Source organism: Rahnella selenatireducens (genome assembly GCF_046449555.1).
Classification (GTDB): Bacteria; Pseudomonadota; Gammaproteobacteria; order Enterobacterales; family Enterobacteriaceae; genus Rahnella; species Rahnella selenatireducens.
Genome location: NZ_JBKEZJ010000011.1, coordinates 1 through 114,323, shown reverse-complemented (window position 1 = coordinate 114,323; position 114,323 = coordinate 1). Strand labels below are relative to the sequence as shown.

At 53.1% G+C, this 114,323-nt stretch carries 111 protein-coding genes and 2 pseudogenes; 53 read left to right on the top strand and 60 right to left on the bottom strand.

Translation table 11 applies throughout. The features are described from left to right. Nucleotides 1-409 precede the first annotated feature (409 nt). Nucleotides 410-4,867 carry a glutamate synthase large subunit gene (gene gltB, locus ACLBVC_RS17940; RefSeq protein ID WP_410150737.1) on the top strand — a complete coding sequence of 1,486 codons (4,458 nt, stop codon included), beginning with the start codon at nt 410-412 and terminating at the stop codon, nt 4,865-4,867. Between the two features lie 9 nt (nt 4,868-4,876). After that, the gene (locus ACLBVC_RS17935) at nt 4,877-6,295 is read left to right on the top strand and encodes a glutamate synthase small subunit (protein WP_410150736.1); all 1,419 of its coding nucleotides are present in this window, start codon (nt 4,877-4,879) and stop codon (nt 6,293-6,295) included. 138 nt (nt 6,296-6,433) lie between these two features. Here ACLBVC_RS17935 and sspB read toward each other — a convergent pair whose 3' ends face one another. The 5 genes from sspB to zapE all read right to left on the bottom strand — a co-directional run bounded on the left by sspB (nt 6,434) and on the right by zapE (nt 10,203). Further along, nucleotides 6,434-6,928 (bottom strand): ClpXP protease specificity-enhancing factor, encoded by a 495-nt coding sequence (gene sspB / locus ACLBVC_RS17930; protein WP_410150735.1) that lies wholly within the window; start codon nt 6,926-6,928, stop codon nt 6,434-6,436. Nucleotides 6,929-6,931: 3 nt separating this feature from the next. Further along, nucleotides 6,932-7,573, bottom strand: coding sequence for a stringent starvation protein SspA (sspA, locus tag ACLBVC_RS17925; protein WP_104924272.1), 642 nt, complete (start codon nt 7,571-7,573; stop codon nt 6,932-6,934). Nucleotides 7,574-7,907: 334 nt separating this feature from the next. Continuing rightward, nucleotides 7,908-8,300, bottom strand: coding sequence for a 30S ribosomal protein S9 (rpsI, locus tag ACLBVC_RS17920; protein WP_013577238.1), 393 nt, complete (start codon nt 8,298-8,300; stop codon nt 7,908-7,910). 16 nt (nt 8,301-8,316) lie between these two features. Next, nucleotides 8,317-8,745 (bottom strand): 50S ribosomal protein L13, encoded by a 429-nt coding sequence (rplM, locus tag ACLBVC_RS17915; protein WP_013577239.1) that lies wholly within the window; start codon nt 8,743-8,745, stop codon nt 8,317-8,319. 318 nt (nt 8,746-9,063) lie between these two features. Continuing rightward, nucleotides 9,064-10,203 (bottom strand): cell division protein ZapE, encoded by a 1,140-nt coding sequence (gene zapE, locus ACLBVC_RS17910; protein ID WP_410150734.1) that lies wholly within the window; start codon nt 10,201-10,203, stop codon nt 9,064-9,066. A 286-nt stretch (nt 10,204-10,489) separates the two neighbouring features. Here zapE and zapG point away from each other — a divergent pair, with 286 nt between their 5' ends. The 3 genes from zapG to degS all read left to right on the top strand — a co-directional run bounded on the left by zapG (nt 10,490) and on the right by degS (nt 13,572). Further along, nucleotides 10,490-10,891, top strand: coding sequence for a Z-ring associated protein ZapG (gene zapG / locus ACLBVC_RS17905; protein WP_013577242.1), 402 nt, complete (start codon nt 10,490-10,492; stop codon nt 10,889-10,891). Between the two features lie 158 nt (nt 10,892-11,049). Beyond that, the gene (gene degQ / locus ACLBVC_RS17900) at nt 11,050-12,417 is read left to right on the top strand and encodes a serine endoprotease DegQ (RefSeq protein ID WP_410150791.1); all 1,368 of its coding nucleotides are present in this window, start codon (nt 11,050-11,052) and stop codon (nt 12,415-12,417) included. Nucleotides 12,418-12,504: 87 nt separating this feature from the next. Next, a complete protein-coding gene (gene degS / locus ACLBVC_RS17895; protein WP_195815551.1) occupies nt 12,505-13,572 on the top strand; it encodes an outer membrane-stress sensor serine endopeptidase DegS in 1,068 nt (355 codons plus the stop codon). Between the two features lie 81 nt (nt 13,573-13,653). Here degS and murA read toward each other — a convergent pair whose 3' ends face one another. The 7 genes from murA to mlaF form a co-directional block, all read right to left on the bottom strand. Next, nucleotides 13,654-14,913 carry a UDP-N-acetylglucosamine 1-carboxyvinyltransferase gene (gene murA, locus ACLBVC_RS17890; protein ID WP_195815550.1) on the bottom strand — a complete coding sequence of 420 codons (1,260 nt, stop codon included), beginning with the start codon at nt 14,911-14,913 and terminating at the stop codon, nt 13,654-13,656. A 65-nt stretch (nt 14,914-14,978) separates the two neighbouring features. Then, a complete protein-coding gene (gene ibaG / locus ACLBVC_RS17885; RefSeq protein ID WP_013577246.1) occupies nt 14,979-15,233 on the bottom strand; it encodes a BolA family iron metabolism protein IbaG in 255 nt (84 codons plus the stop codon). 160 nt (nt 15,234-15,393) lie between these two features. Continuing rightward, nucleotides 15,394-15,702 (bottom strand): lipid asymmetry maintenance protein MlaB, encoded by a 309-nt coding sequence (gene mlaB, locus ACLBVC_RS17880; protein WP_195815549.1) that lies wholly within the window; start codon nt 15,700-15,702, stop codon nt 15,394-15,396. After that, nucleotides 15,702-16,334, bottom strand: a complete 633-nt coding sequence (gene mlaC / locus ACLBVC_RS17875) for a phospholipid-binding protein MlaC (protein WP_410150733.1) — start codon at nt 16,332-16,334, stop codon at nt 15,702-15,704. The genes mlaB and mlaC overlap by 1 nt, the downstream gene beginning before the upstream one ends. 41 nt (nt 16,335-16,375) lie before the next feature. Then, nucleotides 16,376-16,942, bottom strand: a complete 567-nt coding sequence (gene mlaD / locus ACLBVC_RS17870) for an outer membrane lipid asymmetry maintenance protein MlaD (RefSeq protein ID WP_410150732.1) — start codon at nt 16,940-16,942, stop codon at nt 16,376-16,378. 3 nt (nt 16,943-16,945) lie between these two features. Continuing rightward, nucleotides 16,946-17,728: a lipid asymmetry maintenance ABC transporter permease subunit MlaE gene (mlaE, locus tag ACLBVC_RS17865; RefSeq protein ID WP_152327332.1), complete on the bottom strand. Its 783-nt coding sequence runs from the start codon at nt 17,726-17,728 to the stop codon at nt 16,946-16,948. Between the two features lie 10 nt (nt 17,729-17,738). Beyond that, nucleotides 17,739-18,542, bottom strand: a complete 804-nt coding sequence (mlaF, locus tag ACLBVC_RS17860; protein ID WP_195815547.1) for a phospholipid ABC transporter ATP-binding protein MlaF — start codon at nt 18,540-18,542, stop codon at nt 17,739-17,741. 307 nt (nt 18,543-18,849) lie between these two features. On the opposite strand from mlaF, the gene ACLBVC_RS17855 reads away from it, so the two are divergent. From ACLBVC_RS17855 to npr, 11 genes are all read left to right on the top strand, one after another. Then, nucleotides 18,850-19,827: a calcium/sodium antiporter gene (locus ACLBVC_RS17855; RefSeq protein ID WP_410150731.1), complete on the top strand. Its 978-nt coding sequence runs from the start codon at nt 18,850-18,852 to the stop codon at nt 19,825-19,827. Nucleotides 19,828-19,846: 19 nt separating this feature from the next. Continuing rightward, the gene (gene kdsD, locus ACLBVC_RS17850; protein ID WP_410150730.1) at nt 19,847-20,833 is read left to right on the top strand and encodes an arabinose-5-phosphate isomerase KdsD; all 987 of its coding nucleotides are present in this window, start codon (nt 19,847-19,849) and stop codon (nt 20,831-20,833) included. Nucleotides 20,834-20,849: 16 nt separating this feature from the next. Next, a complete protein-coding gene (kdsC, locus tag ACLBVC_RS17845; protein WP_410150729.1) occupies nt 20,850-21,416 on the top strand; it encodes a 3-deoxy-manno-octulosonate-8-phosphatase KdsC in 567 nt (188 codons plus the stop codon). After that, nucleotides 21,413-21,982 (top strand): LPS export ABC transporter periplasmic protein LptC, encoded by a 570-nt coding sequence (gene lptC / locus ACLBVC_RS17840; protein ID WP_410150728.1) that lies wholly within the window; start codon nt 21,413-21,415, stop codon nt 21,980-21,982. Before kdsC ends, lptC begins: the two co-directional genes overlap by 4 nt. Next, nucleotides 21,960-22,517, top strand: a complete 558-nt coding sequence (lptA, locus tag ACLBVC_RS17835) for a lipopolysaccharide ABC transporter substrate-binding protein LptA (protein ID WP_152327338.1) — start codon at nt 21,960-21,962, stop codon at nt 22,515-22,517. The genes lptC and lptA overlap by 23 nt, the downstream gene beginning before the upstream one ends. A gap of 6 nt (nt 22,518-22,523) precedes the next feature. Continuing rightward, on the top strand, nt 22,524-23,249 hold the full coding sequence (gene lptB, locus ACLBVC_RS17830) for an LPS export ABC transporter ATP-binding protein (protein ID WP_195815542.1): 726 nt from the start codon (nt 22,524-22,526) through the stop codon (nt 23,247-23,249). 99 nt (nt 23,250-23,348) lie between these two features. Then, nucleotides 23,349-24,782, top strand: a complete 1,434-nt coding sequence (gene rpoN, locus ACLBVC_RS17825; protein ID WP_195815541.1) for an RNA polymerase factor sigma-54 — start codon at nt 23,349-23,351, stop codon at nt 24,780-24,782. Nucleotides 24,783-24,805: 23 nt separating this feature from the next. Beyond that, nucleotides 24,806-25,093 (top strand): ribosome hibernation promoting factor, encoded by a 288-nt coding sequence (hpf, locus tag ACLBVC_RS17820; RefSeq protein WP_013577259.1) that lies wholly within the window; start codon nt 24,806-24,808, stop codon nt 25,091-25,093. A 109-nt stretch (nt 25,094-25,202) separates the two neighbouring features. Beyond that, nucleotides 25,203-25,673 (top strand): PTS IIA-like nitrogen regulatory protein PtsN, encoded by a 471-nt coding sequence (gene ptsN, locus ACLBVC_RS17815; protein WP_152327340.1) that lies wholly within the window; start codon nt 25,203-25,205, stop codon nt 25,671-25,673. 67 nt (nt 25,674-25,740) lie between these two features. Beyond that, the gene (gene rapZ / locus ACLBVC_RS17810; RefSeq protein ID WP_101074959.1) at nt 25,741-26,595 is read left to right on the top strand and encodes an RNase adapter RapZ; all 855 of its coding nucleotides are present in this window, start codon (nt 25,741-25,743) and stop codon (nt 26,593-26,595) included. Beyond that, nucleotides 26,592-26,864, top strand: a complete 273-nt coding sequence (gene npr / locus ACLBVC_RS17805) for a PTS phosphocarrier protein NPr (RefSeq protein ID WP_056776243.1) — start codon at nt 26,592-26,594, stop codon at nt 26,862-26,864. Before rapZ ends, npr begins: the two co-directional genes overlap by 4 nt. A 133-nt stretch (nt 26,865-26,997) precedes the next feature. Here npr and ACLBVC_RS17800 read toward each other — a convergent pair whose 3' ends face one another. The 10 genes from ACLBVC_RS17800 to ACLBVC_RS17755 form a co-directional block, all read right to left on the bottom strand. Then, a complete protein-coding gene (locus ACLBVC_RS17800) occupies nt 26,998-28,917 on the bottom strand; it encodes a BglG family transcription antiterminator (RefSeq protein ID WP_410150727.1) in 1,920 nt (639 codons plus the stop codon). 110 nt (nt 28,918-29,027) lie between these two features. Beyond that, nucleotides 29,028-30,227 (bottom strand): lactonase family protein, encoded by a 1,200-nt coding sequence (locus ACLBVC_RS17795; protein ID WP_410150726.1) that lies wholly within the window; start codon nt 30,225-30,227, stop codon nt 29,028-29,030. A gap of 118 nt (nt 30,228-30,345) precedes the next feature. After that, nucleotides 30,346-31,086: a 2-dehydro-3-deoxy-phosphogluconate aldolase gene (dagF, locus tag ACLBVC_RS17790; RefSeq protein ID WP_410150725.1), complete on the bottom strand. Its 741-nt coding sequence runs from the start codon at nt 31,084-31,086 to the stop codon at nt 30,346-30,348. Further along, nucleotides 31,083-32,210 carry a DgaE family pyridoxal phosphate-dependent ammonia lyase gene (locus ACLBVC_RS17785; RefSeq protein WP_410150724.1) on the bottom strand — a complete coding sequence of 376 codons (1,128 nt, stop codon included), beginning with the start codon at nt 32,208-32,210 and terminating at the stop codon, nt 31,083-31,085. The genes dagF and ACLBVC_RS17785 overlap by 4 nt, the downstream gene beginning before the upstream one ends. Continuing rightward, nucleotides 32,200-33,333: an amidohydrolase/deacetylase family metallohydrolase gene (locus ACLBVC_RS17780; RefSeq protein ID WP_410150723.1), complete on the bottom strand. Its 1,134-nt coding sequence runs from the start codon at nt 33,331-33,333 to the stop codon at nt 32,200-32,202. Before ACLBVC_RS17780 ends, ACLBVC_RS17785 begins: the two co-directional genes overlap by 11 nt. A 70-nt stretch (nt 33,334-33,403) precedes the next feature. Next, entirely contained in the window at nt 33,404-34,051 is a 648-nt protein-coding gene (locus ACLBVC_RS17775; RefSeq protein ID WP_101074955.1) for a DUF4310 family protein, read from the bottom strand. A 12-nt stretch (nt 34,052-34,063) separates the two neighbouring features. Next, complete coding sequence (locus ACLBVC_RS17770; protein ID WP_101074954.1) at nt 34,064-34,840, bottom strand: DUF4311 domain-containing protein; 777 nt, start codon at nt 34,838-34,840, stop codon at nt 34,064-34,066. Between the two features lie 32 nt (nt 34,841-34,872). Beyond that, nucleotides 34,873-35,172, bottom strand: a complete 300-nt coding sequence (locus ACLBVC_RS17765) for a DUF4312 family protein (protein ID WP_101074953.1) — start codon at nt 35,170-35,172, stop codon at nt 34,873-34,875. Beyond that, nucleotides 35,172-35,537 carry an SFCGS family glycine-rich protein gene (locus ACLBVC_RS17760; protein ID WP_195815534.1) on the bottom strand — a complete coding sequence of 122 codons (366 nt, stop codon included), beginning with the start codon at nt 35,535-35,537 and terminating at the stop codon, nt 35,172-35,174. Before ACLBVC_RS17760 ends, ACLBVC_RS17765 begins: the two co-directional genes overlap by 1 nt. A 45-nt stretch (nt 35,538-35,582) precedes the next feature. Further along, nucleotides 35,583-35,933 (bottom strand): glycine dehydrogenase, encoded by a 351-nt coding sequence (locus tag ACLBVC_RS17755; protein WP_410150722.1) that lies wholly within the window; start codon nt 35,931-35,933, stop codon nt 35,583-35,585. Between the two features lie 399 nt (nt 35,934-36,332). Between ACLBVC_RS17755 and rnk the strand changes: the two genes are divergently transcribed. After that, on the top strand, nt 36,333-36,743 hold the full coding sequence (gene rnk, locus ACLBVC_RS17750) for a nucleoside diphosphate kinase regulator (protein WP_410150721.1): 411 nt from the start codon (nt 36,333-36,335) through the stop codon (nt 36,741-36,743). 623 nt (nt 36,744-37,366) lie between these two features. Here the strand turns inward: rnk and cybC are convergent. Together cybC and pmbA are read right to left on the bottom strand one after the other, a co-directional pair. After that, entirely contained in the window at nt 37,367-37,753 is a 387-nt protein-coding gene (gene cybC, locus ACLBVC_RS17745; RefSeq protein WP_152327349.1) for a cytochrome b562, read from the bottom strand. A gap of 161 nt (nt 37,754-37,914) precedes the next feature. Next, nucleotides 37,915-39,255: a metalloprotease PmbA gene (gene pmbA, locus ACLBVC_RS17740; RefSeq protein ID WP_101074948.1), complete on the bottom strand. Its 1,341-nt coding sequence runs from the start codon at nt 39,253-39,255 to the stop codon at nt 37,915-37,917. 215 nt (nt 39,256-39,470) lie between these two features. On the opposite strand from pmbA, the gene yjgA reads away from it, so the two are divergent. After that, nucleotides 39,471-40,022 carry a ribosome biogenesis factor YjgA gene (gene yjgA / locus ACLBVC_RS17735; protein WP_410150720.1) on the top strand — a complete coding sequence of 184 codons (552 nt, stop codon included), beginning with the start codon at nt 39,471-39,473 and terminating at the stop codon, nt 40,020-40,022. A 48-nt stretch (nt 40,023-40,070) separates the two neighbouring features. Here yjgA and ACLBVC_RS17730 read toward each other — a convergent pair whose 3' ends face one another. Together ACLBVC_RS17730 and ACLBVC_RS17725 are read right to left on the bottom strand one after the other, a co-directional pair. Then, nucleotides 40,071-40,364, bottom strand: coding sequence for a barstar family protein (locus ACLBVC_RS17730; protein WP_410150790.1), 294 nt, complete (start codon nt 40,362-40,364; stop codon nt 40,071-40,073). A 5-nt stretch (nt 40,365-40,369) separates the two neighbouring features. Continuing rightward, on the bottom strand, nt 40,370-40,831 hold the full coding sequence (locus tag ACLBVC_RS17725; protein ID WP_410150719.1) for a ribonuclease domain-containing protein: 462 nt from the start codon (nt 40,829-40,831) through the stop codon (nt 40,370-40,372). A gap of 248 nt (nt 40,832-41,079) precedes the next feature. Here ACLBVC_RS17725 and ACLBVC_RS17720 point away from each other — a divergent pair, with 248 nt between their 5' ends. After that, a complete protein-coding gene (locus ACLBVC_RS17720; protein ID WP_410150718.1) occupies nt 41,080-41,661 on the top strand; it encodes a maltose acetyltransferase domain-containing protein in 582 nt (193 codons plus the stop codon). 71 nt (nt 41,662-41,732) lie between these two features. On the opposite strand, the gene aaeB is transcribed toward ACLBVC_RS17720, so the two are convergent. The 3 genes from aaeB to aaeX are packed head-to-tail and all read right to left on the bottom strand — an operon-like array spanning nt 41,733 to nt 44,845. Then, complete coding sequence (gene aaeB / locus ACLBVC_RS17715; protein WP_410150717.1) at nt 41,733-43,688, bottom strand: p-hydroxybenzoic acid efflux pump subunit AaeB; 1,956 nt, start codon at nt 43,686-43,688, stop codon at nt 41,733-41,735. A 10-nt stretch (nt 43,689-43,698) separates the two neighbouring features. Continuing rightward, a complete protein-coding gene (gene aaeA / locus ACLBVC_RS17710; protein ID WP_410150716.1) occupies nt 43,699-44,634 on the bottom strand; it encodes a p-hydroxybenzoic acid efflux pump subunit AaeA in 936 nt (311 codons plus the stop codon). Nucleotides 44,635-44,641: 7 nt separating this feature from the next. Then, the gene (aaeX, locus tag ACLBVC_RS17705; RefSeq protein WP_104924238.1) at nt 44,642-44,845 is read right to left on the bottom strand and encodes a p-hydroxybenzoic acid efflux pump operon protein AaeX; all 204 of its coding nucleotides are present in this window, start codon (nt 44,843-44,845) and stop codon (nt 44,642-44,644) included. A 287-nt stretch (nt 44,846-45,132) separates the two neighbouring features. Between aaeX and aaeR the strand changes: the two genes are divergently transcribed. Then, nucleotides 45,133-46,071, top strand: coding sequence for an HTH-type transcriptional activator AaeR (aaeR, locus tag ACLBVC_RS17700; protein ID WP_410150715.1), 939 nt, complete (start codon nt 45,133-45,135; stop codon nt 46,069-46,071). Between the two features lie 691 nt (nt 46,072-46,762). On the opposite strand, the gene ACLBVC_RS17695 is transcribed toward aaeR, so the two are convergent. Together ACLBVC_RS17695 and ACLBVC_RS17690 are read right to left on the bottom strand one after the other, a co-directional pair. Beyond that, nucleotides 46,763-46,963: a hypothetical protein gene (locus tag ACLBVC_RS17695; RefSeq protein ID WP_410150714.1), complete on the bottom strand. Its 201-nt coding sequence runs from the start codon at nt 46,961-46,963 to the stop codon at nt 46,763-46,765. A gap of 125 nt (nt 46,964-47,088) precedes the next feature. Further along, nucleotides 47,089-47,267: pseudogene (locus ACLBVC_RS17690) on the bottom strand (RHS repeat-associated core domain-containing protein); the annotation flags it as partial. Nucleotides 47,268-47,596: 329 nt separating this feature from the next. Between ACLBVC_RS17690 and ACLBVC_RS17685 the strand changes: the two are divergent. Continuing rightward, nucleotides 47,597-47,737 carry a hypothetical protein gene (locus ACLBVC_RS17685; protein WP_410150713.1) on the top strand — a complete coding sequence of 47 codons (141 nt, stop codon included), beginning with the start codon at nt 47,597-47,599 and terminating at the stop codon, nt 47,735-47,737. A gap of 37 nt (nt 47,738-47,774) precedes the next feature. On the opposite strand, the gene ACLBVC_RS17680 is transcribed toward ACLBVC_RS17685, so the two are convergent. The 10 genes and pseudogenes from ACLBVC_RS17680 to csrD form a co-directional block, all read right to left on the bottom strand. Then, on the bottom strand, nt 47,775-47,957 hold the full coding sequence (locus ACLBVC_RS17680; RefSeq protein ID WP_410150712.1) for a hypothetical protein: 183 nt from the start codon (nt 47,955-47,957) through the stop codon (nt 47,775-47,777). 261 nt (nt 47,958-48,218) lie between these two features. Beyond that, nucleotides 48,219-48,293 (bottom strand): annotated as a pseudogene (locus tag ACLBVC_RS17675) (hypothetical protein); the annotation flags it as partial. A 302-nt stretch (nt 48,294-48,595) separates the two neighbouring features. Next, the gene (tldD, locus tag ACLBVC_RS17670) at nt 48,596-50,041 is read right to left on the bottom strand and encodes a metalloprotease TldD (RefSeq protein WP_410150711.1); all 1,446 of its coding nucleotides are present in this window, start codon (nt 50,039-50,041) and stop codon (nt 48,596-48,598) included. A gap of 139 nt (nt 50,042-50,180) precedes the next feature. Next, on the bottom strand, nt 50,181-54,008 hold the full coding sequence (gene yhdP, locus ACLBVC_RS17665) for an AsmA2 domain-containing protein YhdP (protein ID WP_410150710.1): 3,828 nt from the start codon (nt 54,006-54,008) through the stop codon (nt 50,181-50,183). 98 nt (nt 54,009-54,106) lie between these two features. Further along, nucleotides 54,107-55,576 (bottom strand): ribonuclease G, encoded by a 1,470-nt coding sequence (gene rng / locus ACLBVC_RS17660; RefSeq protein WP_013577287.1) that lies wholly within the window; start codon nt 55,574-55,576, stop codon nt 54,107-54,109. Next, nucleotides 55,566-56,159 (bottom strand): Maf family protein, encoded by a 594-nt coding sequence (locus tag ACLBVC_RS17655; protein ID WP_410150709.1) that lies wholly within the window; start codon nt 56,157-56,159, stop codon nt 55,566-55,568. Before ACLBVC_RS17655 ends, rng begins: the two co-directional genes overlap by 11 nt. Nucleotides 56,160-56,166: 7 nt before the next feature. Continuing rightward, nucleotides 56,167-56,655: a rod shape-determining protein MreD gene (gene mreD / locus ACLBVC_RS17650; protein WP_013577289.1), complete on the bottom strand. Its 489-nt coding sequence runs from the start codon at nt 56,653-56,655 to the stop codon at nt 56,167-56,169. After that, nucleotides 56,652-57,659 (bottom strand): rod shape-determining protein MreC, encoded by a 1,008-nt coding sequence (gene mreC, locus ACLBVC_RS17645; RefSeq protein ID WP_410150708.1) that lies wholly within the window; start codon nt 57,657-57,659, stop codon nt 56,652-56,654. The genes mreD and mreC overlap by 4 nt, the downstream gene beginning before the upstream one ends. 255 nt (nt 57,660-57,914) lie before the next feature. After that, entirely contained in the window at nt 57,915-58,958 is a 1,044-nt protein-coding gene (gene mreB / locus ACLBVC_RS17640; RefSeq protein ID WP_013577291.1) for a rod shape-determining protein MreB, read from the bottom strand. Between the two features lie 355 nt (nt 58,959-59,313). Continuing rightward, nucleotides 59,314-61,248: an RNase E specificity factor CsrD gene (gene csrD / locus ACLBVC_RS17635; RefSeq protein WP_410150707.1), complete on the bottom strand. Its 1,935-nt coding sequence runs from the start codon at nt 61,246-61,248 to the stop codon at nt 59,314-59,316. A 394-nt stretch (nt 61,249-61,642) separates the two neighbouring features. Here csrD and msrP point away from each other — a divergent pair, with 394 nt between their 5' ends. The 19 genes from msrP (at nt 61,643) to ACLBVC_RS17540 (ending at nt 78,825) form a co-directional block, all read left to right on the top strand. Then, nucleotides 61,643-62,644, top strand: coding sequence for a protein-methionine-sulfoxide reductase catalytic subunit MsrP (gene msrP, locus ACLBVC_RS17630; protein WP_410150706.1), 1,002 nt, complete (start codon nt 61,643-61,645; stop codon nt 62,642-62,644). A gap of 16 nt (nt 62,645-62,660) precedes the next feature. Next, nucleotides 62,661-63,263 carry a protein-methionine-sulfoxide reductase heme-binding subunit MsrQ gene (gene msrQ, locus ACLBVC_RS17625; protein ID WP_410150705.1) on the top strand — a complete coding sequence of 201 codons (603 nt, stop codon included), beginning with the start codon at nt 62,661-62,663 and terminating at the stop codon, nt 63,261-63,263. Between the two features lie 241 nt (nt 63,264-63,504). Further along, nucleotides 63,505-63,957, top strand: a complete 453-nt coding sequence (gene aroQ, locus ACLBVC_RS17620; protein ID WP_013577295.1) for a type II 3-dehydroquinate dehydratase — start codon at nt 63,505-63,507, stop codon at nt 63,955-63,957. Between the two features lie 32 nt (nt 63,958-63,989). Continuing rightward, nucleotides 63,990-64,454, top strand: a complete 465-nt coding sequence (gene accB / locus ACLBVC_RS17615) for an acetyl-CoA carboxylase biotin carboxyl carrier protein (RefSeq protein ID WP_104924226.1) — start codon at nt 63,990-63,992, stop codon at nt 64,452-64,454. 11 nt (nt 64,455-64,465) lie between these two features. Then, a complete protein-coding gene (gene accC, locus ACLBVC_RS17610) occupies nt 64,466-65,815 on the top strand; it encodes an acetyl-CoA carboxylase biotin carboxylase subunit (protein WP_101074928.1) in 1,350 nt (449 codons plus the stop codon). A 74-nt stretch (nt 65,816-65,889) separates the two neighbouring features. Next, complete coding sequence (locus ACLBVC_RS17605; RefSeq protein WP_104924224.1) at nt 65,890-66,138, top strand: YhdT family protein; 249 nt, start codon at nt 65,890-65,892, stop codon at nt 66,136-66,138. Next, the gene (gene panF, locus ACLBVC_RS17600) at nt 66,128-67,573 is read left to right on the top strand and encodes a sodium/pantothenate symporter (protein ID WP_410150704.1); all 1,446 of its coding nucleotides are present in this window, start codon (nt 66,128-66,130) and stop codon (nt 67,571-67,573) included. The genes ACLBVC_RS17605 and panF overlap by 11 nt, the downstream gene beginning before the upstream one ends. A gap of 44 nt (nt 67,574-67,617) precedes the next feature. Further along, nucleotides 67,618-68,502, top strand: a complete 885-nt coding sequence (prmA, locus tag ACLBVC_RS17595) for a 50S ribosomal protein L11 methyltransferase (RefSeq protein ID WP_410150703.1) — start codon at nt 67,618-67,620, stop codon at nt 68,500-68,502. A gap of 148 nt (nt 68,503-68,650) precedes the next feature. Further along, nucleotides 68,651-69,388 carry a carbonic anhydrase gene (locus tag ACLBVC_RS17590; RefSeq protein ID WP_410150702.1) on the top strand — a complete coding sequence of 246 codons (738 nt, stop codon included), beginning with the start codon at nt 68,651-68,653 and terminating at the stop codon, nt 69,386-69,388. A gap of 400 nt (nt 69,389-69,788) precedes the next feature. Continuing rightward, nucleotides 69,789-70,754, top strand: coding sequence for a tRNA dihydrouridine synthase DusB (gene dusB, locus ACLBVC_RS17585; RefSeq protein WP_410150701.1), 966 nt, complete (start codon nt 69,789-69,791; stop codon nt 70,752-70,754). Between the two features lie 21 nt (nt 70,755-70,775). After that, entirely contained in the window at nt 70,776-71,072 is a 297-nt protein-coding gene (fis, locus tag ACLBVC_RS17580; RefSeq protein WP_004097144.1) for a DNA-binding transcriptional regulator Fis, read from the top strand. Between the two features lie 196 nt (nt 71,073-71,268). Further along, nucleotides 71,269-71,700, top strand: coding sequence for a DoxX family protein (locus ACLBVC_RS17575; RefSeq protein WP_410150700.1), 432 nt, complete (start codon nt 71,269-71,271; stop codon nt 71,698-71,700). A 422-nt stretch (nt 71,701-72,122) separates the two neighbouring features. Continuing rightward, nucleotides 72,123-73,043, top strand: coding sequence for a kdo(2)-lipid IV(A) palmitoleoyltransferase (lpxP, locus tag ACLBVC_RS17570; protein ID WP_410150699.1), 921 nt, complete (start codon nt 72,123-72,125; stop codon nt 73,041-73,043). Nucleotides 73,044-73,128: 85 nt separating this feature from the next. Next, nucleotides 73,129-73,314 (top strand): hypothetical protein, encoded by a 186-nt coding sequence (locus tag ACLBVC_RS17565; RefSeq protein WP_195816284.1) that lies wholly within the window; start codon nt 73,129-73,131, stop codon nt 73,312-73,314. Nucleotides 73,315-73,458: 144 nt separating this feature from the next. Further along, entirely contained in the window at nt 73,459-74,145 is a 687-nt protein-coding gene (locus ACLBVC_RS17560; protein ID WP_410150698.1) for a CTP synthase C-terminal region-related (seleno)protein, read from the top strand. Between the two features lie 372 nt (nt 74,146-74,517). Next, a complete protein-coding gene (locus tag ACLBVC_RS17555; protein ID WP_101074918.1) occupies nt 74,518-75,543 on the top strand; it encodes an amino acid ABC transporter substrate-binding protein in 1,026 nt (341 codons plus the stop codon). A gap of 214 nt (nt 75,544-75,757) precedes the next feature. Continuing rightward, nucleotides 75,758-76,936: an amino acid ABC transporter permease gene (locus ACLBVC_RS17550; protein WP_410150697.1), complete on the top strand. Its 1,179-nt coding sequence runs from the start codon at nt 75,758-75,760 to the stop codon at nt 76,934-76,936. A gap of 9 nt (nt 76,937-76,945) precedes the next feature. Continuing rightward, complete coding sequence (locus ACLBVC_RS17545) at nt 76,946-78,055, top strand: amino acid ABC transporter permease (RefSeq protein WP_410150696.1); 1,110 nt, start codon at nt 76,946-76,948, stop codon at nt 78,053-78,055. An 8-nt stretch (nt 78,056-78,063) separates the two neighbouring features. Continuing rightward, nucleotides 78,064-78,825, top strand: coding sequence for an amino acid ABC transporter ATP-binding protein (locus ACLBVC_RS17540; protein ID WP_410150695.1), 762 nt, complete (start codon nt 78,064-78,066; stop codon nt 78,823-78,825). A gap of 322 nt (nt 78,826-79,147) precedes the next feature. On the opposite strand, the gene ACLBVC_RS17535 is transcribed toward ACLBVC_RS17540, so the two are convergent. The 3 genes from ACLBVC_RS17535 to ACLBVC_RS17525 form a co-directional block, all read right to left on the bottom strand. Next, entirely contained in the window at nt 79,148-79,942 is a 795-nt protein-coding gene (locus ACLBVC_RS17535) for a YaeF family permuted papain-like enzyme (protein ID WP_410150694.1), read from the bottom strand. Between the two features lie 450 nt (nt 79,943-80,392). Continuing rightward, the gene (locus ACLBVC_RS17530; protein ID WP_410150693.1) at nt 80,393-81,082 is read right to left on the bottom strand and encodes an LrgB family protein; all 690 of its coding nucleotides are present in this window, start codon (nt 81,080-81,082) and stop codon (nt 80,393-80,395) included. Continuing rightward, nucleotides 81,075-81,497, bottom strand: a complete 423-nt coding sequence (locus ACLBVC_RS17525) for a CidA/LrgA family protein (protein ID WP_410150692.1) — start codon at nt 81,495-81,497, stop codon at nt 81,075-81,077. Before ACLBVC_RS17525 ends, ACLBVC_RS17530 begins: the two co-directional genes overlap by 8 nt. A 139-nt stretch (nt 81,498-81,636) precedes the next feature. Here ACLBVC_RS17525 and ACLBVC_RS17520 point away from each other — a divergent pair, with 139 nt between their 5' ends. Continuing rightward, nucleotides 81,637-82,521, top strand: coding sequence for a LysR family transcriptional regulator (locus ACLBVC_RS17520; protein WP_410150691.1), 885 nt, complete (start codon nt 81,637-81,639; stop codon nt 82,519-82,521). Between the two features lie 120 nt (nt 82,522-82,641). Beyond that, nucleotides 82,642-84,066 carry a glutamine synthetase family protein gene (locus ACLBVC_RS17515; protein ID WP_410150690.1) on the top strand — a complete coding sequence of 475 codons (1,425 nt, stop codon included), beginning with the start codon at nt 82,642-82,644 and terminating at the stop codon, nt 84,064-84,066. A 200-nt stretch (nt 84,067-84,266) separates the two neighbouring features. Here ACLBVC_RS17515 and ACLBVC_RS17510 read toward each other — a convergent pair whose 3' ends face one another. The 3 genes from ACLBVC_RS17510 to ACLBVC_RS17500 all read right to left on the bottom strand — a co-directional run bounded on the left by ACLBVC_RS17510 (nt 84,267) and on the right by ACLBVC_RS17500 (nt 89,133). Continuing rightward, entirely contained in the window at nt 84,267-85,916 is a 1,650-nt protein-coding gene (locus ACLBVC_RS17510) for a Na+/H+ antiporter (protein WP_104924212.1), read from the bottom strand. Between the two features lie 754 nt (nt 85,917-86,670). Further along, on the bottom strand, nt 86,671-88,038 hold the full coding sequence (locus ACLBVC_RS17505) for an NCS2 family permease (protein WP_410150689.1): 1,368 nt from the start codon (nt 88,036-88,038) through the stop codon (nt 86,671-86,673). 426 nt (nt 88,039-88,464) lie between these two features. Beyond that, nucleotides 88,465-89,133 carry a glutathione S-transferase family protein gene (locus ACLBVC_RS17500; RefSeq protein WP_410150688.1) on the bottom strand — a complete coding sequence of 223 codons (669 nt, stop codon included), beginning with the start codon at nt 89,131-89,133 and terminating at the stop codon, nt 88,465-88,467. Between the two features lie 268 nt (nt 89,134-89,401). Here ACLBVC_RS17500 and ACLBVC_RS17495 point away from each other — a divergent pair, with 268 nt between their 5' ends. Beyond that, entirely contained in the window at nt 89,402-91,495 is a 2,094-nt protein-coding gene (locus ACLBVC_RS17495; RefSeq protein ID WP_410150687.1) for a putative bifunctional diguanylate cyclase/phosphodiesterase, read from the top strand. 12 nt (nt 91,496-91,507) lie between these two features. On the opposite strand, the gene ACLBVC_RS17490 is transcribed toward ACLBVC_RS17495, so the two are convergent. Then, nucleotides 91,508-93,070 carry a methyl-accepting chemotaxis protein gene (locus tag ACLBVC_RS17490; protein ID WP_410150686.1) on the bottom strand — a complete coding sequence of 521 codons (1,563 nt, stop codon included), beginning with the start codon at nt 93,068-93,070 and terminating at the stop codon, nt 91,508-91,510. Between the two features lie 223 nt (nt 93,071-93,293). Then, complete coding sequence (locus ACLBVC_RS17485) at nt 93,294-94,100, bottom strand: inositol monophosphatase family protein (protein WP_410150685.1); 807 nt, start codon at nt 94,098-94,100, stop codon at nt 93,294-93,296. 152 nt (nt 94,101-94,252) lie between these two features. Between ACLBVC_RS17485 and ACLBVC_RS17480 the strand changes: the two genes are divergently transcribed. The 3 genes from ACLBVC_RS17480 (at nt 94,253) to modA (ending at nt 96,875) form a co-directional block, all read left to right on the top strand. Further along, nucleotides 94,253-94,885, top strand: a complete 633-nt coding sequence (locus ACLBVC_RS17480) for a LysE family translocator (protein WP_410150684.1) — start codon at nt 94,253-94,255, stop codon at nt 94,883-94,885. 111 nt (nt 94,886-94,996) lie between these two features. Continuing rightward, the gene (locus tag ACLBVC_RS17475) at nt 94,997-96,085 is read left to right on the top strand and encodes an ABC transporter substrate-binding protein (RefSeq protein ID WP_410150683.1); all 1,089 of its coding nucleotides are present in this window, start codon (nt 94,997-94,999) and stop codon (nt 96,083-96,085) included. A gap of 49 nt (nt 96,086-96,134) precedes the next feature. Beyond that, complete coding sequence (gene modA, locus ACLBVC_RS17470) at nt 96,135-96,875, top strand: molybdate ABC transporter substrate-binding protein (RefSeq protein ID WP_410150682.1); 741 nt, start codon at nt 96,135-96,137, stop codon at nt 96,873-96,875. Between the two features lie 129 nt (nt 96,876-97,004). Here modA and ACLBVC_RS17465 read toward each other — a convergent pair whose 3' ends face one another. After that, entirely contained in the window at nt 97,005-97,856 is an 852-nt protein-coding gene (locus tag ACLBVC_RS17465; RefSeq protein ID WP_410150681.1) for a PA4780 family RIO1-like protein kinase, read from the bottom strand. Between the two features lie 448 nt (nt 97,857-98,304). Here ACLBVC_RS17465 and ACLBVC_RS17460 point away from each other — a divergent pair, with 448 nt between their 5' ends. Then, nucleotides 98,305-99,420, top strand: coding sequence for an SDR family oxidoreductase (locus ACLBVC_RS17460; RefSeq protein WP_410150680.1), 1,116 nt, complete (start codon nt 98,305-98,307; stop codon nt 99,418-99,420). Between the two features lie 133 nt (nt 99,421-99,553). Here ACLBVC_RS17460 and ACLBVC_RS17455 read toward each other — a convergent pair whose 3' ends face one another. The 3 genes from ACLBVC_RS17455 to ACLBVC_RS17445 all read right to left on the bottom strand — a co-directional run bounded on the left by ACLBVC_RS17455 (nt 99,554) and on the right by ACLBVC_RS17445 (nt 101,707). Continuing rightward, nucleotides 99,554-100,177, bottom strand: coding sequence for a glutathione S-transferase family protein (locus ACLBVC_RS17455; protein WP_410150679.1), 624 nt, complete (start codon nt 100,175-100,177; stop codon nt 99,554-99,556). Between the two features lie 24 nt (nt 100,178-100,201). Next, nucleotides 100,202-100,732: a GNAT family N-acetyltransferase gene (locus ACLBVC_RS17450; protein ID WP_410150678.1), complete on the bottom strand. Its 531-nt coding sequence runs from the start codon at nt 100,730-100,732 to the stop codon at nt 100,202-100,204. A 96-nt stretch (nt 100,733-100,828) separates the two neighbouring features. Further along, entirely contained in the window at nt 100,829-101,707 is an 879-nt protein-coding gene (locus tag ACLBVC_RS17445; RefSeq protein WP_410150677.1) for an AraC family transcriptional regulator, read from the bottom strand. 188 nt (nt 101,708-101,895) lie between these two features. Here ACLBVC_RS17445 and ACLBVC_RS17440 point away from each other — a divergent pair, with 188 nt between their 5' ends. Continuing rightward, complete coding sequence (locus ACLBVC_RS17440) at nt 101,896-102,804, top strand: DMT family transporter (protein ID WP_410150676.1); 909 nt, start codon at nt 101,896-101,898, stop codon at nt 102,802-102,804. Here ACLBVC_RS17440 and ACLBVC_RS17435 read toward each other — a convergent pair. After that, nucleotides 102,801-103,730 (bottom strand): LysR substrate-binding domain-containing protein, encoded by a 930-nt coding sequence (locus ACLBVC_RS17435; RefSeq protein WP_410150675.1) that lies wholly within the window; start codon nt 103,728-103,730, stop codon nt 102,801-102,803. The two genes, ACLBVC_RS17440 and ACLBVC_RS17435, sit on opposite strands and share 4 nt — an antisense overlap. Before the next feature lie 74 nt (nt 103,731-103,804). On the opposite strand from ACLBVC_RS17435, the gene ACLBVC_RS17430 reads away from it, so the two are divergent. Further along, nucleotides 103,805-104,731 carry a carbon-nitrogen hydrolase family protein gene (locus ACLBVC_RS17430; protein ID WP_410150674.1) on the top strand — a complete coding sequence of 309 codons (927 nt, stop codon included), beginning with the start codon at nt 103,805-103,807 and terminating at the stop codon, nt 104,729-104,731. A gap of 75 nt (nt 104,732-104,806) precedes the next feature. Here ACLBVC_RS17430 and ACLBVC_RS17425 read toward each other — a convergent pair whose 3' ends face one another. The 3 genes from ACLBVC_RS17425 to ACLBVC_RS17415 form a co-directional block, all read right to left on the bottom strand. Further along, nucleotides 104,807-105,124 carry a type II toxin-antitoxin system PemK/MazF family toxin gene (locus tag ACLBVC_RS17425; RefSeq protein WP_410150673.1) on the bottom strand — a complete coding sequence of 106 codons (318 nt, stop codon included), beginning with the start codon at nt 105,122-105,124 and terminating at the stop codon, nt 104,807-104,809. Beyond that, entirely contained in the window at nt 105,124-105,372 is a 249-nt protein-coding gene (locus ACLBVC_RS17420; RefSeq protein ID WP_195825261.1) for an AbrB/MazE/SpoVT family DNA-binding domain-containing protein, read from the bottom strand. The genes ACLBVC_RS17425 and ACLBVC_RS17420 overlap by 1 nt, the downstream gene beginning before the upstream one ends. A gap of 121 nt (nt 105,373-105,493) precedes the next feature. Beyond that, nucleotides 105,494-106,249 carry an SDR family oxidoreductase gene (locus tag ACLBVC_RS17415; protein WP_410150672.1) on the bottom strand — a complete coding sequence of 252 codons (756 nt, stop codon included), beginning with the start codon at nt 106,247-106,249 and terminating at the stop codon, nt 105,494-105,496. 111 nt (nt 106,250-106,360) lie between these two features. On the opposite strand from ACLBVC_RS17415, the gene ACLBVC_RS17410 reads away from it, so the two are divergent. Together ACLBVC_RS17410 and ACLBVC_RS17405 are read left to right on the top strand one after the other, a co-directional pair. Then, nucleotides 106,361-107,266: a LysR family transcriptional regulator gene (locus tag ACLBVC_RS17410; protein WP_410150671.1), complete on the top strand. Its 906-nt coding sequence runs from the start codon at nt 106,361-106,363 to the stop codon at nt 107,264-107,266. Nucleotides 107,267-107,319: 53 nt separating this feature from the next. Further along, nucleotides 107,320-107,805 (top strand): hypothetical protein, encoded by a 486-nt coding sequence (locus ACLBVC_RS17405; RefSeq protein ID WP_165061269.1) that lies wholly within the window; start codon nt 107,320-107,322, stop codon nt 107,803-107,805. 51 nt (nt 107,806-107,856) lie between these two features. Here ACLBVC_RS17405 and ACLBVC_RS17400 read toward each other — a convergent pair whose 3' ends face one another. Further along, a complete protein-coding gene (locus ACLBVC_RS17400; RefSeq protein ID WP_410150670.1) occupies nt 107,857-109,428 on the bottom strand; it encodes a hypothetical protein in 1,572 nt (523 codons plus the stop codon). 144 nt (nt 109,429-109,572) lie between these two features. Then, a complete protein-coding gene (gene hpxO, locus ACLBVC_RS17395; protein ID WP_410150669.1) occupies nt 109,573-110,730 on the bottom strand; it encodes an FAD-dependent urate hydroxylase HpxO in 1,158 nt (385 codons plus the stop codon). A 245-nt stretch (nt 110,731-110,975) separates the two neighbouring features. Here hpxO and ACLBVC_RS17390 point away from each other — a divergent pair, with 245 nt between their 5' ends. Beyond that, nucleotides 110,976-111,830 carry a LysR family transcriptional regulator gene (locus tag ACLBVC_RS17390; protein WP_410150668.1) on the top strand — a complete coding sequence of 285 codons (855 nt, stop codon included), beginning with the start codon at nt 110,976-110,978 and terminating at the stop codon, nt 111,828-111,830. Nucleotides 111,831-111,926: 96 nt separating this feature from the next. After that, nucleotides 111,927-113,345, top strand: a complete 1,419-nt coding sequence (locus ACLBVC_RS17385) for an amidohydrolase family protein (protein ID WP_410150667.1) — start codon at nt 111,927-111,929, stop codon at nt 113,343-113,345. Between the two features lie 54 nt (nt 113,346-113,399). Here the strand turns inward: ACLBVC_RS17385 and ACLBVC_RS17380 are convergent, their stop codons facing one another. After that, nucleotides 113,400-114,215, bottom strand: a complete 816-nt coding sequence (locus ACLBVC_RS17380; protein ID WP_410150666.1) for an EVE domain-containing protein — start codon at nt 114,213-114,215, stop codon at nt 113,400-113,402. Nucleotides 114,216-114,323: the final 108 nt, after the last annotated feature.

Genomic DNA, 114,323 nt, shown 5'->3' with positions numbered 1-114,323 from the left:
AACCTTTTCCCATAGTGAGTCAGCTCACACTTTACACGCATTACCCCACCGACATTACGCCATTAAAAACGCCATAAATCATTTATATTTCAATTAATTAAACGTCTTTATATCACTTTTAATATAAGTTAATTCGCCATTTGACCTCCTTGTGCTTTCTCGCTAAGTTGGGAGTCCGCTGGAAGCAATCTCGACGGGTGAGCAACTCGTCATATTTATGCAGTAATTGAAGACTCCCTCATTAAAACAAGTCAACCACCACTTGTGAGAACCATCACGAGAGGCCTTTGACGGAGATGCCCGGGCAATTAACGCACCGCAAGAGTGCGCGAAATTGCGGGTCCGCTCTGTGAATAAGTCCGCTCGCGGTTGGTGTGAGAGTCTCGCAGAGCCTGGGGAGGTTCACGTTATGTTGTACGATAAATCCCAAGAGAGGGACAACTGTGGTTTCGGCCTGATCGCCCATATAGAAGGCGAACCTAGCCATAAGGTCGTGCGTACCGCGATCCACGCACTGGCCCGTATGCAACACCGTGGCGCGATCCTTGCTGACGGCAAGACCGGCGACGGTTGCGGCCTGCATTTACAAAAACCTGATCGCTTCTTCCGCATGATTGCCGAAGAGCGCGGCTGGCGCCTGGCGAAAAACTATGCCGTCGGCATGCTGTTCCTCAGCAAAGATGAAAAAGAGGCTGAGGCGAGCCGTCGCATTGTTGAAGAAGAGTTGCAAAACGAGACGCTGTCCGTGGTGGGCTGGCGTGACGTTCCGACTAACCCGGACGTACTCGGTGAAATCGCGCTTTCCTCCCTGCCCCGCATCGAACAAATTTTTGTCAACGCGCCCGCCGGCTGGCGTCCGCGTGACATGGAACGCCGTCTGTATATGGCGCGCCGCCGTATTGAGAAACGCATTCAGGATAAAGACTTCTATGTGTGCAGTTTCTCCAACGTGGTCACGATCTACAAAGGCCTGTGTATGCCTGCGGATCTGCCACGCTTCTATTTAGATCTGGCCGACCTGCGCCTGGAATCAGCAATTTGCCTGTTCCACCAGCGTTTCTCGACCAACACCGTACCGCGCTGGCAACTGGCTCAGCCTTTCCGCTATCTGGCGCACAACGGCGAAATCAACACCATCACCGGTAACCGCCAGTGGGCCCGCGCCCGTGCGTATAAATTCAAAACGCCGCTGATCCCCGATCTGCAAGACGCCTCACCGTTCGTGAATGAAACCGGCTCGGACTCCAGCTCACTGGACAACATGCTGGAATTGTTCCTGGCTGGCGGTATGGATTTGCTGCGTGCCATGCGTTTGCTGGTTCCGCCAGCCTGGCAGCAGAACCCAGATATGGACGACGATTTACGCGCGTTCTTCGACTTTAACTCCATGCACATGGAGCCGTGGGACGGTCCGGCCGGTATCGTGATGTCAGATGGCCGCTACGCCGCCTGTAATCTCGACCGTAACGGTTTGCGTCCGGCGCGTTATGTCATCACCAAAGACAAGCTGATCACCTGCGCGTCGGAAGTCGGGATCTGGGATTACCAGCCTGACGAAGTCGTTGAAAAAGGCCGCGTGGGGCCGGGCGAACTGATGGTGATTGACACCCGCAGCGGTAAAATTCACCACTCGGCAGAAACCGATAACGACCTTAAAGGCCGCCATCCTTACAAGCAATGGATGGAGAAAAACGTTCAGCGTCTGGTGCCGTTTGAAGATCTGGCAGAAGATCAAGTCGGCAGCCGCGAGCTCGATGACAGCACGCTGGAAACCTTCCAGAAACAGTTTGGCTACAGCAGCGAAGAATTAGATCAGATCATCCGCGTATTGGGTGAGAACGGTCAGGAAGCTGTCGGTTCAATGGGCGACGATACGCCATTTGCCGTGCTCTCCAGCCGTCCGCGCATCGTGTATGACTACTTCCGCCAGCAATTTGCGCAGGTGACCAACCCGCCAATCGACCCGCTGCGTGAAGCACACGTGATGTCTCTGGCGACCAGCATTGGCCGCGAGATGAACGTATTTTGCGAAGCTGAAGGTCAGGCGCACCGTCTGAGCTTCAAATCGCCCATCCTGCTGTGGTCTGATTTCAAACAGCTCACCACGCTCGACAGCAAACACTATCGCGCGGAAACGCTGGATCTGACTTACGATCCGACCGAGCTGAATATGGAACAGTTCGTCCAGAAACTCTGTGACGAAGGCGAACAGAAAGTGCGTAACGGCGCGGTTCTGCTGGTGCTGTCTGACCGCAACATTGCGCCAAACCGCTTGCCGCTGCCTGCGCCAATGGCCGTCGGCGCGTTGCAGCTGCGTCTGGTGGAAAAAAGCCTGCGCTGCGACGCCAACATCATTGTTGAAACCGCCAGCGCACGCGACCCGCACCACTTTGCCGTGCTGATCGGCTTCGGTGCGACCGCGGTTTATCCATATCTGGCCTATGAAACGCTGGCCAAACTGGTGGATTCGCAGGTCATCGAGAAGAAATACCGTGAAGTGATGCTGAACTACCGTAACGGCATCAACAAAGGTCTGTACAAAATCATGTCCAAAATGGGCATTTCCACCGTCGCCTCTTACCGTTGTTCGAAACTGTTTGAAGCCGTCGGCCTGGCGAAAGATTTGTGCAACACCTGCTTCAACGGCGTGGTAAGCCGCATCGGCGGTGCCGGTTACAGCGACTTTGAACAGGATCTGCTGAACCTGTCCAAACGCGCCTGGCTGAAACGCAAAACATTGGATCAGGGCGGTCTGCTGAAATTTGTCCACGGCGGCGAATATCACGCGTACAACCCTGACGTCGTCACCACGCTGCAAACCGCAGTGAACAGCGGCGATTACGACGACTATAAAGTCTATGCAAAACTGGTGAACGAACGTCCGGTAGCAACCTTGCGCGACTTGCTGAAAGTCACGCCGAAAGGCCAGCCGATTCCGGTTGATCAGGTTGAACCGGCTGAAGGTCTGTTTACCCGTTTTGATACCGCAGCAATGTCTATCGGTGCGTTAAGCCCTGAAGCGCATGAGTCTCTGGCCGAAGCGATGAACAGCATCGGCGGACGTTCTAACTCCGGCGAAGGCGGCGAAGATCCTGCGCGTTACGGCACCAATAAAGTGTCCCGCATCAAGCAGGTCGCATCGGGTCGTTTCGGTGTTACGCCAGCGTATCTGGTGAATGCTGATGTAATTCAGATCAAAGTGGCGCAGGGTGCAAAACCAGGCGAAGGCGGCCAGTTGCCGGGTGATAAAGTGACGCCGTACATCGCGAAGTTGCGTTATTCCGTGCCGGGCGTGACCCTGATTTCTCCGCCGCCGCATCACGATATTTATTCCATCGAAGATCTGGCACAGCTGATCTTCGACCTGAAACAGGTCAACCCGAAAGCAATGATTTCGGTGAAACTGGTTTCTGAACCGGGCGTGGGCACCATCGCGGTCGGCGTGGCAAAAGCGTATGCAGACCTGATCACCATTGCTGGTTACGACGGCGGCACCGGCGCAAGCCCGTTATCATCGGTCAAATACGCGGGCTGTCCTTGGGAACTGGGTCTGGTGGAAACACAGCAGGCGTTAGTGGCTAATGGCCTTCGTCACAAGATTCGCTTACAAGTAGATGGCGGCCTGAAAACCGGTCTTGACATCATCAAAGCAGCAATCCTTGGCGCTGAAAGCTTCGGTTTCGGTACCGGCCCGATGGTGGCGCTGGGTTGTAAATACCTGCGTATTTGTCACCTGAATAACTGTGCGACAGGCGTGGCGACTCAGGACGATAAACTGCGTCGTAACCATTATCACGGCCTGCCTGAGCGTGTGACGAACTACTTCAAGTTCATCACGCAGGAAACTCGTGAAATCATGGCCGAGCTGGGTGTCAGCCAGCTGGTGGATCTGATTGGCCGCACCGATCTGCTCACTGAACTCGATGGCTTTACGGCGAAACAAAACAATCTGGATCTGTCTGCAATGCTGGCAACAGCGACGCCGCACGAAGGTAAAGCGGTGTACTGCACCGAAGGCAACCCGGCGTTCGACAAAGGCCAGCTGAACAAAGACATTCTGGAACAGGCTGCACCACATATCGATTCTAAGCAGAGCAAAGCGTTCTACTTCGATATTCGCAATACTGACCGTTCAGTCGGTGCGACATTGTCCGGCGCGATTGCTGAGAAGCATGGCGATCAGGGGATGGCGGCAGATCCGGTGCGTATTAACTTCAGCGGCACCGCAGGCCAGAGCTTCGGCGTCTGGAACGCAGGCGGTGTAGATTTAATGCTGACCGGCGACGCGAACGACTACGTGGGCAAAGGCATGGCCGGTGGCCGTATTGCGATTCGTCCGCCAATCGGTTCAGCGTTCCGCAGCCACGAAGCCAGCATTATCGGCAACACCTGCCTTTACGGCGCAACCGGCGGCAAGATGTTCGCGGCTGGCCGTGCAGGCGAGCGTTTTGCCGTCCGTAACTCCGGTGCTATCACCGTGGTTGAAGGCATCGGCGATAACGGTTGTGAATACATGACAGGCGGCATCGTGTGTGTTCTGGGTCGTACCGGCGTTAACTTTGGTGCAGGCATGACCGGTGGTTTCGCTTACGTTCTTGATGAAGATGGCGAATTCCGCAAACGCGTTAACCCGGAACTGGTTGAAGTTTTGGAAGTGGCCGATCTGGCTATCCATGAAGAGCATCTGCGCGGTTTGATCATCGAACACGTACAGTTGACCGCATCGACCCGTGGTGAAGAGATTTTGGCGAACTGGCCGGAATGGGCGCCTAAATTTGCCCTGGTAAAACCGAAGTCCAGTGATGTCAAAGCATTGTTGGGTCACCGTAGTCGTTCCGCAGCTGAGCTGCGGGTACAAGCGCAGTAAGAGGTTAAGATGAGTCAAAACGTTTATCAATTTGTCGACTTACAGCGTGTTGATCCGCCTAAAAAAGCGCTGAAGATCCGTAAAATTGAGTTTGTGGAAATTTACGAGCCGTTCTCAGCAACTCAGGCTGCATCGCAGGCAGACCGATGCCTGTCTTGTGGTAACCCTTACTGCGAATGGAAATGTCCGGTACATAACTACATTCCTAACTGGCTGAAGCTGGCGAACGAAGGCCGCATCATGGAAGCGGCAGATCTCGCGCATCAGACCAACAGCCTGCCGGAAGTTTGCGGACGCGTTTGTCCTCAGGACAGACTTTGCGAAGGTTCCTGCACGCTGAATGATGAATTCGGTGCAGTGACTATCGGTAACATCGAGCGCTACATCAACGATAAAGCGATCGAGATGGGCTGGCGTCCGGATATGTCTCACGTACACCCGACCGGTAAACGTGTGGCAATCATCGGCGCAGGTCCGGCAGGTTTGGCCTGTGCTGACGTGCTGACCCGTAATGGCGTGAAGGCGGTGGTTTACGATCGTCATCCGGAAATCGGCGGTTTGCTGACATTCGGTATTCCAGCCTTCAAGCTGGAAAAATCAGTGATGACCAAGCGTCGTGAAATCTTCACCGAGATGGGTATCGAATTCCAGCTCAATACAGAAGTCGGTAAAGACATCACAATGGAAGCCCTGCTGGCAGAATATGATTCTGTCTTCCTTGGCGTCGGGACTTATCAGTCTATGCGCGGTGGCTTACAGAACGAAGAGGCGCCGGGTGTTTACGACGCCCTGCCGTTCCTCATCGCTAACACCAAACAGCTGATGGGCTACGACGACAGCCAGGAAGAGCCTTATGTCACGATGGATAAGAAACGCGTTGTGGTTCTGGGCGGTGGCGACACCGCGATGGACTGTGTGCGTACTTCAATCCGTCAGGGCGCAACGCATGTGACCTGTGCGTATCGCCGCGACGAAGAGAACATGCCAGGCTCACGTCGTGAAGTGAAGAATGCCCGCGAAGAAGGCGTTGATTTCAAATTCAACCTGCAACCGCTGAGCATCGAACTGAACGATTCTGGCCGCGTGTGTGGCGTGCGGATGGCACGCACTGAACTCGGTGCCCCAGATGCTGCCGGCCGTCGTCGCGCAGAAATCGTTGCCGGTTCTGAGCACGTGATGGAAGCCGATGCTGTGGTGATGGCGTTTGGTTTCCGCCCTCACAAAATGGAATGGCTGGCGTCGCACGACGTTGAACTCGATTCATCCGGACGCATTGTGGCACCGGAAGGCAGCGACAACGCTTTCCAGACCAGCAACCCGAAAATATTCGCCGGTGGCGATGCGGTTCGCGGTTCTGATCTGGTGGTAACGGCGATTGCCGAAGGCCGTAAGGCCGCAGAAGGCATCATGAATTACCTCGAAGTGTAGTTTCATATTGCCCTTTACTAAGGCCGCGAAAGCGGCCTTTTTTATTGGACGCGGTCATGCCCGTTGTCGGATTCAGGCAATAAAAAACCCCGCGTAACAACGCAGGGTTTTAGCCGGACTGACATGACAAGCGCGGTGTTATTTCACAACGCGCAGTGCCGGGCGACCACCGCGTGGCGGTGTCGGCGGCTCATCATCCGGATCTTCTTCAGCCACATCAGGCAAATCGCCATCAATAACTGACATGGTCGGCTCTGACTGATCTTCCACACTCAGATCGCCACCAAAGGCGCCTTCGGCTTCGTAAGCAGGTTCAGGCTCGAACATGGTACCGGCTCCGTTCTCACGGGCATAAATTGCCAGAACGGCGGCAATCGGTACAAAAACGTTACGTGGTACGCCACCAAAACGTGCATTGAAGCGTACATCGTCGTTGCCCAGTTCGAGATTGCCGACAGCGCGCGGCGCAACGTTCAGAACAATTTGTCCGTCACGCGCAAACTCCATCGGCACCATCACGCCAGGCATCGTCACGTCAACCACCAGATGCGGGGTTAACTGGTTGTCGAGCAACCAGTCATAAAAGGCCCGCAACAGATAAGGGCGACGCGGAGACATGTCGGTCATCTCCATACCTTAACCTCGGGTATGCAAACGCATTTCGCGCTCGGGTTCGGTCAGGGAAGCCAGGAATGCATCACGCTCAAAGACGCGAGTCATATAACCTTTCAGCTCTTTAGAACCGGCACCTGACAGCTCGATGCCCAGCTCTGGCAAACGCCACAGCAGCGGAGCCAGGTAGCAATCGACCAGGCTGAACTCTTCGCTTTTGAAGTAAGGCATGTAGGAGAAGATTGGCGCAATCGCCAGCAACTCTTCGCGAAGTTGTTTTCGCGCGGCGTCCGCTTCGGTCGCCGAACCTTGCTCGATTTGACGCATCAGAGAATACCAGTCGTTTTCGATGCGGTGCATCATCAGACGGCTCTCGCCACGGGCAACCGGATAAACCGGCATCAGTGGTGGATGCGGGAAACGCTCATCAAGATATTCCATGATGATGCGGGATTCGAACAGCGTCAGCTCACGATCGACCAGCGTTGGCACGGTGCGATAAGGGTTGAGGTCAATAAGATCCTGCGGCAGGTGATCCATCTCAACCTGCTCGATCTCGACACTGACACCTTTCTCCGCCAGTACGATACGTACTTGATGGCTAAAAATGTCGGTCGGGCCGGAAAACAGCGTCATTACCGAACGTTTGTTGGCAGCGACAGCCATGAAAACCTCCAAGTTTATCTAGAATATTACAGCGAGTTATCGCCAGCCTGCAGTTTTTGTCCCGTAGTTTCATAGACAACCATTGGCAAGGCGAACCCAGCCAGGAAGCGCGGCAACGTCAACTGCTCGGCGAATAGGCACAAAAGTGTGTGATAGTTTACCAGATTTTACGCACGCTGTGGGGGACGCTGAGACGATTTCATGGTGAATTGTGTGTCAGGAGATCTTTTCTTCCGAAAAACCGGAATAGCGGGCATAAAAAAACCCGGTGAAACACCGGGTTTTTGACGCTGATTTTCGTGCCGAAGCACTGAGCTGCGTAAGCAGCAGAAAATTAACGTTTGGAGAACTGAGGACGACGACGTGCTTTACGCAGACCGACTTTCTTACGTTCAACCTGACGAGCATCGCGAGTAACGAAGCCTGCTTTACGCAGTTCGCCACGCAGATTTTCGTCATATTCCATCAGTGCACGGGTGATACCGTGACGGATAGCACCAGCTTGACCGGAGATACCACCACCTTTAACGGTGATGTACAGGTCGAATTTCTCAACCATGTCGACCAGTTCCAGTGGTTGACGAACTACCATGCGGGCAGTTTCACGACCAAAGTACTGTTCCAGGCTACGCTGGTTAATTACGATGTTACCACTACCCGGTTTGATGAAAACACGAGCGGCGGAGCTTTTGCGGCGACCAGTGCCGTAGTATTGATTTTCAGCCATTGCCTATAATCCCGAATTAAATGTCAAGAACTTGCGGTTGTTGCGCCGCATGAGTGTGCTCGTTACCCGCGTAAACTTTCATTTTACGGTACATTGCACGACCCAGCGGGCCCTTTGGCAACATGCCTTTAACCGCGAGCTCGATCACGCGTTCAGGACGGCGAGCGATCATCTCTTCAAAGGTCGCTTGCTTGATACCACCGATGTGGCCGGTGTGATGATAATAAATCTTGTCGTTACGCTTGTTGCCGGTTACAGCAACTTTTTCTGCGTTCAGAACGATGATGTAATCACCAGTATCAACGTGCGGAGTGTATTCCGCTTTATGTTTGCCACGCAGACGGCGGGCCAGTTCAGTGGCCAGGCGACCTAAGGTCTTGCCGGTAGCGTCAACTACGAACCAGTCACGTTGTACGGTTTCCGGTTTAGCTGTAAAAGTTTTCATTAAAAGCTTACCCAATTAAAGTTACACGTTGGCGAACACCCGAACGCTTACTTGTTTATAAAATAAGTATTTGAGGTTCACACGACCATCGTCCAGCAAACCTACCCCTTCGAATAGCCAATGCTGGCACTTATAAAGTTTCGGGAAAAAAACTTTGTAGTAACGTGGGGTCGCAAGATTATAGAGAAGTCCTCTGCAAAGATCGAACCCTTTTTCGACAAAAAGAAAGATTTCCCTCAAGTCGCCTGAAGGGTTAGCTTTGCAAAAATGACAAACGCTTTTATATCACAAATCGAACAAATAATAATCAACCTAAAATCACGGCAAATGCGGGCGTTTGAGATATTCCTCGCTTTGCATCTCCTGAAGACGCGAGAGACAGCGCTGATATTCAAACTTCAGCCGTTCGCCCTGATAAATCTCAAACATCGGCACTGCCGCTGAAATCACCAGTTTCACATGACGTTCATAGAACTCATCAACCAGCGCCAGAAAACGCCGCGCCGCATTCTCGCTGTCAGCGGCCATCACCGGAACGTTGTGCAGCAATACGCTGTGATAAATTTTCGACAGCGCAATGTAGTCGAGCTGGCTCCGCGCCTCTTCACATAATGTATGGAATTCTACCGCCAGTACGCCGTCTACCGCCGCTAGCCCCTGCAACGGACGGTGATTTACTTCCAACATGACCGGTTCTGCACCGGAATCTCCGCTGTGATTGCCGGTCAATTTATCCAGCATGCTTTGCATCGCCACCGTCGCTTCCGGGCCCGCCGGAGACAACCACAAATTCGCCTGCGTTAATGTGCGCAGACGATAATCAATGCCCGCATCCACATTCAGCACGTCACAGTATTCTTTAATCAGATCGATGGCAGGCAGGAAACGCGCGCGCTGCAACCCGTTACGGTACAACTGATCAGGCGGAATGTTAGACGTCGCAATCAGCGTGATACCGCGCGCAAATAGCGCCTGTAACAGCGTCGCCAGCAGCATCGCATCGGTAATATCCGAGACAAAAAACTCGTCGAAACACAGAACATCAGTTTCGGCTTTGAATTTATCCGCGATCACTTCCAGCGGATCTTCCTGCCCCTGAAGCTGCGTCAGTTCTTCATGCACACGCAGCATAAAGCGGTGGAAGTGCAGGCGCAGTTTACGTTCGCCGGGCAGACTGTGGAAAAACAAATCCATCAGCCAGGTTTTACCGCGCCCGACGCCGCCCCACATATAAAGGCCCTGAACCGGGCGTTGGGTCGTTTTCATCGGCGCTTTGCCGAACAGGCGCCCCAGCAAGCTACTGCGTGCTGCCGTGGCAGGCGCCGCCGCTGGCAGAGAGGAAAGTGCCTGATAAATAACATCCAGCTGAGCTACGGCCTGCTTCTGAACGGCATCCGGCTGGAACTCACCGGCATCAACTGCACTCTGATAAAGGGTAAGGGGTGATTTGGGTTGCATCGTAGTTAACGTCCCTGAGAAAAAAATTTTAAGTTTTTCACGTTGTTTAGCTGCTTTTTTGCCGTGGGTTCGCCGCATTTCCCTGCTGTCTGTGTATGAAAAAAAACGACAGGAGGCAGTGATTTTCCCGGCAGCATTCCACTCTGACAAGGTTAACGGTTATAGTGGAGCTATTGCATGACGAATTCGTGTGACAATTACGTTAAAACTATTGTCAAAAAAAGTTAACTCATAAAAGTTACGTGAAAAAGCCCTGCGGGACAACGAAGTCAAAATAGGAGTCATTATGACCTGGGAGTATGCACTCATTGGATTAGTGGTCGGTATCGCGATTGGTGCGGTGGCGATGCGCTTTGGTAATCGTAAATTACGTGATCAACAAGTCATGAAAAACGAGCTGGAGAAAAGCAAAGCAGAACTCGATGAGTATCGTCAGGAACTGGTGGGCCACTTTGCCCGCAGCGCCGAGTTGCTGGATAACATGGCGACTGATTACCGACAGCTTTATCAGCATATGGCAAAAAGCTCTAACAACTTGCTGCCGGATATGCCTGAGCAGGATAATCCGTTCAACTACCGTCTGACAGGGTCTGAAGCCGATAACGATCAGGTTCCGGTTCAGATGCCACGCGATTATTCTGACGGCGCATCAGGTCTGTTGCGCGGCGAACGTCCTGTTCGTAAATAAAAGACGTCATTAACCGGTGCGGTCCACTGCACCGGTGCTTATAACGGCGCATGTTTCATGCATGTGCCGTTCTCCTGACCTGATCCTTCCCGTGCTGTGAATCACTGTTCTATTGTCCATAACTGACGTCCATTACAGAAAGCGAGAGAGTTATCGTGATGAAGAAAAAGTCATTTTTGCTCAGTGTGTTAGCTGTTAGCCTTGGATTAACTTTCGCTTCTGTGCCTATGGCGAATGCTGCTTTACCTATGGAAGTTCAGGGACAACCCCTGCCCAGCCTGGCTCCGGTGCTTGAGAAAGTGCTGCCCGCCGTGGTTGGCGTTCAGGTTTCCGGTACTCAGCCACCGAGTGCAGACGTTCCTCCGGAATATAAATTCTTCTTCGGTCAGCAAGATCCTGAGCCGAATACCGGGCCGCAGCCTTTCGAAGGGCTGGGTTCCGGCGTGATTATTGATGCGGCAAAAGGCTACGTGCTCACCAACAACCATGTGGTGAATAACGCCGATAAAATCAGCGTTCAGCTCAACGATGGCCGCGAATATAAAGCCAAGCTGATCGGCAAAGACGATCAGTCAGACATTGCCGTGATCCAGCTGATTGATGCCAAAAATCTGACCCAAATTACGATGGCAGATTCCGACAATCTGCGCGTCGGCGATTTTGCGATTGCCGTGGGTAACCCGTTTGGCCTCGGCCAAACCGTCACATCTGGCATTGTTTCAGCGCTCGGGCGCAGTGGCCTGAATCTTGAAGGGCTGGAAAACTTCATCCAGACCGATGCCTCGATTAACCGCGGTAACTCCGGCGGCGCTTTGCTTGACCTGAAAGGTGAACTGATTGGCATCAACACCGCCATTATTTCTTCGCAGGGCGGCAGCGTCGGTATCGGTTTTGCCATTCCGGTTAACATGGCCAAAAATCTCAGCCATCAGCTGATCGAATTCGGCGAAGTGAAGCGCGGTCTGCTGGGGATTCGTGGCAGCGAAATGACACCAGAACTGGCGCAGGCATTTAAGCTCGACAGCCAGCGCGGGGCTTTCGTCAATGAAGTTCTGCCTGATTCTGCTGCGTCGAAAGCGGGCATTAAATCCGGTGACGTGCTGGTGACGTTGCAAGGCAAAAACCTGAGCAGTTTCGCTGAATTGCGGGCGAAAGTCGGAACCGCGGGGCCGGGCGTCATCATGCAAATCGGTTTATTGCGCGACGGCAAACCAATGACCGTCAGCGTCACACTGGATAAAAGCCCGGCGGTGGAAGTCAGCATTGAGAAACTCAATCCGGCACTTCAGGGTGTCACGCTGAGTGATCCGACCGATAAAAACACCAAAGGCGTTCATGTCGATGACGTGAAAAAAGGCACGCCAGCGGATCAGATCGGCCTTGAGAAAGACGATGTCATTATCGGCGTAAACCGTGAGCCTCTCGAGAATCTGGTTGCATTCCGCAAAATCCTCGAAAGCAAACCCGATCTGATCGCGCTGAGTATTTTGCGTAAAGGTCAAAATATCTATTTATTCATGCCGTAATACGTTGAAAATCGGACGCAGATGCTGCTGCGTCCGATTAACTCATGCTATCCTTCAGTCACTTTTCCTCTCGCATCCCATATATCCATGTTTGTTAAGCTATTGAGATCTGCTGTTATCGGCCTGATTGTTGCCGGCATTTTGCTGGCGGCGGTCCCTATGTTGCGTAAAAACATCTCAGAACCGATATTTAACCGTAATTTCAATCAGGACAGCGAACAACCTGTCAGCTTTAACGGCGGTGTCCGTCATGCGGCGCCTGCGGTTGTGAACGTATACAACCGCAATATGGGCAACAGTTCGCAAAACGAACTGGCGATCCGCACGTTGGGTTCCGGCGTAATCATGAATGACAACGGTTATATCCTTACCAACAAACATGTGGTGAATAATGCCGACCAGATTATTGTTGCCCTGCAGGATGGCCGCGTTTTTGAAGCCCTGCTGGTGGGTTCAGACAGCCTGACCGATCTGGCCGTTCTGAAAATCAACGCAGGCAACTTGCCCGTAATTCCGATTAACCCGCGCAGAACGCCGCACGTTGGCGATGTGGTCATGGCGATCGGCAACCCCTACAACCTCGGTCAGACCGTGACACAGGGCATTATCAGCGCCACCGGTCGTATCGGCCTGAGCCCTTCCGGTCGTCAGAATTTCCTGCAAACCGATGCATCAATCAACCAGGGGAACTCCGGCGGTGCGTTGGTCAACTCATTGGGTGAGCTAATGGGCATCAATACCCTGTCCTTTGACCAGAGCAACGACGGCGCAACGCCGGAAGGTATCGGCTTTGCTATCCCGACCGCGCTGGCGACCAAGGTGATGGGCAAACTCATCCGCGATGGTCGCGTCATTCGCGGGTATATCGGTATCAGCGGGCGTGAAGTTTCGCCACTGCACGGGCCGAACAGCGGGCTGGATCATATTCAGGGAATTGTTGTTAACGAAGTAACGGCTAACGGCCCGGCGGCGAATGCGGGAATGCAGGTCAGCGATGTGATTGTTAACGTGAACAATAAGCCTGCAATTTCCGCCATCGAAACCATGGATCAGGTGGCCGAGGTTCGCCCTGGTACGGTGATTCCGGTTGAGATTATGCGTAACGGGCAGAAGCTGACGTTACAGGTCACCGTGCAGGAATATCCTGAACACTGATTCCCGTAACCGCTGAACAGATAACGAAAAAAGCCGGAAAGGTTTCCCCTTCCGGCTTTTTTATTGCGTGCGGCGTAAAAATTATTCGCCTTTGAAACGCTCGATTTTAGCGCCGAGCTGACGCAGTTTATCTTCGATGCGCTCGTAGCCACGATCGATGTGATAAATACGGTCAACGACGGTCACGCCTTCTGCGATACAACCGGCCAGAACCAGGCTGGCAGAGGCACGTAAATCAGTCGCCATCACCTGTGCGCCAGACAGTTTTTCAACGCCGTGGCAAATCAGTGTGCTGCCTTCAATTTCAGCATGCGCGCCCATACGGATAAGCTCTGGGATGTGCATGAAGCGGTTTTCGAAGATAGTTTCGGTAATCACACCGGTACCTTCCGCAACCAGATTCAGCAGACTGAATTGTGCCTGCATATCGGTCGGGAAGCCCGGATGCGGCGCGGTACGGAAATTGACTGCTTTAGCGCGTTTGCCATGCATGTCGAGACTGATCCAGTCCTCGCCCACTTCGATATCGGCGCCGGCTTCACGCAGTTTTGCCAGTACGGCATCCAGCGTGTCAGGACGGGCTTCACGGCAGGTAATTTTGCCACCGGAAATGGCCGCTGCAACCAGGAAAGTCCCGGTTTCGATGCGGTCAGGAACAACACGGTAAACACCGCCACCCAGACGGGCGACGCCTTCGATGGTGATCTTATCGGTGCCCGCGCCGGTGATTTTTGCACCCAGCGTGTTAAGGAAATTAGCGGTATCGACAATTTCTGGCTCACGCGCGGCGTTTTCAATAATGGTCGTGCCTTCCGCCAGCGTCGCAGCGCTCATGATGGTTACGGTCGCGCCCACGCTGACTTTGTCCATCACGATGTGTGCGCCTTTCAGACGGCCATCAACGGACGCTTTCACATAACCTTCTTCCAGCACGATGGTCGCGCCGAGTTGTTCCAGGCCGGTAATGTGCAGGTCAACAGGACGTGCGCCAATCGCACAGCCGCCCGGCAAGGAAACTTCACCACGACCAAAACGCGCCACCAGAGGACCGAGAGCCCAGATGGAGGCACGCATGGTTTTCACCAGATCATACGGCGCGCAAAACTCGTTTACCGCGCTGGCATCCACGAACACAGACCCGTTGCGTTCGATTTTGGTGCCTAACTGGCTCAGTAATTTGATGGTGGTATCGATGTCTTTCAGGTGAGGAACGTTCTGGAGTTCAACAGGTTCCTCAGCAAGCAGTGCGGCAAACAAAATAGGAAGTGCGGCATTTTTTGCACCAGAGATAGTAACTTCGCCGCTCAGACGAGTCCCACCCTGTACACGAAATTTATCCATTATGACTGCTCTCTTAAATTTCAACTCTGATTAAATACGAGGAAGCTGCCGGCGCTCCGGCAGTCTTATAAACCGCTCAGTTTACGGTCACGCGCCCATTCTTCCGGGGTATAAGCCTTAATAGACAGCGCATGAATTCGATTGTCGGCGATGTATTCCATCAGCGGGGCGTAAACGGTCTGCTGTTTTTTCACGCGGCTCATGCCATCAAACATCGCACCAACGACAATGGCCTGAAAATGACTGCCATCGCCAGTAATGTGGGCTTCATCCAGTGCCAATGCGTTCATCAGCACGTCTTTAATTTCACTTGTTTCCATAGGGATCTATTCTTCTGAAGAATCATAACAGCCCGATATCTTATAGGGATCGGACCAAATCTTAAACCACGAAAAAGCCCCTGAGGAAGAGTTTCGCACAGGGGCTTTATGGACATTAAGGCAACGATTTACATCACGCCGCCTAACCTCCCGTAACTGTTCACTTATTTGCCAGTGAGTCAGTCGGGATAATGTCCTGAAGATTATACAAAGCAATCAGCGTATGCAGCCGGTCGGTAATGCCCGCGATGGTCAGCGAACTACCCTGCTGACTGGCTTCTTCACGCAGATGCACTAACAGCGCCAGGCCCGAAGAATCCACGCGTTCCAGGCCGGACACGTCCAGAGTGGTCACGCCGGACATCAGTTTTTTACGCGCATCCCAGAAAGCCACCAGCGTTTCGCGATCCAACTCACCCTGCAAGGTCAGTCGCGGCGGCTGCGATTCCCAGCGCAGAGCTTCACTCATTATTGCTTATCCAGAGTGATCGGCTGAGCAGCTGCTTGTTTCAGACGGGCAGTCAGGCCATCAATACCCTTCTGACGCAGGATGTCTGCCCACTCGTTCTGCTTGGTCGAAATCATGCTCACGCCTTCTGCGATCATGTCATATGCCTGCCATTCACCGGTGCGGCTGTTTTTACGCCACTGGAAATCCAGACGTACTGGCGGACGACCATTGGGATCGGTGATGGTGACGCGGATAGCGATGATATCTTTGTCCGCATAAGACTGTTCAGGCTGCACGGTGTAGCTCTGGCCGTTGTACATCGCCAGTGCCTGACCATAGGCCTGCTGCAAATATTCAGAGAACGCCGCAAAGTATGCGTCACGTTGTGCAGGCGTTGCCTGTTGGTAATAGCGGCCTAATACCAGCGCACCGGCATATTTGACTTGCACATACGGCAGCAATTCATCACGAACGATCTGGCGCAGGTAGTTAGGATCCTGCTTGATTTTCGGCTGTTCGGTTTTCAGACGGGTGAAGGTTTTGTTCGCCGCTTCATTCATTACGCTGTAAGGGTTGGTTTTGTCCACAGCGGCGTTGGCCAGCGGAGCCATAACCACCAGCAGTGCAGCGATCACTAAACGTTTAAACATACTTATTTTCCTCTTTTATGGAGAATCCGTGATGGCAATTCTTAATGGGCAGCCGGCTGTGGCGCCGTATTAGCGTCAGGTGCAGGTGCAGCATTCCCTTCAGATGCTGCAGGAGCAGCCGTTGCATCAGGGTCAGCCTTGCCGTCGCCGCTCTTGTAAAGGAACTGGCCAATCAGGTCTTCGAGTACCAGTGCAGATTTCGTGTCCTGAATGACGCCACCATTTTTAAGGATAGTCGTTCCCATCTCCGGGTCTTCAAATCCAATGTTCAGCGCCAGGAATTGTTCACCCAGTAAACCCGAGGTACGGATAGCCAGTGTACTGGTGCTTGGGATCTGGTTGTATTTCTGGTCGATATCCATTTCAACACGCGGAGAATAATTTTTATCCAGCGTAATGCTGCTGACACGACCGATCACCACACCACCGACTTTCACCGGTGAGCCGCTTTTCAGGCCGCCGATATTGTCGAAGTCCGCAGAAATACGGTAAGTCGGATCCGAACCGATAGAACGGATGTCAGCCACTTTGAGGCACAAAAAAACCACCGCGATCAATGCGATGATTAAAAATGCGCCAACCCAAATCTCACTCTTTTTCGTTTGCATGGTTTAGTTTCCAAACATCAGTGCTGTCAGCACAAAATCCAATCCCAGCACCGCCAGTGACGAATGCACCACAGTACGTGTCGTTGCCCGGCTGATCCCTTCGGATGTCGGGATCGCATCATAGCCATTGAACAACGCAATCCAGGTCACGGTGATAGCGAAAACAAGGCTTTTAATCAGGCAGTTAAGCAGATCTGTCCGCCAGTCTACGGCAGTTTGCATCGCAGACCAGAAGAAACCGCTGTCGATACCTTTCCAGTCCACGCCAACCAGTGAACCGCCCCAAATCCCGACAGCAACGAAAATCGCCGTCAGCAGAGGCATGGAAATCAGACCAGCCCAGAAGCGCGGTGCCACAACGCGGCGCAGCGGATCAATCGCCATCATTTCCAGGCTGGAGATTTGCTCAGTGGCTTTCATCAGACCCAGTTCAGCGGTTAACGCAGAACCCGCGCGCCCGGCAAACAGCAGTGCGGTCACGACCGGGCCAAGTTCACGCAACAGCGACAGCGCCACCATCATGCCCAGACTGGCTTCGGCACTGTACGTGGTCAAAATGAGGTATCCCTGCAAGCCCAGAACCATGCCGATGAACAGCCCGGAAACCAGAATGATTAACAGAGAAAGCACGCCAACGCTGTAAAGCTGCTTTATCAGCAGCGGCCATTGCTTGGCAAATTGCGGCTTACCGACTAATGCCCGGAAGAGCATTAAACCGGCACGGCCAAAGGACGCACAGGTGTTTATGCCGCTGCGTCCTACTGAGGCTAATGCCTTAATTAACATGGGTACTCCATCATCCGAGCAGCTCGGTTTTGTAATCACCGGCAGGGAAACGGAAAGGAACCGGTCCATCGGCAATACCATCAAGGAACTGGCGAACCCGAGGATCAGGATTATTTTGCAGCTCCTCAGGCGTTCCTTCAGCAATAACATGTTGTGCTGCAACAATATACGCGTAATCCGCAATGCTCAGCACTTCAGGAACGTCATGAGAGACCACGATGCAGGTCACGCCCAACGCATGGTTTAACTCGTCGATCAGTTTGACCAGCACGCCCATCGTGATCGGGTCCTGCCCCACAAAAGGCTCATCGAACATGATGAGTTCAGGATCAAGCGCAATGGCACGCGCCAGCGCGACACGACGCGCCATGCCGCCGGATAATTCCGCCGGCATCAGTTCACCGGCACCGCGCAGCCCGACGGCTTCGAGCTTCATGGTCACGGTACTGCGCAGTAATGCCTCAGGCAATTTACTGTGCTCGCGCAGCGGGAACGCGACATTTTCGAACACATTGAGGTCGGTAAACAATGCACCGGACTGAAACAGCATGCTCATTTTTTTGCGTGATTCGTAGAGCTTGCGGCGTGACAGCGCAGGAATGTTGTCTCCGTCAAACCAGATTTCACCTTTATCCGGCGTAAGCTGGCCGCCGATAAGACGCAGGAGCGTCGTTTTACCGATCCCCGAAGGCCCCATAATGGCGGTGACTTTGCCTTTCGGCACGGTCATGTTTATCTCTTCGAAAATGGGACGATCGCCGCGCACAAAACTCATGCCTTTGATCTCAACCAGATTCGATTCGCTTTGACTCATTCAGTTTATCCCTTCGGAATGCTTTCGCTAAGAATACGTCTGACCCGGGTGGGGCGTCGTATAACTTTGGTATTTTTACAAAAACTTACCCCGCTTTCGTTACCAAAGTTGCCATCGATTTACTTTTCCGTCACAGACGGTCAAAATCAACGAATTACCATTTTAAATTAAAAGCCTTCATCGTCTAACATACAGGAACCTGCTGGCCACGTTTTCAGACAAAATGTTGCCTTAGCTCATGTTGACGAAGGAATCGCCTGCCTTTCAAGGCAACGAACCTCGCATTATACCCAATAAAGGATGTTTCATGCTTCTCGCTATCGTACTGATGATTGTCGGCCTGTTACTGCTTGTTTACGCCGCCGATCGTCTGGTGTACGGAGCCGCTGTGCTGGCACGCTCTCTGGGTATGCCTCCACTGGTGATTGGCATGACCGTTGTCGGCGTGGGCATATCACTGCCTGAACTGGTGGTTTCCACCACCGCCGCCATCAACGATCAAATGGATTTGGCCGTTGGAAACGCAATTGGTTCGAATATCATTAATATTCTTCTGATTTTGGGCGGCGCCGCCCTGATTCATCCACTTTCCGTTCGTTCTGATATATTACGCCGCGAACTCCCTCTATTGTTACTGGTCACAGCGTTGTGTGGTTTTCTGCTCAGCGACGGCGAACTCAGCCGGCTGGATGGCGTTTTACTGCTGGCCAGTGCCGCCGCGTTTATCCTGCTGATGATAAAAATCGCCCGCGCGGCTGAAAAAGAGGGGCTGGACACGCTGACGTACGAGCAAATGTCAGAGCTTCCGCAAGACAGCAGCAACACAGTGGCATTTCTGTGGCTGGCACTGGGCTTTATCATCATGCCGCTGGCGTCGGGGATGATTGTCGACAACAGTACAGTGATTGCACGGTATTTTGGCGTCAGCGAACTGGTGATTGGCCTGACGGTCATTGCCATCGGTACCAGCCTGCCGGAACTGGCGACCTTTATCGCCGGGGCAATTAAAGGTGAAGATGATATCGCGCTGGGTAATATCATCGGTGCCAATATTTTTAACACCTGTCTGGTGCTGGGATTACCCGCGCTGGTGGCTCCGGGCTCTTTCAATCCGGATGCGTTTCACCGCGATTACTGGGTGATGCTGGCAGTCAGCGTGGTGCTTTCCGGCCTGTGCCTGATGCGCAAACACCGGATCGGGCACCTTGCCGGGGCATTATTACTGTGTGGGTTTATCGCCTATATGGCTGTGCTGTTCCTGTTACCGGACAGCATTGCTTTCTGAACTCTGTCAGGAACTGACTATGGCTAACATTACCTTTGCCTCCGACTTTGATTTCCAGTCCGTCGGGCGTGATGTGCTGAAAACAGAACGTGAAGGACTTGAGCAGTTAGATCAATATATTAACGGTGACTTTACCCGTGCATGCGAAAAAATCTTCGCCTGTACCGGAAAAGTCGTCGTGATGGGAATGGGCAAATCTGGCCATATTGGCCGAAAAATGGCCGCCACGTTTGCCAGTACCGGCACGCCGGCATTTTTTGTCCATCCGGGCGAAGCCAGTCACGGCGATCTGGGTATGGTCTCGAAGCAGGATATCGTCATTCTGATTTCCAACTCCGGTGAGGCGCATGAAATTCTGGGGCTAATCCCGGTATTGAAACGGCTGAGCATTACGCTTATCTGCATGACGTCCAATCCGGAAAGTACGATGGGCAAAGCCGCCGATGTGCATCTTTGCGTCCGTGTGCCGAAAGAAGCCTGCCCGCTGGGTCTGGCACCGACCAGTAGCACCACCGCTGTTTTGGTGATGGGCGATGCGCTCGCCGTAGCGCTGCTTGAAGCCCGAGGATTCACCCCTGAAGATTTCGCCCTGTCACACCCCGGCGGAGCACTGGGTCGTAAGCTCTTATTACGCGTCAGCGATATTATGCACACCGGCGATGAAATCCCGCACGTCAGCCGTGAAGCTTCTTTGCGCGATGCCCTGCTGGAAATCACCCGCAAAAATCTGGGCATGACAGTCATCTGCAACGATTTGATGAAAATCGAAGGGATCTTTACCGATGGTGATTTACGCCGCATCTTTGATATGGGCGTGAACATTAATAATGCGGCGATTGCCGATGTGATGACGACCGGCGGGATCCGCGTTCGCCCTTCGCTTCTGGCGGTTGACGCACTGAATCTGATGCAGGAAAAACACATTACCTGCGTGATGGTTGCTGATGGTGACCAGTTGTTAGGTGTGTTACATATGCACGATATGCTGCGCGCTGGCGTAGTTTAATTGAGGAATAGCCCGAATGAGTAATAGCGCAGCCCTGGTGGAGACCTGCTACGGTCCGGTCAGCGCCCACGTGCTGGAACGCGCCAAAGCCGTTCGCCTGCTGATTTGCGATGTGGATGGCGTCATGTCCGACGGCCTGATCTATATGGGAAATCAGGGAGAAGAGCTGAAAAGTTTTAACGTCCGCGACGGTTACGGCATCCGTTGCCTGCTGACATCTGACATTGAGGTCGCGATTATTACAGGCCGTAATGCGAAATTACTGGAAGATCGCGCTAAAACCCTTGGTATCCGCCACTTGTATCAGGGGCAATCGGATAAGCTTTTGGCCTTCCGCGAACTGTTAGATACACTGTCATTGCGGGCCGAAGAAGTGGCCTATATCGGTGATGACCTCATTGACTGGCCGGTCATGGCTGAAGTGGGTCTTTCCGTGGCGGTTCATGATGCACATCCGATCCTGTTGCCGAAGGCCGATTACGTTACCCGCATCGCCGGCGGACGTGGCGCCGTGCGCGAATTGTGTGATTTGATTCTGCTGGCGCAGGGCAAGCTGGAGGACGCCAAAGGGCTGTCGATATGAGCAAAACAAAACTTTGGATTATCCTTATTCTGACGGCCATCGTTCTGATTCTGGTGGGCTGGTCATTGTCTGACAGCAGCGATGACGCTCCGCAGGCGGTTAACGATCAGGACCCGACTTACCAGACATCCCACACGGTCACGATGGTGTATGACCCGACGGGCAGCCTGACGTATAAACTGGTTTCAGACCAGGTAAAATACTACACCACCGATCAGGTGACGTGGTTTACCAACCCGGTCGCGACCATGTATGACAAGAATAAAACACCCACCTGGGTGCTGCGTTCTGATAAAGCCAAGTTGACTCAGGATAAGATGCTGTATCTTTACGGGCATGTGCAGGCGGACAGCCTGACGCCTGAGACGTCACAGCTTCAAAGAATCAAAACGGATAATGCCCAGGTTAACCTGACGACACAGGACGTTGCCTCAGACGATGAAGTAACGCTTTATGGCACAGGTTTTACATCTAACGGCATGAAAATGCGCGGTAATCTGCGTGATAAGACAGCACAGCTGATCGAAAAGGTAACGACCTCTTATGAAATTCAAAGCAAAAAATAAAATCCGTGATCTCCTGATCGTCAGCTCGTTGTTAGCCGTGAGTATTCCGGCCTTCGCCTTAAAAGATGACACGACGAAACCGATCACCATTGATTCGGCCAATCAGGCACTGGATGTGAACACCAACACGGCCACCTTCACCGGTAACGTCGTGGTCAATCAGGGCACCATTCAGGTTAAAGCCGATAAAGTGGTCGTGATCCGTCCTCAGGGCGTTTCCGGTAAAGAAGTGGTGGAAGGTTACGGTAATCCGGTGACGTTTTACCAGATGCAGGACAACGGCAAGCCAGTGAAAGGCCATGCGCAGAAAGTCCGCTATGAAGTGGAAAACGATCTCGTGACCCTGACCGGTAACGCGTACCTTGAACAGCTCGACAGCAACGTGAAAGGCGACCGTATTACTTATCTGGTGCAGAAACAGCAAATGGAAGCCTTCAGTGATAAAGGCAACCGTGTGACGACCGTTCTGGTTCCTTCGCAGCTCCAACAAAAAACGCCTGCCGCGGGCGGCCAGCCGACCAAAAAGAGTAACTGATATTTTATGGCAAAATTAATCGCAGAGAATCTGGCCAAGGCATACAAAGGCCGCAAGGTCGTTGAAGATGTCAGCCTGAATGTCAATTCAGGAGAAATCGTCGGCTTGCTGGGGCCAAACGGTGCGGGTAAAACTACCACCTTTTACATGGTCGTCGGGATTGTGCAGCGCGATGCAGGCCGTATTATCGTTGATGATGAAGACATCAGCCTTTTGCCATTGCATACCCGCGCCCGTCGCGGCATTGGCTATCTTCCGCAGGAAGCCTCCATCTTCCGCCGTCTCAGCGTGTTTGATAACCTGATGGCCGTGTTGCAAATCCGCGATGACCTGACCAAAGAGCAGCGTAACGATCGCGCCAATGAGTTAATGGAAGAGTTCCATATTTCCCATTTGCGCGATAACCTCGGTCAGTCCTTGTCCGGTGGTGAACGCCGCCGTGTAGAGATTGCCCGCGCGCTGGCAGCGAATCCTAAGTTTATCCTGCTGGATGAACCGTTCGCCGGGGTTGACCCGATCTCCGTCATCGACATCAAAAAAATCATTGAGCATTTGCGTGACAGCGGCCTCGGCGTACTGATCACTGACCACAACGTTCGTGAAACTCTCGACGTTTGTGAGCGTGCCTATATCGTCAGTCAGGGCAAATTGATCGCCCACGGCACGCCAGCCGACATTCTTGCTGATGAACAGGTTAAACGCGTTTATCTTGGTGAAGAATTCCGTCTGTGATCTGTGCCGCCGGAACCGTGCCCGTTTTGACCTAAAGTCTGACGGGCGGTCTCAGACAGAAGTTACTCAGTTTGTAATCAACGGAAATAAAACCAAGATATGAAGCAAGGTTTGCAACTCAGACTCAGCCAACAACTGGCAATGACTCCTCAGTTACAACAGGCCATCCGCCTGTTGCAACTGTCCACGCTTGAGCTCCAACAGGAGATCCAACTCGCGCTGGAGAGCAACCCTCTGCTGGAACAAACCGACCTTCATGATGAAATCGATTCGGTAGAAGCCACCGACAACGAAGCATTAGATACACGCGAAGCGCTCGAGCAGAAAGACATGCCCGAAGAGCTGCCGCTGGACGCCACTTGGGACGAGATTTATACCGCTGGTACACCTTCCGGCACCGGCAACGATTACAGCGACGACGAGCTGCCAATTTATCAGGGTGAAACCACGCAGACGCTTCAGGATTACCTGATGTGGCAAGTGGAGCTGACGCCGTTTTCCGACACCGATGCCGCGATTGCGACATCCATTGTCGATGCGGTAGACGATACCGGTTATCTGACCGTTTCCCTTGACGACATCCTCGAAAGCATTGGTGACGACAACGTCAGCATGGACGAAGTCGAAGCCGTTTTAAAACGCGTTCAGCGTTTTGACCCGGTCGGTGTAGCAGCGCGTGACCTGCGTGACTGCCTGTTGATCCAGCTTTCGCAGTACGCCACAGACACGCCTTTCATCACCGAAGCACGCCTGATTATCAGCGAACATCTGGATTTGCTGGCGAACCATGATTTCCGCGCACTTATGCGTTCAACCCGGCTAAAAGAAGATACACTGAAAGGAGCGATGCTTCTGATTCAGTCTCTTGATCCGCGTCCGGGCCAGTCGATTAACACCGGTGAATCCGAATATGTGATCCCCGATGTGCTGGTGCGAAAAGTATCAGGTGTCTGGACGGTAGAACTGAACTCCGACAGCATTCCGCGTTTGAAGATCAACCAGCAATACGCCGCGATGGGGAACTCCGCACGCAGCGACAGCGACGGACAGTTCATCCGTAGCAATTTGCAGGAAGCCAAATGGCTGATCAAAAGCCTGGAAAGCCGCAACGATACGCTGCTGAAAGTGACGCGCTGCATCGTGGAGCAGCAGCAGGCGTTCTTTGAGTTAGGTGAAGAATTTATGAAACCCATGGTGTTGGCGGATATCGCCAGTGCCGTGGAAATGCATGAATCGACGATTTCACGTGTGACGACGCAGAAGTTTCTGCACAGCCCGCGTGGCATTTTCGAACTGAAGTATTTTTTCTCCAGCCATGTCAGTACAGACAGCGGCGGCGAGGCATCGTCAACCGCAATCCGGGCGCTGGTGAAGAAATTAATCGCCGCGGAGAATCCTGTAAAACCGCTCAGTGACAGTAAGTTAGCCACCCTCCTTTCCGATCAGGGAATTATGGTGGCGCGACGGACTGTCGCCAAATACCGAGAGTCTTTGTCCATCCCGCCCTCAAACCAGCGTAAACAGTTAGTTTGACCTCAACAGAGAAGGAAGACATTATGCAGCTCAACATTACCGGACATCACATTGAGATCACGGATCCCCTGAGAGAATTCATCACGTCGAAGCTGGCCAAGCTTGAGCAATATTTCGACCGGATAAATCAGGTGTATGTGGTGTTGAGCGTTGAAAAGGTGCAAAAAGTAGCGGAAGCCACTTTGCATGTGAACGGAGGCGAGTTGCATGCCACCTCGGAGCATCAGGATATGTACGCGGCAATTGACGGCCTGGTTGATAAACTGGCCCGCCAGCTGAACAAGCACAAAGACAAACTGAAACAGCACTGACATTCATGTAGCCAACCCTGTGCTACAAACCTTCGGGCATCGGCTTGTGACCTTCGGGAAACGAGCCGATATAGCTTTAAGGGTGAAACAGCGCCAAAGTGAAGATGACATGATTAACGATACTGCAATGCAATTAACGTCGGTGCTTAATGCCGAATGCACCAAAAGCGGCGTTCATTGCGCCAGCAAAAAACGCGCACTGGAAATCATCAGTGAGCTGGCGGCCAAACAGCTAAATTTATCACCGCAGGTGATTTTTGACGCCATTTTGACCCGTGAACGCATGGGCAGCACCGGGATCGGTGCCGGGATCGCCATTCCGCACGGAAAGCTGGAAGAAGACACTTTACGTGCTGTCGGGGTATTCATTCAGCTTGAACAGCCGATTGCTTTTGACGCTATTGATAATCAGCCTGTGGATTTACTTTTTGCCTTGCTGGTTCCGGCAGATCAATGTAAAACCCATTTACATACCTTGTCTTTAGTCGCCAAAAAACTGGCGGATAAAGGGGTATGTCGTCGTCTGCGCGGAGCGCAAAGTGACGAAGAACTGTTCCAGATAATGACTGAAAACGAATAAATTACTGATTCCCGGTTGCGCGCCGGGAAAATGAATTCTGAACACTGAATGCCAGGGGAGTGACACCATGGTGCTGATGATTGTCAGCGGCCGTTCCGGTTCCGGGAAGTCGGTTGCCCTAAGGGCATTGGAAGACATGGGTTTTTACTGTGTGGATAACCTGCCGGTGGTGTTGTTGCCGCAGCTCGCCCAGACCCTTGTTGAACGCAATACGTCTGCGGCCGTCAGCATTGACGTTCGCAACATGCCAGAAACACCGGAAGTTTATGAGCATGCGATGTCACAGCTACCGGAAAGCTTCTCGCCACAGCTGCTATTCCTCGACGCTGACCGTAATACCCTGATCCGCCGTTACAGCGACACCCGTCGTCTGCACCCGCTTTCCAGCAAAAACCTGTCCCTTGAAAGTGCAATCGATGAAGAAGCCGATTTGCTGGAGCCTTTGCGCTCTTCTGCGGATCTGATCATCGACACCTCCGAGATGTCCGTTCACGAACTGGCTGAAATGCTGCGTACGCGCCTGCTGGGCAAACGCGAACGTGAACTGACGATGGTCTTTGAATCCTTTGGTTTTAAACACGGTATTCCGATTGATGCGGATTACGTTTTCGACGTGCGTTTCCTGCCGAACCCGCACTGGGATCCGAAACTGCGTCCGATGACCGGCCTCGACAAACCGGTCGCGGCGTTCCTCGACCGTCATACCGAAGTGCATAACTTTATCTACCAGACCCGCAGCTACCTCGAACAATGGCTGCCCGCACTGGAAACCAACAACCGCAGCTATCTGACCGTCGCCATTGGCTGTACCGGCGGTAAGCACCGCTCGGTGTATATCGCAGAACAACTGGCTGACTATTTCCGTTCCCGTGGGAAGAACGTCCAGTCCCGCCATCGCACGCTGGAAAAACGCAAATCATGACGGTTAAACAAACGGTAGAAATCAAAAACCGGTTAGGGATGCATGCCCGTCCGGCGATGAAGTTATTTGAACTGGTGCAGAGCTTTGAGTCAGAAGTGATGCTGCGCAACGGCACAGGCATTGAGGCGGAAGCCAGCAGTGTGATTGCATTGCTGATGCTGGATTCCCCGAAAGGCCAGCAGATTGAAATCGAAGCCACCGGCCCCGACGAAGAACAGGCGCTGACCGCCGTCGTTAATCTCATCAACTCCGGTTTCGACGAGGATTAATCCCCGTCATATTTCAAGTTGCAGGTGCGTTGGCTGCGCTCAGTCACCCGAATCACTTACTCGTGTAAGCTCATCGGGACTCCTTCGTTTGCCGCCTTCCTGCAACTCGAACTATTTTGGGTTAAGTAAGATTTTAAATTCGTGAAAGGCAATCGATCGCAATGGCCTTGAAGCTTTCAAAATTCTCACTGCTCAACAGACGGCTCATCGATCGCTCCCGCACAAACGTCACGAACAAATCGTAAATCGCCATCGCCTCTTCGTAATCTGCCTTGCTAATCGCCAGCAGGAAAATCACGTGCGCTGTTTCTCCTTCGCCCCAGGCAATACCCTGCGGCGATAGCAGCGTGATCACCACGGTTTTCTTCGCCAGCAAACCCAGCGAGTGCGGCAGCGCAATACCTTCGCCCAGCATGGTCGAGACAATCTCCTCACGCTCCACCACCGACGGATAAAACGCCTGATCGACATACCCTTCTGCTTCAAGCTGCGAGCAGACATGGCGGAAAAGCTCCGCCTGAGTCATCGGCTCATTGACGATCATGAAATGTTTTTCGTCGAAGAATTTTTCCAGCATATAAGGCCGGGTGCGGTCGACCAGCACCAGCTTGCCGAGCTGCTCCATCTGGTATTCCGTCGGGAACGGCGACAACACCACCACCGGTTTATTCTTCTCAGTAATGCGGGCGTTGGAAATAATAAAATCTTCGTCGATGTATTCCAGCTGCTCATAATCGCGCAGCGACACAATCTGCTTCATCACCAGTTGCGGATATTTGCGGTTAATCTGCGCCTGAATCATGCGGATGGTCGAATTACCGGTATCGCAGACCAGCATGACCTGCGGATGGCGCTGGTAGCCGATGTTGTAATGTCGCTCCAACCCGACGCCGATATGCAGCACCAGAAAGCCAATTTCATTCTCGCTCAGCGTGTACGGCGTGTATTTGCCCCAGCTTGAGACCGCCGCCAGCGTGACGTCATACGCCATCGGATAATGCTGTTTGATATTACTCAGCAGCGGATTGGGGATATTAATCTGGTATTTCACCCGCGTAATCATGGTTTTGATGTGCGTCAGCAGATCCGCTCGCAGCTGCTTATCGCCCTGCAAATCATAGTTATAGTGCGAGTTAATGTACGAAAGAATGTAATCGACCAGCGATTCATCGTCGTCGGCGTTAATGTCCGTCGGCAAAATCTGCTGGACCCGGCGCGCGGCGATATTCACCCGCAAATACGCCTCTTCCGAAGCGGGAATTTCCTTACCGACCAGATTTTTCAGCTCCGCCGCCAGCCGCACAGAAACCTGCTTCACCGCCGGATCACCGTCTTCGGCATCAAAATCTGTCAGCGGATAACCGCCGGTAATGCGTTTAATCGCCACGGCGCAATAGAGGATCAGATACTGCTCGCCTTCATCCGTCAGCTGAATGGAAGACTGCGTCAGCAACTGATGCATAAAACGCGTCAGCGGAACTAACGCTTCCGGCTCGAGGCTTTCGGCCTTAAGCAGCGGATTGGTCTGTTCCTCGGCATCCAGCTGAAACAACAAATCGGTCAGACAGGCGCGGATCGCCAGCTCTGCGCCGAACAGTTTCATGCCGTATCGCGGTTTGGTTTCGATATTCAGGTGATAGCGCGCCAGATGCTCCCTCACCTCAGCCATATCATTTTGCAGGGTTCCCCGGCTGACAAACCATTCATCGGCCAGATCTTCCAGCTTTAATGAAAAAGCTGAGGTCAAAAAGCGGATCAGCAACGTCTTCACCCGTCCGGCGGCAGTGCGCGGCGTCGGGTTCGGTTTGCGTTGCGTTGATTGCTGTAAGGACGAAAACAGCGCCGCATCATCGATGCGCAGCTGATATCCGCTGCCCCTGCTGTGAACAAACGTCGCGCCGTAACCGGCAATGATTTCATTCAGTGCAGTGATGTCAGCGCGCACCGTTCTTGTCGATACCGCCAGACGTTTTGCCAGCTCATCCTGAGGCAGGGTTTCGGTCTGGAGCGCATCAAACAATTGCGCCAGCCGTTGATTGGGAAATCTCACCATTATTCTTCCATATCATTTCGATTTTCCCATCCCCGGAAACCAGCTGCGGTTCCCTTCCCTTTTCAGAAGGGGAAGGCGGGGATGGGGTTTGGTTTTAGCGCGGCATAATGTCAGGGCGCGATCACCATCTGCGACGGACTGCCGACGGCCACATAGCCATCAACAAACGTCAGCTTGCCGCTTTCCGCTGATACCTTGAATGTGGTGATGTTATCGCTTCGTTGATTCATTGCGTAAATATATTTGCCGTCCGGTGACAAAGTGAGCGTGCGCGGATAATCACCACGGGTCCAGGTTTCCCCGATCCAGGTCATCGCACCTTCACCGGTCACGTTGATTTGCGCGATGCTGTTGTGCAGACGATTAGCAACGTACAGATGTTTACCGTCTTTGCTCAGCATAATGCCCGCGGCGAAGTTAGTGCCTTTGAAACCAGTCGGTAGCGTGGACAGGCTGTGCAGCTCGGTCAGCGTGCCTTTTGCGGCGTCAAAACGATAGCTGGTCAGCGTCGAAGCTTCCTCGTTGATCAGGAAAACGACTTTGCCGTTCGGATGAAACACGAAATGACGCGGTCCGGCACCTTCCGAAGAGGCCTTAATGAACGGCGGATCGTTGGCTTCGAGCACGCCAGTTTCACCGTTGAGCTTCCACTGATAAATCCGATCCAGCCCCAGATCGGTGGAGAACACGAATTTGCCGGAAGGATCAGTGGCGATCATGTGCGCATGCGGGCCGTTATGGTCGCTGATGGCAAAACTGCCTTCCGCTGCGGCCGCAGGTTTACCCGCGCCTGCCGGACCGGAATCCTGCTGGCTGTTGCTGGCCTCGCTCAGCTTGCCGCTGGCATCCACGGGGAATACCGCGACCACGCCGCTGATGTAATTAGCCACCAGCAGATGGTCGCCTTTTGGCGTAAGGGACAAATACACCGGTCCCGCGCCCTGCGAATCCACCTGATTGATCAGCGTCAAGCTGCCGTCTTCAGGCGAAATCCGGTAGGCCGCGACCGCGCCGTGCTTGCCGCCGTTGTAATGATCAATTTCACTGCCAATAAACAGCGTTTTACCGTCGTGGCTGAGCACCATCTGTGCCTGGTTTGGCAACTGGCTGGCGAGCGTTTTATCGCTCAGCGCGCCAGTTTTAGGATCGAACTTAAAGCGGTAGACACCTTCCCCGTTGGGGTTGTAAGTGCCGACATACGCGAAATGTGGCGTTGTGGAATTCATTGTTTTTTCTGCTGCGTAGAGCGGCATGGCTGAGACGGCCAGCATCGCGGAGGTTAAACCTGAAATCAGAAACCAGTTTCTCATACATTTCCTCAAACCGGGGTTGTCAGACAATCGAGAGGCTCAGCGCCCGTTCAGGGGATGAAGGACGCTGAGTGTTTAACCGCGCAGACGGCTTACCGCGCAGGAAAGATCAGTTTATTCAGCCAATCAGCTTTTTGACGCTGGCCAGCAGGGTTTTCACATCATCAGGGCGGGTATTGCCGGTCGCGCTGTCGATAATAGAGCTGTAGATATGCGGGATGATTTTGGTCACGCCAGCGGCCAGCGCGATTTCCATAATCGGCTCGAAGTTTTCCAGATCTATACCGCCGGTCGGCTCCAGCCAGAAATCCTGTTCTGCACAGGCACGCGCCACGGCAGCGAATTCTTCACGGGTTTTCAGGCCGCCCATCGGGAAATATTTCACCGAGCTGCCGCCCATGTCTTTGAGCAGCGCAATCGCAGTTTCCACCGGCACAATCGCGTCAGTGGCCGCTGAGCTCAGCGGCCCGGTGTTAATTTTGACGAAACCGACTTTGCCGGTAGGCGAAATCAGGCCGTTGACCACGCTGTCGTTTTGACCAAGCAGCGCACGGCTGGTGCCAACGCCGGTGAAGACCTGATTCACATGCTGCGGCTGAACGTGTTGTGAAATCTGGCTGACCATCAGCGACTGACGCGGATCGCCCGCGCCCAGGCCTACGGACAGCGCGTTTTCGATAAGCGCCGCATATTCCTTCATGTCGGCGACGGCGCTTGCGACATCCGCGTAGTTTTTAGAAAGCACACCGACCAGCACATGCCCTTCTGCGGCTTCGTAGATTTCCCGGGCGTTGTCTTTTGACCCTGCCAGCACGTTCAGGCAGACGCGTTCACGGTAGAAATTTGGGGTCAGCTTCATGCTTTCTCTCCACTGAAAAGGTGTTTAAAACGGTCGGCGACGATGGCGAGCTGCGGCGGCGTCACGCTGCGCACGTCGACTTCAATCTTGCCTTCGTTGGCGCGGTAGCCACGGAAGTAAATGGCGATATCGCCGTTTTTCATGGCGTCCACGATGGCTTTGGTTTTCCAGCCAAGAGCCGCTTCATCGAAAGTGATTTCCGTACGGGCGATATCGCGCCCGGCGCTGTCCCAGACCACACGACCGGTCACACCCTTGATTTCATTCAGGCTGGCGATAAATGGCGTCATTTTGTCGACCATTTCCTGCCCGGTGGTTTTCGGCAGCGTGATGTAACTTTCAATCGCCTGCGTCAGCCCAAGAATGCCCTCTTTGCCGACTTTCATCGCACGGCCGATGCCGCCGGATTGCAGCTTCACCCATTCGACAACCTGTTTTTTGCCCAATACCAGACCGCTGGTCGGGCCTTCGATGGCTTTCGCGCCGCTGTAAATCACCAGGTCTGCGCCCATTTCGTAATAACAGGTCAGGTCTTCTTCAGCCGCCGCATCCACAATCAGCGGCAGATTATGTTCGCGGGCAACCTGCGCCGCCTCTTCCACGGACAGAATGCTTTTCTGCACAGAATGGTGGGATTTGATATAGAGAATGGCCGCCGTGCGTGGCGTAATGCAGGCCGCAAGCTGCGCCGCAGAGCATTCGTTGGCATAACCGGCTTCCACCACTTTGCCGCCACCCATCGTCACCATCGTGCCCACCGGTGCACCGAAATTCACGTTGTGGCCTTTTGGCAGCACGATGTCGTGAGGGATTTCCAGCGGCACGGCGTGCAGGTTTTCCAGCAGCCAGGCGTCATCTTTGACAATCACCGCCGCGACCGACTGCGCAATCCCGGCAGACGCACAGGACACCACTACCGCATTTTCGACATTGAGTAATTGAGCGATGTAGGCACCGGTTTTGTTCACCAGATCCTTCATCTCGAAATAATGATTCAGGCCGGTATTCACCACCGCCGCCACTTCTTCGCGTGGCGTGGAAACCCCGAGCGCCGTCATGCGACCGGACGCGTTAATAACCTGTTTCAGCTGATATTTTTCATACAAAGATTGTTCAGAAGACATGAGCAGATTTCCCTTCTTCGGTTAACAGAGTGACACCCGCGACCACGGCGGCCAGAGGTACCAGCAAACTTTCGCCCTTCACGGACTGACCTTCGGAATCGACAAACACCTGCGGCGCAAAACGCTGTTCAAACAGCGTCAGGTCGGCGTCAGCGCCCACTTCAAGACGGCCTTTTTTCGGCAGGCGCAAAGCATCGGCGGCGTGAGAGGTGACGCAATCAATCACCTGCGTCAGCGTCATGCCCACGCTAAAGAATTTGGACATCACTGTCGCCAGGCTGTGAACCGGTCCGTTCATGCGGTTGCGGCAGTAAATATCGGAGCTGATGGTGTGAGGCAAAATGCCCTGTCTGATGGCGAGTTTCGCCACTTCAAAACTAAAACTCGCGGTGCCGTGCCCGATATCGAGCAAAACACCACGGCTCAACGCGCGTTTAATCGATTCGCGCAGCACGCCTTCCGGTGACAGGATCCGGTTCGGTTTGCCGTTATAGCAGTGTGTAATGATGTCGCCGGACGTCAGCAAATCTGCGATTTCATCGAGGTTCGGCGGGTTGTTCCCGATATGAACCATCAGCGGTAAATCATTATTTTCCTGCTGAATTTCTTTCGCGCGAACCAGCGGCTTAATACCGTTCTGGCCGACGACGCTGCTGCTCATGCGCGCTTTAATCCCGATGATAAAACCAGGGTTGCGCGCAATGGCGTCACGCACGCCAACTTTATCGATCTGCGCCATATCGGCCAGTTCGTTCTGCGTGACAATGCCGGTGCGGGCGATATTCAGAAACGCAAAGACATTGGTTTTCGCCTCACGGGTAATCTTATAAAAATCGTCGACGTCATTTGCGCCGGTGCTTCCGGCATCGGCCAGGGTGGTGACCCCGCAGGCCACGCCGATCAGGTCAGCGTCGTCATGATAAATCGGCGATTTTGGGTAACAGTGAACGTGGGAGTCGATCCAACCGGCGCTGGCGTATACCTTGCCCTGAAGGTCGAGTGTCTGGCGGGCGGTGGCGTCGGGTGCCAGCGTGCCGATGGCGGCGAATTTGCCGCCCTGAATTGCAATATCAGTCAGGCTGCCGTCTGTGCTTTTTGCCTGTCGGATGATTAAGTCATACATACGACGTTCTCCATAATCTCAGGCGCCAGAGAAATCCTGACGCCTGATTACTGCTCTCTTATTGAATGACTTACAGTGATACCGGGAAGATAGCGCCCAGCACCATCGCACCGAGAATGGCACCGCCGGTGATCGGTTTCTGCCACAGGTAGAAGCCCAGCGCGCCAAGCAGTGAACCCAGGCCGATTGGAATCGACGCGGCCATCGCAGAGAGGATAATCAACGGCCCGAGGAAACGGCCCGAAGCATTACCCGCGCCCATCATCACGTCCGCCCCGTAGGTAGAATTGCTCTGATTGATGGTAAATTTACGCGCCAGAATGATGATGTAACCCACGGCTAAACCGAGGATCAGGCCGGTCACCAGCGAAGCCGCGAAGTTTGCCACCGGGAAGATGATCCCCGCGCCGAGCAACAATGCCGGAACGCCCAGACCAATACCGGTCTGGATCGCACCGCCGATATCCAGAATACCGACCAGCGAACCTTCAATAATGCGGGCAAACAGGAAACTGGCACCGAAAGCTGCAACTGCGCCATACACGCCGGTATCCATGCCTGAACGCAGCATCGAAACAAACGCCACTTCGTTAAAAGCACCAATGCCGTACAGGTAATACATGTGCGTCCCGGCGAAAACGCCTGAGGACAGCAGACCGACGAAGATCGGGAACGACCACTCGGCGTACCAGAAACCACGTTTGGCTTGTTCTTCCATTGTCATGCTCCCTTACTTGCCGCTGAGTGAGTTGTGAATGCCGTTCAGCCACGCAGGAACATCCAGCATGAAAGACTGCAACAGTTTGACGTCGAAACCGCGGAAGAAGCCGCTGAGTGCGAATAGCGCAATAATCGCCGCCATCATCACTTTGGTGACGCGGTTCCAGCCGCTTTCTTCAACGCCTTTCCCGATCAGAATACCCAGCACCAGACCCGGCACGGCGTTACCCATAATCATCTGCGCCAGGCCGCCGAAAATAGTGGCCCAGAAACCGGAACGACGTCCTGCATCAATTGCCGCCAGCCAGAAAATCACGGGCATGACAGTGTTCACCAGCAGGTTAGCCGCAGGCACCAGCACTTTAATCGCCGTCACCTGCAATGCAGCAGGCACCGCAGACGCGGTGGTATTCAGGAATGCCACCACAATCATGCCGATGATGCCGCCCGCAATCGCCATCTTGCGCGGGTCGTGCATGGTTTCAGCCACATTGCGGTTTTTGAACATCAGGGCAGCGGTCGCCCAGTGAGGGATAATGCGGTGGTCGACGTCCTGTGTGAAAGAACCCGCCGCAACGGAAGAAGCCCAGGCGTTAAAGAAGAAGCCCAGACCAAATGAGAAATGCGAAGCCGGATCGCCTTCACAGGAATTTAATTCCCCAAGAGTACGAAAAGCCCCCATCCCTTGCACGGTAGGTGCGTGGAACATACGTGCAGCACCTGCACCTACCCCCACGCCAACCAGTCCGCCGATAATAAGCGACTTAAATAGAATAATTAAAAACATCAGTATATCCTTGTCATTTATAGCTAACGTTTTTATTTCGTGACAAAAACTACCTGTTCCGTATTAATAACAGTCAGGTTGACGGTAATGTCTAACGCCACGTAATAACTCTTTCTTTCCCTGGCCAGAAAAAAGAACAGAAACTTTTCTCTTTTTACTGATTCCTCGGCCGTAATAACCTTGACGTCCTGCGGTTCGATGCGCAGTAAGACATTATTGGCCGAAGATTTGAGAACCGTCCTCTGAACCTGACTCAGTGCGGAAGAAAAGGCGGCAGCCTTATTTTCGCCCTTTCCTTCAACCCGAACTGTCGTGGTTAATTGTTGCTTCATTACGCCTGACCATACTTCTTGTTATAAGCTTCAACCAGACGCTGACCCAGTTCTTCTTTATCCATAAATCCAAACCCTAATACCAGACAGCCTTCGTTAATTGCCGTCACACCTTCATCCACTGAACGCATTCCGTACTTGGCTTTATATCCGTATTTGTTTTGTGCGGTAATCGCACCGGCGCCGCCGCTGCCGCAGAAGGAAATACCAAAGGTCGCGCCTTCTGCTTTCATCACGTCGCCGAGTTTCATATCGGCTGCCATGCCTGGGACAACAATGGCTCTTCCGCCAGCCGCTTCCACGCCTGCTGCCACTTTCTGGCCTTTACCTAAACGGTCGCCGATCACAACTAATACTTGTCCCATAATTTACTTCTCCAGTTTGATTAATTCGTTAAAACAAAATCAGGATTATTTCGGTTCATTATCTCTTGCGACTTCAAAATGCACCGAGAGTAAATACGCTTCCTCAATCGGTAAATTTCCGAACCAACTGACCACTTCTTCTGCCATTTGCATGGATTCATCAGAAATTTCGTCAAATAAATCCTTTTCGACTTCAGGCAATGGTTCGCTGGTAATTGAGCGCAATACCATGGCTTTAACGTGTGACGTTAACATCTGCAACTGAACATCTGTGGTGTAGATATTCTTCGCGCTTTGCATTGCCTGAATATCTTTTAATACTTTCTCTGTTATTGCAGGAGCATCTTCCAATTCTGTCTGCCCGTTACCCTTCACAGATGCGGTTCCGTTATTCACTCGCGGTTACCTCTCTCCTTGCCTGACTTTCTATTTTCAGCCGTTTATTTCGTCTGTCTTTACCCTAACCCTGTAAGGATTTCCTGTGTAGTGGGTCTTTTTCCAGTTCGAAGTGGAAATACAATGAGCTGAGCAGATCTAATTCGCAAAACGAAAAGTTAAGTCGTCATATCACTGAGTATTACCGTCTGTAGCAGCGTATTTCACTGGTAATCGGATTTTTCGCAATGCGGATTAATTCCCTTACAACGCTTTCATTTATCTGAAAGAATGCCTAGTATCAAAGTACACATGCAGAACACTGACACCCCCGCGCTCACCCGCGGGGGTGTTGTTTTTTGCCTACTGGCACCCCACTCGCATGAAGCGGGTGATGCAAAAGGAACCATGGAGAATGATATGAGTAAACCGACACTGATCATCAGCGAACTTGACGCAGAACGCCTGGATACACTGCTGGCGCAACCGGCTTTTGCCAGCAGCCCGGTGGCCGACGCACTGAATGAAGAGTTAGATCGCGCAGAGATTTTGCCACCCGAGCAAATCCCAGCCGACGTGGTAACGATGAACAGCAAGGTTCGCTTTACGGAAGGTAAAGAAGGCGAAGAGCACATTCGTACGCTGGTCTATCCGGCAGCACTGAAAGACAGCAACGAACAGCTTTCCGTGATGGCCCCGCTCGGCGCTGCCCTTTTAGGTCTGCGCGTCGGCAGCAGCATTACGTGGGAAATGCCCGGCGGCGGTGAAAGTGTGGTGAATGTGCTGGAGTTGCTGTATCAGCCGGAGGCGGCAGGGGAATTACGGCGTTAATTTGCAGAGGCCGCTGCAATGGCGGCTTTTACTGTCAACCTTGGGTTGCTACCTAAACTGGCTTTAAGGTCAAGGTCGTGGGTTGCCACCCACACTGGCTTTAAGAGGCGCCTATCGCCGCGCCTCTTAAAAATCTCCGGCTCATTCACTGCGCGCTGTCGCTGGATCGACGGACATGATCTGCCGCATTGGTGAGGCTGCGCGGTGCCTTCCTTGAGGGCTTCGAGCCTTGCGGTCTCGAACCCTCGGTCAGCAAGATTTCTGAGCGCGCCATCCAACCTATTTAAAAAACAAAACCAATCTGCATTTGAATTTAGAGTAGCCAGTGGCCGCTTTCAAAAATCACGCCGGAAGGAGAGATGAAAAAACGCGTATCTTTACGCGCGGTTTTGAAATCCGACGCGAGGGAACCGCGCAGCGGCGGGATTTTGCGGCACTCACTGTGGCCACTGAAACATAGCCAGCCAGCGTTAGCGCGCAGTAAAAAAGCGAGGAGAGAGCAGAGAGGAAAAGCACTTTCCTCTCTGCTCGGTTTCGGCGCGAAAGGCCATGTGATAACCGTTACTGAGAAACCGAAATTTTCCCAAATCTGCTTTTAAAGCCGCTTTAGCAGCGGCCTTCTGCTATTTAAACTTCTTGTGGTTCTCATTACGCGTAGCCTTAAACCCTTCGGCTTCTTTCTTCGCTTCATCCACTTTGCCGGCTTTCGCCAACGCTGATGCCGAATCAATCTGCCCAATCAGCGTATCCAGCCCTTTGTGGTAATCCTGAATCTCAGGGCTGTCCGGCGCTTTACCTTTCAGCTTCGGCGGTGTGGCTTTTTTCGCGTCTTCCGCTGCCGCTTTCATGTTCGCCAGGCTGGTCGTCAGTTCTGCCTGATCATTGGTCTTCAGCACTTTGCTGTAGTTATCGGCAATCGTGTCCATGTCCGTTTCTAAATCTGCGGCCAAAACCGCCGTACTGCTTCCTAACAGGGCGATTACCGCCAACGCCATCAGTTGTTTGCGCATATTCTTTTCTCTCTATTGTTATTTATTTGTTAGTTAAAACGACATTGCTTGTAAGGCTTTATAAAAATAGGCTGAGAGAGAAGAAAACGGGATGAATTTTTTGTAAAGAAAGGTAGTAAAGGAGGAAGCAGCGATCGGGCGATCGCTGCTTTTAGTCAGGATTATTCGCCGGCAATTTTCATCGCAGGCAACAGCACGGAGCCACACTGAATATTGCTGCGGGTTTCAATATCGCTGCCGATGGCAACCATATTGCGCCACATGTCTTTCAGATTACCGGCGATGGTAATTTCGCTCACCGGATACTGGATCTCGCCATTCTCGACCCAGAAACCTGCCGCACCACGGGAATAATCACCGGTCACGCCGCTGACACCCTGTCCCATCAGTTCGGTCACAACCAGACCTTTGTCGAGCTTACGCAGCATACCGGCGAAGTCGTCACCCTGACCGGCAATGCGCCAGTTGTGGATGCCGCCCGCATGGCCTGTGGTTTGCAGACCGAGCTTGCGCGCGGAATAGCATGTCATCAGCCAGTTTTGCAGTACGCCGTCTTTGACAATGTCACGACGTTCGGTGCGCACACCTTCGCTGTCGAACGGCGTCGAGGCCAGCCCCTGCAACAGATGCGGATGTTCTTCAATGGTCAGCCATTCCGGCAGAATTTGCTTACCGAGGCTATCGAGCAGGAATGACGATTTACGGTAAATACTGCCACCGCTGATCGCGCCGACAAGATGCCCGAACAGGCCCGTCGCGACTTCAGACGCGAACAAAACCGGCGCCTGCATAGTTGGTAATTTACGCGGAGCCAGACGCGACAACGTGCGGCGTGCACACTCTTCACCGACCCATTCAGGGTCTTTCAGGTCGCTCATTTTTCGGGCGATGGAATAGGCGTAATCGCGTTCCATATCGCCTTCATGCTCAGCAATAACCGAAGCAGAAATGGAGTGGCGCGTCGAACAATAGCTCTGCAACATGCCGTGGCTGTTGCCGAAAACGCGGATGCCGTAATGGCTGTTGAAACTGCCGCCTTCGGTATTGGTGATGCGTTTATCTGCTTTCAGCGCGGCCTGTTCAGCGCGCGCTGCCAGTTCGATACTGCGATCCGGATCCAGCTCTTCCGGATGGAAAAGATCCAAATCCGGCGCATCAAAGGCCAGCATTTCTTTATCCGCCACGCCCGCGAAAGGATCCGGTGACGTATAACGGGCGATATCCAGCGCAGCCTGCACGGTGCGGGAGATCGCATCCGGGCTTAAATCGGTGGAAGACGCACTGCCCTTGCGGTTCTGGTAATACACAGTGATGCCTAGCGCACCATCACTGTTGAATTCTACGTTCTCAACTTCGCCAAAACGCGTGCTGACGCCGATACCGGTGGTTTTGCTGACCGCAACTTCCGCGGCGTCTGAGCCTGCTTTCGCCAGCTCCAGTGCCTGTGAGACGGCCTGTTCCAGGGTTTTACGCTGCTGCGCAACTTGATTGACTACGTTCATCGGCATGCCATCGCTTATGAGATAAAAGGGATTGTTCTACACTGCTTTATGAAACGAATACCTTTGAGTCTAACAGAGACTCGCCATAATTTCGCTTTCAGTCCGACGGTGTTAAACCGAAGTTGCAACAGAATATAGAGGACTGTGGCATAATGCGGCCGAAGCAATAAAGCACAATCAAACTGACAGGATTACCTCGTTAAGAGGAAGCGCCCATGACAAAGAAAATTGACGACTGGCACGACGACGTTCCCGATAACAACGAGAACGAAGAAGATGATGAGATCATCTGGGTCAGTAAAAGTGAAATCAAACGTGACGCCGAGGCGCTGAAAGATCTCGGTGCAGAAATGGTTGAGCTGGGTAACAACTCGCTCGACAAATTACCGCTGGATGAAGATCTGCGCGCCGCCATCAATCTTGCGCAGAAGATCAAGAAAGAAGGCCGCCGTCGCCAGATGCAGCTGATCGGTAAAATGCTGCGTTCCCGTGACGTTGAGCCGATTCAGACCGCCCTGGATAAGCTGAAAAACCGCCATAACCAGCAGGTTTCGCTGTTCCATAAACTGGAAATGCTGCGTGACCGTCTGGTAGCAGAAGGCGACGACGTTATTCCTTCCGTTTTAGATCTCTACCCGGAAGCTGACCGTCAGCAACTTCGTGCGCTGATCCGTAACGCGCAAAAAGAGAAAGCGGCGAACAAACCGCCAAAATCTTACCGACAGATTTTTCAGTATCTGCGCGAACTGGCTGAGGGTCAGGACTAAAAGAACGAAAACCCGCCTTTTACTTAAAAAATGGCGGGTTTTTTCTTTTTACCCCTTCGCTTTCACAGCCGGTTTCTCTACCAGATTCAGGCGTAGCTCGCCTTCCAGTTCTTCTTCCGCCTCTTCAAACAGCAGGATCAGCGCACCAAAGCGTCGCTTACGGCTGGCATTCAGATTTAAGAAATCTATTTCGACCGGCAGCGCTATTCCGCCTGTCACCTCGTCCCAGAGTGCGTCCAGATTCGCGCCGAATTCGTCGGTCAGTTCAAACTGACGGACAAACTCGCCGTAGAATGCGGGTAAATCCGGGATGTGATTAAAATCGAAGCTCACTTTTTTCATCGACATTACTCCACCCGAACAAAATTCTGATAATGGTTACGGCTGACATAAATCAGTCCGTCGCTGGCAAACAGCACGCGATCTGCACCGCGACGTCCGCAGCGATAGTTGATATCTGCTTCACGCCATACGCGTTTGTTAGCCGCGGGTAATCGCCCTTCCCGGTTTGAGAAACGATCCCCGCCGATAGCTTTTCCCGGCAAGACGTCGCACAGATTTCCTGCACGCGCATCCCAGCCCGCTTCCCGTGCCTTTTTCTTGGTGATGTAGTAGTCCGGTAGTCTGTGATTTTGGCGCAAATAGCTCACCACCGTTTGCTCATCGGTGCCCGAAACGATTTTGCCTTGGTTATATGTCGATTTCGCGACAACGTGCCCGGCAATACCGGCCAGCCCAAGAATTACGGCGGCGGCCATGATCAGGTTTCGTGAAAAAGAGCGCGAACGCAGCCCGTTAAAAATCTTCATTGGCGTCCTTTGTGCTTTGCCAGAATAGGGTTTCTACTGTTTATTGTTGACTAAAAGGCGCTTTCTGAAAAGCTGACTTACTGGTTTCCTAAAAGAGTGAACAGAAACAAGTATAGCGGCTTGAGCGTAAGCGTCTCTCAGACAGCACTGAGAGACACAGGTCGCAAAATTGAATGTCATACGTTCACATCCTGATGAGCGCTCCGTAAACTGTTCGCTACTGGGCTCAACTTAAAAAGGATGAAGGTATGTCGACGCGGCAAAAAATGAATATCGGCGAGCTGTATACGGACATGGGCGAAGGTCTGCCCGAAGAGCGTCGCGCCGGAAAAGAGCGCGTTTATGATTACAACCTGACCCGCCCGTCGGAAGAAGAAAAACGCCAGCGATTGCTGAAAGACATGATGGGCAGTATCGGCGAAAACGGCTGGATCGAGCCGCCGCTGCGTGTCGCTTACGGCACGCATATTCATATCGGTAAGAACTTCTACGCGAACTTCAATCTCACGGTGGTGGATGACGCCACGGTGACGATTGGCGATAACGTGATGATTGCGCCGAACGTCACGCTGGCGACTGCCGGACACCCGGTCGATCCTGAAATCCGCATCACCGGACAGCAGTTCTCCCTCCCGGTGGTTATCGAAGATAACGTCTGGCTGGGCACGGGCGTGATTGTGAATCCGGGCGTCACCATCGGTCGCAACAGCGTGATTGGCGCGGGCAGCGTGGTGACGAAATCCATTCCGCCAGACGTTGTGGCAGCAGGCGTGCCGTGCAGGGTTTTGCGGGAGATAACGGCGGAAGATCGCGAAGCGTTCTTAAAATAAAAGTCTGAAAGCAAAAAGTAAAAAGGCCGGTGCAGGGTTAAATGCACCGGCCTTTTGCCGTACTGAAAAAATCAGGCGAGGAAGGAATGCTGATACCGGTGGAGCAATTCGGTCAAACGTCTCACCGGTTCGGTGACTTTTGGCGGCGCCTCATAGTCGGCCAGTTTTTCCTGATATTCCTCCAGCTCTTTCAGCAGGCGCTGGTAATAATACGTGCGCTTGCCTTCGCCCGATGACACCACATGATCGGCGGTATTACGGATTTTCTTGTGGAATGCGGAAAGCTCATCGCTAACTGGCACTTCCACCTGCTTCATGCGCTGATGCGCAATAATCAGCTGTAACGCCAGACGGTATTTTCCGATGTCATTCGGGAACATCATCAGCAGCTGATTAAGCTGGTGATAAAGCGCCGGAAGATGGTTTTCACGACGGCGATAGGCTTTAGTCGTTAGTGCTGAAACCGCGCTGCTCATGAAGCGGTTAAGCAATGTGCGGCCGGTTTTATCGCGGGATTTATCGCGAATAATCAATAACACCGCCATCGCAATGAACGTACCGATCGCCTGCCCCAGCGCATTGTCGAGAAACGACGTCACGTTGAATTTCATCGGGTTACTGAGCACCAGAATATTAATGGTGCCCGCCAGCAAACCGAGCATCCCGAGACGGCGTTTCGTGACTTCAATACCGATAAAGAAGGTGAAAATTCCCAGCATCAGGCACAGCAGGAACAGGCTTTGCTGCGTCGCGGGCATGATCAGCATAAACATCATCGAGCCAACCGGGATCGCCAGCAGCATACCGACGATAAAGTCCATTGCCATGCCTTTCGGGTTCGGAGTACGCATCGCCAGAGATGTCACCACGGCGATAATAATCACGCAGCCGCTGGCCGACGTCCAGCCGGTCCACAGCCACATCAGGCAACCAATTGCCGTCGCCGTAAAGGTTCGCAAACCGTTGACCATTGCGTGATGGCGTTCGGCAGAAACCGGGCGCACCACCACTTCGCCATCCAGCACGCCGCTTTCAACGGTGCTGATGCTGCTGTTGGTCTGCACGCCTTTCATCAGCAATAACGCGCGGGTGCCAGCCCCAACCCAGGCGCTGATGGTCATCAGCACGTTATCGCTGTGCATACCGCCAATCACCTGGCGCAATTGTTTCAGCCGGCGGTGAACATCGGCGACACTTTCGGCAGGCTCATCAAACAGGGCTTTCAGCGCCGGAGTTAACCGCTCCGGCGATGTTTGTATAATCAGGTACGTTTCACAGGCCTGCGTAATCATACTCAGCGACGTGCTGTGCAAAGCTTTCAGACGCCGGTTACAACGCTGCCAGCGGGACGATTCCATCATCAGACTGCCGCGCATTCCGTTCAGCGCCGTGGTGCTTTTCACCAGATTATTCCATGATTTATCCATCTCTTCTTTTGAGCCATTACTCACGCAAATTCGCATGAGCGCGAACTGATCAAGCATCAGCTGACTGACGGCGCGGTCGATATCTTTTTTGATGGATCGTGGAGAAAACAGCAGGTCGGCGACGATCGCACAACAAATCCCCAGAACAATTTCACTGCAACGCTCAACCGCAAATTGCGGCGTTTGCAGCGGCGAACTGGCGGACGTCACAACAATAATCAGCGCGGTATAACCGGCCAGCCCCAGTGCGTAGGAGTTTTCAATGCGCACCAGTGAAGACCACCAGGTACAAATACCGGCCCAGATGCAGCACAGTAACAGCATGACGACCGGCGCGCGCGCCGTGGTAATCACAATCACCAGCGCTGCGATACAACCGATAAATGTCCCGATCACGCGCAGAAAACCACGGTGACGAATAGCACCGGCAAACGGCTCACCACCGGCCACGAGCGCGGGCCCGGAAGTCACAATGGCCGCCGTCATGGCCGACCACCGTGGCGTTTCGAGTTGCAGATAGAAACCAAGCACGAGAGCGCCAAGAATGGCAAATGTCAGCTTAAACGCAAACCGTACGCGCGGAATAAGTACGCTATTCATCTTTCCGGCCTTAGCCAAACTCTCTCAGGCGATGCAGGAGGCGAAGGAACGGTGTTCCTTCATCTTGTTTACGATCATGACTGCCGGTGATAACGACGGTTGCCGTCGTCCCCGCCGGGTACGGATGCTGCTGGTCTTTATCGTCGAGCACGATTTTAACCGGCACGCGCTGCGCCAGACGCACCCATTCCAGGTTGCTATCGATGGTCGCCAGACCGTTGGTGGCCGCCGAAGAAGAGCTGTTGGTGACCGCTGCTGCGACGCTGTCTACCGTGCCGTGCATAATGCGGTTACTGCCCAGCGGGGTAATTTCCGCGCGGTCGCCTTTTTTCAGGCCGGACAGTTTGGTTTCTTCAAGATATGCCAGAATGTAGAAGGAGTTTTTCTTCACCAGCGCAACGGCGGTAGAACCGCGATTGATATAGTTGCCCGGATGCACCGTGAGGTTAGTCACCCAGCCATCTGCCGGAGCGACAACCACGGTACGCTCCAAATCCAGTACCGCCAGATCACGCGCAGCCTGCGATTTCGCCAGCTGATGCTGCGCGGTTTGCAGTACGTTGTTCGCCTGATCGATTTCTTCCTGCGACATTGCCTGTACGCCCAGTTTCACACGGCGTCCGGCTTCGCGTTTTTTCTCGGAGGCCAGCGCCTGATAATAAGCGACGTCAGCGCTGGCTTCATCAAGCGCCTGCTGATAACGCGGCTGGTCGATTTTGAACAGCACCTGACCTTTGGTCACCAACTGGTTATCAATCACTGGCACGTCGGTGATTAAACCGGTCACATCTGGCGCAATCGACACAACGTCAGCGGTAAATTTGGCATCACGGGTCCACGGTGATTCCGTATAGAACGCCCAGGCTCTGAAGATTGCGATGACAGCCAGAACGACAAGAATCAGCGTAATTGCATAACGTATTATTTTTATAGAGAAGTTTTTCACAACGGCCTCAGACGAACAAGCGGGAAATCAGGTAAAAAAGACAGCAATATAATGCTGTGTTAAACAAAGCCGGATGCCAGACAAAGTCATAAATACCCGTCGGTTGTAATACCCGCCGGAGCAGGAAAAACACCACCAGCGCCAGCAGTATTTCAAAAAATACCGGTGGAAACGACAATCCGAAAATCACCATTACCGGAAGCAAACTCATCAAAAATTCCTTACATTATTACCAGCAGCAATGACGGCGGGGCAGACTTGCTCGTCCCGCGCACGCATTATTCATTATTTTAGGCAATGCCACGCGTCCCCGGAGATAAATAATTCACTGGGAAGTGCTCAATGAAACTGTGGGGTTGCCAGGGAAGTGTGCGAAGGTAAGCATTGATTCAGGAAATCAGAAACCTGAGTTTTATCGCCCGGACGAGTATATTAGCGTGCTTATTATCAAGTAATCAACGTTCTGTGATCTAAATCACTTTTAAGCCAGAGTTAACAATGGACCGATTAAAACGCATGTCGATATTCGCTCAGGTCGTGGAAAGCGGTTCTTTTACCGCGGCCGCACGACGCCTCGACATGAGCGTTTCAGCCATCAGCCAGACCATTTCAAAACTAGAAAATGATTTACAAATCAAACTATTAAACCGTAGTACCCGCAGTATCGGCCTGACAGAAGCCGGGAAGATTTACTATCAGGGATGCCGTAAAATGCTGCATGACGTGCGTGAAGTGCATGAACAATTATATGCCTTCAACAACACGCCAACCGGCACTTTACGCATCGGCAGCTCATCGACAATGGCACAAAATGTTCTTGCTGCCATGACCGCCGAAATGCTGACTGAATACCCCGGCCTGACGGTCAATCTGGTGACCGGCATTCCTGCGCCGGATCTGATTGCCGACGGTCTGGACGTGGTGATCCGCGTGGGCGCGTTACAGGATTCCAGCTTGTTCTCCACGCGGTTAGGTTCCATGCCAATGGTGGTGTGCGCGGCGCGCAGTTATCTGGCGCAGCACGGCACGCCGGAAAAACCTGCCGATATGGTGAATTTTTCGTGGCTGGAATACAGCGTCCGCCCGGACAGCGAATTTGAACTGATCGCACCGGAAGGTATTTCCACGCGCATCACGCCGCAAGGGCGCTTTGTCACCAACGATTCACAGACCATGATCCGCTGGCTGAAAGCCGGTGTCGGCATTGCATACGTCCCGCTGATGTGGGTGATTGAAGAAATTAACGCCGGTGACGTGGAGATTCTTTTCAGAAGCTACCAGTCCGATCCACGCCCGGTGTACGCGCTGTATACCGAAAAAGACAAACTCCCGTTGAAAGTACAGGTGTGTCTGGATTACCTGACCGACTATTTCAAACGGGTCAGTAAGGTGTATCAGGGATACAGGCAGGGCAAGAAAGTGACGCAATGGAATTGAGCTAAGTTCCTGCCTCTGAGTGGTCCGAATGACAGATGGGATATTCGGACCACTAAATCGCCATAACTTTCTAAACATATTAAGTCCATTCCGGACTTCACCTGTTTATCAAAATCTCAATGGAACGCCAACAAACTAAATATGGTCTCACCCCAAATAGCACACCCAGTTAGGGAACTAAATTTCGTCAATTAAAATCAAGCGCATACTGTATATTTAACATACGCTTTGATAATGACAGACTTTAGCTTTATTGCGTTGAAAATAAATACCTTTTACCTTCAACCAAAGAGTAATATCAATAACAAAAAAAAACCAAGCACCCCTTACAAGTACAAGAATACAAAGCAACGCCATGACTGAGAATATCCATTCTTGAAATTAAAAATGTGAACGTATTTTAAATTCACAACTGTCATAATTAAAATCCATATTGCCCCACCTGCATTAAGATATAATATATTTAATTAGGGATCTTCAAAGCATGCGTAACTGGATCTAACATCAATTTATTCTTTGTATCAACAGTGTAATAATATAATTTATACACTCCATCCTCTTTACGATAAACAAATAGTTCTAAGTAGTAATCTTTCTCATATTCTGTTTGATAAGTCAGAGAGACATCCTTATCACTATTGATAGTGCTATTTAATAGCACCCTTCCTTTATACTTGCCAATGTCAGAAATTTAATTTTTGAGAAAATCAGAGAACACGCCTTCAGAAATAAAATTCTTCAAACTCTCAGAAGAACCAAGGTAAATGGCTGGAAATTCTTTTTTGTTATATAACTCTCTAAACTCGTCCACACTATTAGCTACATCACTGCGTGATTTACTATCACATCCAGCCAGTAAAAGTATAAAAATTAACATATTAAAAATACGCATCAACCCTCCTGTTAAATATAAAAAATCAGTTAATTATGCATTTTATATATTGTTGGCAAGTTACTACTCCCGTGAACCCTCCGGCTCCAACCCCTGCGCCCGCACCTACAGTAATATTTTGAGGATTACTCAAATCTGCAGTTGCTGAAGCTGCGTAATAGGAAACATCCCCCCTCTCTCAACCCAATTGGATCCTGCGTAATAAACCGTCCCTGCATCGGGTCATAATAACGGTGGCGCTTGTAATGCAACCCGACTCTTCGTCATATTGCTGGCCCTGTATTCTTATCGGCTGGCGCAGTTTACCTCACTCAAAAAATCATTGATGACGTACATTTGTTAATATGATCTAACTCGCAACGGAGTTTGTTACAAATAATACTGTGGAAATAAAAAACGACGCTTTCATTTTATTTTTAAAACCCATTGTCAAATTTTAATTGCTGTATCTATTTTTGTCTTACTCTTACTCATGATTCATAAACGTAAACAAGGCTTAGAATAATTAATAAAAACATCAAAACACTAAAAAAACAGACCAAAGAATACAACAGAAAAGGTTATGGAAATGGCTCACCATTACTCCATAAACACCCCACCCGCCTATAAATAAAGATGTGAAAATGAGCGACCATGTTCCAAGTGGATTATTTAAAAGAACTCACTCCTGAAGAACGAAAAATAATAAATGATGAGCCAACTACAATTGCAATAACCAATGATGTTTTAAAAATAATATTAACATTCTTCACATTACCATCCAAAAATAAATAGATAGTCTCACTTAACCAACGGTGGAGATTTTTTGCTTTTACATATATTTTTCCAAACTTTCAAGCTTTGAAGTTTCTTCCTTGCAGTTTTCCGCAAAAAATAAATTGTAATGCTCATTTTCAGGTCTATTTAATATATTAAATGCCTCTGTCAAACAGCTTTCAGTGGGCGATATTTTTTCGGCAAGTCCTTTATCTAAAGCCTCTTTGGCAGTTTTCATAAATATACCGCTCATCGCGCTGGATACGGTTGTGGTACCAAACCGGCAGCGTGTCGGCGAGCGGCGTGTTCAGGTCGGGATGCAGGTATAATGGTGGTCGCCGAGGCCGGTGGTCATCTGTGTCATCTGCCCGGCTAGTTGTCCGGTGAGCGAATAGGTATTTTCGCTCTGCCAGCCGTCGCTGGACCGACGGATGGTTTCGCGGTGCAACTTGTCGCGGGTGAAGTCCAGCAGCACCTCGTCGCCGAGTTTTACGCCCAGCACGCCGCCGGGACAGACCGAGCACGCCACGACGGTGGGCGCACCAATCATCACGCCCAGCGAGCACTGAACAATCGGGCCACCGGTGGCGGTCTAATCACCCTGGCGGGCAGCGGGAAATCCGCTCATCAGTAAGTCCTTTTGGGTAAAGCGTCCGTGGACGGATTGATTTTAAAATGGCGTACTTATCGTTATATTCATGACATAAATAAAACTAAATCAATCAGATGGTGGAAGTTAAGGTTTTAAAAGGATGTGCGCTGTGAGGCGGTTACAGGTGTGAGGAAAGCAGAAAAAGTGAAGGGGAACAGATAAAAAAATCCCCGGCGATTAGGCCGGGGTTGAGTAATAGGAAGAAAATGAGTAATGGGAGAATATTACGCCGTACCGCCCACCGTCAGATTGTCCAGCTTCAGGGTTGGCTGACCGACGCCGACCGGAAGGCTTTGGCCTTCTTTACCGCACACGCCCACGCCTTTATCGATGGCCAGATCGTTGCCGACCATGGAAATCTGCTGCATCGCTTCGATGCCGGAACCAATCAGCGTTGCCCCTTTCACCGGTTTGGTGATGCGGCCTTTTTCGATCAGATAGGCTTCAGAGGTGGAGAACACGAATTTGCCGGAGGTAATGTCGACCTGACCGCCGCCGAAATTCGGTGCGTACAAGCCATATTCCACGCTGCTGATAATATCTTCCGGGGTCGATTTTCCGGCCAGCATGTAGGTATTGGTCATGCGAGGCATTGGCAGGTGCGCATAGGATTCGCGACGGCCATTACCGGTTGGGGCAACCCCCATCAGACGCGCGTTCAGTTTGTCCTGCATGTAACCTTTCAGTACGCCGTTTTCGATAAGCACATTGTATTGCCCTGGCACACCTTCATCGTCGATGGCCAGAGATCCGCGCAGACCCGGCATTGTGCCGTCATCAACAACTGTACACAGCTCAGACGCGACGAGTTTACCCATCTGGCCGCTGAAGACTGACGTTCCGCGACGATTGAAGTCACCTTCGAGGCCATGCCCGACCGCTTCGTGCAACAGCACGCCCGGCCAACCCGCGCCGAGTACGACCGGCATGCCGCCCGCAGGGGCCGCAACGGCAGTCAGGTTCAGCAACGCCATACGCACAGCGTCACGGGCGAACGCTTCTGCGCGCACTTCGCCGTTCACGGTTTCGAGGAAATAATCATAACCGACACGACCGCCGCCGCCGCTTGAGCCGCGCTCGCGACGTCCGTCCTGCTCGACCAGCACGCTGACAGACAAGCGCACCAGCGGACGGATATCGGCCGCCAGCGTGCCATCGGTGGCCGCAACCAGTACGGTTTCATACACGCCGGTAATGCTGGCGCTGACTTCCTGAACGCGTTTATCGGCAGCACGGGCAATTTTGTCTACGCGGTGCAGAAGCTCAATTTTCGCTTCCCGCGACAGGCTTTGCAGTGGATCGAGCGCGCTATAAAGGGATTTGTATGCCACTGCGCCCAGCGTATGCGCTTTGCCATTTCCCTGTTCGCGGACGATGCTTCGCGCTGCTGTCGCACTCTGATTCAGCGCATTCAGCGTGATTTGGTCGGCATAGGCAAAACCGGTTTTTTCACCGCTGACCGCACGAACGCCGACGCCCTGATCGATATTGTAAGAACCATCTTTGATGATGCTGTCTTCGATCACCCAGGCTTCGTGGAAGCTGGACTGGAAAAAGAGATCGGCATAATCGAGGCGACGTTCTGACAACTGGCCCAAAACGGAAAACAGATCCTGATGACTCAGATTATTGGCAGTTAGTAACTGCTCACTGACTAAGGCCAGACTCATAGATTCACTCTCTTTTAGACGAAAATCCGGCAGCGCTGACACTGAGATAATCAGCCAGTCTGCCGGACAATCCATTGTTACAAGGTTATTAACAGCCTAACACAGCCCGAACGCGCTTTCCTGCGCTGTCACGGAAACGTTACTGAGCGGTGGCCTCTTTTGGCGGTACAGCGGGTTTACGCAAAATTTCATTGATATGGGGTTCAGCAATCGTCCCGCTAATCTGGTAGCGGATCAGCGAGATTTTATTCCACAGGGGTGCCAGCACTTTACTGGCCGCGAAGACCGCCACGCCGACCACCGGGTTAATCACGAACGCCGTCGCCACGCCGACGGTCGCGGAAATTTCCGGCGCGATCACCGCTTCTAAATCCAGCTGCTGGTTTACGAAATTCACTTTACCGGTAATCGCGATGTCCGCCGCCAGCCCGTCAACCAACAGGTCGTCGGTGTGCAGCGTGCCGTCTTTAATCCACGCGGTAGATTTGATGGAATCGAAGTAGAAGCCCTGACCAAAGGTATCGCTGAAATCCAGACGCAGCTTGCGCAGCAACGCGTCGAAACTCACCAGACGAAGCAACTGCCCTGCACGACCGCCGCCGATATCAGCAATTTCACCTTTGCCCAGCTCGTTTTTCAGCGTGCCGTTCAGCGTGCTGATATCCGGCTTCCACGGCACCGATTTCCAGTGGAGATCGAAGTTCATATTAAACGGCGCGTCTTTAAGTGGCGTGGTCACGCCAAAGAAGGACATCGCCTGCTCGATATTTTTGCCCGACAGCTTCCCTTTAAGGCCGGTATTTTCGCCCTGTTCGTCCTGCTTCCAGTCACCCTGCACGTCCAGTTTTGCCACGCCGGTGTCGATCAGGCCGTTACGCAGCATCAGCAAATGACCCTGCGGCGTCAGGTCAGCATTCACCTTACGGAAGTTCTGCCCGAGGAACCAGCACGCTTCACATCTGAGCTGTAAGGCAGGCCAGTTGGCAAAGGAAATTTTATCCGTCGCAAACGGGTTTCCGCCCGGCTGGCCGCTGCTGGCCACGTCGTCCACGGTCCATTGCGGGTTGAAATACAGATAATGCAGATTCACCAGCCACGGACCGTTGTCATTCATGTTCAACGTGCCGTCGATTTCTTTACCTTTGGCGGTCACTTCCATGCCCTGATGGCTCTGAACCGACTGAATCGTCAGGTCATTCCAGACCTGTCCGCCCAACGTCAGCGCCGGTGTGGTGAGGATAATCTGGTGCGGGAAGCTGAAACCGGACAGTTTGGTACTGGCACTTTGCGTCGCTTTTTCCGGCGACAGCAGGCCAAGCCAGTTTTCACCATCCAGCGGTGGCAGATGCAGCGTCAGGCTGCTGTCATCCGGCAACGGTGGCGTTTTTTTGGTGTTTTCCTGCCACGATGCGCGATCCAGTTTCAGTTGTTTGCCCAGCAACCAGCGGCTGTTGAAATGGTTTTTACCCGCCAGCACACCTTCCAGATTAAAGCTGTGCAAATCACCTTTGACGTTCACCACCAGCGGCATCGAATGACCGGGCTTTTTGCTCAGCGGATCAGGTAAGTGACTGCTTACATCTTTCAGGTCAGCATTCACGTCTACGGTGTATGTCGGCGTACCTTTGTGCGGAAGGGTAATATTGACGTTCCCTTTCCACGGCGTGCCGCCGGAAATTTTGCTGGCCGCCGCCGCCGGCATGCCCGGTATTTTTGACAGCTGCCAGTTAGCATCCAGACCGACCTGCACTTTGAAATCGTCCGGCAGTTCCTGTGTGCTGAACATCACGTTGATCGGTTGCCCGAACCAGTTACCGGTTAACTGATTGCTTTGCAGATTGCCGTTGTCGTAGCTGAACTGGCCACTAAGATGGCTGATTTTACTGTCCAGCGGTTTGATAAACAGGCTGTTATCATTAAGCGTTACGCCACCGGATGCACGCACCAGTTCCCCGTCCAGCGGAATGTCCAGATGTAAGCGACCATTCACTTCGCCGCCAATCTGGAGTTCCTGCAATGCAGAACCAAGCGTGTCGTGAAGCGGCGTATCCATGAAGTAATCGCCGATATCTTTACCCTGCCCGCGCAGGTCAGAATCGATGAACAGTTTTTCTTTCAGGTAATCCGGAATATTCGCCACAACGTTGTTGCCGTCGACATTGCCCAGTTTGGTGTGCGCGGCTTTCATAAACAGGCCGTCATTCAGAAAGTCGAGATCGATATCCAGATCGGTCAGCGCAGGCCATTCCGGCTGGAACTGGAAGGTCGAATGGCGCAGCGGAACCCAAACCTGGAACTGCCCTTCGTTCTTTTTAAACGGGAAATCATGCGGATTGCCGTTAAAGGTCAGCGTCGCGTTATCCACCTGCCCGGCCTGAATCGCACCGCTCAGGTAATCCACCAGATGTTTGCCCATCAGCGGCTCAGGGAAGTATCGCCAGGCCTGACCCGCATCATACAGGCGGATACCGGCCAGAATGTTCAGCCAAGGATCGCCTTCGGCAGGCTGCTGATAGCTGAAGTCACCTTTCGCCCACAGCGCGTTGGCTTTGACATCCACGTCTTTGCCCGACAGCGCCCAGCCGTCTTTGCCGCTGGTCCAGCTGAACGTACCGGTTGCCGCGCTCACGTCCAGCGGGGCGCGGAACATTTCACCATATGGCAACAGGCTGTCCTGCAAATTAACGGTCAGTTGCCCGCCCGACACGCTACCTTTCAGGCTGCCTTTAAAGTGATTAATACCGGGCAGAAGCTCCCAGCGCTGCCAGCTGACATCCTTCCAGCTTGCATCAAAACGGGTCTGATCCGGCTGCTTAAGCGGGATATCCAGCGCGAGGCGGTCGACATTTCCGGCCGGTTTCAGATCCTGCCAGCGCTCCAGCAGCGACGGCGTCAGGAAGGAAAACGTCGGAATAATCGGTCCTAAAAGTTCAAGTTGCAGGTTTGTACCGCGGATACGTAATTCCTCGCCCTGCGTGGGACCAAGGAAATCATTATTTTCAGGCAGATACAACGCTTCGAGACGCCCTTTCGGCCACTCTACGCCGTCGGTTTTCAGGTTCAGCTGCTGCGTTCCAACCTGCCAGCCATTGCCCTGACGGCTGCCGTGCAGAGCCAGGTTATCAACGTCCAGACGGTGTTCATCCGCGCCCGTTTTCCAGGTCGCCGAGCCGTTTTTCAACAGCGCATCGCCCGCGTAAATATCGCCGTTACGCACAGTCAGCCACGCCGCGAGGCTGAAATTAGCATTTTCTAAACCAGTATTACTGCGCAGCCAGCGGCTGAACCACGGCTTCATGTCAATGTCGTCGGCCTGCAAATAGATTTTGCCGTTATTGAGCAGACCATTGGTATCGTTGAGATCCATACGCACCTGCACAATGCCGTGCTGACCGTTGAAGCTGGATAAACTCAGCTGTCCTTCGGCACGGTGGCGGTTGTGCGTATTCAGCCAGGTCAGTTGCGGAATATCAAATTCAGCACGCGGGCCGGAAGGCGTCAGAAAAGAAATACGGCTGTTGCGCAGATCAAAATGGTCTACCTGCCTGAGGAAGATGTCGCTGATGCGGTTTGGCTGAATGCCGTTACCTTTATTGGTATCGCCGCCCAGCGTGCTGTTCAGATCCAGCTGCATATTATAGAAAGTGAGATCGCGGAACTGCCAGCGGAAATGGAGAAGGGATTGCCAGACGTCGAGCGCCATCGTGATGCGCTGAACCTGCCAGTCAGAATCCGGCAGGATCACATGCAGACCGCGGATTTCCATGACAGGGCCAAAAGTCTGCCAGCTGGCGCTGATTTGCGACAACTCGATCGGCACGCCCGTAACGGATTCTACTTTGCTGACCAGTTGTGTCTGAAAGCGGGTGAGCTGAGGCAATGCCAGACGCAAGCCACTGATCACCAAAGCCACTATCACGACAAGGGCAGCGCTGGTCGTTAATAAAATACCGGGCAGTCGCCTCAAACTTCTCTCCTTGTTTCCCATTCCATACGGGTTTTCACCCGTACAGACGGCAATGGAAACCTTTAACTTCTTGATGTTGCTGGCGTGCGGCCATCAAATCACATCATCACCACGTCAAACTGCTCCTGACTGTAGAGCGGTTCAATCTGCACTTTGACCTGTTTCCCGACGAAGATTTCCACTTCGGCCAGCGCATGAGATTCTTCACCTTTCAGCGCTTCCCCCACGGCCGCAGAAGCGTAAACCAGGAAACGGTCTGAATCGTAGGCGTGATGCACGCGTACGATTTCACGCAGAATTTCATAGCATACCGTTTCGACCGTTTTCACCGTGCCACGCGCGTGACAAGTCGGGCAATCGCTGCACAGTACGTGCTCGACGCTTTCGCGGGTACGTTTGCGGGTCATTTCCACCAGACCGAGCGCGGAGAAACCGTGGATGCCGGTTTTGACGCGGTCTTTGGATAATGCCTGCTCGAGGCTGTGCAACACGCGACGCCGGTGATCTTCATTCGACATATCAATGAAGTCGATGATGATAATGCCACCGAGATTACGCAACCGGAGCTGCCGCGCAATGGCCTGCGTCGCTTCGGTGTTGGTGTTGAAGATGGTGTCTTCCAGATTACGATGGCCGACAAACGCACCGGTATTGATGTCTACAGTGGTCATGGCTTCGGTTTGATCGATGATCAGATAGCCGCCAGATTTCAGCTCAACCTTGCGCTCGAGCGCGCGCTGGATTTCGTTTTCCACATCGAACAGGTCGAAAATTGGCTGTTTGCCGCTGTAATGCTCCAGCTTACTGGTCATCTCCGGCATGTATTCGCTGGTGAATTCCACCAGCAATTCATAGGTCAGACGGGAGTCAACGCGGATCCTGTCCAGCGCTTCGCCGGCAAAATCGCGCAGCACGCGGTGCGCCAACGCCAGTTCGCCATACAGCTTGCACTTGGTTTTGTTACGACGCTTGCGCTCCATGACTTTGGTCCACAAGCGTTTTAAATACGCAGCATCCTGCTTAAGCTCTTCTTCGCCCACACCTTCAGCCGCGGTACGAATAATATAGCCGCCGTGTTCGTCACAGTATTCTGAAACGATACGTTTGAGGCGGTCACGTTCAGCTTCGCTTTCGATGCGCTGGGAGACACCAACGTGCGACGCTCCTGGCATAAACACCAGATAACGGGAGGGCAACGTGATGTCGGTCGTCAGGCGCGCGCCTTTAGTCCCCAGCGGATCTTTCACCACCTGAACCATCAGGTCCTGGCCCTGATGCACCAGCTCTGCGATGTCGCGCACATGGAAATTTTTCTGCTCATCGCGCGCCACACATTCGGTGTGAGGCATGATGTCTGATGCGTGCAAAAATGCTGCTTTTTCAAGGCCGATATCCACAAATGCCGCCTGCATCCCAGGCAATACACGGCTGATACGTCCTTTATAAATGTTGCCGGCAATCCCGCGCTTGGTCTCACGCTCGATATGGATTTCCTGCAAAATGCCACCGTCAATGTAGGCCACGCGGGTTTCAGACGGGGTGACATTGACCAGTAATTCAGCTGTCATGCTTTCTCCTAAGCTCGCGTAAGGCAGAAAATTCATTTAGCAGTTCCTGAGTTTCCACCAGAGGAAGACCCACAACTGCATAGTAACTGCCGCGAATTTCACGGACGAAACAACCGCCCTTTCCCTGAATACCATAAGCGCCCGCTTTATCCATGGGCTCACCGCTCAGAATATAATGTGCAATGTCGTCGGAGGATAGTGAACGGAAGGTGACATCGGTCACAACCAGCGTACTGAGGCAATCCCGACGATCCGCAAAGGCGATGGCGGTCATCACCTGATGCTGTTTTCCGGACAATGCCTTAAGCATAACAGCGGCTTGCGTTTCGTCACGTGGCTTTTCCAACACTTTACCGTCAAGAACCACAATCGTATCGGCACCCAGCACCGGCAAATCTTCTGCTGCGACCGCAACGCCTGCTCTCGCTTTATCTTCGGCAAGCCGAATTACGTAATCCTGCGCGGCTTCGTCGGGCTGACGCTCTTCTGCCACTTCAGTCACCAGGCGCTCAAAAGAAAGGTCGAGCATGGCCAGTAATTCACGGCGGCGCGGTGATCCGGAAGCGAGATAAAGTGCGGTCATAACATCCTCATTGCACAGCAAACTGACGACGAATTTTACGCATCAGCAGAAACAGCCAAGGCCACAGAACGCCATCAACCACACTACTCCAGAAGACTTCCGGCCGGAATGAAACATTCACAACCAGGAATTCCCCCCAGAACACCATGACGTCCACAGCCAGCGAAAGCACCATGACAATAAGTGCTTGCTGCCAGAGTGCCAGGTTACGGAATAACTGGAATTTAAAAGCGACCAGATAAGCGGTAATCGCAAATGCCAGTGCCCGGATCCCCAGCGTTGAGCCGAGGATCAAATCCATGATGAAGCCGACAACAAAACCGGTACCCACATTGACGCGGTGCGGCAGGGCCATCACCCAATAAATCAGGATCAGCATCAGCCATGAGGGCCTGAACATGTAAATTTGCTCAGGCCACGGCATCACTTGCAGCAGCATGGCTATCAGGAAGGATAGCCAAATAATCCAACGCCCGTGGCTCCGGTAACTGTTCATCGCGTGGCTCCCTGTGCAGGCGGAGCGCTAACAGGTGCCGTCACCGTGCCGGTGGCGGGAGCGGGAACAGGTGCCGGAGGCCCCATATCACCCGGCGGCGGCAGAACCTGAGGCATCATTTGCATCAGACGCTCATTGGCAACACGATGCACTTCGTCCGGCGGCAGTGGATGTTCGCCATTACGGTCAGAACCCCACAACAACAGAAGATAGCGCAGACGTTGCAGACCGGCTGTAGGACGAGCCTGAATAACGGTGTACGCACGCTGGTTATCCACTTTGACAGAAGACACCACGCCCACCGGGTAACCTTCAGGGAAACGACCGCCCAACCCGGAAGTCACCAGTACATCGCCAACACGAATATCGGTATTGCTTGGAAGATGTTCGAGTTGCAGATCGTCTGCACAACCGCTACCCGCCGCAATCACGCGGATATCGTTACGCAACACCTGAATCGGCAACGCATGGGAAGCATCGCAAATCAGCAGGACGCGGCTGGTCAGTGCGGCAACGGCCACAACCTGGCCGACTACGCCTTTATCGCTGATCACCGGCTGCCCGATGTAAACGCCGTTGTTGCTGCCTTTATCGATCACAACCTGATCGCTGTACGGATCATTACTGGTGGAAAGCACCTGCGTCACCATTTTGTGCTCGTCCTGACGCAGTGGTGAACCCAGCAATTCACGCAAACGGGCGTTTTCTTGTTTGTACTGGCCGAGCAACATCAGATCGCTGTTTTTCAACAGCAATTCCTGACGCAGTGCGCGGTTTTCCAATTCAAGCTGGCCACGTGTCGCAAAAGTCGAGGAAACCTGATCTAAAAATTCACGCGGGGCGTTAGATAGGAAATAGAAGGGACTTACGGCAGTATCCATATAGGTGCGGATTTTAACAAACGTACCTATTTTACTGTCGGCAACAATCAGGACAATGGCCGTAAGAATAGCCAAAAAAAGTCGCAGTTGCAGGGAAGGCCCCCTGCTAAAAATTGGCTTCATAAAATATGCGAGTTCCTCGGCAACAGAAGGTTTCAGCCAGTCGAAGTCAGTGCTTCGTCTGACAGAAAAGGCGGCAATCTCATGGGATAGCCAAAAACACCGCCTGAACAATTAAGCTCAGACAGTGTTTGCGCGGATCCACATTGAACACTGCACACTTCACGTTGCAGGTTTTACCTGACGGACAACCACCTTCCCGGGCAGACTATTCCTGCTTACAACGAGTCTTGTTTAAACAACAAGTCTTCGCTGAGATTACTCTTCGCTGAATAAGTCGCCGCCGTGCATGTCGATCATTTCCAGTGCTTTACCACCGCCACGTGCTACGCAAGTCAGTGGATCTTCTGCGACAACCACCGGAATACCGGTTTCTTCCATCAGAAGGCGATCGAGGTTACGCAGTAATGCGCCACCGCCGGTCAGCACCATGCCGCGCTCGGAAATGTCGGAAGCCAGTTCTGGCGGGCACTGTTCCAGTGCAACCATCACAGCGCTAACAATACCGGTCAGCGGCTCTTGCAACGCTTCCAGGATTTCATTGGAGTTCAGCGTGAAACCACGAGGAACACCTTCAGCCAGGTTACGGCCACGCACTTCAATTTCATGCACTTCATCGCCCGGATATGCGGAACCGATGCTGTGCTTAATGCGTTCTGCGGTGGCTTCGCCGATCAATGAACCATAATTACGACGAACGTAATTGATGATGGCTTCATCGAAGCGGTCGCCGCCGATACGGACAGAAGAAGAGTACACGACGCCGTTCAGGGAAATCACGGCAACTTCCGTTGTACCACCACCGATATCCACAACCATGGAGCCGGTAGCTTCTGAAACTGGCAGACCTGCACCGATTGCCGCAGCCATCGGCTCTTCAATCAGGAACACTTCACGCGCGCCTGCACCTTGTGCAGATTCACGGATAGCGCGGCGTTCAACCTGAGTTGCGCCGACAGGCACACACACCAGCACGCGAGGGCTTGGGCGCATGAAGCTGTTGCTATGAACTTGCTTGATGAAGTGTTGCAGCATTTTTTCAGTCACGAAGAAGTCAGCGATAACGCCATCTTTCATCGGACGAATAGCCGCGATATTGCCTGGAGTACGACCCAGCATCTGTTTTGCGTCGTGACCTACAGCAGCAACGCTTTTAGGTGAACCAGCACGATCCTGACGAATAGCCACAACAGATGGCTCATTCAGCACGATGCCTTGTCCTTTTACATAGATAAGGGTATTGGCGGTACCCAGGTCGATGGACAAGTCGTTGGAAAACATGCCACGAAATTTCTTAAACATAACGAAAGGATAATCCTGCAAGCTGGGGGCGGAAAATAAAATCCGCCTACTTTACCAACCACGCGAAGCAGCGACAAGGCGCAAAAACGTCCTGCTTCCGTGAAAATTGTCCGCGATGTCGCCATTCACTGGTTGTTACTTTTTGAGGCTGATGGCACTGCGAAATAATTCTGTATCGCAGGCTCGGTTTACCTCGGGCAGGCCCCCAGGCGAAGTAGCAACACCGCACATAAATTCTTACACTTTCACCCACATATTCCGTCCACCTGCGGCCATAAAGCATGCACCGGATGCCAGGTAAGGGTGTCGGTTAAAAGCTGGCTCATTCTACGTTAAATAAACCAATAACGGTCACTTAAACATCGCGGTTGTGTGAATATTTTTTACCGACCGGTTCAACAGGCTGTGGTCCGGCAAAAAAATCCCCCTGGCCGCCGTGGATCCCGCTTTTCTGCAAGGTGATCCACTCTTCTTTTGTCCTTATGCCGGCAGCAAAAACCAGCGCCTGAGTCCCTGCACATGCGCTGAGCAGACTTTGAACAAAGAGCTGATTTTCCACTCTTTTATCAATATCACGCACCAGTCCGGGGTGAAGCTTAACCCTTTCCACCGGAAAAGTTTTCAGATACGACGTGCTGACCACCGTCAGACCGGCCTGTGAAACCGCCAGCCGACAGCCCAAACCTTGCAATAAACGGATCGCAGGGCGCAGCCGGTCGGTATGTTGACAGAGATCTGCCTCAGCAAGTTCAATCAAAATTCGGTTTCGCTGCTTTCTTTCGCACTGAAGCAGCGTGTCACGCAACCAGCGAACAAATGAGCGCTGCAATAATGAATCAACCGTAAGGTGAAATGCTAACGTTTCGTCCGGCCAGCGGTTAAGTAACGGAATAATCTGACTTAACATCACCCGATCGAAACTCTGAGACAGCCCAAATTGCACGACAAGAGGAATGAATTCGGCCGCCAGCAGTTCCTGTTCACCGTCAAAGACGCGCCGCTGAATCTCGCGGTGATCGAGTTTTCCGTCTCTGCCAAACGCTGGTTTCTGGTACAAACGCGGGCCGCCGCGCGCCAGAGTGTTTTCCAGCAAGGTGCGCCAGCGCACGCTGCCACGCCCTTTTTCCGGCACGTTTTTATCGTAGATAAACCAGCTATTGCTGCCAAGGAAGGCCGCGTGGCGCGTTGCCTGCTCGGCCATATCCATAGCCTGATCCGGCGTCTGGCCGAAACGGTACGCGGTGATCCCGATGTGCATCAGGGCGTCGCGGTCGATCAGGGAAGATGTTGGCAGTACGCCCAGCGCATTGATTAACTGCGCGGCCATCACTTCGGCATCTTTCAGGGTGCGGTGCGGAAGGAGCACAGCAAAATCGCTGTGGAAGTAGCGCGCCAGCAGCGCATCCACATGTCGCATCACGAAAGTCGATAACAGGTTCACCATCGCCGAACGTAATTCTTCCACGACCGTCTGGCCGTGGATTTCTCGCATCATGTCAAAATCGGGCAACCGCAACAGCATCAGTACGCCATGCGCGCCCGCTTCTTCGAGCTGCGTTGCCAGTTGATTGTCGAAAAACAGCCGGTTGCTGAGCCCGGTTTGCGCATCCTGCTGGGCGTACGCGCGGATCAGCGTATCGACGCGGCTACGCTGTTCGCGCGCTTCATTAAGATCGGTTAACAGGAGATCGATAGCGCTGCTGGCGGAGTGTGGCCATTCGCCGACAGTGCCAGCCAGCCCTTCCCGCTCACCGCGCAAAATCCTGACGGCGCGGTCTTCAAGCTTTTCCACGCCATCGGTTTCATGACGTAACCAGCGGAAACTCAGCATTAACATCGCGAGCATCACCACGATGGCCAGGCTGATAGCGAGCGTTGAACGCATGGAGCGGATATAGCTGCTGACGGGATCAATATAAGAAACACGCAGCGACATTGCGTGATTTTGCATCAGGGGGATAACTACCGTGTCATATTCCGGCATCACGCTGTCCCACGAACGGTGCAAATCTGGGCGCTCGTGATATTCATAAACCGTTGAGTTATCGAGCTTTACCTCGATATCGGTGACGTCCAACATACGCATCGCCTGCGGCAGCCAGCGCTCGGCTTCCGCCGGTGTGTGCGTCAGTAATGACTGATCATAAGTGGTCGCCAGCGCCTGCAAGTGCTGTTCGGTACTTTGCTTGTTGAGGTAGATAAAACTAAACGTCACGCCGAGCAACATTAACAACATTGCCAGCGCAACTAACATCGAAATGAGTGCCGATAGTCTGGTAGTAAATCGCATCCCTGTGCCTTACTCGCTACGGTGAGGTGAAAACAGCGCCCTTCTTCTCCGGGCCTGCTACGAAAAATCGCCGCTACTATAAAACAGAAAAACCCGCCAGCAGGATAAATTTACCAAACAGGCATGAAGGAATGTTTCGGGCTTTGACGGGCGCTGGCCTGATATCCGCCCTGCCCCGCGCGTTTTGTACCCGGGAAAGTTGCATTTACATACATTCATAGCATAGCAACTCAAAATTTAATCAATTTAGAATTCTTATGGTACCGGGGGAATGAGCTAAAACTGTGAGTTAAAAAACGCTATTTAATTTCCCTGTCTCGCAAAAATCTGTGTTTCACGCCATGCTGTCTACATAACGATAAAAACATTAATAAGATGAATACCGGAGACTGTAATGTCCAAATTTCGCAAACTGACGGAAGCCGATGTCACCCCCGAGGATATCTTTCAGGATCGCCGTAAAGTTTTACAGGCATTGGGGATCAGCGCTGCCGCACTGGCGGTCCCCGCCAGTGCGCAGGCAGATATTCTTTCCTGGTTCAAAGGCCATGACCGACCGCCTGCGCCTGCGGGCAAACCGCTGGATTTCACCAAACCCGCCGCCTATCAGAATTCACTCGCGCTCACCCCGGAAGATAAAGTGGAAGGCTACAACAACTTCTACGAATTCGGGCTGGATAAAGCCGACCCGGCCGCGAATGCCGGGCAACTCGTGACGTCACCCTGGACGATAAAAATCGACGGTGAAGTGGCTAAACCGCTCACACTCGATATGGACGACATCATGAAGCGCTTCCCGCTGGAGGAGCGAATCTACCGCATGCGCTGCGTGGAAGCCTGGTCAATGGTGGTTCCCTGGGTCGGATTCCCGCTGAGTTCCCTGCTAAAACTGGCCGAACCGACCAGCAATGCGCGCTATGTCGCGTTCACCACCCTTTATGATCCGGCGCATATGCCGGGGCAGAAAGACCGGTTTATCGGCGGCGGGCTGGATTATCCGTATGTCGAAGGATTACGTATAGATGAGGCGATGCATCCGCTGACGATGCTGACCGTCGGCGTTTACGGCAAAGCATTGCCGCCGCAAAACGGTGCGCCTATTCGCCTGACCGTGCCGTGGAAATACGGTTTCAAGGGGATTAAGTCAATCGTGAGCATCAAATTCACCCACGACGAACCGCCGACGACCTGGAACCAGATTGCGAACAATGAATACGGTTTTTACGCCAACGTGAATCCTCATGTTGATCATCCGCGCTGGTCGCAGGCCACGGAACGGTTTATTGGTTCAGGCGGATTGCTCGACGTTCAGCGCCAGCCAACGTTGCTCTTCAATGGCTATGCCGAACAGGTGGCATCGCTGTATCACGGCATGGATTTACGGAAGTTCTATTAAGGAAGGCCACTTTATTATGCGTCGTTTAAGCCCTGCAAATATCACCTGGCTGAAAGTGGTCATCTACCTTGCCGCCATTTTGCCGTTTTTCTGGCTGGTGCTTTCCGTCGATCAGGGCTGGTTCAGCGCCGATCCTGCGAAAGATATTCAGCATTTTACCGGTAGGATGACTCTGAAATTTTTACTGGTCACGCTGCTGGTCACGCCCGTCGCACGCTATGGCAAACAGCCGCTGCTTATTCGCACCCGCCGTTTGCTGGGGTTATGGTGTTTTGCGTGGGGAACGCTGCATCTTCTCAGCTATTCGTTCCTTGAGCTGGGCATCAGCAATATCCGCCTGCTCGGCAGCGAACTGATTTCGCGCCCGTACCTCACGCTGGGAATTATCTGCTGGATCATGCTGCTTGCGCTGGCCTGCACCTCCACGTTGAGGGCGCAGCGTAAAATGGGCGCATCCTGGCAAAAGCTGCATAACTTTATCTATCTGATCGCAATTCTTGCGCCGATTCACTACCTTTGGTCGGTGAAAGTGTTGTCGCCACAACCGATCATTTACGCAACACTTGCCGTCATCTTGCTGGCATTTCGCTATAAAAAATTCCGCCAGTGGCTGCGATAAGTGCCGGAACTTTTGTGTGTTCAGCCCCTCATAATTCGGGTAATTCCCCCCTCAATCTCAGGACGAGGGTTGATTATCTTCGCTGATAAGACCAGTATTTAGCTGCGAATTGCCACGATATCATTATAATGCCCGACCTCATGCCGAAGAGACGGGTCGATTTGCTGCGAAATAGGTGACAAATCGGTGACATCAGGGTATTTTCTACAATCTTTGTCTAATTGCCGGAGATAGGCTCACAATGGCGCATAAGTTTGACATTTTGCTACTTAACGGTCCTAACCTGAATTTGTTAGGCACCCGTGAGCCTGAAACGTACGGACACACCACGCTCAACGATATTGTTAAAGGTTTGGAAGTTCAGGCTGCTGCCGCTGATGTGGCACTGAGCCATCTGCAATCGAACGCAGAACATGTCCTGATTGAACGTATTCATCAGGCACGCGGAAATGTCGATTTTATATTGATCAATCCCGCGGCCTTTACCCATACCAGCGTGGCGCTGCGCGATGCATTACTGGGGGTGTCGATTCCGTTTATCGAGATCCATCTGTCGAATGTACATGCCCGTGAAGCGTTCCGGCATCATTCCTATCTTTCCGACATCGCAGTGGGCGTTATTTGCGGACTTGGCGCAGATGGTTACCACTTTGCATTACAGGCAGCGGTTAACCGCTTGTCAAAAACCCACTAATTTCTACGCAAAAAGAGTACGGAATCACACCCATGGATATTCGTAAAATTAAAAAACTGATCGAACTGGTTGAAGAATCAGGTATTTCTGAACTGGAAATTTCTGAAGGTGAAGAGTCAGTTCGTATCAGCCGTGCTGCACCTGTGCAGGCTTATCCTATGATGCAACAGGCTTACGCAATGCCTGCACAACCACAGCCTGGTCTGGCGGCTGCGGTTGCGCCAGCTGCTGCGCCTGTAGAAGCGGCTCCAGCTGCAATCAGTGGTCACATCGTTCGTTCTCCAATGGTGGGTACGTTCTACCGCACGCCAAGCCCTGACGCAAAAGCCTTCATCGAAGTGGGTCAGAAAGTCACCGCAGGCGATACCCTGTGTATCGTTGAAGCGATGAAAATGATGAACCAAATCGAAGCAGACAAATCCGGTGTTGTTAAAGCAATTCTGGTAGAAAGCGGCCAACCGGTTGAGTTCGACGAGCCGCTGGTCGTCATCGAATAACGAGGCGTACCATGGTAGATAAAATTGTTATCGCGAACCGCGGCGAGATTGCCCTGCGTATTTTGCGTGCCTGTAAAGAAATGGGCATCAAAACCGTTGCTGTGCACTCCACTGCTGACCGCGACCTGAAACACGTGCTGCTGGCAGACGAAACTGTCTGTATCGGCCCTGCACCTTCAGTAAAAAGCTATCTGAACATCCCTGCCATCATCGCGGCGGCGGAAATCACTGGCGCGGTGGCTATCCACCCTGGCTACGGTTTCCTGTCCGAGAATGCGGATTTCGCAGAGCAGGTTGAACGTTCTGGTTTTATCTTCATCGGCCCGAAAGCTGAAACTATCCGCCTGATGGGTGACAAAGTTTCTGCGATCCACGCGATGAAAGCAGCCGGCGTACCTTGCGTACCAGGTTCTGACGGCCCGCTGGGCGACGACATGGATTTAAACCGTGGCTTCGCAAAACGCATCGGCTATCCAGTCATCATCAAAGCCTCTGGCGGCGGCGGTGGTCGTGGTATGCGTGTTGTGCGCAGCGATAAAGATCTGGAACAGTCCATCAACATGACCCGTGCTGAAGCCAAAGCGGCTTTCAACAACGACATGGTTTATATGGAAAAATACCTGGAAAACCCACGTCACGTGGAAATTCAGGTACTGGCAGATGGTCAGGGCAACGCCGTTTATCTGGCTGAACGTGACTGCTCCATGCAGCGCCGTCACCAGAAAGTGGTGGAAGAAGCGCCAGCACCAGGCATTACGGAAGAACTGCGTCGTTTCATCGGCGAACGTTGTTCCAAAGCTTGTGTGGATATCGGCTACCGCGGTGCGGGTACTTTCGAGTTCCTGTACGAAAACGGTGAGTTCTTCTTCATCGAAATGAACACCCGTATCCAGGTTGAGCATCCGGTTACCGAGATGATCACCGGTGTGGATTTGATTAAAGAGCAGCTGCGCATTGCGTCCGGCCAACCTCTTTCAATCAAACAAAGCGACGTGCATGTCAAAGGCCATGCGGTGGAATGCCGTATTAACGCGGAAGATCCAAATACATTCCTGCCGAGTCCGGGCAAAATCACTCGCTTCCACGCACCTGGTGGCTTCGGTGTTCGTTGGGAATCGCACATTTACGCAGGCTACACTGTGCCTCCGTACTACGATTCCATGATTGGTAAACTGATCACTTACGGTGAAACTCGTGAAGTGGCCATTGCCCGCATGAAAAATGCGCTGGCTGAGCTGATTATCGACGGCATCAAAACCAACATTGAACTGCAAATGCGTATCATGGACGACGAGAACTTCCAGCACGGTGGAACCAATATCCACTATCTGGAAAAGAAACTCGGTTTGCAGGAAAAATAAAAGACCGTACCGTTGCGTACTCTCTTATCAAGGCCGGATATTCCGGCCTTTTTTACGTTTTGGGGGACAGGAAAATGATCACTGATAAGCGTTTTCTGCAAGCTAACCGCGAAGCCCGCTGGGCCTTTGGGCTGACGATTGCCTATCTGCTGGCGTGGTGTTTCGCCGCCTATATTCCTGATGATAAACAGGGCATTACAGGATTACCGCACTGGTTCGAAATGGCCTGCCTGCTGGTGCCTCTGGTCTTCATTCTTTTAAGCTGGCTGATGGTTCGCGTGATTTACCGCGATATTCCGCTGGAGGATCAAGATGCAAATTGAAGTTTTATTGCCGCTGATCGCCTATTTGCTGCTGGTTTTCGGCCTGTCGGTATATGCCTATACCCGCCGCCAGCAGGGCAATTTTCTGACCGAATATTTCCTCGGTAACCGCTCCATGGGCGGCTTCGTTCTTGCCATGACCCTGACCGCCACCTACATCAGCGCCAGTTCCTTTATCGGCGGCCCCGGTGCGGCGTACAAATTTGGCCTCGGCTGGGTATTACTGGCGATGATCCAGCTGCCCGCTGTGTGGCTGTCGCTGGGCGTTCTGGGTAAGAAATTCGCAATTCTGGCGCGCCGCTACAATGCGGTTACGCTCAATGACATGCTGTTTGCGCGCTACCAGAGTCGTTTGCTGGTCTGGCTGGCGAGCCTGAGCCTGCTGGTGGCGTTTCTGGGTGCGATGACCGTGCAGTTCATCGGCGGCGCCCGCCTGCTGGAAACCGCCGCCGGAATTCCCTACGACACCGGTCTGATGATTTTTGGTATCAGCATCGCGCTGTACACCGCATTTGGCGGCTTCCGCGCCAGCGTGCTCAACGATGCCATGCAAGGGCTGGTGATGTTACTGGGCACCATTTTGCTGCTGTTTGCGGTCATCCACGCCGCCGGTGGCCTGCATACCGCCATCGACAAACTGCAACAAATCGACCCTAAACTGGTTTCCGTTCATGGCGGAGATGACGTTCTTTCGCTGCCGTTCATGGCATCGTTTTGGATCCTCGTGTGCTTTGGCGTGATAGGACTGCCGCATACCGCCGTCCGCTGTATTTCCTACAAAGACAGCAAAGCGGTGCATCGCGGGATTGTGCTCGGTACGATTGTGGTCGCGGTCCTGATGCTCGGCATGCATCTGGCCGGAGCGCTCGGACGCGCCGTGCTGCCGGATCTGAAAATTCCGGATCAGGTGATCCCGACGCTGATGATCACCGTGCTGCCACCTTACGCCGCCGGGATTTTCCTCGCCGCGCCGATGGCCGCTATTATGTCGACGATCAACGCACAGCTTTTACAGTCATCTGCGACTATCGTTAAAGACTTATATCTCGGCATCAAACCGGACCAGCTGGCGAACGAGCGCAAGCTAAAACGCTTCTCGAGTTGGGCGACGTTTGTGCTGGGTTTACTGGTTCTGCTGGCCGCCTGGCGTCCGCCGGAAATGATTATCTGGCTGAATCTGCTTGCCTTCGGCGGGCTGGAAGCCGTGTTCCTGTGGCCGCTGGTACTCGGCTTATATTGGGAACGCGCGAACGCGACGGGTGCGCTGAGCTCAATGATTGTTGGCGCGGTTTGTTATACCCTGCTCGCCAGTATCGACCTGCACATTGCCGGTCTGCATCCGATTGTGCCGTCGCTTTCTCTGAGTCTGCTGGCGTTTTATATCGGCAACAAATTTGGCTCACCGGCGCGCGAAACCGCACTTAAGCCGTCCTGACCGGGCGGCACTGATTTCTACAGATTATTAAGAAGAGAATGGCTATGCCTTGGATCCAACTGAAAATTAATACCACCGGTAAACACGCGGAAACGTTGAGCGACGCGCTTATCGAAAGTGGCGCAGTATCCGTGACCTTCCAGGATACGCACGACAATCCGGTGTTTGAACCGCTGCCGGGCGAAACCCTGCTGTGGGGCGATACCGACGCGATCGGCCTGTACGACGCTGAAACTGACATGGAAGACGTGGTCGCCATGCTGGAAAACGAGCCGCTGTTGGGCAAAGGCTTCGTGCATAAAATCGAACAGCTCGAAGATAAAGACTGGGAACGTGAATGGATGGATAACTTCCACCCGATGCGTTTTGGCGAGCGTCTGTGGATTTGCCCGAGCTGGCGCGATGTGCCGGACCCGACGGCGGTTAACGTGATGCTGGATCCGGGTCTGGCATTTGGTACCGGGACGCACCCGACAACCGCCATGTGTCTGCAATGGCTCGACAGCCTGGATCTGACCGATAAAACCGTGATCGACTTCGGTTGTGGTTCCGGCATTCTGGCGATCGCCGCCCTGAAATTAGGCGCAAAACACGTCGTCGGGATCGACATCGATCCGCAGGCGATTCAGGCCAGCCGCGATAACGCCGAGCGTAACGGCGTTTCCGAGCGTCTGTCGCTGTATCTGCCAAAAGACCAGCCGGAAAACCTGTCTGCCGACGTCGTCGTCGCAAACATTCTGGCAGGCCCGCTGCGCGAGCTGGCACCGCTTATCAGCGTGCTGCCGGTTGCAGGGGGTCATCTGGGGCTTTCAGGCATTCTGGCCAGCCAGGCGCAAAGCGTCGCCGACGCTTACCGTGATGAGTTCGAACTGGATGCGGTTGCCGAGAAAGAAGAATGGTGCCGTATTACAGGCGTTAAAAAAGCCTGATTTGTTGCGTACAACCCTTTCTGTTTGTGCAGAAAGGGTTAGTTTTATCCGAAAATCCTCCCCACCCTCCTGTCACTCTGTTCCCTTCCTGCTAAAACCCTTAATATCAGCATGGTTTTATTACTCAATGTTATGAAAGGGATATTCCATGAAACGCGCATTACTGTCAGTTGTGCTGGCCGCTTTTACATTTTCGGCTTACGCCAGCGAAACCCCGCACTGGTCTTACGATGGCGACGAAGCCCCGCAGAACTGGTCAAAAATCAGCCCGGATTTTCATCTTTGCGAACAGGGAAAAATGCAGTCTCCCATCGATATCAAAGACGCCATGAAAGTGCATCCGCACCCGCTGGAACTCAGCTACACCTTACCGCCGGTGAACGTGGTCAATAATGGTCACAGCGTGCAGGTGAATGTCAGGGAAGGTGATTTTATTACCCTCGATGGTGAGAAGTTCGTGCTTCAGCAATTCCATTTCCATGCGCCCAGCGAAAACACCATTGACGGCAAATCTTTCCCGATGGAAGCGCATTTTGTCCATATGGATGCCGACGGAGAGATTGCCGTGGTAGCCGTGATGTTTGAAACCGGTGCCGCCAATCCTGAGTTGGAAAAAATCTGGCAACAGATGCCGGAAAAAATGGGTGAAACGGTGGCGCTGAAAAGCAACGTCGCGCTTTCCGGCCTGCTGCCGAAAAACCTTACCCATTACCGTTTTAGCGGATCGCTGACCACGCCACCTTGTACGGAAGGTGTTCGCTGGCTGGTCATTAAACAGCCTCTGACGCTCTCTGAGCAACAGTTAGAGAAATTCCAGCATGTTCTTCATCATGCGAATAATCGCCCCGTACAAAGCCTTCACGGCCGCGTGATCGTCGCGGAATAAAAACCTCAGAACATCAGGGCCACAGAACCGGCTTTTGTCGCCCTGAATCCTTTCTAAAAACAAGATGTCATCCGAACGTAAAATAAGTCACTTTCTGACCAAAAGACGATCTGCATCACGGATTTTTGTGGTTGTTGCTGCTTAAAACGGCAAATCAACCCTTAGAATCCGCTGTTATAAGAGGATGTTTCAGAGAGATATTAGGAATTTGCCTAAGCGCACAATTTGACCGGATTCACATAACTCAATGTAAAACCAAGATAAAAAAGAAAACCATCCTGCATTTTGCGGTTGGCAAGGTTATTTCTTATCAAATTGCTCAAAGTTTGGCCTTTCATATCGTAGCGAAAATGCGTAATATACGCGCCCTTGCGGACATCAGTATGGTCATTCCTAGTTCATGCGCATCGGACACATCCAGCTTACAAATTGCCTGATTGCGGCCCCAATGGCCGGTATCACAGACCGACCATTTCGTGCCTTATGTCATGCGATGGGGGCTGGGATGGCAGTATCTGAAATGCTCTCCTCCAATCCGGAGGTGTGGCGTACGGATAAGTCACGTTTGCGCATGGTACATAACGATGAACCGGGGATCCGCGCCGTGCAAATTGCCGGTTGTGACCCCGAAGATATGGCGGCGGCTGCACGAATTAACGTGGAAAGCGGTGCGCAAATCATTGATATCAATATGGGCTGCCCGGCCAAGAAAGTGAACCGCAAACTGGCAGGATCTGCTTTGTTGCAGTATCCGGATTTGGTTAAACAAATCCTCACTACCGTTGTGAATGCGGTAGATGTGCCAGTCACGTTGAAAATCCGTACTGGATGGGCACCGGAACACCGTAACTGTGTACAAATTGCCCAATTGGCTGAAGACTGTGGAATTCAGGCCCTGACTATTCATGGCCGAACCCGTGCCTGCCTCTTCAATGGAGAAGCAGAGTACGACAGTATTCGGACAGTTAAGCAGAGTGTTTCCATTCCGATTATCGCGAATGGCGACATAACTGACCCGCATAAAGCCAGGGCGGTACTCGACTACACCGGAGCTGATGCTCTGATGATAGGACGTGCCGCTCAGGGGAGACCCTGGATCTTCCGGGAAATCCAGCATTATCTGGACACAGGGGAGCTGTTACCTCCACCGCCGTTGGGTGAGGTTCAGCGCTTGTTAATAGGGCACGTACGGGAATTGCACGACTTTTATGGTCAAGGCAAGGGATTCCGTATCGCCCGTAAGCACGTTTCCTGGTATCTCCAGGAGCATGCCCCAAATGACCAGTTTCGGCGCTCCTTCAACGCCATAGAGGATGCCAGCGAACAGCTGGAGGCGTTGGAAGCATATTTCGAAAATCTTGCGTAACAAAAAAGAGCTGACAGAACTATGTTCGAACAACGCGTGAATTCTGACGTACTGACCGTTTCTACCGTAAACTCACAAGACCAGGTGACTCAAAAGCCTCTGCGTGACTCGGTAAAACAAGCACTTAAGGGCTACTTCGCTCAATTGAATGGTCAGGACGTGAATGACCTGTATGAGTTGGTATTGGCTGAAGTTGAACAGCCACTGTTGGACATGGTGATGCAGTACACCCGTGGCAACCAGACTCGTGCGGCCCTGATGATGGGTATCAACCGCGGTACGCTGCGTAAGAAACTGAAAAAATACGGCATGAACTGATACTAATCAGTCGTTGTCTTGAAAAGGCGCTTTCCGCAAGGAGAGCGCCTTTTTTGTTTTCTCTTTATCATGTAATACGTTGCCCCAAATTTGCTCAAAACTTAACCCAGATCAACTCAAATGAGAATAATTCTCCACTCGTTTTAACGATTAGGAATTACTTTATAGAGACAAGAAAACGTCTCTGGGAGTGACAATGATGAAGCAACTTTATATCCGTTTTACCACTGCGCTGAACAAACCTGATTTAGCCATTTTACTGCTGCGAATTACCTACGGCCTGCTGATTTTCCACGGCTGGCATAAGCTACACGACGGGCTGGGGGGCATTCAGGGTATGCTGGCAGGCTACGGCATTCCGGCGTTCGTGGCGTACGGTGTGATCATCGGCGAAGTGATTGCCCCGATCATGATGATGTTAGGGATTTTCACTCGCCTCGCAGCGCTGTCAGCCGCAGCTACGATGGTCGTTGCGTGGCTGATGGTCGGCATCCATCACACTTTCGCGTTGTCACCGGTCGGTGCCTGGGCGATTGAAGATATCGTGTATTACTTCATGGCAGCCATAGTGATTGCGCTGTTCGGCAGTGGCCGTTATTCCGTGATGAGTAACCCGTTATACCGCTGATGTTCTCTCTCAGCGTGTGTCGCAAACGAAGCACGCTGAGTTTCTGTAAATGTGATTCACCTTCTCAAAAACCCAGCCCCCTTCTTTCCACAGGGTTTTCATTGAAACATCCAATAATGGACGTAAATAAACGGTAAAGAGGGCGTTTATCGGACAACTCCCCTCTCTGGTTAGAGAGTCCGTCATGTTATACTCATATCAAGAGTCGTATTCGCCCCGCTCAACGCCTACGGATAGCCCTTCAGCTTCGCGATCCCGCCTTTTAACAGTGTCTGTAGATAGTAAAAATTGCGTCAACTTGTGTCTTTCTCAAAACATTTTTGATCGTCAGTTGTCCCAATATTTACCAGACAATCCGTACCGCGACTGAGCTATCTCGTTACGCGTTACCCCAGTTTTTTTATGCAGATGATTAGGCTTTTATGACTTCTCCTCGCTTTCGTGCATCGTTTTTACATCCGCGCTACTGGCTCACCTGGTTTGGGCTAGGCGTGCTGTTCCTGCTGGTTCAGCTTCCCTATCCGGTACTTTACCGTCTGGGCATCTGGCTTGGCCGCACGTCCATGCGCTTTCTGAAACGCCGCGTGTCGATTACCCGCCGCAACCTGCAACTGTGTTTCCCGGATTTGCCTGCCGATCAGGTTGAATCCCGGATCATCAGTAATTTTGAATCTCTCGGCATGGGCTTGCTGGAAACCGGCATGGCTTGGTTCTGGTCTGACGCCCGCGTTAAACGCTGGTTTGACGTCAGCGGCCTGCACAACCTGAAAAAGGCGCAGGAAAACAACCAAGGCGTGCTGGTTATCGGCGTGCATTTTATGTCACTGGAACTCGGTGGCCGTGCGATGGGGTTATGTCAGCCGATGATGGCGATGTACCGCCCGCACAACAATAAAGCGATGGAATTCGTGCAGACCTGGGGTCGCATGCGTTCGAACAAAGCGATGCTGGATCGCAAAGATTTACGCGGTATGGTTCACGCGCTGAAAAAGGGCGAAGCCGTCTGGTTTGCACCGGATCAGGATTACGGCCCGCGCGGCAGCGTCTTCGCACCGTTGTTTGCCGTCGATCAGGCCGCAACGACCAGCGGAACTTTCATGCTGGCACGTCTGGCAAAACCTGCGCTGGTGACCGTGGTTTTGGTACGTAAAGCCGGCGGTAAAGGTTACGAACTGGTGATTCAGCCACAGTTAGAAGATTACCCGATTGACGACGAAATGGCCGCAGCGGCTTACATGAACCGCGTGATTGAAAAAGAAATCATGCGTGCGCCCGATCAGTATCTCTGGCTGCACCGCCGCTTCAAAACACGTCCGGCGGGAACGCCTTCGCTTTATCGATAGCCGCAAACGCAATAAGATATCAGGCCCGATGCCACCGCATCGGGCTTTTTCTTTGGAAAACCTTCAACGCGAGATACATCTTCTTATGGCTAAAAAACCCGATGCGACACCTTCCATCTTTGATCACCTTAAAGATGACGACAGCTTCGATCTGTGGGGCCGTTCAGGCCTCAGCACCGCGCTCAACAAAGCCAAGCCGAAAGCGCCGGACAATGAGCAGATTGCCGCCGCGCGTAAACTGATTAAAGGCAGTAAAACTCAGGCCGAATGAAGATGTAAACCGTGCCCGACAAACCCACCTCGCGTGGGTTTTTTAATGCCTTTCGAACCGCGAAAATGCCTGAGGAGAATTTTTCAAACGACAACTTAATGACATTTCTGTAACCTCTCTTTTTACCTGCCCTGGAGAGAAGTGATGAAAAACTCTATACGTCTGGCGCTGGTCGGAGACTACCACTCCGCGATCACTGCCCATCAAGCTATTCCCCTTGCCATCGACCTCGCCGCACAACGCTTCAGCATAGAAATCCACGCTGAATGGCTATCAACCGACACAATCACCCCTGAAATCCTCGATAATTACGATGCCTTCTGGTGTGTGCCTGGCAGCCCGTACCGCTCAACCGAAGGTGCGCTGAGCGCTATCCGTTTTGCCCGCGAAAATCGCAAACCGTTTCTGGGAACCTGCGGCGGATTCCAGCACGCCATCATTGAATACGCGCGAAATGTGATGGACTGGCAGGATGCCGAACACGGCGAAACCGACACCGAAGGCCGTCTGGTCATCAGCGCGCTGTCGTGTGAAATGGTGGAAGTCAAAAGCGGGATTACGTTTGTGCCGGGCAGTATTCCGGCGCGCGCTTACGGCAAGCTGGAAGTGGAAGAAGGCTACCATTGCCGCTATGGCATCAATACTGAATTTCAGACTGCGCTGGACGCACAGCCGCTGAAAATGGTCGGCTATGATTCGAACGGCGAGGTTCGCGCCATCGAATTGCCGGAACATCCGTTTTTTGTCGCCACCTTGTTCCAGCCGGAACGCGCCGCACTAAAAGGTCAGCTTCCGCCGCTGGTGGCTGCACTCATAAAGTCCCTTCTCTGAGCTATGCCATTTCAAAATGTCTCTCAGGCCTTCGGGTCTGAGAGATTACCTCATCGTTTTGCCTCATTTTTTAACCAAATATGACGCCATATTTCCTCCTGCTGCAAAGACCGCGATCTGCACTCCAATATTGAAATATTCCGCACCGTTTTAAGGCGCTCACATTGACCGCGCACCTAAACGGGGCAATAAATTTTATAGCGCCCATCAATGTTACTGAGCAAATCCTCAAGGTGACTTGATTGATCGGGCGTTTTCCATGTTGGCACTCCCTTTGCAAAGACAGGTGCAGAGGGCGCTGCCCCATAAACAGACAGGGTGCTCAGGCACTCACACAATAATAATTTTCAGTTTTGTCTCACAGGACGCTTTATGAAAAAAATATTGCTCTCAACGCTGATTGCCGCAGCAAGCTTCGTGACACTGGCTGGTCAGGCTCACGCAGGTACCACTCTGGATGCTGTTAAAAAGAAAGGATTTGTTCAATGCGGTATCAGCGATGGCCTGCCAGGCTTCTCCTACGCTGACTCCAAAGGCAAATTCACCGGTATCGACGTTGACGTCTGTCGCGCGGTGGCTGCTGCCGTGTTTGGTGATTCTGAGAAAGTAAAATACACCCCGCTGACCGCAAAAGAGCGTTTCACCGCCCTGCAGTCTGGCGAAGTGGACATCCTGTCCCGTAATACCACCTGGACCTCTTCCCGCGATGCGGGCATGGGAATGATCTTCGCCGGCGTGAACTACTACGACGGCATCGGTTTCCTGACTCACCAGAAAGCCGGTCTGAAAAGCGCGAAAGAACTGGATGGCGCAACCGTCTGCCTGCAAGCCGGTACGGATACCGAGCTGAACGTAGCCGATTACTTCAAAGCCAACAAAATGACCTACACCCCGGTGACCTTCGACCGTTCAGACGAAAGTGCGAAAGCACTGGACTCCGGCCGTTGCGATACCCTCGCTTCCGACCAGTCTCAGCTGTACGCACTGCGTATCAAACTGGGTAAACCGGACGAGTTCATCGTTCTGCCAGAAGTTATCTCTAAAGAACCCCTGGGCCCGGTCGTACGCCGTGGTGACGAAGACTGGCTGGCCGTTGTGCGCTGGTCACTGTTCGCCATGCTGAACGCCGAAGAAATGGGCGTGACGTCTAAAAACGTTGAACAACTGGCCGCTAACCCGACCACACCAGACATGAGCAACCTGCTGGGCAAAACCGGGACTTACGGCGCTGACCTGAAAGTGCCAAATGACTGGGTGGTGAAAATCGTTAAACAAGTCGGTAACTACGGCGAAAGCTTTGAACGCAACGTCGGTCAGGGCAGCGAGTTGAAAATCAAACGAGGCCAGAACGCATTGTGGAATGCAGGCGGGATCCAATACGCACCACCTGTCCGCTAATTTTATCCTTCGTACTTGACGTTGCAGCGGCGTTGGCGGCACTCGGTCACCCGAATCACTGACCTGAGTCAGCTCATCGGGATTCCCCGCTTGCCGCCTTGCTGCAACGCCAATTACTTGGATAAACAAAAGTTGAGTCTGATAAAGGAAGCTGATGTACAGGCCGTTCCCCGGTGCATCACTTCCACTGTTTTACCCGCAGGTCGAGGTTTTTATGTCGCAACGCCCAACCGGAAAAGGATCGTTCTCGCTGACCAACCCAGCCGTACGAGCCTGGATTTACCAAATTTTCGCGGTGGTGTTGCTGGTAGCCTGTCTTGGTTACCTGCTCCACAACACCATTACCAATCTAACGACGCGAGGGATCACCTCGGGATTTGCGTTTCTTGAAAAAGGTGCCGGTTTCGGCATTGTTCAGCATCTTATCGACTACCAGGAAGGCGACACCTACGCACGCGTATTTGTTATCGGTCTGCTGAACACGCTGCTGGTTTCCGCGCTGTGTATCATTTTCGCGTCGATTCTCGGGTTCATTATCGGGTTAGGACGCCTTTCCGATAACTGGCTGATCCGCAAAGTGTCAACGGTCTACATCGAGACTTTCCGTAATATTCCCCCGCTGCTGCAAATCTTCTTCTGGTACTTCGCCGTGTTGCGAAACCTGCCGGGACCGCGTCAGAGCCTGAACGCTTTTGACACGATTTTCGTCAGCAACCGCGGCCTGTATCTGCCGTCGCCAGAACTAGCGCCGGGCAGCCTCGCAGGCCTTATCGCGCTGCTGTTGGCGGTTGCCGGAATTGTGGCGCTGCAACGCTATAACCATTTCCGTCAGATCCACACCGGACGCGTCTGGCGCATCTGGCCGTGGGCTATTGTGATGCTTATCGTCCTCCCGGGGTTAGCTCATCTAATTTTCGGGCCCGCGCTGCACTGGGATATGCCTGCGCTGCGCGGATTTAACTTCCGCGGCGGCATGGTGCTCATTCCGGAACTGGCCGCGCTGACGCTGGCGCTGTCCGTGTACACCTCCACGTTTATCGCGGAAGTGATCCGCTCCGGTATTCAGTCGGTTTCGCACGGTCAGCATGAAGCAGCCCGTTCGCTCGGCTTGCCGAATCCGGTCACGCTGCGTCAGGTTATTTTACCGCAGGCCATGCGGGTGATTATTCCGCCGCTGACCAGCCAGTATCTGAATATCGTGAAAAACTCCTCTCTGGCGGCCGCGATTGGCTATCCGGATATGGTGTCTCTGTTTGCCGGTACCGTGCTCAATCAGACCGGTCAGGCGATTGAAACCATTGCCATCACGATGTCCGTTTACCTGATTATCAGCCTGGTCATCTCCTTCCTGATGAATATTTATAACCGGCGTATTGCGCTGGTCGAGCGTTAAGGGAAATCCATGACGATGACAACACTTCCTCCCGGAGTCAGAGCCGTCAAGCCCGGTACGCCAGTCGGGACTGCCGTGCTGTGGGCGCGCAAAAATCTGTTCTCCAGCTGGTTTAACAGCCTGCTGACGCTGTTTTGTTTATGGCTGATGTGGCTGGTGATCCCTCCCCTGCTGAACTGGGTGATTTTCCAGGCCAACTGGGTCGGAACCGCACGAACGGACTGCACCAAAGCCGGTGCCTGCTGGGTGTTTATCCATGCGCGTTTCGGACAATTCATGTACGGTCTGTATCCGTTTGAACAGCGCTGGCGTATTAACGTCACCCTGATTGTCGGTCTGCTGACGCTGGCACCCATTTTCTTCAAAGCGATGCCACGCCGCGGTCGTTACATCACGGCCTGGATTGTTCTGTTCCCGATTTTCACCTGGATCATGCTTTACGGCGGATTCTTTGGTCTGAGCCTCGTCGAAACCCGCCAGTGGGGCGGCCTGACGCTGACGCTGATCATCGCCGCAGTCGGCATTGCCGGTGCGTTACCGCTGGGGATTATGCTGGCGCTGGCACGACGTTCGCGTTTGCCGATCGTGCGTATTCTGTCGGTGATTTTCATCGAATTCTGGCGCGGCGTGCCGCTGATTACCGTGCTTTTCATGTCCTCGGTGATGCTGCCGCTGTTCATGACCGAAGGAACCAACATCGACAAACTGGTGCGCGCACTGGTGGGTGTGGTGCTGTTCCAGTCGGCATATGTCGCGGAAGTGGTCCGCGGCGGTTTGCAGGCGCTGCCAAAAGGCCAGACCGAAGCCGCCGAATCGCTGGCGCTCGGCTACTGGAAAACGCAGGGTTTAGTCATTCTGCCGCAGGCGCTGAAAATGGTGATACCGGGTCTGGTCAACACCATCATCGCGCTGTTTAAAGACACCAGTCTGGTGATCATTATCGGCCTGTTCGACCTGTTCAGCAGCGTCCAGCAAGCCACCGTCGATCCTGAATGGCTCGGCATGTCGACCGAAGGCTACGTCTTCGCCGCTGCCGTCTACTGGATTTTCTGTTTTAGCATGTCGCGTTATAGCCAGCATTTGGAAAGACGCTTTCACACCGGGCGATCCGCACACTGAGGTAAACCATGAGCGACCATCAAGTCACTGAAAAACAAAATATGATGATCACGCTGGAAAACGTGAATAAATGGTACGGACAGTTCCACGTATTGAAAGACATCAATCTGAACGTGAAACCGCGCGAACGTATCGTCCTGTGCGGCCCTTCCGGCTCCGGTAAATCAACGACCATTCGTTGCATTAACCATCTGGAAGAGCATCAGCAGGGGCGCATTGTGGTTGACGGCACCGAGCTGAATGATGATTTGCGTAACATTGAGCGTGTGCGTACCGAAGTCGGCATGGTCTTCCAGCACTTCAACCTGTTTCCGCACCTGACCGTGCTGCAAAACTGCACGCTGGCTCCGTGCTGGGTGCGTAAGATGCCGAAGAAAGAGGCGGAAGAGCTGGCGATGCATTACCTCAAACGCGTGCGTATCGCCGAATATGCCAACAAATTCCCCGGCCAGCTTTCCGGCGGACAACAACAGCGCGTGGCTATCGCCCGTTCGCTGTGCATGAAACCGAAAATCATGCTGTTCGATGAACCGACGTCTGCGCTCGATCCGGAAATGGTGAAAGAGGTGCTCGACACCATGATCACGCTGGCCGAAGAAGGCATGACCATGTTATGCGTTACGCATGAAATGGGTTTTGCCAGAACGGTAGCCGACCGGGTGATCTTTATGGATCGCGGGGAGATCGTCGAAGAAGCACCACCGCTGGAGTTCTTCGCGAATCCTAAGTCAGCGAGGACGAGGGAGTTCTTATCGCAGGTTATTCATTAACGCTTAAACACTTGGCGGTGTTTAAGCCGCCTAAAGATAGATTAGTGAAAGTTTCGGTTTCTCAATAGCAGTGCTCACATAGCCTTTCGAGCCAAAACCGACCAAAAGAGGGAAATGCTTTCCCTCTTTTGGATTTCTCCCCGCTTTTTCAAAACGCGCTTCCGCTTGTTGGCTATGTTTCAGCAGATGCCGATGTTGCCGCGAAATCTTGCCGCTTCGCGGTACCTTCATTTCGGTCTTCGAGCCCTTCGGTCTCGAAACACTCATTCAGCAAGCTTTCTGAAAGCGGCCAATGGTTTTTAAAAGGCCGACTCTGGTATCTCTACCCAAAAACAGCGTTATAGAGATTCCATTTTTTCAGATGACCGACGTACTGCAAGGGCTGGACGGGGGTGAACGAGGAAATATCGCCTTCACGCATGTGGAGTAAATCGGCGGGTGAAATCCATAATGCGTTTGAAACGGTAATCGGGTTGCCGGCGTAATTGAATGCTTCAATCACAAACTGAGAACAGAAGAATGTCTCCTGCGCATCTGCCGAATCGCCAATCTGAACGGTTGCGAGCGTATCAAAACACTGGCTGCGGCCTTTGCCAAAGAATACCGGTAAATCGCACACCCGGCGGGACAACGTATATGGCGCAATAATCACGATGCCTTTGTAGTTATATTTCTTCCCGCGTTTGCTTTGCGCAAAGAATCTTAACCGTTGCAGCTGTTCATCGCTAAATCCCGGATGGCGCAAACTCACCATCGAGTTACTGTGGGACAACGCCTGTTCTAAAGAAACAATCTGCACGCCTTCACCCACCGCTTCCGCGACTTCGCCGTTACCGAGATAAACCGACGCATGGCTGACGCCCGAAAGGCTGAATAAACGGATCCCCAGCGACGTCACGCCCGTCGTTGACGAAAGCAGAATATCGCCAGGCTGAAGCTGCTCCGCGCCAATGGTCACCGCGTCATTACTCTCAAGCGTTGAAATACGCTGCATGTGTAACGCCGTTTTACTGGCCGAAGGCTGCAAAGCTGCCTGCTGAGAAATATTCGTCTGCGTACTGCATCCCGATAACAATAAAAGACCGGCGAAAACCACCGCCCGGTTCAGATAAATCATTTTGCATCCTTGCCATGAATTATAGAAATTCCAAATATTCTTTTTATTAAGATTTTTCCTGCATATACAACAGCTTCACAGAAAATATAACCGCTGCATTCTAGCAGAAAAAATAAACAAAACGCTGCTTACAAAATGGGGCGCGAAAACAAAAGGGCATAAAGACGAGGAGGAACGAAAAACTCAGGTGGCGCAATCAGAAAGCTTGCTGAACGGAGCGGCTTCGAGACCTGCGGCTCGAAGACCGAGAGAAGGCACCGCGCAGCGGCAAGTTTTCGCGCCAGGCGGCGGAGTACCAGAACATGTCCTTCGTCCCCGCGGCAGCGCGCAGTTAAAGAGCGCGGAGTCCAGAGGCCCGCGCGTTATCGGGTCTCTGGTCGGTGTGGGCCGACGCCCACGGTTTTGAATTTGAATTTGAATTAAAAGTTTTCGATCTTTTTCAAAAGATCATCACCACATCACAATCCCAATCACCGGTGCCATCACCACCGTCACAACCCCCGCCAGCATCATCACCAGACTCGCCACCACGCCTTCTTCGGCTCCTAATTCATATGCCCGCGCTGTCCCCGCGCCATGCGACGCTGCACCCAACCCGGCACCTTTCGCCAGACCGCTTTTCACCGAAAGCCGCAGGAATAACATGTCGCCGACCGCCATACCGAATACGCCGGTGATCACCACAAACAGCGCCACCAGATCCGGCTGCCCGCCCATTTGCTTCGCCGCTGCCAATGCAAACGGCGTGGTGATGGAGCGCACCGCCAGGCTGCGCTGAACTTCTTCCGGCAAAGTCAGTATTTTCGCCAGCCAGACCGAACTGCTGACCGCCACCACAATGGCCGTCACCACGCCCGCGCTCAGCGATAACCAGTGACGGCGGATGACCGCCATATTTTCATAGACCGGCACCGCAAACGCGATGGTTGACGGACCAAGCAACCACAGCAGCCAGTGCGTTTCACCGATGTAATCCTGATAAGACGTGTGCGTCACGACCAGTAAAATCACCAGCACGATGGGCGTAAATACCAGCGGCATCAGCAGCAACGTGCGGCGCTGGCGGTAGAGTTTTTTGTTGGCGTAATACAGCCCGAGCGTGATCACAAAACATAAAATGCTGATAAGAAAATCAGTCACGCGATGCCTTCCTCGCCGCCAGACGCTGCTCCAGCCGGTACACTTTATCGACAACAACCGCCGTCGCGCCAAGTGTCAGAAGCGTGCTGACGCCAATAACCAGAAAGATTTTCCAGCCTTCGATCATCAGCAGCTGGGCGTAATTTACTACAGCCACCACCGCCGGAACGAAAAACAGCAGCATCTCGGCCAGCAGCCAGCGGGAACCGGCTTTCACCCAATTCAGCGGCAAAACGCGGAACATTATCAGCAGTAAAAGCATCAGCATACCGACGATATTGGCCGGTAAAGGCAAATGCAGCACAGTGACAAGACGATCGGCTATAACGAATAACACCGCATACAGCAACACCTGAACAGGGATCTGGCAGCGGGTCAGCAGGGACGGCGCTTTAGAGCGCAACGCCAACAACATGGGGACGACCTCAAAAGACAAAAGAAGAAAAATGAGTATACGCTCGCGAGAAACCGGTAAAGAAATGAATTAAAATCATTAAAAAGATTCCAATATGGAATACTTTGTTGCTTACCGATCGCAGCGGGGAAGTCATTGAATGGACGTTCGCACGTTACGCTATTTTGTCGAAGTGGTACGCCAGCAGAGCTTCACCCGCGCGGCGGAAAAATTATTCGTCACGCAGCCCACCATCAGCAAGATGCTGCGCCACTTGGAAGAAGAGCTGGAATGCACGCTGATCATCCGCGAAGGACGGCGTTTGCGGCTCACCGACAGCGGTCAGGCGCTCTACCAGCGCGGGCTGAATATCCTGGAAGAATTCCGCCAGCTCGAAGCCGAACTGGAAGACATTAATACGCTTAAGCTCGGCCATTTGCGGCTGGGTATTCCGCCGATGGTCGGCACCCAAATCGCACCGCTGATCGGCAGTTTCCGCCAGCAATATCCGGGTATCGAACTGATTATTTCTGAATTCGGCGGGCTGACCGTTCAGCAGGCCGTCATCTCCGGCGAGCTGGATCTGGCGCTCACCGCCCTGCCCGCTGACGCCGTGCCGTCCATCGCCTCATTGCTGCTTTTCTGCCATCCGCTGTGCGTGGTAGTTCCCCGCACGCCGTACTGGCTGAACCGGACGTGCATTGCCCTCAGCGAACTGGCCGACGAAAGCATCCTGATTTATAACGAAGATTTCGCACTATATCGCCAGTTGATGGACGCCTTTTCAGCGCAGGGTTTCACGCCCAAAATTGCCGCCCGCAGCGGACAGTGGGATTTCTTAGCCGCCATGGTACAGACCGGCATGGGCGTGGCGATTTTGCCAGAACCTATCTGCCGGCGGCTGGATAAAAACACGATGCTGTGGTTGCCGCTCGAACCGCTGATGCCGTGGCAGCTGGGGCTGATCTGGCATCAGGGCAGCTATCTTTCCCACAGCGCACAGGCGTGGATTGCGCTGTGCCGGGATTACTGGCCGCAACCCTGAACGCGGTATTTATACTTTTTTTACGGCGACAACTTTAATCTTTATGTTGCCGATATATCCTTTTACCTGCGCATAAATTAATCTGAATTTATCGCCGAAAGGTATGCGTGAAAGAAAAATATGAATCCGACATTCAAGCCTTCACTATTAAAACACTCACCTGTTTTATTCAGTTCTCCGATAATTTCAAAGTTAGTGGCCAATGAAAGCCAGCTGACGTCTGAAAATGCGTCACAGGGAAATAACAGTATTTTCCGTCAGGAAGCAGAACGTTATTTATTAAACAACCCGAACACGAAACATATTGATGTTTATCTTAATGACATCAACGGTTCGTTCAGGGGGAAAAGAATGAATATCACCTCGCTGCTTTCACTGGAAAAAGGCGCGTATTTTCCTCAGTCCGTTTATTCCATGGACAAAGAAGGCAAAGTGCAAAGTACGCTGAATGATGATCTGGCAGTGAATGAGCCGGACAGAATTTGTTTTCCTGTCGCAGGCACTCTGCGCCCGTGCGGCCATAATCCGGCTGAAAATGCACAAATATTACTGACCATGAAAAACGATCAGGGAAATCCCTATTCACTTGAGCCACGCGTTATCCTGGCAAACGTGCTGAGTAAATTCCATGAACATGGTTTGTATCCGGTGATTGCGCCCGAAATTGAGTTTTATCTCGAGGACTTCCAAAACCGTAACATTCAAAACTCCGGATGTTTCCATTTAGCCGTTCCGTCAGAACATACCGCGTTTATTGAAGAACTTGAGACGATGGCGACGCGGCAAAACCTGCCTTTATCGGGCATTGTTTGTGAGGCGGAAGCCGGTCAGTTTGAATTAAATCTGCAACACTCGGGGCAAGTCGTCGACCTCTGCGAGAGCGTGCTGGCGCTTCGCCGCTTAACCAGCACCGTCGCCCACAGGTTTGGATTCAACGCCATTTTCATGGCTAAACCATATTCGCAGATGTCAGGCAGCGGATTGCATTTTCATATCAGCCTGAACGACGAACAGGGCAATAATGTTTTTGCCTCCGGCGACCAAAACCTCAATGAAATGATGCGTCTGTGTCTCGCCGGCATGCTTAACCTGATGCCCGCGTCTATGGCGATTCTGGCACCCAACGTCAATTCATTCAGACGGTTGAGGAAAAACCTTAATGAGCCGTTGTTCAGTTCCTGGGGCGTTAATCAGCGCTCTGCGGCATTGCGCATTCCCTGTTCAGGCGAAGCGCATCGCCGCATTGAATACCGTCTGGCGGGGTCGGATGCCAACCCTTATCTGGCGATGGCCACCATACTGACAGGCATGCTTTACGGGCTGGAGAAAATAGAAGACGACCCGGTTGCCGATCTGACGGCCCGCTCACCCGTTTTGCCTTTATTCCAGCAGCACGCCCTTGATGAATTCCGGCAATGCCCGTATTTAACCGCGGCGCTGGGCGAGGCATTTTCCCAACAGTGGATCCAAACCAAACTCTCTGAACTGACGTGGTTCGAAAGTATTGTCACGCCTCAGGAAAGCGCTGGCACAGCAAGTTGCTGAACAAGGTAAATCGCTACGATTGCCACTGGTAGGCGACTGAGTTTCTGGTGTGTTTACGCGCTGAGGCAGAACGCACGCAGCGCACGGTGTTCAGAACATCTCACCACGGCACTACGCCCCGCATAATCTCTAAAAAAAAGGCTTCCCGCAACGTTAGCGGAAAGCCTTTTATGGCAGATTAACGCCGGAAAACCGTTGTGTCAGACTTCTTTTTCGACCAGCAACGCTTCCAGCAAATCGAGATCGTGCAGCAGTTTTTGCAGCGTTTCATTGCTGATTTTCTGGGTTGCGCGCAGATGATAAAGCTCACCGCGCTCGGCACGCAGCGCGGTCAGTCGAAAACGTCGCTCTAAGTTTTCAAGTTTCAGCGCGGTTTCCATATCATCGCGATTCGCCGTCCGCCGTCGCAGTGTCCCTATCACGCGGGAACTGATTTCCTTCAGCGTCTGTTCATCGATGTTTTCTTCGGTATCCGCCGCCAGACGTTCTTCCATCTTATGCAGGCTTTCGATCGCCACTTCGGCGGCCACGGATTTCGCCATGCGCTCTTCTTCACGATAGGTCGTTCCGTCGGCCACGACCACGCCTTTGAGCAGGAACGGCAAGGCAATCACACCGGCAATCAGGGAGAACAAAATGACGCCCGTCGCCAGAAACACCAGCTGATAACGCGACGGGAAGGCCGAACCATCGGCGAGGAACAGCGGAATCGACAGCACACCGGCGAGGGTAATCGCCCCGCGAACACCGGCAAACGACGCGACCCACAGCTCACGCGTACTGTAGCTGCCGAACAGCAACGGTTTCTTTTTCAGGAAGCGGTTACTGAAGTTTTTCATCACCCACAGCCAGACGAAACGCAGGATCAGCAGCGCAAAATAGATAATCCCGACGTCCGCAAACAGGTGCCAGGTGACGATTGACGGATCATGCGTGGCCTGATCAATTGAATTTTCAAGAATGCCCGGCAACTGCAAACCGAGCATGATGAACACCATGCCGTTGAACACGAATTCCAGCATCGCCCAGACGCTGTTCGCGCGCAGACGCATCGCCAGCGGCGCGTTACGGATAATGCCCGACTGGCTGATGGTCATCCCCGCGGCGACCGCGGCCAGAATGCCCGACACGCCGATGTGTTCAGCAATCAGGTAAGACGCGAACGGCAGCAGCAACAGGAAAACGATTTGTGTCGCCGGATCATCGCCGCTCCAGCGGCTCATGATGCGCAGCGATTTACTGTACAGCCACGTCACCGCGACACCCGCCATCAGGCCGCCGATGGCGACTTTGAGAAACTCAACGGTCGCGCCGCCGACGGTGAAAATCATGGTGCCCATCGCCACGGCGATCGCAAATTTGAGTGACACCAGGCCGGACGCATCATTCATCAGCGCTTCACCTTCCAGCACGCCCATGATCGACTTCGGAATGCGGCCCTTGCCCACAATCCCGCCCAATGCCACGGCATCGGTTGGTGACAGCACCGCCGCCAGCGCAAACGCCGCAACCAGCGGAATATCCGGCACCATCATATAAATCAGATAACCGATACCGACGACGGTGAGTAACACCAGCACCAGCGCCAGCCCGAGAATTTCGCGCCCGTGGTGGAGGAATTCACGGGTCGGGGTTTTCCAGCCATCAGCAAACAGCAGCGGCGGGATGAAGAGGACGAGAAACAGTTCCGGATCGAAATCCACATGCAGACCAAAACTCGGCACAGCCAGCACCGCACCGACGGCGATCTGCATTAATGGAAGAGGAACCTGAAACGGCAACATTCTGGTGACGACACCGGAGAGCGACACCACCAGAATCAAAATCAGAATGGTAAAGAAGATTTCCATGCTTTCCTTAGACTCTTGTTTTTATGATTTCAATCAGACGGGGTCTGACACATACAGAGGGAATAGTAGATCAAAAGAGGACATGATTTAAATCGATGCGTGCGGTTGGGGGCTGCGCAGAGCTGTTTAAAAACTAAATTCAAGTTCAAGACCTTGGGTTACCACCCAAACTGGCTTTAAGAGGCGCCTATCGCCGCGCCTCTTAAAAATCTCCGGCTCTTTTACTGCGCGCTACCGCTCGCTGGCTATGTTTCAGGCAAAACAGCTATTGCCGCAAACGCCGCCGCTGCGCGGTACTCTCGTTTCGGGTTCTAACCAGCTCGGAAAAAACTCTCGCCGTTTCTCACCGCTCACTCCACGTCGTTTTGAAAGCGGCTACTGGCTATGCACTTCGGTTGATACATGCAGGCTGATATTGATTTGCTCCTTCCCCTCTCACGAGGGGAAGGCCGGGATGGTGTGTTGGTTTTAGCGACTCAGAGGTTTGCTAAACCCCCTCCCAACCTCCCCCTTCGCAGGGGGAGGAGCGAACCAAATGACTGTAATATATCGATAAAAATTCACCTGACGCTTTCAGAAAGTTTGCCGAGCCAGCGACAGCGCGCAGTAAAAAAAAGCGAGGAGAGTGCAGAGAGGAAAAGCACTTTCCTCTCTGCTCAGTTTCGGCGCGAAAGGCCATGTGATAACCGCACATGAAAAACCGAAATCTCCTCGGTCAGAGTTTGAAAACCGCCCCGAATGCCCGGCCTGGCATTCAGATCGCCCATCCTCCGGCATAAAACACCACTAAGGCGGCAGCGATAACCACCGTTCCGACGTTCAGCTTGCGCCATTCGCCTGAGAAGATACGGCCAATCACCAGCGCGCTGAAGCCCAGCATGATGCCGGTAACGATGTTACAGGTCAGCACGATGAATACCGCGCACAGCAGGCCGGACATCGCGTCGACGAAGTCGTTGAAATCCAGTTTGGTCACGTTGCTGAGCATCAGCAGACCGACGTACATCAGCGCTGGCGCGGTCGCGTAAACCGGAACCAGATAGGACAGAGGAGACAGGAACAACATCAGCAGGAACAGCACGCCAACGACGGTGGCCGTCAGGCCGGTTTTGCCGCCTGCCGCCGTACCCGCCGCGGATTCAATGTAAACCGCCGCCGGAGAAGCGCCGACCAGCGAGGCAAAAATGCTGCTCACCGAGTCCGCCGTCAGGGCTTTGCCGCCGCTGATGATCTGACCGTTTTCGTCGAGCAGGTTTGCCTGCCCGGCGACGGCGCGGATGGTGCCGGTGGCATCAAAGACTGCCGTCATGACCAGCGCCAGAACGCTTGGCAGCACGGCGGCTTTCAGCGCGCCCATGATATCGAGATCGAAAATGACGGATTTACCGTCTGCGCCCGCCAGCGAAGGCATCGCGAACAGGCCCTGATATTTCACCGCAGGGTCGAAAATCAGGCCAACAATGGAAATCGCGATAATCACCAGCAGAATACCGCCGGGAACGCGCAGTTTCTCAAGGCCGAAAATCACCGCCAGACCGAGCAAGGTCATCACAACCGGGAAAGAGGTAAATGCGCCCAAAGCGACCGGTAAACCATCCAGCGGGTTTTTCACTACCAGGCCGACGCCGTTGGCAGCAATTAACAACAGGAACAGGCCGATACCGATACCGGTACCATGCGCAACGCCGGTCGGCAGGTTGCGCAAAATCCACGACCGGATGCCGGTGACCGAGATAATCGTGAACAAAACGCCCATCAGGAATACCGCGCCTAACGCCACCGGTACGCTGATGTGCTGGCCGAGTACCAGACTGAATGCCGTGAATGCAGTCAGGGAAATCGCACAGCCAATCGCCAGCGGCAGATTCGCCCACAAGCCCATCAGCAGCGAGCCAAAACCGGCAACCAGACAGGTCGCAACAAACACCGCGCTTGGCGAAAATCCGGCTTTACCCAGCATGGACGGCACCACAATCACCGAATAAACCATCGCCAGAAACGTCGTTAAACCGGCGATCACTTCCTGACGGACGTTGCTGCCACGCGCACTGATTTTGAAAAATGCATCAAACGGACCTTTTGGCGCAACAGCGCTGCCCGTCTGAGGGTGTTGACTCGACATGGAAAATCCTCTGAATGTCTTTACTGATTAGCCGGCGTGGTCATTATGAATTCGTTTCTGCACGTTCGCTTCCTTACCCGTAGCCTGAAACCGCCGAAATCAGCGTCAGATCTACAAGGCAAACGTTTAACTCACATCGCGTATGGCGGGTCTGAAAAATTAAGCAAACGATTATCCGGCCTTTAAACCCCACATTTCAACTACGTTCGAAGACAATTTACCGTTGTCCGGTCAATAAAAACGCGGTTGTGATGTAAATTCAGCCGGCTGGCGATTTGCTGTGCGGTATCGGTTGCGCATCTGCGTTTTTGGCGACCACAAAAGGGAAAAGAAAAACGGGGAAAACAGGATTATTTAGTGAGTTTATAATATTGCGCCCGTGATGACATTCGCTCCTCGTCCGGGCGCAACAAAATAACTCCGGACTTAACGCAATATCGTGAAAGGTCCGCCGTTTTCCAGCACCTTCTGATAAGCCGGACGCGCGGTCACATTTGATAACCATGCATTTAAGTGTGGGTATTGTCCGAGTCCGGCGCGGGCATTGATAGCTTCTATCGGGAAGCTCATCTGAATATCTGCCGCGCTGAACTGATACCCGGCGAAATAAGGATGGATGGCAAGGTGTTTCTCCAGATAATCCATATGGGTATAAATTTGTTTATCCAGATAGTTTTTCTGCACGCCCTTCCCGATTGCGCCCGCCAGCGGACGGATAAGCCACGGCATCGGCGGTTTGCCTAAGCGGCTGAAAATCAGTTTCATTACCAGCAACGGCATCAGCGAACCTTCCGCATAATGCATCCAGTAACGGTATTGCTGACGCTCAGCGAAGGCCGACGGCTTCAGCGTACTGTCTTCATCATAAACTTCCTGCAAGTATTCAATGATAGCGCCGGACTCCGCGAGGATCAGCCCGTTGTCTTCCAGCACCGGCGATTTACCCAGAGGATGGACTTTTTTCAGCGCAGCGGGTGCCAGCATCGACTTTTTATCCCGCTGATATTGCTGAATTTCGTAAGGAACGCTCAGTTCCTCCAGCATCCATAAGATTCGCTGTGAACGTGAATTATCCAAATGATGCACTGTGATCATAAATATTTCCCACCCTGTTTCATTTAATTATTTGTTAACTATAGACAAGGCCTGAAAAGCCGGATCATATTCATTTAAAAACCTTGATGTTTCTCAGGTTTATTAACAGACAGAGGAGACGGGAAATTATTTTCATTTGATTAAAATTACTTACGGATTAATCTTAATTACACGAAAAAAATTATCGTAACTTCATTCGCCTTTAATAAATCTTAATGCCATTATCGCCGAATCCAAAATAGCCCCCCCTGCCTCCGTGGAGCCTTACATGTTTTCCAGTAATTACAACAATGTGCTTGTAATGTTTTCGTTCATTGTTGCAATGCTTGCCTCTTATACCGCGCTTGATATGGCTGGCCGGGTTGCCACGACAGAGGGAAAGGCTTCCCGTCTCTGGTTAAGTGGAGGTGCCATTGCGATGGGCATCGGGATTTGGTCCATGCATTTTATCGGCATGCTGGCCTTTAATTCCGCAATGCCAATGGGTTATGACCCCTTTATCACGCTGCTTTCTATGCTGATCGCCATTATTTCTTCAGCATTCGCGCTGTGGCTGGTCTGCCTGCCACACTTACCGACGCGGCGTTTACTGGCTGGCGCATTGCTGATGGGCGGCGGAATTTCCGCCATGCATTACACCGGCATGGCGGCCATGCTGATGATGCCACCGATTATTTATGATTACCGCTGGGTGGCATTGTCCGTTGTTGTGGCGATTGTCGCGTCGGGCGCGGCCTTGTGGATGGCGTTTCATCTGCGCCAGCAATCTCCGAACGTGCGGTTGTTGCGCATCAGCGCGGCGGTAATCATGGGCACGGCGATTGTCGGTATGCATTACATCGGTATGGCGGCGGCAGTGTTCCCGATGGACAGCCACAGTATGGCGGCGTTCAGCGGTGTGGATAACAACTGGCTGGCGCTGCTGGTGATTGTGGTAACGCTGGCGATTCTGGCGATCACGCTCATTATTTCAATTCTCGATGGCCGCATGCAGGCACGCACTTCCATTCTGGCGTCGTCGCTGGCCCAGGCAAACCGCGAACTGACGCAGCTGGCGCTGCACGACAATCTCACCCGCCTGCCAAACCGTTTGTTGCTGGAAGACCGCCTCGGGCAAGCCTTCCAGAAGGCCTCGCGCGCTGAATCTCAGTTTGCCGTGCTGTTTCTCGATCTTGACGGGTTTAAGGCAGTCAATGACGCGTTTGGCCACCATATCGGTGATCAGCTGCTGATCTCGGTGACGGAGCGCCTGCAATCTCAGCTGCGTGCGACGGATACGCTCGCGCGTCTGGGCGGCGATGAATTTGTGCTGCTGGTGGAAATAACCGAACCGACCGATGCGTCGCAACTGGCCGACCGGCTGGTACATCTGATTGCGCGACCGTTCTACGTTTCCCGCTACGAACTGCTGGTGTCCGCCAGCATCGGCATTGCGGTATATCCGGGCGACGGCGAAAATGAGCGCGAACTGATGCTCAACGCCGATGCCGCGATGTATCACACCAAAAACTCCGGCCGCAACGGCCACAGTTTCTTCCAGCCGTCGATGAACGCCAACGCGCAAAATCAGTTACAGATGCTCAATGATCTGCGCCTGGCGATTGAACACCACGAGCTGCGTTTGCATTATCAGCCGAAATTTATTGCGCCTTACGGGCCGGTCAGCGGATTCGAAGCGCTTTTGCGCTGGGAGCGCAACGGTACGACCCTCAGCCCGGACGTCTTCCTGCCGCTGGCGGAAAAAACCGGTCTGATCATTCCTATTGGCGAATGGGTGCTGAACGAAGCATGCAGGCAACTGCGTGAATGGCATCTTGCCGGTCACACTAACTGGACCGTGGCCGTGAACCTTTCCACTTTGCAATTTGAGCAGGCTAATCTGGTAGAAATGGTCATCGGTACCGTCGAACGCCATCAGATCCCGCCGGAAATGCTGACGCTGGAAGTCACTGAAACCACGGCGATGCGCAACCCGGACGTCAGCGTGGAAATCCTCGAGCGCCTGACGCAATACGGCGTCAAAGCGTCCATTGATGATTTCGGTACCGGCTACTCCAGCCTGCTGTATCTGAAACGCCTGCCGGCCAGTGAACTGAAAATCGACGGCGCGTTTATCAACGATCTGATTGCAGGCAGTGAAGATGCCAGCATCGTTTCGGCGATTATCGCGCTGGGCCAGACGCTGAATCTGAAAGTCGTGGCCGAAGGCGTGGAAACCATCCAGCAGCAGGATTTCCTGACGCAGCTGGGCTGCGACACGTTACAGGGCTATCTGCTGGGGCGTCCGATGACACCGCAACAGATTGCCCAACATCCCGATTCTGACTGGGAACCTCAGCTCAAAATCATCGATAAAGTCTGACGCTGTTCTGCGCTAAAGTGCCACCGTGCGGAAAAAACGCACGGCATTGCGCAACTCGAGACTCTGTTCCGTCAGGGATTGCGCAGCGGCAGCCGCCTGTTCAACCAGCGCCGCATTCTGCTGTGTGACCCGATCCATCTGATCAACCGCGATTCCCACTTCATGAATGCCGGTGTGTTGTTCCGAACTCGCCGTCGAAATTTCACTGACAATACCGGCCACTTTATTCACCGAACTGACAATATCCTGCATCGCTTTACTGGCGCGATCCGCCTGCTGGGAACCCTCGGCGATTTTACTGACCGTCCCCTGGATCAGGTCTTTAATTTCTTTCGCCGCCTGCCCGCTTTTTTGCGCCAGCACCCGCACTTCACTGGCGACCACGGCAAACCCTTTCCCCTGCGTTCCGGCACGGGCGGCTTCCACCGCCGCATTCAGCGCCAGTAAGTTGGTCTGAAACGCAATCCCCTCAATCACGCTGATAATGTTGATAATCTCGCGGGAACTGCCGGAAACATCGCGCATATGCGCCTGCATGCCGGTCACAATCGCGCCGCCCTGCGAGGCCGTTTTCGACGTTTCATGCGCCAGCGCGCTGGCTTCGCGGGCATTTTCGGCGTTCTGGCTGACGGTCGTCGTCAGGTTTTGCATATTTGAACTGGTCTGCACCAGCGACGCCGCCTGTTCTTCCGTGCGCTGCGACAAATCAATATTGCCCTGCTCGATTTCACTGGCCGCGTGATTGATGGATTCGCTGCCTTCCATAATCTGATTAATGGTTTTATTGAGCTGCTGATTCATGCCTTCCAGCGACGCCAGCAGACTGCCGCTATCACCGGGTTTCAGCTCAATTTTCGCCGCCAGATTCCCGGCCGCAATTTCACGCATGATCGACGCCGCATATGCCGGTTCGCCGCCGAGCTGTTTCACCAGATTACGCGCCAGCAGTAACGCCATCGCCAGCGAAACCAGGAAAGCAAACCCCACCAGCGCCAGGAACATCATACTGGCATTGTGATAACTGCTCCGTGCCCGCGCGGCTGCCTTTTCGCTGTTCGCCAGTTCATCACTGACCAGCGTCGCCAGATCGGCCATCAGCTGCGTGCGGTATTTACGTGAGTTATCGCCGCTGATTTGCGTCGCCTGCGCAATATCGTTGCGCTCAACGGCGGCAATCACGGCGTCGTTCGCCAGCGAAAACTGCTCAAAGTTATTCACGATTTGCTTAAACAGTGCGGATTTACTGCCGCCGCTGTCCAGTTTCTGATAGGCGTTTTCGGCGGCTTTAAACGTCGCCACGGCCTGCATGATTTCGCCCCGGTGGCCGTCGCGCGGCGCACCCTGTGGCGAGGCGATGTACTGCACCTGCTGCAGACGCAGTTCGGCCAGCGTGCCGCGCATCACCAGCGGGTACTGAACGCCGGGAAGCCGGTAGGCGCGGTAACTTTCGATTTGCTGATTACTGGTGTTCAGTAGCCAGGCGGACATCGCCGCCAGGATCAGCATCAGACCCAAAACGAGCGCGAACGCGCCCAGTAAGCGCGTCAGGACAGAGAGATTGGTTATTTTTTTCATTCGGCACTTCGTTAATTCAGTGACTTGAAATTCTGATAACGGCAACCGAAGGCAGAACTTTAGGATAAATGAAACTATATTTCATTTTGTTAAAGACTGACTTTTAAAATGTAATTTGGGAGTTACTGAACGAATTTTTCGTGTTATCCGCAGGGGCTGAAAACTTGATGTGGCAGGCATTTTTGGCGTTACGCTCATTTATGCTGAGAATAACGCCAGAAGGTTATTTCGGGGAGAAATCCGGCCATAACGGCTGAACCACGGACAGCAGATTTGCTGTTCCGCCGGCCACGGACATGTGGCGGTAATTATCGGTGCCGTCCGGCAACTGAGTGAAATTCACCACGGTTTCCAGCCCGGCTTCCTTACATATCACCGCGCCGCCGGCGATATCCCACAGCGTGGTGCGGCGTTGCAGATGCCCGTCGATAATCCCTTTGGCGGCAAACACCATGCCGACCGTTGTGCAGCGGTAACAATGCACCGACCATTCTGCCGCGCGCAGCCCCTGATAAAACGCTGACGCCTCATCCAGTTTGTCGTCCGAACTGTCGCCCAGCGACACAATCTGAACATCGCCAAAACGGTCGTCGCGGCGGAAAGGTTTGCCGTTATGGAAAATGCCCTTTCCGGATTCTGCGGCAAAAAGTTCGTTCAGCACCGGCAACGCAACCACGCCAATCACTGGTTTTTTCTGTTCGACCAGCCCGAGCGAAACGCCCCACAGTGGCGAACCGCGCAGGAAATTCGACGTACCGTCGATGGGGTCAATCACCCAGCAGGCTGCATCCGTCAGCACGCCGCCCAGCTCTTCGCCGATAATCGCGTCCTGCGGAAAATGCTGCGCCAGCTGCGCGCGGATAAACTGCTCTACCGCCACGTCGGCTTCCGAAACAAAATCCTGCGTCCGCTTACTGCTGACTTCGATACTGTCCCGGCGGTTGAAAAAACCCAGCGCCAGTTCTGCCGCCTGAGCCGCAATCTGACTGGCTAACGCCAGCTTTGCGGACATCGTAGTGTGAGTCATCATAAATCCTGATTTTCCAGTCTGGAGAAAAAATACGCGGTCATAGAATGCACCGGAATTGATGAATAAAAAATGACAACCTGCCGCTTGCCAAAACAGCGCAAAACCTTCTATATCTGTGTGCTTAACCTTTCAGCGTGATGCCGGAGAAAACCATGCCAGACGCCGCCCATTGGATCCCCTTTTTACTGATTTGTGTTGGTCTGGTATTAACGCCCGGCCCGAACATGATTTACCTGATTTCGCGCTCGCTGTGTCAGGGCCCGAAAGCCGGGCTGATTTCCCTTGGCGGCGTGGTGCTGGGTTTCCTGTTTTACATGCTGTTTGCCGCGCTGGGTATTACCGCGCTGCTGATGGCGGTGCCGTTTGCTTATGACGCCCTGCGGATCGGCGGCGCGGCGTACTTGCTGTATATGGCGTGGCAGGCGGTGAAACCCGGCGGGCGATCGCCGTTTCAGATCAAAGATTTGCCGCGCGACAGCAACAGAAAGCTGTTTACCATGGGGCTGGTGACCAATTTACTTAATCCGAAAGCCGCAGTGTTGTACCTGACGTTATTGCCGCAATTTATCGTTCCAGAGCAAGGCCACGTCCTCACACAATCTCTGGTGCTGGGTATCACGCAAATCATCGTCAGCTTTACCTTCAATGCCCTGATCGCACTGTCGGCGGGATATATCGCCCTATTTCTGGCCGGTCGCCCTTTGTGGATGGTGCTTCAGCGCTGGTTTATGGGCGTGGTGCTCGGCGGGCTGGCGGTGCGTATGCTGCTCGACGGACGTAAATAGCGCCATAAAACAGATAAAGCCGTTTCTGAAAGCGGCTTTGTCTGTGGTCATATTCAGTCCTTTATTAACGTTATATAATCCTCTGCACAACGAAAACAGAGGAATTCCTTCGTGCATGCATTTTCATCCAAATTACTGCCCTCCGCTTTGCTGCTCGGCTTTGTCCTGAGCTTCTCGTCACAATCCGCTCTGGCCTCACGCCAGATCACCGACCAGCTCGGGCGTCAGGTGACAATCCCCGATCAGGTTGACCGTGTGGTTGTGCTGCAACACCAGACGCTCAATCTTCTCGTTCAGCTTGATGCGACCCAAGATGTCGTCGGTGTGCTCAACAACTGGCAACAGCAGCTGGGCAGCGGTTATGTGCGGCTCGCGCCATCTCTGGAAAAAACGCCGGTGGTAGGCGATTTAACCAGCGTGAACCTGGAAAGCGTGGTCGCTCTGCATCCGCAGGTGGTATTCGTCACCAACTATGCACCGCAGGAAATGATCGACCAGATCAGCCAGACCGGCATCGCAGTCGTCGCCGTTTCTTTGCGTGATGACCCGAAAGGGGAAGAACATAAGATGAATCCGGTGCTGCCGGATGAAGATCAGGCGTATACCGAAGGTTTGAAGAAAGGGATCCAGTTGATCGGGGAAGTGGTCAACCGTCAGAAACAGGCGCAGTCATTGATCGACTATACTTTTGCTCAGCGCCAGTTAACCGGCACGCGGCTGAAAAGCGTTCCGGCTGACCAACGCATTCGCACTTATATGGCCAATCCTGACCTGACCACTTACGGCTCCGGCAAATATACCGGGCTGATGATGTCCCATGCCGGCGCGCTCAACGTGGCCGCCGCGACCGTGAAAGGCTACAAACAGGTTTCGCTGGAGCAGGTGATCGCCTGGGATCCGCAGGTGATCTTCGTGCAGGACAGGTATCCGGAAGTCGTCGGTCAAATCAACCATGACCCGAAATGGCAGAGTATTGATGCGGTCAAAAATCACCGCGTTTATCTGATGCCGGAATACGCCAAAGCCTGGGGCTACCCGATGCCTGAAGCGCTGGCAGTGGGTGAACTGTGGATGGCGAAAAAACTGTATCCACAAAAATTCGCCGACATCGATATGCAAAAACAGGCTGACGCCTATTATCAACGCTTCTACCGGACAGACTTCAAACCTGCCGCAGAAGCGACGCACGCGGGCAAATAACCTCATCCCGGTGCCGTACTTTTTTGGGGTAATGTGAGAAGGAGGTCTGATGACAAACTCGATCAAAGTGCTGGCCGCAGGCAGCCTGCGCCGCGTATGGGCACCGCTGTGTGAGGCTTTTCAGGATAAAACCGGCGGCAAGGTGGTGACCGAGTTCGGCCCCGCCGGGCTGCTGCGTGAAAGAATTGAACAGGGCGAAAAAGTCGATTTATTCGCCTCGGCCAACACCGCGCATCCGCTGGCGTTGCAGCAACACGGCAAGGCGCTGGAAGTGGACGTTTTCTGCGGAAACAGCCTGTGCGTGACGGCGCGCAAAGGGCCGGAGCTGGAAAAACTGAACTGGCTGAATGTGTTGCTCGACTCGCGTTTTCGTCTGGCGACCTCGACGCCGCAAAGCGATCCTTCGGGCGATTATACCTGGCAGATGTTTGAGCTGATTGAACGGCGTCATCCGGGCGCTGGCGAGGCTTTGCGTAATAAAGCGCTGCGGCTGGTCGGTGGCGCGAAATCGGCCAAAGTCCCGGCAGGCAAACTGGCGGCAGAATGGCTGATTTGCAGCGGTCAGGCCGATGTCTTTATCGGCTACACCAGCTACGCGGCCGCGTTACGGGAAAATGATGCGCTGGAAGTGTTCAACGTTCCGGCAGATTACAACGTGCGGGCGCGTTATGCGCTCGCGACGTGTACAGAGAAGGGCAAACCGCTGGCAGAATTTATTCTTTCAGAAACCGGCCAGCACATTTTGCAGAATGCCGGTTTTTGCGGAAAACATTCGGTGATGCAGGAATAAACAAAAATACCCAAATAATTCGAGTTGCAGGAAGGCGGCCAACGATGTAATCCCGATGAGCTTACACAAGTAAGTGATTCGGGTTACGGAGTGCAGCCAACGCATCTGCAGCTCGAAGTATGAAGGGTATTATAAATCCCGTTCTTTCATTGCGCGCTGACGATCATAGTACTCATCTTCGGCGGCGATGATTTCATCGAGCAAGGAATCCACGTCCGCTTTATGCGTATCTTCGGCGAACAGACCGGTCAGAGGCGTTTCCGGGGTCAGTTTACCGTCCTCGTATAACGCCCAGATTTCTTTCGCATAACGTGTTTCCAGCAACGACGGCGCGAACTGACCATAATATTCGGTCATGTTATTCACATCGCGTTCAAACATCGATTCGGCATGATTGTTCGCGGCGGCGTCAACAGCTTGCGGCAGGTCGATAATCACTGGCCCGTCGGCATCCATCAGCACGTTAAATTCTGACAAGTCCCCGTGAACGATACCTGCACACAGCATGCGCACGATATTGCGGATCATGGTTTCGAAATCCGCCACGGCTTCTTCTTCGGTCAGGATAACGTCGCTCAGACGCGGCGCGACCACGCCGTCAGCGTCAGTGATCAGCTCCATCAGCAACACGCCATCAAGACAAATGTAAGGCTGCGGCACGCGTACCCCGGCGTTTGCCAGACGGAACAGAGCATCCACTTCTGCCGTTTGCCAGGATTCTTCCTGCTGCTTGCGCCCGAACTTTGACCCTTTTTGCATCGCACGCGCGTTGCGGGTATTCCGGACTTTTCGGCCTTCCTGATACTGCACGGCCTGCTTGAAGCTACGCTGTGTGGCTTCTTTATAAACTTTGGCGCAACGAATCTCTTCACCGCATAAAACGGTGTACACGTCGGCTTCTTTGCCACTCTTCAAACGACGGACCACATCGTCGATCAGGCCGTCATCCACCAGAGGTTGGATTCTATTTGGGATTTTCATGCAGCCTTGTACCTTATTTCAGCGCATGAGGGAATGACCTGCGCAATATTCCCTGCATTACACACCAGACACGCCGTTCGCGTCATCCTTTCTTAATCCTTCTTTCTCACTATTCTCAAGGCTACAGTTTAACGTAGTGGCGCAGGAGTGGATACTTTCTGCGCACAGGTTCTTCTCATTCTGCGATGAAAATGTCGTCCGGCACCCGCCGATATCGCATTAACACTCCGCGTTAATTTGACTTAATTATTTTGTTCACACCTGATAACTGTTTCCCATTGTAAGTAATGATGCCCGATTATTTAATTTTCATGACAACGGAACTTTTTTAAAATTTTAAGCTTTTCGTGCTGTTGAGGTTGCGTTTACCTGCGGCAAAATCTGGTATACGTTCCGTTTAGAATAGGGGTGATACTGTGCCGTTAATTTCCCGTTGCAGGTCATCGTTATGAACACCATTTTAATTACCGGCGCTACAGGTTTCGTAGGCGGAGCGGTTGTTGAATATATTCTTCGTCAACAACTAAGTTCTAAAAACCAATTATTACTTTTAGTCAGGGCTGACGATAATGCGACGGGACTCGCCAGAATTATCGATAATCTAAGAAAGTTTGAATTATCGGATGAACAGCTTTCTTCGATTAACGAGCAATCAATATTAACCGGCGACCTTTCTGAACCTGAGAACTTTATTCAGGATCCGCGCTTAGATCATGTCACGCATGTTATTAACTGCGCCGCGATTGCGTCATTTGGTAATAATCCGGCGATGTGGCGAGTCAACGTTGAAGGTTCACTGATTTTCGCCAAACGTATGGCGCAGGTCAAAAGCCTGCAGCGCTTTGTCCACGTCGGCACCGCGATGGCGTCCATGCCGGACAAAGACAGCGTCTTCTATGAAGGCATGCCGGACAACGAACACAACGAAGATCTGGTGCAGTACACGGCCTCCAAGCGCGCCATCGAAAACCTGGTTCGCACCGAATGCCCGAACCTGCCGTTTGTGGTCGCCCGTCCGTCAATCATTGTGGGTCACACGCAGTATGGCTGTCAGCCGTCGAGCAGCATTTTCTGGGTCTTCATGATGGCGATTAAACTGAAGAAATTTACCTGTACGCTCGACGATCAGGTAGATGTTATCCCGGTGGATTATTGCGCCATGGTGCTGGTGAAATTGTGCCTTGCGGCGGAACTGAGCCACAGTTTCTATCATATTTCTTCCGGTGAAGAAATGTGTACACCATTCCATGAAATAGATACGTCCATGGCAAAAGCCAATAATACGTCACGCATTATCAGTGAATATCAGCAGATCAGTTATCAGGAATTTACCGGCATCCGCAAACAGTTTAAAGAGGTGCTCGGCCCGTGTAATGACAAAATTATTTTGCGTGCAATAAAACTTTATGGCGGATTTGCACAATTAAATGTGAAATTTGATAACACGCGACTGATGAATATGGGCATTCCTAAACCGGCTGCATTCAAAAGCTATATTGATAAATGTGTTTCTTCCACCCGCGGTCAGACAATCACTGAACTGATGAGAGTGGACTTTAAATAAACCGATGCGTCTGTTTGAATCATCAAACGGCCCTTTATCTTTTATCTCTGCCCGAAAGATAAAGGGGACGGTTTAGAATACAACGACGCCGCGAAGGACATTGCGGCGGCGTATTTTTCATGGCGTGAGCGGTTCAGACAAGGCCGTTTCTGCCATAAAGCCGGAAACCTTCACGCTGGTTTAACCGGTCATAATAGGCGGCCACCGCAGGCAAAGCCGGGCGCGAAATTGGCGTCATCGACCAGCGGTTTACCGCCAGCCCGAGCGGAATATCTGCCAGTGTGAAATTATCACCCAGCACGTAATCACCGCTGCGCTGCAATTGCTCTTCCAGCATCTGCATGTGGCGGTTCCACTCGCTAACACCGGCGTCAATCAGCGCCGTATCCTGATGCTGCGGGCTGTTACGCGCCAGCGCCGGAAACGCATAACGCCACGAATTATTCAGCTCGCCCGCCTGCCAGTCCATCCACTGTTCCGTCAGCGCACGGCGTTTCGGGTCAGAAGACAGCAAATCCTCACGCCCTTCCCGCGCGGCCAGATAGCGGCAAATCACGTTGGATTCCCACAAAACAAACTCACCGTCGAGCACCACTGGCACCATCGCATTCGGGTTCAGCACCTTAAATTCCGGTGTCTGCGTGGACTGGAACCCCGAACCAAACTGCTCCTGCTCAAAATCCAGCCCCAGCTCAAAGCAGGTCCACAAGACTTTACGCACGTTGATTGACGGCGATTTACCCAGAATCTTCAGCATGACTTCACCCCAATGTGGAAACGATTAATGGCGGATAAAAATTCGCGTTTTTGCACCGTGATACGTCGCGTCTGTTTGCGCGACAAAACCGCACTTCTCCGCCAGTCGGATTGACGCCTGATGTTCCGGCTCGATAATGCAGCACAGCTGGCGATCAAGGCTGGCTCCGGCCCAGTTCAGCACCGCCTGCGCGGCCTCAGAAGCATAGCCTTTGCCATGAAATTTTGGCGAAACCACCCAGCCCATTTCTGCCATGCCGTTCAACGAAGGCGTGATATCGCGCTGATAATCTGCCAGACCAATTTCCCCGACAAACGCCCCTTCCGCACCGTTGTGCTTTTCAAACACAATCCAGTAGCCAAAACCGAGCATCTGCCAGTGGCCGGGATAACGCAGCAAACGGCTCCAGCTGGCCTCGCGGGTGGACGGCGTGCCGCCAATATATTTCACGACAGCCGGATCAGCCCACTGCGCGGCGATATCATCGAAATCTTCCACGCGATGGCCGCGCAAAATCAAACGTTCGGTTTCAAGAACGGGCGCCTGAGTCAGCATAATTTTCCTTTGAGTTTTTCTGATCTGTTCCGATGACCATTAACTTAGCATTGGAATTGTTCAGTCGGAAAGAGGGGTTTGAGCCGGAAAAGGAAATCAGACAATAATGCCGCTGCGCAGCGCCGAAGGCGTCAAACCGCGCACCGATTTAAAGCGGTTACTGAAATGGCTGGCGGAGCTGAATCCGCATTCCAGCGCAATGGAAGTGATATCCAGCGAACTGTTCTTTAACAGATTTTCCGCCTGAATCAGCCGCGCATTCATCACATACTGATGCGGCGCCATGCCCATACTGAGTTTAAACATACGGGCAAAATGAAACTCGCTCAGTTCCGCCAGCAGCGCCAGTTCCGGCAGTAATAACGGCTCCGCCAGGTGCGCGTGGATATAGTCTTTTACACGGTTGAGAATGTATGGCGCGAGCCCGCCGCGCACTACCGGCAGCGCCCATTGCAGATGGGTATAATTTTTGACCAGATGCGACATCAGCAGATTTGCCGCGCTGCTCAGCATCAGCTGATTGCTGTTTTCCTGCCACTGGCTGCTGAGCAAAAATTGGCGATACAGCCATGTAATCTGCTGATCTTCCTCAAACGTGCGTTCTTCCACCTGAATTGACGCCGGGCTGCGATCCCACGTTTGTTCAACCAGATGCCGCAGATGATCTTCAGAACAATACAGATGCACAAACGACAAATCGTCGCGGACATCCCAGCTCGACATGCTGTGTTTTGGCATCAGACAAAAGCGATCCGGCCCTCCGCCGTTACGCCAGCCGCCGCGGGTTTTGTGATAACACTCATAACCGTCGGCGACGTAAAGACTCAGCGTGTGATGGTCCGGGCTTTCCTGCGTCACGATGTCGTTTTTGTTCGACCAGGCCGCAAGCTGAATGCCGCCGCCCAGCGCCACACTGTCGTGCAGAACCGCTTTGTGCTTACGCAGCGTTTCGAAAGCCTGATAAACCTTCGCCATGATGTGAACCGTGTGGAGGAAAGAGGAGATTCAGTTTACGTTTTCAGGCACAGGTTGAGCCAGATTTTGCTGCCACTGAACCGCAAAAAATGCGCAAGAATATGCAACTCACCGCAAGCCGCTGAAATCCCACCGCGCCGCATTCTGGCAGAATCTCGTTCAATCAATACTTTGCGTGAGAGAAGTCCATGAATGTGTTTTTGTATATCTCGGTGATTATTATCTGGGGCACCACCTGGTTTGCCATTTATCTGCAACAGGGCGCTGTGCCGGTGACGGTTTCGATTTTTTACCGATTTCTGCTTTCCGCCGTGATTATGCTGGTGGCGCTGCTGGCCGCCCGCCGTTTACGCCGGCTGGCGCTGAAAGATCATCTGTTTTGCATGGTGCAGGGGTGCTGCGTTTTTTGCTTCAACTTTTACTGCTTCTATCACGCCGCCGCGTACATCACCAGCGGGCTGGAATCGGTCATTTTCTCGATGGCGGTATTATTTAACGCCTTCAACGGGATGCTGTTCTTCCGCCAGAAACTGGCACCGGCGGTCATTCCCGCATCACTCCTCGGGCTGGCGGGCATTGTGACCCTGTTCTGGCACGACCTGAGCGCCGCCCATGTCGCGCCGGAATTGCTCAAAGGCATCGGCCTCAGCCTGCTGGGCACTTACGGCTTCTCGCTCGGCAACATGATCAGCTCACGCCATCAGCGCCACGGCCTGGACGTACTTTCCACCAATACCTGCGCGATGTTTTACGGTACAGCGGTAATGGGCGCGCTGAGTCTGGTTCAGGGCGCGTCTTTCGCCCTCGACCTGAGGCCGCAATATATCGGCTCGCTGGTTTACCTTTCGGTGTTTGGCTCCGTGCTGGCTTTTGGCATGTATTTCACGCTGGTCGGACGCATCGGCGCGAGTCAGGCAGCTTACAGCACGTTGCTATTTCCGTTGGTTGCACTGACGGTTTCCACGTTCTACGAGGGTTATCAGTGGCATACCAACGCCGTTATCGGGCTTGTGCTGATTCTGATGGGCAATCTGGTGATGTTCTGTCGCCCGTCCTGGCTGGAGATTTTTCGCCGGAAAGCGGCGTTAAGCGGCTAAGATGCCTGCCAGTCAAACTGCCTGACGATCCGGCTGACCACTTCTTTCATTTGCGCGATAGCCGGGTCCCGCAGGCCGTCGCGCCGCCAGCCAAGATTCACCGCATAAGCGGGCATTTCCAGCGGTGTTTCCAGTAAACGTAAAGGATGGAACGCCGCCAGCCGCCGCGCGGCATGCAGAGGGATCGTGGCGACCGCATCGCTGCCCAGCAGCAAATACGGCAACGCGGCGAAATGCGTGGTGGACGCTTTCACCTGTCGCTTCAGACCTTTCGCCATCAGCACTTCATCTACCATGCCGATAAATCCACCGGAGGAAATCAGTAAATGCGGGCGCTGAATAAAGCCCTCCAGCGTGAGGAAATCCGGCGCGAACTGAACGTCCATCAGACTGGCGTACTGCCCTTCGCCGGCGCTCATGCTGCCCAGCGAGGGGGAGGTAAAACCGCCCGACGCAATCGCCAGATCAATCTCGCGGTTCATTAGCATATCTTCGACAATCCGGCTGTGGGTCTGGCGGAACACCACCCGCAGGCCGGGCATCTCTTCTCCCAGCAGATCGATAATCTGCTTACCGACCGCCAGTTCAAAGTCGTCGGACAACCCGAGGCTCAGCGAACGACCGGCAAAACCGGCGCGATCGCCGGAAACCAGCGTCAGACTCTGGCGACATTTATCCAGCGCTTCACTGATAATCGGTTTCAGCTCATTGGCTCGCAGCGTCGGCGCAAGGCCACGCCCGGTGCGGACGAAAAGATGATCGTCGTACAAACGCCGTAAACGCCCGAGCGCCGCGCTGGCCGCCGATTGTGTCAGCCCGAGACGTACCGCCGCCCGGCTGGCACTGCCTTCCTCATGTAACGCTTCAAAGACTTTCAGCAGGTTGAGATCCCACTCTTCGATATGAATCTGGCGAATATCACTCATCAGTCAGGCCCGGTGGATTAATGTCGGAATTTGCCCAGAATAGAAATTCCTCCTTTCTGAGTCGAGAGTAATCTATGCCTGCTTCCATTGTTGCCGCACTGCAAATCGGTTCGTCGCCGTCGGGTAAAGCCGACACCCTGCAAAATATCCTCTCGTGGGAAGAAAAAATCACGGCCTCCGGCGCTTCACTGGTGGTGATGCCGGAAGCGCTGCTCGGCGGCTATCCGAAAGGGGAAATTTTCGGCACACGCCTGGGATACCGCCTGCCGGAAGGCCGCGAGGCGTTTGCCCGCTATTTTCACAACGCGATTGACGTGCCCGGCGCGGAAACCGATGCGCTGGCTGAAATGGCGACACGCACCGGTGCAAGCATTGTGATTGGCGTAATCGAACGCAGCGGTTCAACGCTCTGCTGTTCCTCGCTGTTCATCGAACCGGAACGCGGCCTGGTCGCGAAACACCGAAAACTGATGCCAACCGCCACCGAAAGACTGATCTGGGGACAAGGCGATGGCTCAACGTTGCCGGTGGTCAGCGCCCGCGCAGGCCGCCTCGGCAGCGCCATCTGCTGGGAAAATCACATGCCGCTGCTGCGTATGGCGATGTATGGCAAAGGGGTGGAAATCTGGTGTGCGCCGACGGTGGATGAACGGGAAATCTGGCAATGCTCCATGCGCCATATTGCGCACGAAGGCCGCATGTTTGTGGTCAGCGCCTGTCAGGTTCAGCCGTCACCCAAAGCGCTGGGAATTGAAGTCGAAAGCTGGCCGGAAGATCGCCCGCTGATTAACGGCGGCTCCGTTATCGTCAGCCCGCTCGGCGATATTCTCGCCGGACCGCTAACCGGTGAAACCGGATTGCTGACCGCCGAAATCAACACCGACGATCTGGTTGGCGCTCGTTACGACTTCGATCCCGTCGGCCACTACGCCCGCCCCGACGTCTTCACGCTGCACGTCGATACAAGAGCAAAAGACACGGTGACGTTTTCGGGGGAATAGGGTTTCAGAATACTGTTACCCCCCTTATGACTGGCCGGGAAGATAACCTTCAGGCCAGTAAACTCTCGCCGCCATTCAGAGGGGAAATTCAGGCGAGTACATCGTTAAAGACACCGTCTTCAGCAACGGCGATGAATTAGCCTGGCGCTGACGCCAGTCCATCGTGTGGATAAGCGTTGTCGCCACCACGCACGGCGAGTTCAGGTTTTTCACCGGCACCTCGGTCGGCGCACCTCTGACACTGGTGCTGACAGGCATGCAAATCACCCGCCCGGTGACCTTTTTGTAAGTCTCATGAGACAAAATCAGTACCGGGCGATATTTGCCAATCTCCTTTCCCTTGGTAGGCTCAAAATCGAGCCAGCAAATATCCCCGCGCTTTGGTAAATACATTAATAATCAAGCTCCTTGTCAGTGGGTTCAGCTAATTCATCCGCGTGAGCAGTATACGCGCTCAAACCTGATAATAAGCTGGCCTCCGTGACCTTTTGCTTCTCGGCTTTTCGAATTTGCAGCCCTTCTTCAGAAACCTCGATGTCAACGACATCGCCTTCCTCAAATTGTGGAATTGACTTCAAATTTCCTGAAAGGCGCAACGCAATGCTGTTACCCCATTTCTGTAATGTTGCCTGAGTTCGCATGTTTCTTACCTCGCTGCATGTATCTACAAAGAGTAGACATCTAAAAGTCTGCGGGTGTATTCCCCATGCAGACTTTTGCGAGCGGCCTTCCGGTTTTAGTGATGCCTTTAAAGCCGCCTCTCTAAATAATCCCCCCGTTCACTTTCAGCGTCTGGCCGTTGACCCATGCGCCGTCGGGGCCGGCGAGGAAGGACACGACGGATGCGATGTCTTCCGGCTGGCCGAGGCGTTCGAGAGGGGCGGCTTTGGCGATATTTTCAATAAGCTGATCGGATTTACCGTTGAGGAACAAATCCGTCGCCGTCGGGCCGGGTGCGACGGTGTTGACGGTGATCTGGCGGCCACGCATTTCTTTGGTCAGTACGCGGCTCAGCGCTTCGACGGCGGCTTTGGTCGCAGCGTAAACGCCGTAGGTTGGCTGATACAAACCCACCACGGTGGAGGAGAAATTGATAATGCGCCCGCCGTTGTTAAGGTGTTTTGCTGCTTCACGCAAGGTGTTAAACGTACCTTTCAGGTTGATATCGATCAGGCGGTCGAACGCCGCATCGTCGGTGTCGGCGATAGCGGAAAGCGTCATGATTCCCGCGTTATTCACCAGCACATCGACACCGCCAAAGGCTTGCTGTGCGCTGGCAAACATACGGCTGACCGCGGCACCATCACTGACATCGGCCTGCGCGGAGATGGCCTTTCCACCTGCCTGTTCAATTTTACTCACCACCGCGTCGGCTTCTGCCTCTCCGCGTGAATAGTTCACGATAACCGTGAAACCGTCCAGCGCCAGACGTTCAGCGATGGCCGCGCCGATACCGCGTGATGCGCCGGTGACCAGCGCGACTTTATTTTGGGTCGGATTTTGAGTCGGAGAAGTCATGATGTTTTCCTCAGGTCTGTTGAAGGGTAACGACAGACAAAGAGTAGTGGATTGACGCTGCCGGATAATTACCCGATATTCGTTATCACTATCCGGTAAAAGCGAACAATCATGGATAAACTCGACAGTATGCGGTTGTTTACCCGCGTGGTGGAGCTGCGCAGTTTTACGCAGGCCGCGCAGGGTCTGAACCTGAAACGTTCGACGGTGACCGACGCCATTAAGCAGCTCGAAGTGCGGCTGAAGGTTCGTTTGCTGCAACGCACCACCCGCCATGTCAGCCCGACGCTGGACGGCGAGGCGTATTATCAGCGCTGTCTGCGCATTCTGGCCGACGTGGAAGATGCCGAGATGGATTTCGCCGGTGCGCAGCCCAAAGGGTTGCTGCGGGTGGACGTCCACGGTTCACTGGCGCGGCATTTTCTTTTGCCCGGCCTGCCGGATTTTCTGGCGCAATATCCTGAGATCGAATTTTATCTGAGCGAAGGTGACCGGTTCGTCGATCTGGTTCGTGAAGGTATCGACTGCGTGATCCGCGCGGGCGAACTGAAAGACAGCGATATGGTGGCGCGTCCGCTGGGAACGCTGTCGGAAATCACCTGCGCCAGCCCGGCGTATCTTGCGCGTTTTGGTACACCGGAAACGCCAGACGATCTCGTTAATCACCGGATGATTGGCTACCGTTCAAGCGCGACCGGCGGCCTGTTGCCGCTGATTTTTCATCAAAACGGGAAAGCGCGGGAAGTGATGTTGCCGACCAGTTTGTCGGTCAACGGCGCGGAAAGTATGAAGGAAGCGGCGCGGCGCGGAATGGGCATTATGCAGGTACCGCATTACGGATTAACCGACGATCTGGCGCAGGGCACGCTGGTGCAAATTCTGACGGATTTCCCGGTCGGTGCGTTGCCGGTTGCACTGCTTTATCCGCGTAACCGTCAGCTTTCGCCCCGCGTGCGGGTGTTTATTGACTGGATGGTGAAGGAGTTTGCGCGGCACAGCAGTGTGCTGACGGGATAGACCGTTTGGATGAATGCGGAGTATGTTAGAAATCTATCGATGGGGAGAAACCGATGACCACACCCGCTGTATTACTGCATATTGGCCACGAAGAGACGCAAATTGTCGTCAGAAATTCGGCGGCTGAAGATAAGATTTTGCCGCTGACGCTGGGCTCACAACTGACGTCTGTGGGCTATTTCCGCCACACGCCGCCCACGCCGGACGAAATGGAAACCGCCATTATGGTGGTGGAAGATGAAATTATTCGTATCCGGCACGATATTCCCGCTGGCGCAGCGCTGTTCAGCACGGACAACGATATCCGCGCGCTGGCACGCATTGCCGGTGTGGCAGAAAACGAGGTGATGACGCTGTCGCTCGACGCCGTCGAACGGACATTTGACCGGCTGGCGCTGGTGATAAACGGGCGTCCTGCGCACTTTGAAGGGCTGCCGGACGGCAATGATTTCGCGGCCACGTTGCTGATTTTGCGCGAGTTCATGCACCATCTGCAATTTGCAGAGATCACCGTGCAGGGAACGAAATTTGAGATGTAAGCAGAAAGCGTAACAGCCTCCTGCGAGGCTGTTATTTTGAGTGACTGAGATTCAGGCCGACGTGTTTTTCAGCTGCACCGGGTCCGATTCCAGCAACACCAGACCGCTGAGATCCGGCAGCGACTGATGCGCCAGATAATCCCGGAATGACATGCGCGGCGCATCGTTTTGCCACGCGGATTGCAGCTTGCCGAGCAAATCCGTGGTTTTGGACGTTTCCACCGGCGTCGTCGTATCTGATTCCAGCCAGCCTTTCACATACTTCTGAATATGCGTTGAGGTGCTGGCCGACTGATCCACAGACGCACTCACCAGCGCCCCTTTGTGGTACTGCACAGACGTCGTGCTTTCGGCTTTGTCATCAATCTGATAGTACAGATAATTCTGCGAATCCCGGTCACTTGTCAGATTCAGCTTAAGCCCAGGTGTTAATGACTGGTGGAAGCTCGCGACCAGATGCGACTGCTGCTTTTGCGTGATATTTCGGTTCTGCGTACTATCGCCGGTGATCGTGCTGGTCTGCGAAACCTGATAAGAGAAAGTATCCACTTCGTCAGGGCGCATCGGGTTGGTTTTATCCGTTGGCGTCTGCGTGACTGACGCCGTGAAATCGGCCAGCCCGGACATCATGTTTTTATCGGTTTTGGTCAGCGAGAAGTGAACCGGTTCTGGCCCGCTGCTTTTGTACGTAATCGCCGACGCGCCGTAATTGCTGTTAAGCGCAGTAAATGCATCTTTGAACATGTCCATCAGCGAAGAGTCGGCATTGCCCCGCGTTCCCGCACTGCTGAACTGTTTCAGATACTGATTCAGCGCCTGTTTCTGCTGTGAGTCGGTACCGAGAAGCGCACGTTTACTCATGTCCACGCTGATATCCACCGTGCCCAGCTCGCCGGTAGATTTCACCGAACGCGTGCTGGCATTGGCGTGGAAATCCAGTGTCTGAACGTTGTTTTTGGTGCCCAGCGTAGCGTGCAAATCAACGGAAGACAGCACTGAGGTATCGAATTTTGTTAATCCGCTCAGATCAAGCTTTGGCGGTTGCGCGGTCAGCCCGTCAATGGCTTTCTGAAAACCGTCAGCCAGACCGGCCAGCGCCGTGCGATCGGCGTCGCTGAGCGTACCTTTGGTGACGCTCACCTGCACGCCCAGACCGTCGGCATCGCTGCCCAGCGTAATATCCACCAAGGCACCGCTGGCCGTTTTTACGCTCAGGGTGATCTGGTTATCCGCTTTGGTATGAAGTTGCGATTGCGCGCTGCTGACGGAGGAAGCCGTACCTGCCGTCTGCTTTAAGACTGATTGCGAGTAGCTGCCTGCCTCCGTGGTAAAGCGCTCCAGCAGCGCCGCACCCAGCCCGGCGAAACGCGCCGCATTGCCCGCAGAACTGAAATTTCCCGCCAGCTTCGACGAGATAAGGTCGGCAGACGCATTTTCCCACACCAGCGCCGGTTTGGTGATGGCGTAAACGGGCGTGCTGCTGGTCGCCTGCCCGATCGTCACGGAAGTCGATTGCCTCGCCGCCGCTTGCTGGCTGGCGACGGCGGTCACGGTTGCCGTGGTTTTGGTGGCGGCCAGCAGCGTAGTGGCTGACTGATTGCCTGTCGCAGAAATAATTGTCATCCTGATAATTCCCTTGTTTTGCGCCATAGCGCCAGTGGATACCCTGATCCTTCTGATGCTATTTTCGGCAAAAACACAGGAAACTTTAAGGATATGTAAAAGTCTGTTTCTGAAAAAAAACGAACAACGACGCCCGGCGTTATGTCATTCCAGCGGACCGCCCAGAATGGTTTCGCACATCCCGGAAAGAATACGTTCGCCGGTTTCTGTTTTTAGATCTTCATACCACTGGCCGGTGACCGCCATGTCTTTACCGTGCGTCACGTCGCAGCGTTTGCGCGCTTTCAGCACCAGATCTTTCACGCGATACGCCCGTTTTTCCTGATAGCGCAGCAGCGCGTCTTCAATGCCTAACGAATTGGTTTGCAACGCATTGGCCAGCACCACGGCGTCTTCCATTGCCGCGCAGCCGCCCTGCCCGATATCCGGCGTCGTGCTGTGGCCGGAGTCGCCCAGCAGCGCAATCCGCCCTTTGACCAGCTGCATAAACGGTTCGATGTCGTGTATTTCAATCCGGTTGGTGGTGTCAGGATTGATCATGCCGATGAGTTTCTGCACCGGTTCTGCCCAGCCGGCAAAATAGCGCTGTAAATCGTCGCGCACCGTGGCGCGATCTTCCCGCAGTCCTTTGGGCAGCGGAACGTCAAAGAAAAAGTAGAAACGGTTATCGCTAACAGGCATCAGCGAAACGCGTTTGCCTTCACCCACGAATGTCGTCCACTGATCGGCGGGCGCGATGCTTTCATCGATTTCTACCAGCCCGTTCCAGTTAACATAACCGGCATAACGGCGCTCGGTGGAATAGCCGAGAACATGCTGACGGATAACAGAATGCGTGCCATCGGCAGCAATCAGCACATCGCCGGTCGCTGAGGTTCCATCGTCAAACCAGGCGGTGACGCTGTCTGCGGATTCCTCTACGTGCGTAACGCGTTTGCCAAACTGCACCTCGTCGCGGCCGTAGGTGTCAAGGAGCATCGACTGCAGTTCCGCGCGCGCCACCGGATAGGGCTGCTCGCCGACGCTCTGAATCAGCGGATCCATCGAGAAGCGCGTCATCGTCTGGCCCTGCTGATAATCTTTGTAGGCCATAAAACGCATCTGCCCGCCCAGCTTGCGCAACGGCTCTTTCATCCCGAGATAATTCAGACATTTCACGCCGTTTGGCCATATAGAAATCGCCGCGCCCACCGGTTTGATCTCTTTCACCGCCTCGTATACCGCCGTTTCGATGCCAAAACGCTTCAGCGCAATCGCCGCACATGTCCCGCCAATACCGCCACCTATCACGATCGCTTTCATATTTTTCTCCTTGAAGTCTCACAAGGAAAAAGCAATTTCTGTACCAGAAAGCGGATTTGCGCAATAACCCTTGTATACAATCTTAAGGCAAAAAATACCCGCCGAAGTCCTGCCGGAATGCGCTAAAACAAGGCACTCTTTTAGCGCAAACGGAGCGCAACAAGCCAGTCTGGTGCGTGAGCGCGAAGGTTGATACTCTTCTGACTATTCAGATTTCAAATACCACAACCAGAAGTAGTGATGAAATGAATCGCTATCCCATGTTCAGCCCGCAACAGTTGCTCAGTTTTGTGGCCGTCTGCGAAACCGGCAGTTTTACCCGCGCTGCCGACCGCGTTTATCTTTCACAATCAACGGTCAGCCAGCAGGTCCGGCGGCTTGAAGAAGCGCTGGGTAAACCGTTGCTCGAGCGCACGTCGCATCAGGTTCAGCTCACCGAAGAAGGCGAGCGGCTGCTCGGCTATGCGCGGCGAATTATCGCGCTCAACGGCGAGGCGCACGACGCGCTGAGCGATCAGTGGCCGGACGGCATTGTGCGTCTCGGCGTGCCGGAGGATTTTGCGGCTGCCACCACGTCTTTGCTGGCGCAGTTTTGCCGTGAGCATCCGCATATCCGGCTGGATGTGACCAGCGGCCTGAGCCACGAACTGCGCCGCGGGTGGCAGCAGGACATGCTGGATATTATTCTGGTGAAACAGCTGACCGGCGAGAAAGCCAATGCGTCGCGCCCCGAGCCGATGCTGTGGCTCGACAGCGCCGGATTTCCGGCTTTTGAGCGCGACCCGGTGCCTCTGGTGCTGTTCCCGCTCAACGGTTTGTATCGCGAAGAATTGTGCCAGGCACTGGACTCTATCGGGCGCAGCTGGCGGATCAGCTACAGCAGTGCCAGCCTCGCCGCGCTGGTCGCCGCAAGTGCCGCCGGACTGGGCATCACGCTGCTGCCCGCGAGCTGTGTCACGCCGGAACACCGTATTCTCGGCGCAGAAAGCGGCTTACCCAGCGTGGAAAACGTCGAGCTGGCGCTGTTTTACCGCCCGGACGCCACGGCGGCGCAAATCGCGCTGGCGGGAAAATTGCGCGAGTTTTGCCAGCTCAGCTGAGCATTGCGTTTCCCACTGACAGGCAGTGGGAAATATCGCAGCCGGAACCGGAGAGATCTTTTAGGGTGAAGAGAAAAGCAGCATCCTCTGAGCATCATGAATAAGGAATTCGACGTGCAAAACCCTCAGCAACAAAGCCGCAGAAACTTTCTCTCAAACAGCGCAAAAGTCACTGCCACCGGTGCCCTGCTGGCCTCCGGCATGGCGTCTGGGTCTACCGTCCGCGCCGGTCAGAACATTGAAACATGCGACGATCCCCGTCAGGCGACAGCGATTTCTGCCACGCACTACCAGCTGCGCAATGTCCGGCTGGAAGAAGGTTTCGAGCGCGAAGGCGACATGGTGACTGGTACGCAAACCGGCCTGTACAATCTCGATATCAATAACGGCAAAATTGTGGCGATTCAGCCTGCAAAAGACGCCCCTGCCAGCACGTTACCAGCCTTTGACGCTAAAGGGCTGCTGCTTCTGCCCGCCACGCGCGACATGCACATCCACCTCGACAAAACCTTTTACGGCGGCAAATGGGAAGCGCCGCGCCCGCGTAAAGGCAAAACCATCATGGATATGATTGCCCGCGAGCAGGTGTTAATTCCTAAATTGCTGCCGACGTCGGTCGAACACGCCGAAGCGATCATCGGCTTGCTGCATTCTAAAGGCACCACCGTGGCACGCAGCCACTGCAATATCGACCCGGTCAGCGGTCTGAAAAGTCTCGAGCACCTGAAAATCGCGCTGGAAAAACATCAGCAGGATTTCAGCTGTGAGATTGTGGCGTTTCCTCAACACGGTTTGCTGCATTCGAAAGTGGACGGCCTGATGCGCGAAGCGATGCAAATGGGCGTGCAGTACGTCGGCGGGCTGGATCCGACCAACGTTGACGGCGCAATGGAAAAGTCGCTGGACGCGATGTTCCAGATTGCGCTCGACACGAATAAAGGCGTGGATATTCACCTGCATGAAACAACGCCCGCCGGGATCGCCGCAGTGAAATACATGATTCAGACCGTGGAGAAAAACCCGCAACTGAAAGGCAAGGTGACGCTCAGCCACGGCTTTGCGCTGGCGATGATGCAGGGTGCGGAGCTGGATGAGGTGATCGCCGGGCTGTCGGAACAGCAGTTCACCGTGGCTTCCACCATTCCGCTCGGCAAACTGAACATGCCACTACCGCAGCTGAGCCAGAAAGGCGTCTTCGTCATAACCGGCACCGACAGCGTGATCGACCACTGGTCGCCGTTCGGTACCGGCAGCATGCTGGAGAAAGCCAGCCTGTACGCCCAGCTCTACGGCAATTCCGACGAATTTGGCCTGACGCGCTCCCTCGCCATCGCCACCGGCAATGTCCTGCCGCTCGATGATGCCGGAAAACGCCAGTGGCCCGCACTCAACGACAACGCCGAAATGATCCTGGTCGACGCCAGTTGTTCAGCCGAAGCGGTCGCGCGGGTGTCCGACGTGAAAGCCACGTTCCATCAGGGAAGGCTAGTGTTTGGCGCGGTGGAGAAAGTTTAAGGGTCAGAGATTGTCTGGCGCAGAAAAGCAAAAAGCCCCGCGAGGGGCTTTTTGCTATATATCTTTATTATGCAGTTTTAACAATTCATGCCATGGATCGGGTGAATCAATTCTATGCACAGCTTTGTGACAATTAGCGCATAAAATAGCAAGATCAAATGTAGAAGTTATTTTGGTAGATTTGAGCTCAGATAATGGAGTTTTATGATGAACCTCAGCATAACTAAAACCATAAATATCATTAAAATTATAACCGCATACCTCGCAAAAAAGTTCTTTGTTTCTCTTTATAAAATTCTCTTTTGCTTTTTTTACCAGAGTTCTATCTCGTTCACGGAATTTATGAATTCTTAAAACTACGTTACCTTCTTCCGCTTCGTAATCATTCGCCATTTCTGAAAAAGTAAAATCACCTGCCCAAAGTCGATATATTTTTTTCAATTCACTTTCGTTAATTTTAAAATTTGTCCCCTGCCGTGCGGTTAGCAATTGCATCCCAGCAAGTTCTGGGTCGCGCTGTAAAAGTGCTGACTCGACCATGCCATCCTGAAGGTTCAACCTAGCTTCATCTATAGTAATACCCACCTTGATTGGTGATACTTCTTCTTTTTTCCAGTACTCCTCAAGTAATCTTTTAGGATATTTGACTTTCTCCTTGGAGACCGGACTCTCTACAACATGTCCAAAGGCAACTAATCCGTAAGGATCTTTCGAGCTTCCTTTAGAACGCCAGATGAAAACAGGATCACCGATGTTGATTTCATCCTGATGTTTTTTATGTTTTACAGCCCAGTAAATGTAATCAAAATTCTGTAGGTAACTGTCAATGTCGAATTCCTCTCTATTCCCTCTAAAAATCCAAGCGTTCACATTACCTCCTTAAATCATTAAGTATTACCGAGATGAAAAATTACAAAGTTAATAATATCAATAAGAATAGTTATTGTTTGCGTACATATCTAAAAAAGCCCCTTTCGG

Excerpts from the sequence above, each read along its gene's own strand:
- gltB (WP_410150737.1), top strand. The coding sequence starts at position 410 with ATGTTGTACGATAAATCCCAAGAGAGGGACAACTGTGGTTTCGGCCTG.
- ACLBVC_RS17935 (WP_410150736.1), top strand. The coding sequence starts at position 4,877 with ATGAGTCAAAACGTTTATCAATTTGTCGACTTACAGCGTGTTGATCCG.
- sspB (WP_410150735.1), bottom strand. The coding sequence starts at position 6,928 with ATGGAGATGACCGACATGTCTCCGCGTCGCCCTTATCTGTTGCGGGCC.
- sspA (WP_104924272.1), bottom strand. The coding sequence starts at position 7,573 with ATGGCTGTCGCTGCCAACAAACGTTCGGTAATGACGCTGTTTTCCGGC.
- rpsI (WP_013577238.1), bottom strand. The coding sequence starts at position 8,300 with ATGGCTGAAAATCAATACTACGGCACTGGTCGCCGCAAAAGCTCCGCC.
- rplM (WP_013577239.1), bottom strand. The coding sequence starts at position 8,745 with ATGAAAACTTTTACAGCTAAACCGGAAACCGTACAACGTGACTGGTTC.
- zapE (WP_410150734.1), bottom strand. The coding sequence starts at position 10,203 with ATGCAACCCAAATCACCCCTTACCCTTTATCAGAGTGCAGTTGATGCC.
- zapG (WP_013577242.1), top strand. The coding sequence starts at position 10,490 with ATGACCTGGGAGTATGCACTCATTGGATTAGTGGTCGGTATCGCGATT.
- degQ (WP_410150791.1), top strand. The coding sequence starts at position 11,050 with ATGAAGAAAAAGTCATTTTTGCTCAGTGTGTTAGCTGTTAGCCTTGGA.
- degS (WP_195815551.1), top strand. The coding sequence starts at position 12,505 with ATGTTTGTTAAGCTATTGAGATCTGCTGTTATCGGCCTGATTGTTGCC.
- murA (WP_195815550.1), bottom strand. The coding sequence starts at position 14,913 with ATGGATAAATTTCGTGTACAGGGTGGGACTCGTCTGAGCGGCGAAGTT.
- ibaG (WP_013577246.1), bottom strand. The coding sequence starts at position 15,233 with ATGGAAACAAGTGAAATTAAAGACGTGCTGATGAACGCATTGGCACTG.
- mlaB (WP_195815549.1), bottom strand. The coding sequence starts at position 15,702 with ATGAGTGAAGCTCTGCGCTGGGAATCGCAGCCGCCGCGACTGACCTTG.
- mlaC (WP_410150733.1), bottom strand. The coding sequence starts at position 16,334 with ATGTTTAAACGTTTAGTGATCGCTGCACTGCTGGTGGTTATGGCTCCG.
- mlaD (WP_410150732.1), bottom strand. The coding sequence starts at position 16,942 with ATGCAAACGAAAAAGAGTGAGATTTGGGTTGGCGCATTTTTAATCATC.
- mlaE (WP_152327332.1), bottom strand. The coding sequence starts at position 17,728 with ATGTTAATTAAGGCATTAGCCTCAGTAGGACGCAGCGGCATAAACACC.
- mlaF (WP_195815547.1), bottom strand. The coding sequence starts at position 18,542 with ATGAGTCAAAGCGAATCGAATCTGGTTGAGATCAAAGGCATGAGTTTT.
- ACLBVC_RS17855 (WP_410150731.1), top strand. The coding sequence starts at position 18,850 with ATGCTTCTCGCTATCGTACTGATGATTGTCGGCCTGTTACTGCTTGTT.
- kdsD (WP_410150730.1), top strand. The coding sequence starts at position 19,847 with ATGGCTAACATTACCTTTGCCTCCGACTTTGATTTCCAGTCCGTCGGG.
- kdsC (WP_410150729.1), top strand. The coding sequence starts at position 20,850 with ATGAGTAATAGCGCAGCCCTGGTGGAGACCTGCTACGGTCCGGTCAGC.
- lptC (WP_410150728.1), top strand. The coding sequence starts at position 21,413 with ATGAGCAAAACAAAACTTTGGATTATCCTTATTCTGACGGCCATCGTT.
- lptA (WP_152327338.1), top strand. The coding sequence starts at position 21,960 with ATGAAATTCAAAGCAAAAAATAAAATCCGTGATCTCCTGATCGTCAGC.
- lptB (WP_195815542.1), top strand. The coding sequence starts at position 22,524 with ATGGCAAAATTAATCGCAGAGAATCTGGCCAAGGCATACAAAGGCCGC.
- rpoN (WP_195815541.1), top strand. The coding sequence starts at position 23,349 with ATGAAGCAAGGTTTGCAACTCAGACTCAGCCAACAACTGGCAATGACT.
- hpf (WP_013577259.1), top strand. The coding sequence starts at position 24,806 with ATGCAGCTCAACATTACCGGACATCACATTGAGATCACGGATCCCCTG.
- ptsN (WP_152327340.1), top strand. The coding sequence starts at position 25,203 with ATGATTAACGATACTGCAATGCAATTAACGTCGGTGCTTAATGCCGAA.
- rapZ (WP_101074959.1), top strand. The coding sequence starts at position 25,741 with ATGGTGCTGATGATTGTCAGCGGCCGTTCCGGTTCCGGGAAGTCGGTT.
- npr (WP_056776243.1), top strand. The coding sequence starts at position 26,592 with ATGACGGTTAAACAAACGGTAGAAATCAAAAACCGGTTAGGGATGCAT.
- ACLBVC_RS17800 (WP_410150727.1), bottom strand. The coding sequence starts at position 28,917 with ATGGTGAGATTTCCCAATCAACGGCTGGCGCAATTGTTTGATGCGCTC.
- ACLBVC_RS17795 (WP_410150726.1), bottom strand. The coding sequence starts at position 30,227 with ATGAGAAACTGGTTTCTGATTTCAGGTTTAACCTCCGCGATGCTGGCC.
- dagF (WP_410150725.1), bottom strand. The coding sequence starts at position 31,086 with ATGAAGCTGACCCCAAATTTCTACCGTGAACGCGTCTGCCTGAACGTG.
- ACLBVC_RS17785 (WP_410150724.1), bottom strand. The coding sequence starts at position 32,210 with ATGTCTTCTGAACAATCTTTGTATGAAAAATATCAGCTGAAACAGGTT.
- ACLBVC_RS17780 (WP_410150723.1), bottom strand. The coding sequence starts at position 33,333 with ATGTATGACTTAATCATCCGACAGGCAAAAAGCACAGACGGCAGCCTG.
- ACLBVC_RS17775 (WP_101074955.1), bottom strand. The coding sequence starts at position 34,051 with ATGGAAGAACAAGCCAAACGTGGTTTCTGGTACGCCGAGTGGTCGTTC.
- ACLBVC_RS17770 (WP_101074954.1), bottom strand. The coding sequence starts at position 34,840 with ATGTTTTTAATTATTCTATTTAAGTCGCTTATTATCGGCGGACTGGTT.
- ACLBVC_RS17765 (WP_101074953.1), bottom strand. The coding sequence starts at position 35,172 with ATGAAGCAACAATTAACCACGACAGTTCGGGTTGAAGGAAAGGGCGAA.
- ACLBVC_RS17760 (WP_195815534.1), bottom strand. The coding sequence starts at position 35,537 with ATGGGACAAGTATTAGTTGTGATCGGCGACCGTTTAGGTAAAGGCCAG.
- rnk (WP_410150721.1), top strand. The coding sequence starts at position 36,333 with ATGAGTAAACCGACACTGATCATCAGCGAACTTGACGCAGAACGCCTG.
- cybC (WP_152327349.1), bottom strand. The coding sequence starts at position 37,753 with ATGCGCAAACAACTGATGGCGTTGGCGGTAATCGCCCTGTTAGGAAGC.
- pmbA (WP_101074948.1), bottom strand. The coding sequence starts at position 39,255 with ATGAACGTAGTCAATCAAGTTGCGCAGCAGCGTAAAACCCTGGAACAG.
- yjgA (WP_410150720.1), top strand. The coding sequence starts at position 39,471 with ATGACAAAGAAAATTGACGACTGGCACGACGACGTTCCCGATAACAAC.
- ACLBVC_RS17730 (WP_410150790.1), bottom strand. The coding sequence starts at position 40,364 with ATGAAAAAAGTGAGCTTCGATTTTAATCACATCCCGGATTTACCCGCA.
- ACLBVC_RS17725 (WP_410150719.1), bottom strand. The coding sequence starts at position 40,831 with ATGAAGATTTTTAACGGGCTGCGTTCGCGCTCTTTTTCACGAAACCTG.
- ACLBVC_RS17720 (WP_410150718.1), top strand. The coding sequence starts at position 41,080 with ATGTCGACGCGGCAAAAAATGAATATCGGCGAGCTGTATACGGACATG.
- aaeB (WP_410150717.1), bottom strand. The coding sequence starts at position 43,688 with ATGAATAGCGTACTTATTCCGCGCGTACGGTTTGCGTTTAAGCTGACA.
- aaeX (WP_104924238.1), bottom strand. The coding sequence starts at position 44,845 with ATGAGTTTGCTTCCGGTAATGGTGATTTTCGGATTGTCGTTTCCACCG.
- aaeR (WP_410150715.1), top strand. The coding sequence starts at position 45,133 with ATGGACCGATTAAAACGCATGTCGATATTCGCTCAGGTCGTGGAAAGC.
- ACLBVC_RS17695 (WP_410150714.1), bottom strand. The coding sequence starts at position 46,963 with ATGCGTATTTTTAATATGTTAATTTTTATACTTTTACTGGCTGGATGT.
- ACLBVC_RS17685 (WP_410150713.1), top strand. The coding sequence starts at position 47,597 with ATGTTCCAAGTGGATTATTTAAAAGAACTCACTCCTGAAGAACGAAAA.
- ACLBVC_RS17680 (WP_410150712.1), bottom strand. The coding sequence starts at position 47,957 with ATGAAAACTGCCAAAGAGGCTTTAGATAAAGGACTTGCCGAAAAAATA.
- tldD (WP_410150711.1), bottom strand. The coding sequence starts at position 50,041 with ATGAGTCTGGCCTTAGTCAGTGAGCAGTTACTAACTGCCAATAATCTG.
- rng (WP_013577287.1), bottom strand. The coding sequence starts at position 55,576 with ATGACAGCTGAATTACTGGTCAATGTCACCCCGTCTGAAACCCGCGTG.
- ACLBVC_RS17655 (WP_410150709.1), bottom strand. The coding sequence starts at position 56,159 with ATGACCGCACTTTATCTCGCTTCCGGATCACCGCGCCGCCGTGAATTA.
- mreD (WP_013577289.1), bottom strand. The coding sequence starts at position 56,655 with ATGAACAGTTACCGGAGCCACGGGCGTTGGATTATTTGGCTATCCTTC.
- mreC (WP_410150708.1), bottom strand. The coding sequence starts at position 57,659 with ATGAAGCCAATTTTTAGCAGGGGGCCTTCCCTGCAACTGCGACTTTTT.
- mreB (WP_013577291.1), bottom strand. The coding sequence starts at position 58,958 with ATGTTTAAGAAATTTCGTGGCATGTTTTCCAACGACTTGTCCATCGAC.
- csrD (WP_410150707.1), bottom strand. The coding sequence starts at position 61,248 with ATGCGATTTACTACCAGACTATCGGCACTCATTTCGATGTTAGTTGCG.
- msrP (WP_410150706.1), top strand. The coding sequence starts at position 61,643 with ATGTCCAAATTTCGCAAACTGACGGAAGCCGATGTCACCCCCGAGGAT.
- msrQ (WP_410150705.1), top strand. The coding sequence starts at position 62,661 with ATGCGTCGTTTAAGCCCTGCAAATATCACCTGGCTGAAAGTGGTCATC.
- aroQ (WP_013577295.1), top strand. The coding sequence starts at position 63,505 with ATGGCGCATAAGTTTGACATTTTGCTACTTAACGGTCCTAACCTGAAT.
- accB (WP_104924226.1), top strand. The coding sequence starts at position 63,990 with ATGGATATTCGTAAAATTAAAAAACTGATCGAACTGGTTGAAGAATCA.
- accC (WP_101074928.1), top strand. The coding sequence starts at position 64,466 with ATGGTAGATAAAATTGTTATCGCGAACCGCGGCGAGATTGCCCTGCGT.
- ACLBVC_RS17605 (WP_104924224.1), top strand. The coding sequence starts at position 65,890 with ATGATCACTGATAAGCGTTTTCTGCAAGCTAACCGCGAAGCCCGCTGG.
- panF (WP_410150704.1), top strand. The coding sequence starts at position 66,128 with ATGCAAATTGAAGTTTTATTGCCGCTGATCGCCTATTTGCTGCTGGTT.
- prmA (WP_410150703.1), top strand. The coding sequence starts at position 67,618 with ATGCCTTGGATCCAACTGAAAATTAATACCACCGGTAAACACGCGGAA.
- ACLBVC_RS17590 (WP_410150702.1), top strand. The coding sequence starts at position 68,651 with ATGAAACGCGCATTACTGTCAGTTGTGCTGGCCGCTTTTACATTTTCG.
- dusB (WP_410150701.1), top strand. The coding sequence starts at position 69,789 with ATGCGCATCGGACACATCCAGCTTACAAATTGCCTGATTGCGGCCCCA.
- fis (WP_004097144.1), top strand. The coding sequence starts at position 70,776 with ATGTTCGAACAACGCGTGAATTCTGACGTACTGACCGTTTCTACCGTA.
- ACLBVC_RS17575 (WP_410150700.1), top strand. The coding sequence starts at position 71,269 with ATGATGAAGCAACTTTATATCCGTTTTACCACTGCGCTGAACAAACCT.
- lpxP (WP_410150699.1), top strand. The coding sequence starts at position 72,123 with ATGACTTCTCCTCGCTTTCGTGCATCGTTTTTACATCCGCGCTACTGG.
- ACLBVC_RS17565 (WP_195816284.1), top strand. The coding sequence starts at position 73,129 with ATGGCTAAAAAACCCGATGCGACACCTTCCATCTTTGATCACCTTAAA.
- ACLBVC_RS17560 (WP_410150698.1), top strand. The coding sequence starts at position 73,459 with ATGAAAAACTCTATACGTCTGGCGCTGGTCGGAGACTACCACTCCGCG.
- ACLBVC_RS17555 (WP_101074918.1), top strand. The coding sequence starts at position 74,518 with ATGAAAAAAATATTGCTCTCAACGCTGATTGCCGCAGCAAGCTTCGTG.
- ACLBVC_RS17550 (WP_410150697.1), top strand. The coding sequence starts at position 75,758 with ATGTCGCAACGCCCAACCGGAAAAGGATCGTTCTCGCTGACCAACCCA.
- ACLBVC_RS17545 (WP_410150696.1), top strand. The coding sequence starts at position 76,946 with ATGACGATGACAACACTTCCTCCCGGAGTCAGAGCCGTCAAGCCCGGT.
- ACLBVC_RS17540 (WP_410150695.1), top strand. The coding sequence starts at position 78,064 with ATGAGCGACCATCAAGTCACTGAAAAACAAAATATGATGATCACGCTG.
- ACLBVC_RS17535 (WP_410150694.1), bottom strand. The coding sequence starts at position 79,942 with ATGATTTATCTGAACCGGGCGGTGGTTTTCGCCGGTCTTTTATTGTTA.
- ACLBVC_RS17525 (WP_410150692.1), bottom strand. The coding sequence starts at position 81,497 with ATGTTGTTGGCGTTGCGCTCTAAAGCGCCGTCCCTGCTGACCCGCTGC.
- ACLBVC_RS17520 (WP_410150691.1), top strand. The coding sequence starts at position 81,637 with ATGGACGTTCGCACGTTACGCTATTTTGTCGAAGTGGTACGCCAGCAG.
- ACLBVC_RS17515 (WP_410150690.1), top strand. The coding sequence starts at position 82,642 with ATGAATCCGACATTCAAGCCTTCACTATTAAAACACTCACCTGTTTTA.
- ACLBVC_RS17510 (WP_104924212.1), bottom strand. The coding sequence starts at position 85,916 with ATGGAAATCTTCTTTACCATTCTGATTTTGATTCTGGTGGTGTCGCTC.
- ACLBVC_RS17505 (WP_410150689.1), bottom strand. The coding sequence starts at position 88,038 with ATGTCGAGTCAACACCCTCAGACGGGCAGCGCTGTTGCGCCAAAAGGT.
- ACLBVC_RS17500 (WP_410150688.1), bottom strand. The coding sequence starts at position 89,133 with ATGATCACAGTGCATCATTTGGATAATTCACGTTCACAGCGAATCTTA.
- ACLBVC_RS17495 (WP_410150687.1), top strand. The coding sequence starts at position 89,402 with ATGTTTTCCAGTAATTACAACAATGTGCTTGTAATGTTTTCGTTCATT.
- ACLBVC_RS17490 (WP_410150686.1), bottom strand. The coding sequence starts at position 93,070 with ATGAAAAAAATAACCAATCTCTCTGTCCTGACGCGCTTACTGGGCGCG.
- ACLBVC_RS17485 (WP_410150685.1), bottom strand. The coding sequence starts at position 94,100 with ATGATGACTCACACTACGATGTCCGCAAAGCTGGCGTTAGCCAGTCAG.
- ACLBVC_RS17480 (WP_410150684.1), top strand. The coding sequence starts at position 94,253 with ATGCCAGACGCCGCCCATTGGATCCCCTTTTTACTGATTTGTGTTGGT.
- modA (WP_410150682.1), top strand. The coding sequence starts at position 96,135 with ATGACAAACTCGATCAAAGTGCTGGCCGCAGGCAGCCTGCGCCGCGTA.
- ACLBVC_RS17465 (WP_410150681.1), bottom strand. The coding sequence starts at position 97,856 with ATGAAAATCCCAAATAGAATCCAACCTCTGGTGGATGACGGCCTGATC.
- ACLBVC_RS17460 (WP_410150680.1), top strand. The coding sequence starts at position 98,305 with ATGAACACCATTTTAATTACCGGCGCTACAGGTTTCGTAGGCGGAGCG.
- ACLBVC_RS17455 (WP_410150679.1), bottom strand. The coding sequence starts at position 100,177 with ATGCTGAAGATTCTGGGTAAATCGCCGTCAATCAACGTGCGTAAAGTC.
- ACLBVC_RS17450 (WP_410150678.1), bottom strand. The coding sequence starts at position 100,732 with ATGCTGACTCAGGCGCCCGTTCTTGAAACCGAACGTTTGATTTTGCGC.
- ACLBVC_RS17445 (WP_410150677.1), bottom strand. The coding sequence starts at position 101,707 with ATGGCGAAGGTTTATCAGGCTTTCGAAACGCTGCGTAAGCACAAAGCG.
- ACLBVC_RS17440 (WP_410150676.1), top strand. The coding sequence starts at position 101,896 with ATGAATGTGTTTTTGTATATCTCGGTGATTATTATCTGGGGCACCACC.
- ACLBVC_RS17435 (WP_410150675.1), bottom strand. The coding sequence starts at position 103,730 with ATGAGTGATATTCGCCAGATTCATATCGAAGAGTGGGATCTCAACCTG.
- ACLBVC_RS17430 (WP_410150674.1), top strand. The coding sequence starts at position 103,805 with ATGCCTGCTTCCATTGTTGCCGCACTGCAAATCGGTTCGTCGCCGTCG.
- ACLBVC_RS17425 (WP_410150673.1), bottom strand. The coding sequence starts at position 105,124 with ATGTATTTACCAAAGCGCGGGGATATTTGCTGGCTCGATTTTGAGCCT.
- ACLBVC_RS17420 (WP_195825261.1), bottom strand. The coding sequence starts at position 105,372 with ATGCGAACTCAGGCAACATTACAGAAATGGGGTAACAGCATTGCGTTG.
- ACLBVC_RS17415 (WP_410150672.1), bottom strand. The coding sequence starts at position 106,249 with ATGACTTCTCCGACTCAAAATCCGACCCAAAATAAAGTCGCGCTGGTC.
- ACLBVC_RS17410 (WP_410150671.1), top strand. The coding sequence starts at position 106,361 with ATGGATAAACTCGACAGTATGCGGTTGTTTACCCGCGTGGTGGAGCTG.
- ACLBVC_RS17405 (WP_165061269.1), top strand. The coding sequence starts at position 107,320 with ATGACCACACCCGCTGTATTACTGCATATTGGCCACGAAGAGACGCAA.
- ACLBVC_RS17400 (WP_410150670.1), bottom strand. The coding sequence starts at position 109,428 with ATGACAATTATTTCTGCGACAGGCAATCAGTCAGCCACTACGCTGCTG.
- hpxO (WP_410150669.1), bottom strand. The coding sequence starts at position 110,730 with ATGAAAGCGATCGTGATAGGTGGCGGTATTGGCGGGACATGTGCGGCG.
- ACLBVC_RS17390 (WP_410150668.1), top strand. The coding sequence starts at position 110,976 with ATGAATCGCTATCCCATGTTCAGCCCGCAACAGTTGCTCAGTTTTGTG.
- ACLBVC_RS17385 (WP_410150667.1), top strand. The coding sequence starts at position 111,927 with ATGAATAAGGAATTCGACGTGCAAAACCCTCAGCAACAAAGCCGCAGA.